At 55.0% G+C, this 113,530-nt stretch carries 116 protein-coding genes and 1 tRNA gene (1 of these 117 cut by a window edge); 79 read left to right on the top strand and 38 right to left on the bottom strand.

Features of this window, described 5'->3' with window-relative positions; all coding sequences use genetic code 11:
- The 8 genes from AC2FGB_RS11400 to AC2FGB_RS11365 form a co-directional block, all read left to right on the top strand.
- Positions 1–40, top strand: partial view of an FkbM family methyltransferase gene (locus AC2FGB_RS11400; protein WP_271951961.1) — the end only. Its footprint begins 713 nt before the window's first position; only the last 40 of its 753 coding nucleotides appear in the window; its start codon lies beyond the left edge, outside the window; it ends in the stop codon at positions 38–40.
- 280 nt (positions 41–320) lie between these two features.
- On the top strand, positions 321–515 hold the full coding sequence (locus AC2FGB_RS11395) for a hypothetical protein (RefSeq protein WP_496694388.1): 195 nt from the start codon (positions 321–323) through the stop codon (positions 513–515).
- Between the two features lie 276 nt (positions 516–791).
- Positions 792–1,106, top strand: coding sequence for a 30S ribosomal protein S10 (gene rpsJ / locus AC2FGB_RS11390; RefSeq protein ID WP_008756422.1), 315 nt, complete (start codon positions 792–794; stop codon positions 1,104–1,106).
- Between the two features lie 18 nt (positions 1,107–1,124).
- Positions 1,125–1,850, top strand: coding sequence for a 50S ribosomal protein L3 (gene rplC / locus AC2FGB_RS11385; protein WP_142639796.1), 726 nt, complete (start codon positions 1,125–1,127; stop codon positions 1,848–1,850).
- Complete coding sequence (rplD, locus tag AC2FGB_RS11380) at positions 1,847–2,464, top strand: 50S ribosomal protein L4 (RefSeq protein ID WP_050605826.1); 618 nt, start codon at positions 1,847–1,849, stop codon at positions 2,462–2,464. Before rplC ends, rplD begins: the two co-directional genes overlap by 4 nt.
- The gene (locus tag AC2FGB_RS11375) at positions 2,461–2,757 is read left to right on the top strand and encodes a 50S ribosomal protein L23 (RefSeq protein WP_142639794.1); all 297 of its coding nucleotides are present in this window, start codon (positions 2,461–2,463) and stop codon (positions 2,755–2,757) included. Before rplD ends, AC2FGB_RS11375 begins: the two co-directional genes overlap by 4 nt.
- A gap of 170 nt (positions 2,758–2,927) precedes the next feature.
- Positions 2,928–3,962, top strand: a complete 1,035-nt coding sequence (locus AC2FGB_RS11370) for a fatty acid desaturase (protein ID WP_496691897.1) — start codon at positions 2,928–2,930, stop codon at positions 3,960–3,962.
- Positions 3,963–4,042: 80 nt separating this feature from the next.
- On the top strand, positions 4,043–4,219 hold the full coding sequence (locus AC2FGB_RS11365; RefSeq protein ID WP_176797675.1) for a hypothetical protein: 177 nt from the start codon (positions 4,043–4,045) through the stop codon (positions 4,217–4,219).
- A 191-nt stretch (positions 4,220–4,410) separates the two neighbouring features.
- On the opposite strand, the gene AC2FGB_RS11360 is transcribed toward AC2FGB_RS11365, so the two are convergent.
- On the bottom strand, positions 4,411–5,550 hold the full coding sequence (locus tag AC2FGB_RS11360; RefSeq protein ID WP_299984700.1) for an MBL fold metallo-hydrolase: 1,140 nt from the start codon (positions 5,548–5,550) through the stop codon (positions 4,411–4,413).
- A gap of 146 nt (positions 5,551–5,696) precedes the next feature.
- Between AC2FGB_RS11360 and AC2FGB_RS11355 the strand changes: the two genes are divergently transcribed.
- The 20 genes from AC2FGB_RS11355 (at position 5,697) to rpmD (ending at position 15,556) form a co-directional block, all read left to right on the top strand.
- The gene (locus tag AC2FGB_RS11355) at positions 5,697–6,269 is read left to right on the top strand and encodes a TetR/AcrR family transcriptional regulator (protein ID WP_299943190.1); all 573 of its coding nucleotides are present in this window, start codon (positions 5,697–5,699) and stop codon (positions 6,267–6,269) included.
- 266 nt (positions 6,270–6,535) lie between these two features.
- Complete coding sequence (gene rplB, locus AC2FGB_RS11350) at positions 6,536–7,378, top strand: 50S ribosomal protein L2 (RefSeq protein WP_008757664.1); 843 nt, start codon at positions 6,536–6,538, stop codon at positions 7,376–7,378.
- A gap of 3 nt (positions 7,379–7,381) precedes the next feature.
- Complete coding sequence (gene rpsS, locus AC2FGB_RS11345; RefSeq protein WP_005980699.1) at positions 7,382–7,660, top strand: 30S ribosomal protein S19; 279 nt, start codon at positions 7,382–7,384, stop codon at positions 7,658–7,660.
- Positions 7,661–7,663: 3 nt separating this feature from the next.
- The gene (gene rplV / locus AC2FGB_RS11340; RefSeq protein WP_039538267.1) at positions 7,664–8,044 is read left to right on the top strand and encodes a 50S ribosomal protein L22; all 381 of its coding nucleotides are present in this window, start codon (positions 7,664–7,666) and stop codon (positions 8,042–8,044) included.
- Complete coding sequence (gene rpsC, locus AC2FGB_RS11335) at positions 8,044–8,754, top strand: 30S ribosomal protein S3 (RefSeq protein WP_037311761.1); 711 nt, start codon at positions 8,044–8,046, stop codon at positions 8,752–8,754. Before rplV ends, rpsC begins: the two co-directional genes overlap by 1 nt.
- A gap of 12 nt (positions 8,755–8,766) precedes the next feature.
- Positions 8,767–9,180 (top strand): 50S ribosomal protein L16, encoded by a 414-nt coding sequence (rplP, locus tag AC2FGB_RS11330; RefSeq protein ID WP_085823145.1) that lies wholly within the window; start codon positions 8,767–8,769, stop codon positions 9,178–9,180.
- A 234-nt stretch (positions 9,181–9,414) separates the two neighbouring features.
- Entirely contained in the window at positions 9,415–10,035 is a 621-nt protein-coding gene (locus AC2FGB_RS11325; protein ID WP_496691900.1) for a 2OG-Fe(II) oxygenase family protein, read from the top strand.
- 203 nt (positions 10,036–10,238) lie between these two features.
- A complete protein-coding gene (locus AC2FGB_RS11320) occupies positions 10,239–10,445 on the top strand; it encodes a cold-shock protein (RefSeq protein WP_010437077.1) in 207 nt (68 codons plus the stop codon).
- A gap of 199 nt (positions 10,446–10,644) precedes the next feature.
- Positions 10,645–11,070, top strand: coding sequence for an ester cyclase (locus AC2FGB_RS11315; protein WP_496694389.1), 426 nt, complete (start codon positions 10,645–10,647; stop codon positions 11,068–11,070).
- A gap of 197 nt (positions 11,071–11,267) precedes the next feature.
- Positions 11,268–11,474, top strand: coding sequence for a 50S ribosomal protein L29 (gene rpmC / locus AC2FGB_RS11310; protein WP_074736205.1), 207 nt, complete (start codon positions 11,268–11,270; stop codon positions 11,472–11,474).
- Between the two features lie 4 nt (positions 11,475–11,478).
- The gene (rpsQ, locus tag AC2FGB_RS11305) at positions 11,479–11,709 is read left to right on the top strand and encodes a 30S ribosomal protein S17 (RefSeq protein ID WP_037311742.1); all 231 of its coding nucleotides are present in this window, start codon (positions 11,479–11,481) and stop codon (positions 11,707–11,709) included.
- Between the two features lie 76 nt (positions 11,710–11,785).
- Positions 11,786–12,154, top strand: a complete 369-nt coding sequence (gene rplN / locus AC2FGB_RS11300; RefSeq protein WP_005621870.1) for a 50S ribosomal protein L14 — start codon at positions 11,786–11,788, stop codon at positions 12,152–12,154.
- A 2-nt stretch (positions 12,155–12,156) separates the two neighbouring features.
- On the top strand, positions 12,157–12,468 hold the full coding sequence (rplX, locus tag AC2FGB_RS11295) for a 50S ribosomal protein L24 (protein ID WP_142639787.1): 312 nt from the start codon (positions 12,157–12,159) through the stop codon (positions 12,466–12,468).
- Positions 12,461–13,021, top strand: coding sequence for a 50S ribosomal protein L5 (rplE, locus tag AC2FGB_RS11290; protein WP_142639786.1), 561 nt, complete (start codon positions 12,461–12,463; stop codon positions 13,019–13,021). Before rplX ends, rplE begins: the two co-directional genes overlap by 8 nt.
- A 19-nt stretch (positions 13,022–13,040) precedes the next feature.
- Positions 13,041–13,346: a 30S ribosomal protein S14 gene (rpsN, locus tag AC2FGB_RS11285; protein WP_142639784.1), complete on the top strand. Its 306-nt coding sequence runs from the start codon at positions 13,041–13,043 to the stop codon at positions 13,344–13,346.
- Positions 13,347–13,359: 13 nt separating this feature from the next.
- Positions 13,360–13,752: a 30S ribosomal protein S8 gene (rpsH, locus tag AC2FGB_RS11280; protein WP_496694390.1), complete on the top strand. Its 393-nt coding sequence runs from the start codon at positions 13,360–13,362 to the stop codon at positions 13,750–13,752.
- Positions 13,753–13,764: 12 nt separating this feature from the next.
- Positions 13,765–14,298 carry a 50S ribosomal protein L6 gene (gene rplF / locus AC2FGB_RS11275; protein ID WP_058272374.1) on the top strand — a complete coding sequence of 178 codons (534 nt, stop codon included), beginning with the start codon at positions 13,765–13,767 and terminating at the stop codon, positions 14,296–14,298.
- Positions 14,299–14,309: 11 nt separating this feature from the next.
- The gene (gene rplR / locus AC2FGB_RS11270) at positions 14,310–14,669 is read left to right on the top strand and encodes a 50S ribosomal protein L18 (protein WP_142639780.1); all 360 of its coding nucleotides are present in this window, start codon (positions 14,310–14,312) and stop codon (positions 14,667–14,669) included.
- Positions 14,670–14,785: 116 nt separating this feature from the next.
- On the top strand, positions 14,786–15,355 hold the full coding sequence (gene rpsE, locus AC2FGB_RS11265; protein WP_142639778.1) for a 30S ribosomal protein S5: 570 nt from the start codon (positions 14,786–14,788) through the stop codon (positions 15,353–15,355).
- A 12-nt stretch (positions 15,356–15,367) separates the two neighbouring features.
- Complete coding sequence (gene rpmD / locus AC2FGB_RS11260; protein ID WP_008757946.1) at positions 15,368–15,556, top strand: 50S ribosomal protein L30; 189 nt, start codon at positions 15,368–15,370, stop codon at positions 15,554–15,556.
- Between the two features lie 121 nt (positions 15,557–15,677).
- Here rpmD and AC2FGB_RS11255 read toward each other — a convergent pair whose 3' ends face one another.
- On the bottom strand, positions 15,678–16,691 hold the full coding sequence (locus AC2FGB_RS11255; protein WP_496694391.1) for a radical SAM/SPASM domain-containing protein: 1,014 nt from the start codon (positions 16,689–16,691) through the stop codon (positions 15,678–15,680).
- Between the two features lie 512 nt (positions 16,692–17,203).
- Here AC2FGB_RS11255 and AC2FGB_RS11250 point away from each other — a divergent pair.
- The 9 genes from AC2FGB_RS11250 (at position 17,204) to rplQ (ending at position 23,808) form a co-directional block, all read left to right on the top strand.
- Entirely contained in the window at positions 17,204–17,416 is a 213-nt protein-coding gene (locus tag AC2FGB_RS11250; RefSeq protein ID WP_142639774.1) for a DUF1127 domain-containing protein, read from the top strand.
- A 144-nt stretch (positions 17,417–17,560) separates the two neighbouring features.
- Positions 17,561–18,421, top strand: coding sequence for a hypothetical protein (locus tag AC2FGB_RS11245; protein ID WP_496690418.1), 861 nt, complete (start codon positions 17,561–17,563; stop codon positions 18,419–18,421).
- Positions 18,422–18,574: 153 nt separating this feature from the next.
- A complete protein-coding gene (gene rplO, locus AC2FGB_RS11240; RefSeq protein ID WP_142639772.1) occupies positions 18,575–19,048 on the top strand; it encodes a 50S ribosomal protein L15 in 474 nt (157 codons plus the stop codon).
- A gap of 109 nt (positions 19,049–19,157) precedes the next feature.
- A complete protein-coding gene (secY, locus tag AC2FGB_RS11235) occupies positions 19,158–20,522 on the top strand; it encodes a preprotein translocase subunit SecY (RefSeq protein ID WP_271951986.1) in 1,365 nt (454 codons plus the stop codon).
- Positions 20,519–21,163 (top strand): adenylate kinase, encoded by a 645-nt coding sequence (locus tag AC2FGB_RS11230; protein WP_142639768.1) that lies wholly within the window; start codon positions 20,519–20,521, stop codon positions 21,161–21,163. The genes secY and AC2FGB_RS11230 overlap by 4 nt, the downstream gene beginning before the upstream one ends.
- A 200-nt stretch (positions 21,164–21,363) precedes the next feature.
- Positions 21,364–21,732 carry a 30S ribosomal protein S13 gene (gene rpsM / locus AC2FGB_RS11225; RefSeq protein ID WP_142639766.1) on the top strand — a complete coding sequence of 123 codons (369 nt, stop codon included), beginning with the start codon at positions 21,364–21,366 and terminating at the stop codon, positions 21,730–21,732.
- A gap of 14 nt (positions 21,733–21,746) precedes the next feature.
- Positions 21,747–22,136 carry a 30S ribosomal protein S11 gene (rpsK, locus tag AC2FGB_RS11220; protein ID WP_037311698.1) on the top strand — a complete coding sequence of 130 codons (390 nt, stop codon included), beginning with the start codon at positions 21,747–21,749 and terminating at the stop codon, positions 22,134–22,136.
- 115 nt (positions 22,137–22,251) lie between these two features.
- On the top strand, positions 22,252–23,268 hold the full coding sequence (locus AC2FGB_RS11215; RefSeq protein WP_281995981.1) for a DNA-directed RNA polymerase subunit alpha: 1,017 nt from the start codon (positions 22,252–22,254) through the stop codon (positions 23,266–23,268).
- Between the two features lie 117 nt (positions 23,269–23,385).
- Positions 23,386–23,808, top strand: coding sequence for a 50S ribosomal protein L17 (gene rplQ / locus AC2FGB_RS11210; RefSeq protein WP_142639761.1), 423 nt, complete (start codon positions 23,386–23,388; stop codon positions 23,806–23,808).
- A gap of 104 nt (positions 23,809–23,912) precedes the next feature.
- Here the strand turns inward: rplQ and AC2FGB_RS11205 are convergent, their stop codons facing one another.
- Positions 23,913–24,515 (bottom strand): TetR/AcrR family transcriptional regulator, encoded by a 603-nt coding sequence (locus tag AC2FGB_RS11205; protein WP_496694392.1) that lies wholly within the window; start codon positions 24,513–24,515, stop codon positions 23,913–23,915.
- Between the two features lie 657 nt (positions 24,516–25,172).
- On the opposite strand from AC2FGB_RS11205, the gene AC2FGB_RS11200 reads away from it, so the two are divergent.
- The 9 genes from AC2FGB_RS11200 to AC2FGB_RS11160 all read left to right on the top strand — a co-directional run bounded on the left by AC2FGB_RS11200 (position 25,173) and on the right by AC2FGB_RS11160 (position 35,135).
- Positions 25,173–26,555: a trypsin-like peptidase domain-containing protein gene (locus AC2FGB_RS11200; RefSeq protein ID WP_281973751.1), complete on the top strand. Its 1,383-nt coding sequence runs from the start codon at positions 25,173–25,175 to the stop codon at positions 26,553–26,555.
- Positions 26,556–26,559: 4 nt separating this feature from the next.
- The gene (locus AC2FGB_RS11195) at positions 26,560–27,873 is read left to right on the top strand and encodes a replication-associated recombination protein A (protein WP_496694393.1); all 1,314 of its coding nucleotides are present in this window, start codon (positions 26,560–26,562) and stop codon (positions 27,871–27,873) included.
- 109 nt (positions 27,874–27,982) lie between these two features.
- Positions 27,983–29,026, top strand: a complete 1,044-nt coding sequence (locus AC2FGB_RS11190; RefSeq protein WP_281973760.1) for an RluA family pseudouridine synthase — start codon at positions 27,983–27,985, stop codon at positions 29,024–29,026.
- A complete protein-coding gene (locus AC2FGB_RS11185) occupies positions 29,023–29,694 on the top strand; it encodes an HAD-IA family hydrolase (protein ID WP_496694394.1) in 672 nt (223 codons plus the stop codon). The genes AC2FGB_RS11190 and AC2FGB_RS11185 overlap by 4 nt, the downstream gene beginning before the upstream one ends.
- A gap of 4 nt (positions 29,695–29,698) precedes the next feature.
- Positions 29,699–30,406 (top strand): ATP12 family chaperone protein, encoded by a 708-nt coding sequence (locus AC2FGB_RS11180; RefSeq protein ID WP_496679002.1) that lies wholly within the window; start codon positions 29,699–29,701, stop codon positions 30,404–30,406.
- Between the two features lie 206 nt (positions 30,407–30,612).
- On the top strand, positions 30,613–31,629 hold the full coding sequence (locus AC2FGB_RS11175; protein ID WP_142639749.1) for an amino acid ABC transporter substrate-binding protein: 1,017 nt from the start codon (positions 30,613–30,615) through the stop codon (positions 31,627–31,629).
- 127 nt (positions 31,630–31,756) lie between these two features.
- Positions 31,757–33,025, top strand: coding sequence for an amino acid ABC transporter permease (locus AC2FGB_RS11170; protein WP_142639747.1), 1,269 nt, complete (start codon positions 31,757–31,759; stop codon positions 33,023–33,025).
- A gap of 1 nt (position 33,026) precedes the next feature.
- Positions 33,027–34,331 carry an amino acid ABC transporter permease gene (locus AC2FGB_RS11165; RefSeq protein ID WP_142639745.1) on the top strand — a complete coding sequence of 435 codons (1,305 nt, stop codon included), beginning with the start codon at positions 33,027–33,029 and terminating at the stop codon, positions 34,329–34,331.
- 12 nt (positions 34,332–34,343) lie between these two features.
- Positions 34,344–35,135, top strand: a complete 792-nt coding sequence (locus tag AC2FGB_RS11160; protein WP_142639743.1) for an amino acid ABC transporter ATP-binding protein — start codon at positions 34,344–34,346, stop codon at positions 35,133–35,135.
- Between the two features lie 47 nt (positions 35,136–35,182).
- Here AC2FGB_RS11160 and AC2FGB_RS11155 read toward each other — a convergent pair whose 3' ends face one another.
- From AC2FGB_RS11155 to rpmH, 12 genes are all read right to left on the bottom strand, one after another.
- On the bottom strand, positions 35,183–35,680 hold the full coding sequence (locus tag AC2FGB_RS11155; RefSeq protein ID WP_271951999.1) for a SixA phosphatase family protein: 498 nt from the start codon (positions 35,678–35,680) through the stop codon (positions 35,183–35,185).
- On the bottom strand, positions 35,677–36,351 hold the full coding sequence (locus tag AC2FGB_RS11150) for a ferredoxin (RefSeq protein ID WP_496690414.1): 675 nt from the start codon (positions 36,349–36,351) through the stop codon (positions 35,677–35,679). Before AC2FGB_RS11150 ends, AC2FGB_RS11155 begins: the two co-directional genes overlap by 4 nt.
- A gap of 20 nt (positions 36,352–36,371) precedes the next feature.
- Positions 36,372–37,235, bottom strand: a complete 864-nt coding sequence (gene argB, locus AC2FGB_RS11145; protein WP_142639737.1) for an acetylglutamate kinase — start codon at positions 37,233–37,235, stop codon at positions 36,372–36,374.
- 61 nt (positions 37,236–37,296) lie between these two features.
- Positions 37,297–37,950: a ribosome biogenesis GTP-binding protein YihA/YsxC gene (gene yihA / locus AC2FGB_RS11140; RefSeq protein WP_142639735.1), complete on the bottom strand. Its 654-nt coding sequence runs from the start codon at positions 37,948–37,950 to the stop codon at positions 37,297–37,299.
- Positions 37,947–38,684, bottom strand: coding sequence for an MOSC domain-containing protein (locus AC2FGB_RS11135; RefSeq protein ID WP_496690413.1), 738 nt, complete (start codon positions 38,682–38,684; stop codon positions 37,947–37,949). Before AC2FGB_RS11135 ends, yihA begins: the two co-directional genes overlap by 4 nt.
- Positions 38,681–40,510 (bottom strand): membrane protein insertase YidC, encoded by a 1,830-nt coding sequence (yidC, locus tag AC2FGB_RS11130; RefSeq protein ID WP_496690412.1) that lies wholly within the window; start codon positions 40,508–40,510, stop codon positions 38,681–38,683. The genes AC2FGB_RS11135 and yidC overlap by 4 nt, the downstream gene beginning before the upstream one ends.
- A 123-nt stretch (positions 40,511–40,633) precedes the next feature.
- On the bottom strand, positions 40,634–42,178 hold the full coding sequence (locus AC2FGB_RS11125; protein WP_496694395.1) for a putative bifunctional diguanylate cyclase/phosphodiesterase: 1,545 nt from the start codon (positions 42,176–42,178) through the stop codon (positions 40,634–40,636).
- Positions 42,179–42,251: 73 nt separating this feature from the next.
- Entirely contained in the window at positions 42,252–43,145 is an 894-nt protein-coding gene (gene ttcA, locus AC2FGB_RS11120) for a tRNA 2-thiocytidine(32) synthetase TtcA (RefSeq protein WP_496694396.1), read from the bottom strand.
- Positions 43,146–43,189: 44 nt separating this feature from the next.
- Positions 43,190–44,797, bottom strand: coding sequence for an acyl-CoA dehydrogenase family protein (locus AC2FGB_RS11115; RefSeq protein WP_496694397.1), 1,608 nt, complete (start codon positions 44,795–44,797; stop codon positions 43,190–43,192).
- A 66-nt stretch (positions 44,798–44,863) separates the two neighbouring features.
- Entirely contained in the window at positions 44,864–45,100 is a 237-nt protein-coding gene (yidD, locus tag AC2FGB_RS11110) for a membrane protein insertion efficiency factor YidD (RefSeq protein WP_496694398.1), read from the bottom strand.
- The gene (rnpA, locus tag AC2FGB_RS11105; RefSeq protein WP_496694399.1) at positions 45,097–45,522 is read right to left on the bottom strand and encodes a ribonuclease P protein component; all 426 of its coding nucleotides are present in this window, start codon (positions 45,520–45,522) and stop codon (positions 45,097–45,099) included. Before rnpA ends, yidD begins: the two co-directional genes overlap by 4 nt.
- A 25-nt stretch (positions 45,523–45,547) precedes the next feature.
- Positions 45,548–45,682, bottom strand: coding sequence for a 50S ribosomal protein L34 (gene rpmH / locus AC2FGB_RS11100; RefSeq protein WP_005632162.1), 135 nt, complete (start codon positions 45,680–45,682; stop codon positions 45,548–45,550).
- A 296-nt stretch (positions 45,683–45,978) separates the two neighbouring features.
- Here rpmH and AC2FGB_RS11095 point away from each other — a divergent pair, with 296 nt between their 5' ends.
- From AC2FGB_RS11095 to AC2FGB_RS11080, 4 genes are all read left to right on the top strand, one after another.
- Positions 45,979–46,710 carry a TVP38/TMEM64 family protein gene (locus tag AC2FGB_RS11095; RefSeq protein WP_496694400.1) on the top strand — a complete coding sequence of 244 codons (732 nt, stop codon included), beginning with the start codon at positions 45,979–45,981 and terminating at the stop codon, positions 46,708–46,710.
- A 2-nt stretch (positions 46,711–46,712) separates the two neighbouring features.
- A complete protein-coding gene (locus tag AC2FGB_RS11090) occupies positions 46,713–48,131 on the top strand; it encodes a dihydrolipoyl dehydrogenase family protein (RefSeq protein WP_496694401.1) in 1,419 nt (472 codons plus the stop codon).
- An 18-nt stretch (positions 48,132–48,149) separates the two neighbouring features.
- Entirely contained in the window at positions 48,150–49,532 is a 1,383-nt protein-coding gene (locus AC2FGB_RS11085; RefSeq protein WP_496694402.1) for an ATP-binding protein, read from the top strand.
- Positions 49,533–49,596: 64 nt separating this feature from the next.
- A tRNA-Arg gene (locus tag AC2FGB_RS11080) sits at positions 49,597–49,673 on the top strand.
- 867 nt (positions 49,674–50,540) lie between these two features.
- On the opposite strand, the gene AC2FGB_RS11075 is transcribed toward AC2FGB_RS11080, so the two are convergent.
- From AC2FGB_RS11075 to AC2FGB_RS11035, 9 genes are all read right to left on the bottom strand, one after another.
- Positions 50,541–51,566 carry an adenylate/guanylate cyclase domain-containing protein gene (locus AC2FGB_RS11075; RefSeq protein WP_142640384.1) on the bottom strand — a complete coding sequence of 342 codons (1,026 nt, stop codon included), beginning with the start codon at positions 51,564–51,566 and terminating at the stop codon, positions 50,541–50,543.
- The gene (locus tag AC2FGB_RS11070) at positions 51,559–51,900 is read right to left on the bottom strand and encodes an Hpt domain-containing protein (protein WP_142640383.1); all 342 of its coding nucleotides are present in this window, start codon (positions 51,898–51,900) and stop codon (positions 51,559–51,561) included. The genes AC2FGB_RS11075 and AC2FGB_RS11070 overlap by 8 nt, the downstream gene beginning before the upstream one ends.
- A gap of 3 nt (positions 51,901–51,903) precedes the next feature.
- The gene (locus AC2FGB_RS11065; RefSeq protein ID WP_496694403.1) at positions 51,904–59,295 is read right to left on the bottom strand and encodes a GAF domain-containing protein; all 7,392 of its coding nucleotides are present in this window, start codon (positions 59,293–59,295) and stop codon (positions 51,904–51,906) included.
- A 257-nt stretch (positions 59,296–59,552) separates the two neighbouring features.
- Entirely contained in the window at positions 59,553–59,741 is a 189-nt protein-coding gene (locus AC2FGB_RS11060) for a hypothetical protein (RefSeq protein WP_496694404.1), read from the bottom strand.
- Positions 59,742–60,196: 455 nt separating this feature from the next.
- Complete coding sequence (locus AC2FGB_RS11055; protein WP_496694405.1) at positions 60,197–61,612, bottom strand: FAD-binding oxidoreductase; 1,416 nt, start codon at positions 61,610–61,612, stop codon at positions 60,197–60,199.
- A 119-nt stretch (positions 61,613–61,731) separates the two neighbouring features.
- A complete protein-coding gene (locus AC2FGB_RS11050; RefSeq protein WP_058274660.1) occupies positions 61,732–61,989 on the bottom strand; it encodes a DUF4242 domain-containing protein in 258 nt (85 codons plus the stop codon).
- Between the two features lie 27 nt (positions 61,990–62,016).
- On the bottom strand, positions 62,017–65,616 hold the full coding sequence (locus AC2FGB_RS11045; RefSeq protein ID WP_496694406.1) for an adenylate/guanylate cyclase domain-containing protein: 3,600 nt from the start codon (positions 65,614–65,616) through the stop codon (positions 62,017–62,019).
- Positions 65,617–65,947: 331 nt separating this feature from the next.
- A complete protein-coding gene (locus tag AC2FGB_RS11040; protein ID WP_496694407.1) occupies positions 65,948–66,580 on the bottom strand; it encodes a tyrosine-type recombinase/integrase in 633 nt (210 codons plus the stop codon).
- 274 nt (positions 66,581–66,854) lie between these two features.
- Positions 66,855–67,769, bottom strand: coding sequence for a LysR family transcriptional regulator (locus AC2FGB_RS11035; protein WP_496694408.1), 915 nt, complete (start codon positions 67,767–67,769; stop codon positions 66,855–66,857).
- 156 nt (positions 67,770–67,925) lie between these two features.
- Here AC2FGB_RS11035 and AC2FGB_RS11030 point away from each other — a divergent pair, with 156 nt between their 5' ends.
- The 5 genes from AC2FGB_RS11030 to AC2FGB_RS11010 are packed head-to-tail and all read left to right on the top strand — an operon-like array spanning position 67,926 to position 72,714.
- Positions 67,926–68,975 (top strand): ABC transporter substrate-binding protein, encoded by a 1,050-nt coding sequence (locus AC2FGB_RS11030; RefSeq protein WP_496694409.1) that lies wholly within the window; start codon positions 67,926–67,928, stop codon positions 68,973–68,975.
- A 53-nt stretch (positions 68,976–69,028) separates the two neighbouring features.
- Positions 69,029–69,994 (top strand): ABC transporter ATP-binding protein, encoded by a 966-nt coding sequence (locus tag AC2FGB_RS11025; protein ID WP_496694410.1) that lies wholly within the window; start codon positions 69,029–69,031, stop codon positions 69,992–69,994.
- On the top strand, positions 69,991–70,836 hold the full coding sequence (locus tag AC2FGB_RS11020) for an ABC transporter permease (protein WP_496694411.1): 846 nt from the start codon (positions 69,991–69,993) through the stop codon (positions 70,834–70,836). Before AC2FGB_RS11025 ends, AC2FGB_RS11020 begins: the two co-directional genes overlap by 4 nt.
- Positions 70,833–71,615, top strand: a complete 783-nt coding sequence (locus tag AC2FGB_RS11015) for an ABC transporter permease (RefSeq protein ID WP_496694412.1) — start codon at positions 70,833–70,835, stop codon at positions 71,613–71,615. Before AC2FGB_RS11020 ends, AC2FGB_RS11015 begins: the two co-directional genes overlap by 4 nt.
- A gap of 1 nt (position 71,616) precedes the next feature.
- Positions 71,617–72,714: an S-methyl thiohydantoin desulfurase family protein gene (locus AC2FGB_RS11010; RefSeq protein WP_496694413.1), complete on the top strand. Its 1,098-nt coding sequence runs from the start codon at positions 71,617–71,619 to the stop codon at positions 72,712–72,714.
- A 395-nt stretch (positions 72,715–73,109) separates the two neighbouring features.
- On the opposite strand, the gene AC2FGB_RS11005 is transcribed toward AC2FGB_RS11010, so the two are convergent.
- Both AC2FGB_RS11005 and AC2FGB_RS11000 read right to left on the bottom strand, forming a co-directional pair.
- Positions 73,110–73,730: a cysteine hydrolase family protein gene (locus AC2FGB_RS11005; protein ID WP_299664310.1), complete on the bottom strand. Its 621-nt coding sequence runs from the start codon at positions 73,728–73,730 to the stop codon at positions 73,110–73,112.
- Positions 73,731–74,080: 350 nt separating this feature from the next.
- Complete coding sequence (locus AC2FGB_RS11000) at positions 74,081–74,968, bottom strand: LysR family transcriptional regulator (protein WP_496694414.1); 888 nt, start codon at positions 74,966–74,968, stop codon at positions 74,081–74,083.
- A 122-nt stretch (positions 74,969–75,090) separates the two neighbouring features.
- Here AC2FGB_RS11000 and cuyA point away from each other — a divergent pair, with 122 nt between their 5' ends.
- On the top strand, positions 75,091–76,104 hold the full coding sequence (gene cuyA / locus AC2FGB_RS10995) for a D-cysteate sulfo-lyase (protein ID WP_496694415.1): 1,014 nt from the start codon (positions 75,091–75,093) through the stop codon (positions 76,102–76,104).
- A 3-nt stretch (positions 76,105–76,107) separates the two neighbouring features.
- Complete coding sequence (gene cuyB, locus AC2FGB_RS10990) at positions 76,108–76,809, top strand: cysteate racemase (RefSeq protein ID WP_496694416.1); 702 nt, start codon at positions 76,108–76,110, stop codon at positions 76,807–76,809.
- Between the two features lie 61 nt (positions 76,810–76,870).
- Here cuyB and AC2FGB_RS10985 read toward each other — a convergent pair whose 3' ends face one another.
- Positions 76,871–77,770 carry a LysR family transcriptional regulator gene (locus tag AC2FGB_RS10985; RefSeq protein WP_281973759.1) on the bottom strand — a complete coding sequence of 300 codons (900 nt, stop codon included), beginning with the start codon at positions 77,768–77,770 and terminating at the stop codon, positions 76,871–76,873.
- A gap of 253 nt (positions 77,771–78,023) precedes the next feature.
- Between AC2FGB_RS10985 and AC2FGB_RS10980 the strand changes: the two genes are divergently transcribed.
- The 5 genes from AC2FGB_RS10980 to AC2FGB_RS10960 all read left to right on the top strand — a co-directional run bounded on the left by AC2FGB_RS10980 (position 78,024) and on the right by AC2FGB_RS10960 (position 82,909).
- Positions 78,024–78,989 (top strand): ABC transporter substrate-binding protein, encoded by a 966-nt coding sequence (locus AC2FGB_RS10980; protein ID WP_142639707.1) that lies wholly within the window; start codon positions 78,024–78,026, stop codon positions 78,987–78,989.
- A 67-nt stretch (positions 78,990–79,056) separates the two neighbouring features.
- Positions 79,057–80,112, top strand: a complete 1,056-nt coding sequence (locus AC2FGB_RS10975; RefSeq protein WP_271952026.1) for a quaternary amine ABC transporter ATP-binding protein — start codon at positions 79,057–79,059, stop codon at positions 80,110–80,112.
- Positions 80,109–81,650, top strand: coding sequence for an ABC transporter permease (locus AC2FGB_RS10970; protein ID WP_271952028.1), 1,542 nt, complete (start codon positions 80,109–80,111; stop codon positions 81,648–81,650). Before AC2FGB_RS10975 ends, AC2FGB_RS10970 begins: the two co-directional genes overlap by 4 nt.
- Entirely contained in the window at positions 81,647–82,366 is a 720-nt protein-coding gene (locus tag AC2FGB_RS10965; RefSeq protein WP_271952030.1) for an alpha/beta fold hydrolase, read from the top strand. Before AC2FGB_RS10970 ends, AC2FGB_RS10965 begins: the two co-directional genes overlap by 4 nt.
- A gap of 276 nt (positions 82,367–82,642) precedes the next feature.
- Positions 82,643–82,909 carry a hypothetical protein gene (locus AC2FGB_RS10960; RefSeq protein WP_281995970.1) on the top strand — a complete coding sequence of 89 codons (267 nt, stop codon included), beginning with the start codon at positions 82,643–82,645 and terminating at the stop codon, positions 82,907–82,909.
- 218 nt (positions 82,910–83,127) lie between these two features.
- On the opposite strand, the gene AC2FGB_RS10955 is transcribed toward AC2FGB_RS10960, so the two are convergent.
- Positions 83,128–84,432 carry a tetratricopeptide repeat protein gene (locus AC2FGB_RS10955; RefSeq protein WP_496694417.1) on the bottom strand — a complete coding sequence of 435 codons (1,305 nt, stop codon included), beginning with the start codon at positions 84,430–84,432 and terminating at the stop codon, positions 83,128–83,130.
- A gap of 135 nt (positions 84,433–84,567) precedes the next feature.
- Between AC2FGB_RS10955 and AC2FGB_RS10950 the strand changes: the two genes are divergently transcribed.
- The 5 genes from AC2FGB_RS10950 (at position 84,568) to AC2FGB_RS10930 (ending at position 90,367) form a co-directional block, all read left to right on the top strand.
- Positions 84,568–84,846 carry a hypothetical protein gene (locus tag AC2FGB_RS10950; RefSeq protein WP_496679028.1) on the top strand — a complete coding sequence of 93 codons (279 nt, stop codon included), beginning with the start codon at positions 84,568–84,570 and terminating at the stop codon, positions 84,844–84,846.
- 1 nt (position 84,847) lies between these two features.
- On the top strand, positions 84,848–86,485 hold the full coding sequence (locus AC2FGB_RS10945; protein ID WP_142639693.1) for a sulfatase-like hydrolase/transferase: 1,638 nt from the start codon (positions 84,848–84,850) through the stop codon (positions 86,483–86,485).
- A gap of 102 nt (positions 86,486–86,587) precedes the next feature.
- The gene (locus AC2FGB_RS10940; RefSeq protein WP_496694418.1) at positions 86,588–88,255 is read left to right on the top strand and encodes a sulfatase-like hydrolase/transferase; all 1,668 of its coding nucleotides are present in this window, start codon (positions 86,588–86,590) and stop codon (positions 88,253–88,255) included.
- Between the two features lie 44 nt (positions 88,256–88,299).
- The gene (locus AC2FGB_RS10935) at positions 88,300–89,544 is read left to right on the top strand and encodes a DUF3179 domain-containing (seleno)protein (RefSeq protein WP_282022306.1); all 1,245 of its coding nucleotides are present in this window, start codon (positions 88,300–88,302) and stop codon (positions 89,542–89,544) included.
- A gap of 70 nt (positions 89,545–89,614) precedes the next feature.
- Positions 89,615–90,367, top strand: coding sequence for an outer membrane protein (locus AC2FGB_RS10930; RefSeq protein ID WP_496694419.1), 753 nt, complete (start codon positions 89,615–89,617; stop codon positions 90,365–90,367).
- A gap of 420 nt (positions 90,368–90,787) precedes the next feature.
- Here the strand turns inward: AC2FGB_RS10930 and AC2FGB_RS10925 are convergent, their stop codons facing one another.
- The 3 genes from AC2FGB_RS10925 to AC2FGB_RS10915 form a co-directional block, all read right to left on the bottom strand.
- A complete protein-coding gene (locus AC2FGB_RS10925) occupies positions 90,788–91,300 on the bottom strand; it encodes a class I SAM-dependent methyltransferase (RefSeq protein ID WP_496694420.1) in 513 nt (170 codons plus the stop codon).
- Positions 91,301–91,583: 283 nt separating this feature from the next.
- A complete protein-coding gene (locus AC2FGB_RS10920) occupies positions 91,584–91,874 on the bottom strand; it encodes a hypothetical protein (protein WP_496694421.1) in 291 nt (96 codons plus the stop codon).
- 380 nt (positions 91,875–92,254) lie between these two features.
- Positions 92,255–92,557 carry an SH3 domain-containing protein gene (locus tag AC2FGB_RS10915; RefSeq protein ID WP_142637291.1) on the bottom strand — a complete coding sequence of 101 codons (303 nt, stop codon included), beginning with the start codon at positions 92,555–92,557 and terminating at the stop codon, positions 92,255–92,257.
- A gap of 310 nt (positions 92,558–92,867) precedes the next feature.
- On the opposite strand from AC2FGB_RS10915, the gene AC2FGB_RS10910 reads away from it, so the two are divergent.
- Positions 92,868–93,197 (top strand): arsenate reductase family protein, encoded by a 330-nt coding sequence (locus AC2FGB_RS10910; RefSeq protein WP_281973422.1) that lies wholly within the window; start codon positions 92,868–92,870, stop codon positions 93,195–93,197.
- 137 nt (positions 93,198–93,334) lie between these two features.
- Here AC2FGB_RS10910 and AC2FGB_RS10905 read toward each other — a convergent pair whose 3' ends face one another.
- Positions 93,335–94,249: an NAD(P)-dependent oxidoreductase gene (locus tag AC2FGB_RS10905; protein ID WP_271950532.1), complete on the bottom strand. Its 915-nt coding sequence runs from the start codon at positions 94,247–94,249 to the stop codon at positions 93,335–93,337.
- Between the two features lie 75 nt (positions 94,250–94,324).
- Here AC2FGB_RS10905 and AC2FGB_RS10900 point away from each other — a divergent pair, with 75 nt between their 5' ends.
- On the top strand, positions 94,325–95,218 hold the full coding sequence (locus tag AC2FGB_RS10900; RefSeq protein ID WP_496791779.1) for a LysR family transcriptional regulator: 894 nt from the start codon (positions 94,325–94,327) through the stop codon (positions 95,216–95,218).
- Positions 95,219–95,360: 142 nt separating this feature from the next.
- Here the strand turns inward: AC2FGB_RS10900 and AC2FGB_RS10895 are convergent, their stop codons facing one another.
- Both AC2FGB_RS10895 and AC2FGB_RS10890 read right to left on the bottom strand, forming a co-directional pair.
- Positions 95,361–96,239, bottom strand: coding sequence for a sigma-70 family RNA polymerase sigma factor (locus AC2FGB_RS10895; protein ID WP_496694423.1), 879 nt, complete (start codon positions 96,237–96,239; stop codon positions 95,361–95,363).
- Positions 96,239–96,982 carry an SDR family NAD(P)-dependent oxidoreductase gene (locus AC2FGB_RS10890; RefSeq protein ID WP_496791778.1) on the bottom strand — a complete coding sequence of 248 codons (744 nt, stop codon included), beginning with the start codon at positions 96,980–96,982 and terminating at the stop codon, positions 96,239–96,241. Before AC2FGB_RS10890 ends, AC2FGB_RS10895 begins: the two co-directional genes overlap by 1 nt.
- A 135-nt stretch (positions 96,983–97,117) precedes the next feature.
- Between AC2FGB_RS10890 and AC2FGB_RS10885 the strand changes: the two genes are divergently transcribed.
- The gene (locus AC2FGB_RS10885; protein ID WP_496694425.1) at positions 97,118–97,462 is read left to right on the top strand and encodes a hypothetical protein; all 345 of its coding nucleotides are present in this window, start codon (positions 97,118–97,120) and stop codon (positions 97,460–97,462) included.
- Positions 97,463–97,788: 326 nt separating this feature from the next.
- On the opposite strand, the gene AC2FGB_RS10880 is transcribed toward AC2FGB_RS10885, so the two are convergent.
- A complete protein-coding gene (locus AC2FGB_RS10880) occupies positions 97,789–98,514 on the bottom strand; it encodes a TetR/AcrR family transcriptional regulator (protein WP_496694426.1) in 726 nt (241 codons plus the stop codon).
- 196 nt (positions 98,515–98,710) lie between these two features.
- Here AC2FGB_RS10880 and AC2FGB_RS10875 point away from each other — a divergent pair, with 196 nt between their 5' ends.
- The 6 genes from AC2FGB_RS10875 to AC2FGB_RS10850 all read left to right on the top strand — a co-directional run bounded on the left by AC2FGB_RS10875 (position 98,711) and on the right by AC2FGB_RS10850 (position 103,675).
- On the top strand, positions 98,711–99,364 hold the full coding sequence (locus tag AC2FGB_RS10875) for a hypothetical protein (protein ID WP_496694427.1): 654 nt from the start codon (positions 98,711–98,713) through the stop codon (positions 99,362–99,364).
- A gap of 145 nt (positions 99,365–99,509) precedes the next feature.
- Complete coding sequence (locus AC2FGB_RS10870; RefSeq protein ID WP_496694428.1) at positions 99,510–100,013, top strand: outer membrane protein; 504 nt, start codon at positions 99,510–99,512, stop codon at positions 100,011–100,013.
- A gap of 387 nt (positions 100,014–100,400) precedes the next feature.
- A complete protein-coding gene (locus tag AC2FGB_RS10865; RefSeq protein WP_496694429.1) occupies positions 100,401–101,504 on the top strand; it encodes an alpha/beta fold hydrolase in 1,104 nt (367 codons plus the stop codon).
- A gap of 80 nt (positions 101,505–101,584) precedes the next feature.
- Positions 101,585–102,097 (top strand): DUF6653 family protein, encoded by a 513-nt coding sequence (locus AC2FGB_RS10860; protein WP_496694430.1) that lies wholly within the window; start codon positions 101,585–101,587, stop codon positions 102,095–102,097.
- 38 nt (positions 102,098–102,135) lie between these two features.
- Positions 102,136–102,882: an alpha/beta fold hydrolase gene (locus AC2FGB_RS10855; RefSeq protein ID WP_496694431.1), complete on the top strand. Its 747-nt coding sequence runs from the start codon at positions 102,136–102,138 to the stop codon at positions 102,880–102,882.
- A gap of 460 nt (positions 102,883–103,342) precedes the next feature.
- Positions 103,343–103,675: an NIPSNAP family protein gene (locus tag AC2FGB_RS10850; protein ID WP_496694432.1), complete on the top strand. Its 333-nt coding sequence runs from the start codon at positions 103,343–103,345 to the stop codon at positions 103,673–103,675.
- A gap of 292 nt (positions 103,676–103,967) precedes the next feature.
- Here AC2FGB_RS10850 and AC2FGB_RS10845 read toward each other — a convergent pair whose 3' ends face one another.
- Together AC2FGB_RS10845 and AC2FGB_RS10840 are read right to left on the bottom strand one after the other, a co-directional pair.
- Positions 103,968–104,930, bottom strand: coding sequence for a GlxA family transcriptional regulator (locus AC2FGB_RS10845; RefSeq protein ID WP_496710139.1), 963 nt, complete (start codon positions 104,928–104,930; stop codon positions 103,968–103,970).
- A 597-nt stretch (positions 104,931–105,527) separates the two neighbouring features.
- Entirely contained in the window at positions 105,528–105,728 is a 201-nt protein-coding gene (locus AC2FGB_RS10840) for a hypothetical protein (RefSeq protein WP_496694434.1), read from the bottom strand.
- A gap of 137 nt (positions 105,729–105,865) precedes the next feature.
- Between AC2FGB_RS10840 and AC2FGB_RS10835 the strand changes: the two genes are divergently transcribed.
- Positions 105,866–107,035: an alpha/beta hydrolase gene (locus AC2FGB_RS10835; RefSeq protein ID WP_496710140.1), complete on the top strand. Its 1,170-nt coding sequence runs from the start codon at positions 105,866–105,868 to the stop codon at positions 107,033–107,035.
- 174 nt (positions 107,036–107,209) lie between these two features.
- Here AC2FGB_RS10835 and AC2FGB_RS10830 read toward each other — a convergent pair whose 3' ends face one another.
- A complete protein-coding gene (locus AC2FGB_RS10830; RefSeq protein ID WP_496694436.1) occupies positions 107,210–108,067 on the bottom strand; it encodes a LysR substrate-binding domain-containing protein in 858 nt (285 codons plus the stop codon).
- Between the two features lie 85 nt (positions 108,068–108,152).
- Between AC2FGB_RS10830 and AC2FGB_RS10825 the strand changes: the two genes are divergently transcribed.
- Together AC2FGB_RS10825 and AC2FGB_RS10820 are read left to right on the top strand one after the other, a co-directional pair.
- On the top strand, positions 108,153–109,175 hold the full coding sequence (locus AC2FGB_RS10825; RefSeq protein WP_496710141.1) for a permease: 1,023 nt from the start codon (positions 108,153–108,155) through the stop codon (positions 109,173–109,175).
- 484 nt (positions 109,176–109,659) lie between these two features.
- On the top strand, positions 109,660–113,457 hold the full coding sequence (locus tag AC2FGB_RS10820) for a hypothetical protein (protein WP_496694438.1): 3,798 nt from the start codon (positions 109,660–109,662) through the stop codon (positions 113,455–113,457).
- Positions 113,458–113,530 lie beyond the last annotated feature (73 nt).

Genomic DNA, 113,530 nt, shown 5'->3' with positions numbered 1-113,530 from the left:
CAGACTGTCTCGTATGGCGGCACGGGTAGCCAAGACATAGTCTAAGGGCATCTTTCCGCATGCAACGCGAGTTGTGTTGTCCGCGAAGGCGTTGAGTCTATCGCGCTGGGAGACGCCCCGCTTTTCGCTATCCGTGAAAGTGGCCGCTCCTCAAAGGACGGCCTTTCCAGAGGTTCGGATCGAGATGAGGTTACTCTGCGCCCACAAATCTGAAAGAGGTCGTGCAAGCCTCAACCAATTTGAAGTTAGAAACATGTATCGCCTCAGTTGCACTGATGACATATCGAACGTTACGAACAAGGGCAGAGTGAAGACACACGATGGAAGCAATATTCATCCTCTTGTTTCTGGCCTTTTTGCTCTGGGCGATCTGGCAACTGTTTGCGCTAGTGGGGGATATGGCAGAGCGGCGCGGACAAGATCAATTACTTTGGCAGGTGGCAGCACTGTTTATCAACCCGTTTGGGGCAATTATCTTGCTTTGGCTTTTTGTGTCTGTCCAAGAAAATCCCTAAGCATTCAGTACAGGAATCTGGTGGACCATTTTAGATTGAGTTGATCTTGTCACGACACCCAAATTCAGAAAATCTACGCATAGGGTATGAGCCAGGTGCGCGCATTCGACTTGTTTGAACTTCCCCCCTTGCCAAACCCCTCACACCCCTGTAGATCGCGCGAGTTCTCTATAAGAACATCAAGGCGGGGTGATTCCCGCCTTTTGGGTTCGATGAGGGTTGGCGATGCGCGCTTGTCCTCCTCTCAACCTCAACGCCTGATAAAAGGCTGTTATTATGCAAAGCCAAAATATCCGTATTCGGCTGAAGGCATTTGACTATCGCGTTCTGGATGCCAGCACGCAAGAGATCGTCAACACTGCCAAGCGGACCGGCGCGAACGTGCGCGGCCCGATCCCGCTGCCGAACAAGATCGAGAAGTTCACGGTTCTCCGTGGCCCTCACGTTGACAAGAAATCCCGCGACCAGTTCGAGATCCGCACGCACAAGCGTCTGCTCGACATCGTTGATCCGACCCCCCAGACCGTTGACGCGCTGATGAAGCTCGACCTCGCGGCTGGTGTGGACGTCGAGATCAAGCTGCAGTCGTAAGATCGGAGGGTATAGATTATGCGCTCTGGTATTATCGCAAAAAAAGTCGGCATGACCCGCCTGTTCATGGAAGACGGCAAGCAGATCCCTGTGACCGTACTTCACCTGGACAACCTGCAGGTTGTTGCACAGCGCACGGACGAGAAGGACGGCTATACTGCTGTTCAGCTGGGTGCCGGTGCTGCCAAGGCAAAACGCACCTCGAAAGCCATGCGCGGTCACTATGCCGCTGCCAAGGTTGAACCCAAGCGTAAGCTGGTCGAGTTCCGCGTCTCCGAAGATGGCCTGATCGAAGTAGGTGCCGAGATTTCGGCAGAGCATTTCCTGGAAGGTCAGAAAGTTGACGTTTCGGGTACTTCGATCGGTAAAGGCTTTGCTGGTGCAATGAAGCGCTGGAACTTCGGTGGTCTTCGCGCCTCACACGGTGTTTCGATCAGCCACCGTTCGCACGGTTCAACTGGCCAGTGTCAGGATCCGGGCAAGGTTTTCAAAGGCAAAAAGATGGCCGGTCACATGGGTGCTGCCCGTGTAACAACCCAGAACCTGGAAGTCGTCAAAACCGACGCCGACCGTGGTCTGGTCTTCATCAAAGGCGCCGTTCCCGGACCGAAATCCGGTTGGGTTACCGTCAAGGACGCCGTCAAGAAGAAAGCACCGGAAGGCCTGCCTTTCCCGGCTGCTGTGAAATCGGCTGCAACCGAAGCACCTGCGGAAGAAGCTCCCGCGGAAGGTGGTGAAGCATGAAACTTGATGTAATCAAACTGGACGGCGGCAAAGCCGGCAACATCGAGCTGGATGCAGACCTGTTCGGCCTGGAGCCGCGCGCGGACATCCTGCACCGTGTGGTCCGTTGGCAGCGTAACAACGCGCAGGCTGGCACCCACAAGGTCAAGACCCGCTCGGAAGTGTCCTACTCAACCAAGAAGATCTATCGCCAAAAAGGCACCGGTGGCGCACGCCACGGCGCCCGTTCGGCACCGATCTTCCGGGGTGGTGGCGTTTACAAAGGTCCGGTCGTGCGTTCGCATGGTCATGACCTGCCGAAAAAGTTCCGTAAACTTGGTCTGCGCCACGCGCTGTCTGCCAAAATGGCAGCTGGTGAACTGGTCGTGATCGAGAACGCTGAAGCCGAAGGCAAGACCGCCGCTCTGGCCAAGCAGGTTGCAAACCTGGGTTGGAAACGCGCTCTGGTCATCGACGGGGCGACCGTGAACGAAGGGTTCCTGAAGGCGTCGCGCAACATCGAAGGTCTGGATATCCTGCCGTCGATGGGTGCAAACGTTTATGACATCCTCAAGCGTGACACTCTGGTGCTCACCAAAGCGGCTGTCGAAGCACTGGAGGCTCGACTGAAATGAGCGCGAAGGCAGAACACTACGACGTGATCCGCAAGCCGATCATCACCGAAAAGTCGACCATGGCGTCCGAAAATGGCGCGGTTGTCTTTGAGGTTGCGATTGACAGCAACAAGCCACAGATCAAAGAGGCCGTTGAGGCACTGTTTGGTGTGAAGGTCAAAGCGGTGAACACCTCTGTGACCAAAGGTAAGGTCAAGCGGTTCCGCGGCCAGTTGGGCAAGCGGAAAGACGTCAAAAAAGCATATGTGACCCTTGAAGAGGGTAACACCATCGACATTTCCACCGGTCTTTGATCGGGCCTGTCTTTGGACAAACCATTAAGACCCCCGCGAAAGCGGGGGTTTTTCTTTAGGTAGTGACACCAAAAGTTGAGCGCCATTCCCAGCGTCTCGAACAGAAAATGATTGCTATGCCGGTGGGGTCGTCTATCCGGTATGGAACAAACAAACGATATGGCAGGCGCATGACCCAATCCACTCTCTCGACCCGGGACAACCCGGATGTGACTGTCGCGCGGGACTGGGTGTCGACGCTGGCCAAATATCGAGAGCCAAGCCAACCGCGTAGCTGGTTCGAGCTGGGGGTTACCTGTGTTCCCTTCATAGCGCTTTGGGCCTTGGCCTGGATGTCTTTGTCGGTGAGCTATTGGCTAGCGCTTGCGATCTCGGTTCTGAACGCGGCCTTTCTGTTGCGTCTGTTTGCCATTCAGCATGATTGCGGTCACGGGGCATTTTTTACGAACCGGACGGTCAGTGACTGGGTCGGTCGGGGGCTCGGGGTGCTGACGCTGACGCCTTACGATGTTTGGCGGCGCACACATTCCTCGCATCACAACTCATCTGGCAATCTGGATAAGCGCGGGATGGGAGACATCCATACGCTGACGGTGGCCGAATACCGGGCGCTGACGCCCTTGAACCGGTTATTTTACCGGCTCTATCGCCACCCGATCACCCTGTTTGGCTTTGGGCCCGGCTATCTGTTCCTGTTTCAAAACCGCCTCCCGCTTGGCTTGACCGGTATTCCGAAATTCTGGGTCAGCGCGATGGCGACGAACCTGGCCATTCTGGCCGCACTGGGGGCCATCTACTATTTTGGTGGCCTGATGCCGGTGCTGCTGATTTTCCTGCCCTCGACGCTTATCGCCGCGACCGCTGGCGTCTGGTTGTTCTATGTCCAACACCAATTCGAAGAGACGCAATGGGACCCTGATCAGGACTGGCAACTGCACGAGGCCGCCCTGCACGGCAGCTCGCATTACATCCTGCCATCCGTATTGCAGTGGTTCACGGCCAATATCGGCATCCACCACGTACACCATCTGTACAGCCGCATCCCGTTCTATCGCCTGACCGAAGTGCTGCGGGATCATGACGAATTGGCCAACAGCAACCGGATGACCATCCGCGAGAGCCTCGCCAACGCGCGGCTGCACCTGTGGGATGAAAAGAACCGCCGCCTGCTGTCCTTTGCCGAAGCGCGCGCGCTGTATGGGTGACGGGCTTGTTCAGAGGGTGTGAACGATAGCCGGAAATCCGGTCGTTGCCCCCGGCGTGTGATGCGGATACGGTCGCTGTTATGAAACATGTCCCCAAAGAAACAACAGATGAGGCCCTTATTCAGGAGTTCCTGGATAAAGGAGGCAAAGTCAGCATCGGCAAAACCAAACCTGCACCCGCCGAGCTTGGTCTGAGCAAGAATGTTTGGAACGCCAAACTGACCAAAGAAGAGAAAGCCGCGCGCGACAAAAAGTGATCGTGCTAGGCCAGTTGGGCAAGCGGAAAGACGGCAGGAAAGCAGATGTGATCCTGGAAGCGGGAATCACCATAGACGTGTCCAGCGCTCTCTGATTGAACCCGATTCCGGGGCGGCAAAGGCCCCAGCAAAAGCAGGAGCCTTACTTCGTGAGTATTGGCACAAAACTGTTTTTGGCACGCTGATCGTGTCTAGTAGAGGTCGCCGTCCGAAGCCTGCAGGATATTGACCACGCCTTCGTCGATCATCTCTTGCAGAACGCTGAGACGTTCAAAATCTTCGGGGCTGTTGTAGTTCTGAACATGAACCATGACGATGCCTTTGACGCCGCTGTCATCTTGTAACTTCTTCATGTCGCTGGGGAACATGTGGTAGGCGCCGATGACCTTCACTTTTTCTTCCTCGGACTGACCGCCCCACGGTGCAAACTTGATGTTCTTGCGGGTGATACCTTCGACAAATAGCAAATCGGCATCCTTGGATGCATTCACCAGCCCTTCTGAATAGTGTCCGTCGCCGCCAAAGACGAGAACACGGCCGTCGGGTTTGGTCGTAAACCTGTAGGCGTGGGTGTTCTCCAAAAACCCGTGCGCTGTGGGGAAGGCTTCGACCAGAACATTGTCATCTTCGAATATCTTACGTCCGTTGACGTCAACATGTGGCCAAACCGGCACCCCAACTGCGGTCGCACCGTCGAATTTCTGCACCGTCGACCCTTGTGCCATTTCGTTGCGGTCTATGCGCCACGCGTCGTTGATGCTGGCCATCATCTCGTCGACACCGGCGGGGCCGTAGACCTTCTTGTCGACGACAGCCAGGTTCGACCCGAATTTGAACGGATTTAGAATGAAAGACGGCAACCCAACGGTATGATCTTCGTGCAGGTGGGTCAGGAACATGTACTTGATGTTCGGCACGTTCATGATTGTTGCCAGATCCATCGCGTCCTGAGACTGAACCGATTTACCTAGTGCGCGCCACCAGCCTTCTCCAGCGTCAATGAAATAAGGATAGTCGTTTACGATGACCGCCAGAGCCGGGCCATAACGATAGGGGTTTGGGTTTGGGTCGCCGCTTCCCATGACCAGAACTTTGGACGGCTTGTCGGCAGGCGAACGATCCAGTGGTCCTCGGTTCTCAAATATCGGCCAGTTTCCGGGCGAACTGAAAGCGGTCTTCATGTTCTTCATCTGCGTGAAAGGCACGTTGAGATGGTTCTGTTCGGTTGTGGCAGCACCTGCGGCAAGATTTTCTTCCCAGGTTTGCGCAGTTGCAGTTGCGGCAATGACGCAAGCTGTCGCGAGTGTCGCTGATAAAAGTTTCTTAGGCATCGTACATCCCCCTTGAGGTCTGAAATCCCCATCCATTCGAATATGTATGGAGGGTACCTAATGGTATGCTCCATACCTAATAGTCTGTAAAGTACTTTTTGGTATGTATGTCTTGACGGCACGCAATTATGGCTTAAAAACAAGGCATGCGCGACACTCAAAAATCACCACCTCTTCCTCGATATGACCGCGAAAGATGGTTAGAAACAGCCCTTAATGTCCTTGCAACTGAGGGGGGTGCGCGGCTGCGAATCGACTCTCTCGTCAAAAACCTTGGCGTCACGAAGGGCAGTTTTTACCACCACTTCAAAAACCGTGATGAGTTTGTTCGGGCGCTGATCGATTACTGGTCCAAGGAGTTTACGGAATCGGTCATCAACGATGTCAATACGTCCGAGGCTTCACCTTCAGAGCGCCTGTTGTCGTTAACGCAATATGTCGAGGCTGAAGGGCTTGATCAATTTGATATCGCTTTCCGATCCTGGGCGGCTCAGGACCCCGTCGTGGCCGAAGCCCTGAGAGAAGTCGATCGCAGACGATATGAGTTTGTGAGGGGAGTCTTTGCGGCTATTGGCTTTGAGGGGGCCGAACTGGAAATGCGGGTCAGGCTGTTTCTTGTATTCATCAGCGCCCGCCGATCTGTTTACACGCCCCAAAGCGCGTACGATTCAGCAAGTGAAACACTCCTGAGGCATGAGTTCCTCACTCAAAAACATTAATTGATATGCAAACAAATAAGAGGCTCGAAAAGTTCTTCTTCGTTCAGTGGGTGAATGGGAGTGAGACGCATACACAATGTTTCTGATTCCTATAGACACCCACCCCCAACACGGCTATACGCACCCAATCTTGCGGCCTCGGATTCGTTCCGGGGCCTATGATATTTGAAACCGGGGACCTTCGGGGCCCTATACCCTTGGCACCTACGGGGGCCTATCACATAGCGGGGCAATGCCTCGCACTTGCTAAACGGAAGACAGAAAGCATGGCACTCAAGTCGTACAAGCCGACGACGCCGGGCCAGCGCGGGCTGGTGCTGATCGACCGTTCGGAGCTTTGGAAAGGACGTCCGGTCAAGTCTCTCACTGAGGGTTTGACCAAATCGGGCGGCCGGAACAACACCGGACGGATTACTTCACGCCGCCGCGGCGGTGGCGCAAAGCGTCTCTACCGGATCGTTGACTTCAAACGGAATAAATTTGATGTCGCGGCAACCGTTGAACGGATCGAATATGACCCGAACCGGACCGCATTCATCGCACTGGTAAAATACGAAGACGGCGAGCAGGCATATATCCTGGCTCCGCAGCGTCTGGCTGTTGGTGACAAGGTTGTGGCTTCGGCCAAGGCCGACATCAAGCCGGGCAACGCAATGCCGTTCTCGGGTATGCCTATTGGTACCATCGTCCACAACATCGAGATGAAGCCTGGTAAAGGCGGTCAGATCGCACGTGCGGCCGGTACTTACGCGCAATTCGTAGGCCGCGATGGCGGTTATGCTCAGATCCGTCTGAGCTCGGGCGAGCTGCGCATGGTCCGTCAGGAATGCATGGCCACCGTTGGTGCCGTGTCCAACCCCGACAACTCGAACCAGAACCTCGGTAAAGCCGGTCGTATGCGCCACAAAGGCGTGCGTCCGTCGGTTCGTGGTGTTGCAATGAACCCGATCGATCACCCGCACGGTGGTGGTGAAGGCCGTACCTCGGGTGGCCGTACACCGGTTACGCCTTGGGGTAAGGACACCAAGGGTAAGCGTACTCGCAACAAAAACAAAGCGTCCCAGAAGCTGATCATCCGCTCGCGGCACGCCAAGAAGAAGGGACGTTAATCCATGTCTCGCTCTGTTTGGAAGGGTCCTTTCGTCGATGCTTACGTGCTGAAAAAAGCCGAAGCAGCGCGCGAGTCGGGCCGCAACGAAGTTATCAAAATCTGGTCGCGTCGTTCCACCATTCTGCCCCAGTTCGTGGGTCTGACCTTTGGTGTGTACAACGGCCAGAAGCATATCCCCGTCAACGTCTCGGAAGACATGATCGGTCAGAAGTTCGGTGAGTATTCGCCGACTCGCACCTATTACGGTCACGCCGCTGACAAAAAAGCGAAGCGGAAGTAAGTCATGGGCAAGGAAAAGAACCCCCGCCGCGTGGCTGAAAACGAAGCAATGGCAAAAACGCGCATGCTCCGTACCAGCCCGCAGAAACTGAACCTGGTTGCGCAGATGATCCGCGGCAAGAAAGTTGAGAAGGCTCTGACCGACCTGACTTTCTCGAACAAGCGTGTCGCGCAGGACGTCAAAAAGTGCCTGCAGTCCGCAATCGCCAACGCTGAGAACAACCACAACCTGGACGTCGACGAGCTGATCGTTGCCGAAGCATGGGTTGGCAAGAACCTGGTCATGAAACGCGGTCGCCCTCGGGCCCGTGGCCGTTTCGGCAAGATCATGAAGCCGTTCTCGGAGATCACCATCAAGGTGCGTCAAGTTGAGGAGCAAGCCTAATGGGTCATAAAGTAAATCCGATCGGCATGCGCCTGCAGGTGAACCGCACCTGGGACAGCCGCTGGTACGCCGACACCAAGGACTACGGTGATCTTCTGCTGGAAGATCTGAAGATCCGTGAGTTCATCAACAAAGAGTGCAAGCAAGCCGGCATCGCCCGTGTGATCATCGAACGTCCGCACAAGAAGTGCCGCGTTACGATCCACACTGCACGTCCGGGTGTCATCATCGGCAAGAAAGGCGCGGACATTGAAGTTCTGCGCAAGAAAATCGCCCTGATGACAGACAGCGAATTGCACCTGAACATCGTCGAAGTGCGCAAGCCCGAGCTTGACGCACAGCTGGTTGCCGAGTCCATCGCTCAGCAGCTGGAGCGCCGGGTTTCGTTCCGTCGCGCGATGAAGCGGTCTGTTCAGAACGCCATGCGTATGGGCTCTCTGGGTATCCGGGTGAACGTCGCTGGCCGTCTGGGTGGCGCCGAAATCGCACGGACCGAGTGGTACCGCGAAGGCCGTGTGCCTCTGCACACGCTGCGCGCCGACATCGATTACGCACAAGCCGAAGCGATGACTCCTTATGGGATCATCGGGATCAAGGTCTGGATCTTCAAAGGTGAGATCATGGAGCACGATCCGCAGGCACGTGACCGTAAAGCACAGGAACTCCAGGACGGCCCTGCACCTCGTGGTGCTGGTGGCGGTCGTCGCTAAGGAGGGAAAGATATGCTTCAACCAAAGCGTACTAAATTCCGCAAGATGCACAAAGGCCGGATCAAGGGTGAAGCCAAGGGCGGCTCTGATCTGAACTTTGGCACCTATGGACTGAAAGCTCTTGAGCCTGAGCGTGTAACTGCACGCCAGATCGAAGCTGCACGTCGTGCCATGACGCGTCACATGAAGCGTCAGGGTCGCGTCTGGATCCGCATCTTCCCCGACACTCCGGTTACGGCTAAGCCGATCGAAGTTCGTATGGGTAAAGGTAAAGGTTCGGTCGACCGCTGGGCATGCAAAGTCAAGCCTGGCCGCGTGATGTTCGAAATCGACGGCGTCAATGACGACATCGCCCGCGAGGCCCTGCGCCTGGCTGCGATGAAGCTGCCGATCAAGACTCGCGTCGTGGTTCGCGAAGACTGGTAAGCGACCCGGGGGCGACCCCGCTCGCGACAAGATTGACCCCCGTCGGGAAACCGGCGGGGGTTTTTGGTTTGATGGCGCTGCCTCCGCGACAGCAAGCTGCGAATCCCCGAGGTATTTTCAGCCAGATGAAGCAAGGGATGCGTTCTTCGTCGGGCTGAAAATACCTCGGAGCGCGAGGCGGAGCCTCACAAAACACCCATCGCCTTCATCGAGAGGCTGGTTTAAGACGGGCCCATGGCACAGATTGAATCACTTTTTGTCACCCGTCTTTATCGCGCAGCTTTGTCCGAGTTTGATCCCAAGATCGACCCGGAGGAGCTGGAAAGCTCCTGTCTTGTCATCGCCGAGGATGATGAGGCCGGGCAGGAATGGTGCGAAGAAAACGGCTATCCCGGCTACACCAGCTATGCCTCGCTGACCGATCTGCCCTGGCGGTTTCCGATCTTTGCCGATCTGGTTAAGGTGCTGGACCAGCACGTTGCAGCTTTTGCTAAGGATCTGGAGTTTGATCTGGGTGAGGGTGAACTAAAGCTTGAAGACCTTTGGATCAACATTTTGCCCGAGGGCGGAATGCACTCCAGCCACCTGCACCCACATAGTGTGATCTCGGGCACGACTTATGTTTCGATGCCCGAAGGTGCTAGCGCGCTGAAGCTTGAAGACCCGCGCTCGGGCCGCATGATGGCAGCGCCCACGCGTATGAAAGGGGGCCGTCGGGACCTGCAGCCATTTATCTATGTGAAGCCTCAGGTTGGCGATGTTTTGCTATGGGAGAGCTGGTTGCGCCACGAGGTGCCGATGAACATGGCCGAGGATGAGCGGATTTCCGTCAGCTTTAACTATAAATGGGACTAGCACGGTCGTTTAAGGGACTCTGATTCAAAGGAATGTGTGAAAAGTTCTTGCATTGTGTCGTCAGATAAACGATGTGGGGGGCGCTTACGTTTTTCTTTTTCGACCACTGTCTCCCGAATATCGGCGTTCAGTCTTTCGATCCAGACCGACAACGCCGCGCTGTCGCAATTCCGCGGACAGCAATTTACTAGGAGACTACGGATATGGCCAATGGCACCGTAAAATGGTTCAACACAACTAAAGGTTTTGGCTTCATCGCACCGGAGACCGGTGGCAAAGACGTGTTTGTACACATCTCTGCTGTCGAGCGCTCGGGTCTGACCGGCCTGGCCGACGACCAGAAAGTAACGTTCGACATCGAACCCGGCCGTGACGGTCGTGAGTCGGCTGTGAACATCGCTCTGGCGTAAGTCACTTAGACTTAGACAGTTGAAGACGCGGTCTCGTGCAAACGAGGCCGCGTTTTTCGTTTCAATTTAGACCTAGCTAGATTTTTGACTGAGTTGCCACACACCTTCGATTGGAATGGTCAGTAACACAATCTGAGAAAATCTGGAGCCAGCTCATATAGAATCTTGTATGCTCCTTGGATCATGGGGGGTGTTTGCTGTGAAAGAAGCTGAACGAGTGGTTCGCCAATTCCACGAGAGTTGGGGTATGCGCGATCCTGATCGCGGAGCCGAGGTAATTGCCGAAGATTGCCAGTTTGAGGATGTTGCTCGTGAAGAAAAACAACTTGGTAAGTTAGCATACAAAGAGGACTACGAGCGCTGGCGACTGGCATTCCCAGATGGAGAATGCATCGTTGACAATGTGATCGTCAGCGATTGCGGTGAATGGGCTATCGTCGAGTTCCACAACACCGGCACTCATACAGGTGTGCTGCATTCAAGCCTTGGTGAATTCGAACCGACCGGAAAGCGATACGAAGTGCGTTATTGCTCGGTGATGCGGGTGAAAGGTGGCATGGTTGTTGAGGGAAGAGACTATTACGACAGCGCCACCATCGCACGACATTTGGGCTTAGTTACGTAAGCAAGGAATAGCGTGCTTAGAGTAGCTGCTTGTGTCTTCCCAAAGTTTCCCTTGCCACCTACCAGCGACTCCCCTATAGAGCGGCATCTTGCGTTCCCCTGGCCGAGTCGGGGGATTCGTATGTCTATCATTCATCCACCAGGTCAAAGGTGACCCTGTATAGGGGCCTTCTGGTGTTTTGAGCAAAGGAAAAGGCGATGAACGCCCAAGAACTGCGTGACAAGACCCCTGACCAGCTCCGCGAGGAACTGGCCAACCTGAAGAAAGAAAGCTTTAACCTGCGCTTTCAACAGGCAACCGGTCAGATGGAAAGCACCGCTGGCATCAAAGCGGCCCGCCGCAACGCCGCCCGCGTTAAAACCATCCTGAACGAAAAGGCCGCTGCTGCGGCATCGGAGGAGTAATCCTATGCCTAAGCGTATCCTTTCCGGCACCGTAACGAGCGATGCCAACGCACAGACTGTAACCGTATCCGTCGAGCGCCGCTTTACGCATCCGGTTCTGAAGAAAACCATCCGTAAGTCCAAGAAATACCGGGCTCACGATGAAAAGAACGCCTTTAAGGTCGGCGATACAGTTCGCATCATCGAATGCGCGCCGAAATCGAAGACGAAACGTTGGGAAGTTCTGGAAGCGTAAGCCTCCGGGATTTTCCCATTTGTCGAAACCCTGGGGGATCTAACAAGACCAGCCCCCACAGGTCGGGAGAAACCACATGATCCAGATGCAGACCAATCTGGATGTCGCTGACAACTCCGGCGCACGCCGAGTTCAGTGCATCAAGGTCCTGGGTGGTTCCAAGCGTAAATACGCCTCTGTAGGCGACATCATTGTCGTCTCGGTGAAGGAAGCCATCCCACGCGGCCGCGTAAAGAAAGGTGACGTCCGTAAGGCCGTCGTCGTACGCACCGCCAAAGAAGTCCGTCGCGAAGACGGCACCGCGATCCGTTTCGATCGCAACGCCGCCGTCATTCTGAACAACAACAACGAGCCCGTAGGTACCCGTATCTTTGGCCCTGTTGTTCGTGAACTGCGCGCGAAGAACTTCATGAAAATCATCTCGCTTGCTCCGGAGGTGCTGTAATCATGGCTGCTAAACTCCGCAAAGGCGACAAGGTCGTCGTGCTGGCTGGCAAGGACAAGGGCAAAGAGGGAACTATCACCTCGGTCGACCCGAAAGCCGGTAAAGCCGTTGTTGATGGCGTGAACATCGCTATTCGCCACACCCGCCAGTCGCAGACCTCGCAAGGTGGTCGCCTGCCTCAGGCAAACCCGATTGAGCTGTCGAACCTGGCTCTGCTGGACAAAAACGGTAAAGCAACCCGCGTTGGCTTCCGCATGGAAGGTGACAAGAAGGTTCGTTTTGCCAAGACCACGGGGGACGTGATCGATGCTTGATACCGCAACCTACACCCCGCGTCTGAAAGCTCAGTACGCTGAAACCATCCGTGCCGCTCTGAAAGAAGAGTTCGGTTACAAGAGCGATATGCAGCTGCCCAAGCTGGAAAAGATCGTTCTGAACATCGGTTGTGGTGCAGAGGCCGTCAGAGACTCGAAGAAGGCGAAAGCCGCTGTTGAAGATCTGACCGCGATTGCAGGCCAAAAGGCTGTTGCAACACTGGCGAAGAAGTCGATCGCGGGTTTCCGCGTCCGTGAAGACATGCCGCTGGGTGCGAAAGTTACCCTGCGCGGTGACCGGATGTATGAATTCCTGGATCGTCTGATCACCATCGCGCTGCCGCGCGTTCGTGACTTCCGCGGTGTTAAGCCTTCTTTCGATGGTCGTGGCAACTTTGCCATGGGCATGAAAGAGCACATCGTGTTCCCGGAAATCGACTTCGACAAGGTCGACGAGGTCTGGGGCCTGGATATCGTAATTGCCACCACAGCGAAAACCGACGCTGAAGCGAAAAGCCTGTTGAAAGCGTTCAACATGCCGTTCAACGCTTAAGCGCCGGGAGGATTGAGACATGGCTAAAAAAGCAATGATCGAACGCGAGAAGAAGCGCGAACGCCTGGTGGCCAAATATGCCGCAAAGCGTGCCGAGCTGAAAGAAATCGCGAATGACGAGAGCAAGCCGATGGAAGAGCGTTTCAAAGCGCGTCTGAAACTGGCGAAACTGCCGCGCAACAGCTCGGCAACTCGTCTTCACAACCGCTGTCAGCTGACAGGTCGTCCTCATGCTTACTATCGTAAGCTGAAGGTCAGCCGTATCATGCTGCGCGAGCTGGGTTCTGCAGGTCAGATCCCCGGCATGGTGAAATCGAGCTGGTAAGGGAGACATAGATATGAACGATCCTATCGGCGATATGCTCACCCGTATCCGCAACGCGCAAATGCGCGGCAAGTCCACTGTAAACACTCCGGCGTCGAAACTGCGCGCCTGGGTTCTGGACGTGCTGGCGGACGAAGGTTACATCCGTGGCTACCAAAAGATGACCGGAGAAAACGGTCATCCGGCCATCGAAATCAGCCTGAAATACTACGAAGGCACCCCTGTCATTCGCGAGTTGAAGCGGGTCTCCAAGCCCGGTCGTCGCGTATACATGGGCGTCAATGACATCCCGCAGGTCCGTCAGGGTCTGGGTGTGTCGATTGTCAGCACTCCGAAAGGTGTGATGTCGGACCAGAATGCACGCTCCAACAATGTTGGCGGCGAAGTGCTCTGCACCGTCTTCTAAGGAGGTCTGTCAATGTCTCGTATTGGTAAACGTCCGGTCGAACTGCCCAGCGGTGTAACCGCCTCGGTTTCCGGCCAGACCATCGAAGTCAAAGGCCCGAAAGGTGCCCGTAGCTTCACTGCGACTGATGACGTTACGCTGTCGGTCGAAGACAATGTGGTTCAAATCAACCCGCGTGGCATGTCCAAACGTGCCCGCCAGCAATGGGGCATGAGCCGCACCATGGTTGCCAATCTGGTAACCGGTGTGACCGAAGGCTTCAAAAAAGAGCTGGAGATCCAGGGTGTTGGTTACCGGGCTCAGATGCAGGGGAACACCCTTAAGCTGAACCTGGGCTACAGCCACGACGTTGATTTCGTTGCTCCGGAAGGTGTCACCATCACCGCACCGAAGCAGACCGTGATCATTGTGGAAGGTAACGACCAGCAGCAGGTGGGCGAAGTCGCGGCGAAAATCCGCGAATGGCGCCGTCCCGAGCCGTATAAAGGCAAGGGTATCCGCTATAAGGGCGAATTCATCTTCCGCAAAGAAGGCAAGAAGAAGTAAGGACGCAAACAATGGCAAACAGCAAAAGAACCCTGTTTCTGAAGCGCCGCCTGCGCGTTCGGAACAAACTTCGCAAGGTCAATGCAGGTCGTGTACGCCTGTCGGTTCACCGTTCGAACAAGAACATCAGCGCTCAGCTGATCGACGACGTTCGTGGTGTGACCCTGGCCTCGGCCTCGACCCTGGAAAAAGATCTGGGTGTAGTTGGCACAAACAACGTCGAAGCGGCTACGAAAGTGGGCGCAGCCATCGCCGAGCGTGCCAAGAAGGCAGGCGTCGAAGAGGCTTATTTCGATCGTGGCGGCTTCCTGTTCCACGGCAAAGTGAAGGCTGTCGCCGACGCTGCGCGTGAAGGTGGTCTGAAGATCTAAGACTTGCGGGCAGCGCCTCAGCTGCCCCGATGATCCGGGGGCCTCGGCAATAGTCGAGGCTCACTTGGATTGAAACAACGGCGCCGTAATGCGCCACATGAGAAAAGGGATGCCAAATGGCAGAACGTGAAAACCGTCGGGGCCGTGGCCGCGACCGCGACGAAACTCCGGAATTCGCAGACCGTCTGGTCGCGATCAACCGCGTGTCGAAAACCGTAAAAGGTGGTAAGCGCTTTGGCTTCGCCGCTCTGGTGGTTGTCGGCGATCAGAAGGGCCGCGTCGGCTTTGGCAAGGGTAAAGCAAAAGAAGTACCCGAGGCCATCCGTAAGGCGACTGAACAAGCCAAGCGTCAGATGATCCGCGTGCAGCTGCGCGAAGGTCGGACCCTGCACCACGATATCGAAGGCCGTCACGGCGCCGGTAAAGTGGTTATGCGCTCGGCACCTGAAGGTACTGGTATCATCGCCGGTGGTCCGATGCGTGCTGTGTTCGAAATGCTGGGCGTCAAGGACGTCGTGTCCAAGTCGTTGGGCTCGCAGAACCCGTACAACATGATCCGCGCCACCATCAACGGCCTGCAAAAAGAGCAGAGCCCGCGTTCGGTTGCACAGCGTCGCGGCAAGAAAGTTGCTGACATCCTGCCCAAGCGGGACGAAGCGCCTGTTGCTGCTGAAGCAGAAGCATAAGGAGAGCGACCCATGGCAAAAACCATCGTCGTCAAGCAGATCGGTTCCCCGATCCGCCGCCCCGCCGAACAGCGCGCGACCCTGATCGGTCTGGGCTTGAACAAGATGCACAAAACCCGTGAGCTGGAGGATACTCCTTCGGTCCGCGGCATGGTCAACAAGATCCCGCATCTGGTAGAGATCATCGAAGAACGCGGCTAATCGCGAGTTCTTTGAAGACTTAAGAACGCCTCCGATCTGATCGGGGGCGTTTTCTTGTTTGGCCGGTCTTTTTTTTCCGGCTCGTCTTATGGTGCTGTTCAGTGCCTCGGCGCAAACTCGGCTATGACCCGAGCGCCTTTTTTTCTGCAAACTCAATGTCGACTTCATGGCGCAACGAAGGTTCTCTGCCTGGTTTTTCGTACAGCCTGGGGCATCCATCGCAAAAACTGGCTGCTGCTTCGCGTTTGGAATGAGCACGCGGGTTCCAGACCTGCCGGCGCAGAGCTTTGTATTTTTCGTTGTTCCAGATGGTTTCAAGTGGTTCGTCGAAAACATTTCCCAACACATGCGGGTCACGGTTCTTGTCGGAAACATATTGGCGGCCGGATCGCCAGAGACAGCAGGGAATCACATCGCCATCAAAGCGAATGACCGTGCTGCTGTGGGGCCAATGGCACCTTGGGGTGAGGGATGATGACAGGGGCGGGCCATTTTCAATCCGATCGGGATCGTCGTCTACGACGTTGTACAGATCTCCATTTGCATCGAACCGTAGCCCTTCAAACGTGGTAAAGGCGTCGATACCAATCTCGTCTACGATGGCCTTCACCTGATCCAGTTCATCCTCGGCGTGATGGGGGAAAGAGATATGCTGTATTTCTATGAACGGAGATTTCAGACCCTTCCTCTTTTTATAGCCAGCCAGTAGTCGCAGGTTGTTCAGAACGATATCCAGGCGTCCGCGAACACGGGTAACCTGAAAGCTTTCCTGCGTCGCGCCATCAACTGAGATTGTGATATGGCTAAGCCCGGCATCGACCAGGTCATGAATCCTCTCGGCTTTTAGCCGATAGCTGAAATGGGTGGTGATATGGCTTTCCAAACCGGCTGCGGTCGTGGCCCGGATCATGTCGGTGAGGTCCGGGTGCACCAGGGGATCGCCATAGTAGAACAGGCTGACGCCAAGCGCGCGATCTTTGATCTGGTCGATGATATGCTGGTATTGCTGAAGGCTAAGCTTGTCCTGTTTCCCGAACTTCTGATCGCTGAGCAAGGGTCGGTCACGACCTGCCGGATTCCCATGGACGCAATGTGGACAGGCTAGTGAGCACAGCGGCGAAATATCAATTTTCACCAAAGACGGCAGCGGGGCGGCTTGTTGAGAGTGAAGAAGATAGCCCCGAATGTTGCGCAACAGGTTTGCCGATTGCTTCAAGGAAGGACGGCGCTGAATCCAGCGCAACCTTCTAATAACGCTTGAAACCAAAGGCATGGAGTATCCTCATTCATGAAGTCGAGGACGCCCTAAACGTGCGAGGCGAAAATGGTAAAACAGGCCGAAATAGCCCGATAGTTCACGGATACGTGATAGAATAGTGAAAATATGGGTCCGTAAAAGAAAAAAGATATTAAAATATATAAATTTGATAAATCTTATCTTTAGACGAGAAATCCAAAGGTCTATTTCAACGAAAGCCTGTAGTGGGATGTCTAAACAGTGTTTTCACTGCCATTCCCTCAATGCATACCGGCCAGACCGAATCTTCTGTTGTTAGCGTTATCTGGCGTTCTTATTTGAGCTTTGTCCCAAATAGGAACGCAAACGAAATCTGGAGAATACGCTCCGGTTTAGAAAGGAATATAGAAATGGCAAACACAGCAACTTTTTCCCGCGAAGGCTTTGGTCTGACCGCCCGCATCACAACTCTGATCGCACGCGTGAAAGAGGCCTATGCCCTGCGCGCCGAATTCGGCCGCACCTATTCAGAGCTTCAGAACCTGACTGATCGTGAACTGAACGACATTGGTATCCGCCGGTGCGATATAAGTGATATTGCGCATAAGCACGTCTACTGCTGAGAACCTGGCAGGATGAACAACACCGAGGCGCCATTTGGCGCCTCTTTTGATTCTGCGTGCTTGAAAGGCACAGGCACGGTGAAATTGCTCACTCTGCATTGTGGATCGTTTGGAAATTTTCCATGAGAATTATTAGAGGGGGCTATGTCCCAACAACGCGATGACGAGGCTGACACAGTGCGAGACTACCAGATCGGCATGTTGTGGGTGGATGGCCCGCTGAGCTTTCTCGAGCAGCTCTGCATCAAATCCTATCTGGATGCCGGTCAATCCGTTCGCCTCTACACCTATGGGAATGTCTCCGGGATACCTGAAGGTGTGGATACCCGCGATGCGCGCGATGTGATGCCTGGCACAGAATTCATTGCGCATAGCCGTACTGGTAGCCCGGCGCCGCATTCGGACAAGTTCCGATACCGCATGTTGGCGCAGGAGCCCGATTTGATATGGGCGGATACGGACGCCTATTGCATGCGTCCATTCACAACGGAGACCGGGCATTTTTACGGAATGCTCGAAGGAGAGATTGCGATCGGCGTATTGGGCATTCCGTCAGACAGCCCGGCGCTGGATCTGCTCATCGAATATACAACGGACCCATATCGGATTCCGCCATGGCTGCCCAAACGATATCAGGAACCCCTTCGTGCGGCACAGGATGCAGGTGATCCGATCAATGTGCCCGCGCAATATTGGGGCGCATGGGGTCCGTCAGCCTTTGCCTGGGCTTTACGGCAAACCGGCGAACACCAATTTGTTCTGCCTGAGCATGTGTTCTATCCGGTGAACTTTACCAGACGGCGCGCTTTGGCACGCCCAAACGCCGATTTATCCAGGTTCTTCCACGAGGACACAGTTTCAATTCACTTTTATGGTCGCCGGATGCGTTCGATCCTGAGGAACAGGTATAATGGCCTGCCAGATCCAGACAGCCTGGTGGGTAAGCTTCTGGCCAAACACCGGATTAATCCACTGGACGCGCCAATCCAAAATGCTGAAGGCTAGACAGTTTGGGTGTTGTTCACTTCAAAACTTGCATCCTCAGCCACAAAGCTGTATCGGGCTCCGGTGGCGTACTGCGCCGCAAGAATCAAAACCAAGAAATGCCGTGTTTGACCCATCACGCTTCGGGGTCATTTCCGGCGAAGGAGAAGCGAAATGAAACTGAATGAATTGCGCGACAACCCAGGCGCCACACCGAAACGGACCCGCGTCGGCCGTGGTCCCGGTTCCGGTAAAGGTAAAATGGGTGGCCGTGGTATCAAAGGTCAGAAATCCCGTTCGGGTGTGGCCATCAATGGCTACGAAGGTGGCCAGATGCCGCTGTACCAACGCCTGCCCAAGCGTGGCTTTAACAAGCCGAACCGCAAGGCGTTTGCCGTTATCAACCTGGGCCTGATCCAGAAATTCGTCGACGCCGGTAAGCTGGACGCCAAAGCCGCGATCACCGAGGACGCACTGGTTGCATCCGGTCTGGTTCGCCGTAAACTGGACGGTATCCGCGTTCTGGCCAAAGGCGAAATCAGCGCCAAGGTGACCCTGGAAGTAACTGGTGCTTCGAAAGCTGCCGTTGAGGCAGTCGAAAAAGCGGGCGGTTCACTGACGGTCACAAAAGCCGCTGCGGCAGAGTAAGCGCTTGTGAGCGGGCCAAGACCCGCTTACATAGACCTCAGAGTTTTCCAAGACGCCGCCCGAGCCGGAAAACGGTTCCGGGCGGTGTTTTCATAAGAGAGACCGATTTATGGTATCAGCAGCAGAACAAATGGCAGCCAACACTAGCTGGGCTGCTTTGGGCAAAGCCACCGATCTGCGCAACCGCATCCTGTTCACACTGGGTTTGTTGATCGTCTATCGCCTGGGCACTTTTATACCGGTGCCGGGGATCGACGGACAGGCCCTGCGTGAGTTCATGGAGCAAGCGGGGCAGGGCATCGGCGGTATGGTTTCGATGTTCACCGGCGGGGCGCTTGGGCGGATGGGTATCTTTGCCCTCGGCATCATGCCTTACATCTCGGCCTCGATCATCATTCAGCTGCTGACCTCGATGGTTCCCGCGCTCGAACAGCTCAAGAAAGAGGGCGAGCAGGGTCGTAAGAAGATCAACCAATATACCCGTTTCGGCACCGTGGCGCTGGCCACCGTTCAGGCCTATGGCTTGGCCGTTTCGCTGGAGTCGGGCGATCTGGCGACTGATCCGGGCCTCTATTTCCGTCTGTCGACTATGATTACACTGGTTGGCGGCACCATGTTCCTGATGTGGCTGGGTGAGCAGATCACCGCGCGCGGCATCGGCAACGGTATCTCTCTGATTATTTTCGTTGGCATCATCGCCGAGGTTCCGGCAGCGTTGGCTCAGTTCTTCGCAAGTGGCCGCAGCGGCGCAATCAGCCCCGCAGTGATCATCGGAGTGATTGTCATGGTCATCGCCGTGATCACCTTTGTGGTGTTCATGGAGCGCGCTTTGCGTAAGATCCACATTCAATACCCGCGCCGTCAGGCCGGTATGAAGATCTATGAAGGCGGCTCGAGCCACTTGCCAGTCAAAGTGAACCCGGCTGGCGTTATCCCGGCGATCTTCGCCAGCTCTTTGCTGTTGCTGCCGGTGACGATCTCAACCTTCTCATCGGGTGCGACCAACGGGCCGATCATGTCCTGGCTGCTGGCCAATTTTGGACCCGGTCAGCCTCTGTACCTGCTGTTCTTTGCGTCGATGATCGTATTCTTTGCCTATTTCTACACGTTCAACGTGTCGTTCAAACCGGATGACGTGGCGGATAACCTGAAAAAGCAGAACGGTTTTGTGCCGGGTATCCGTCCGGGCAAGAAAACCGCCGAGTATCTGGAATACGTGGTCAACCGCGTGCTGGTTCTGGGTTCGGCTTATCTGGCGGCGGTTTGTCTGCTGCCTGAAATCCTGCGGGGCCAGTTTGCCATTCCGTTCTATTTCGGTGGTACTTCGGTTCTGATTATCGTCTCTGTGACCATGGATACGATCCAACAGGTTCAGAGCCACCTGCTGGCGCATCAATACGAAGGGCTTATCGAAAAGTCCCAACTGCGCGGGAAGGGTAAGAAACGCGGCAGGAAGGGACCCGCTCGTCGATGAACATCATTCTTCTGGGCCCCCCGGGGGCGGGTAAAGGAACGCAAGCGCGTCATCTTGTTGAAACACGCGGCATGGTGCAGCTGAGCACCGGAGACATGCTGCGCGAAGCCAAAACCTCGGGCACCGAGATGGGCCTGAAGGTCGCAGCCATCATGGATGCCGGCAAGCTGGTCACCGATGAGATTGTCATCGGCCTGATCGAAGAGAAGCTGACCACCGAAACCGGTGCCGGTTTCATCTTTGACGGTTTTCCCCGCACATTGGCACAAGCCGACGCATTGGCTGCTCTGCTGACCAAGCTGGGCCAGTCACTGCACACTGTGATCGAGATGCGGGTGGATGACGATGCCCTGGTGGATCGGATCACCGCACGTTCGACCTGTTCGGGCTGTGGCGAAGTTTATAATGACAAGACCAAGCCGATCCCGGCAGATGGTCGCTGCACCAACTGTGGTGAGCAAAAAGAGTTCACGCGTCGCGCCGACGACAACGAAGACAGCCTGCGCACGCGGTTGATGGAGTACTACAAAAAGACGTCGCCGCTGATTGGTTATTACTACGCCAAAGGCGATCTTCGCCCGGTCAATGGGTTGGCCGATATCAAGGAAGTGACTGCGTCGATCGAGGCCGTACTCGGCTAGCTCCAATATGGCCTTGACGCCAAGCGCAAAAGCCCATATCGACCCCCATCCCTAAAGGGAATCAAGATCGCAGGCGGGATTCGTCCTAACTGCCCCGACCACCTCGAATAATACTGGGCCCTCTGGCGTCACTGCCACGGTCAAGTGTTGTGAAAAAAGGTTCCGGAGCTACGGAACCGCAACAAAAAGGAAAGTGACACGTGGCACGTATTGCCGGCGTAAACATCCCGACTGCAAAGCGGGTACCTATCGCCCTCACATATATCACCGGTATCGGCAACACCTCGGCGCAGGCCATCTGCGAAGCCGTAGGCATTGAAGCGCACCGTCGCGTCAATGAGCTGTCGGATTCCGAAGTTCTGGCCATCCGCGAACATATCGACGCAAACTTCACCGTCGAAGGTGACCTGCGTCGCGAAGTTCAGATGAACGTCAAGCGCCTGATGGATTTGGGTTGCTACCGCGGTCTGCGTCATCGTCGTAACCTGCCCGTTCGCGGTCAGCGTACCCATACCAACGCTCGTACCCGCAAAGGCCCCGCAAAGGCCATTGCTGGCAAGAAGAAATAAGGAGGGTCTGACCGATGGCACGCGAAAAGACTCGTACCAAGAAAAAAGAGCGCAAGAATATCGCATCGGGCGTGGCCCATGTGAATTCGACCTTCAACAATACCAAGATCCTGATCTCGGACGTGCAAGGCAACGCCATTGCATGGTCGTCGGCCGGGACCATGGGGTTCAAAGGGTCGCGTAAATCTACACCGTATGCTGCTCAGATGGCTGCGGAAGACGCAGGTAAAAAGGCGCAGGATCACGGCGTCAAGACGCTGGAAGTCGAAGTTCAGGGCCCCGGTTCGGGTCGTGAATCGGCTCTGCGCGCACTGGCTGCAGTGGGCTTCAACATCACGTCGATCCGCGACGTGACGCCGATCGCTCACAATGGCTGTCGCCCGCCGAAACGCCGCCGCGTCTAAGCGAATTAGAATTGAGCTGGGGCCCGCATTTTCGCACGGCCCCAGCACGTCATTTTGAACCTCGGGCGTCTGCACCTTGTTGGTCATGGGGCGCGGACAGGAATGGAGGGATTACATGATCCACAAGAATTGGGCAGAATTGATCAAGCCAACCCAGCTGGAAAGCAAGCCGGGCAACGACCCTGCGCGCCAGGCAACGCTGGTTGCAGAACCGCTGGAGCGTGGCTTTGGTCTGACTCTGGGCAACGCTCTGCGCCGCGTTCTGATGAGCTCGCTGCAAGGTGCGGCCATCACCAGCGTTCAGATCGACAACGTCCTGCACGAATTCAGTTCGGTTGCAGGCGTGCGTGAAGACGTCACCGACATCATCCTGAACCTCAAGCAGGTCGCTCTGCGCATGGAGGTCGAAGGCCCCAAGCGTCTGTCGATTAATGCAAAAGGTCCGGCAATCGTCACCGCAGGGGACATCAGCGAAAGCGCTGGCATCGAGGTTCTGAACCGCGATCACGTCATCTGTCACCTGGATGATGGTGCCGACCTGTTCATGGAACTGACCGTCAACACCGGTAAGGGCTATGTCTCGGCTGAAAAGAACAAGCCAGAAGATGCACCTATCGGCCTGATCCCGATCGACGCGATCTATTCGCCGGTTAAAAAGGTCGCCTATGATGTTCAGCCGACGCGTGAAGGTCAGGTTCTGGACTATGACAAGCTGACCCTGAAGATTGAGACTGACGGTTCGATCACCCCCGAGGACGCGTTGGCCTACGCTGCGCGCATCCTGCAGGATCAGCTGTCGATCTTCGTCAACTTCGATGAGCCGGAAGCGGCTGGTCGTCAGGACGAGGATGATGGTCTGGAGTTCAACCCGCTGCTGCTGAAGAAAGTAGATGAGTTGGAACTGTCGGTCCGTTCGGCAAACTGTCTGAAGAACGACAACATCGTCTACATTGGCGACCTGATCCAGAAGACCGAAGCCGAGATGCTGCGCACCCCGAACTTTGGCCGCAAGTCGCTGAACGAGATCAAAGAAGTGCTGTCCGGCATGGGTCTGCACCTTGGCATGGATGTCGAGGATTGGCCGCCCGACAACATCGAAGATCTGGCGAAGAAATTCGAAGACGCGTTTTAAGCGCGTCTTCCCCAATGCCCGGGCTGCCGGGGAATCAAGGGCGATCTTGCCCCAAGGAGAGTCGGTGACACGCATCGCCGGCCAGACAAAGCAAAACGCTAAAGAAGGAACTAGAAAATGCGTCACGCACGTGGTTACCGCCGCCTGAACCGTACTCATGAGCACCGCAAGGCTCTGTTTGCGAACATGGCTGGCTCGCTCATCGAACATGAGCAGATCAAAACAACTCTGCCCAAGGCAAAAGAACTGCGCCCGATCGTTGAAAAACTGATCACTCTGGGCAAGCGCGGCGACCTGCACGCCCGTCGTCAGGCCGCATCGCAGCTGAAAGAAGACAAAGACGTCGCAAAGCTGTTTGAAATCCTGGGCCCCCGTTACGCCGAGCGTCAGGGCGGTTATGTCCGGATCCTGAAAGCAGGCTTCCGCTATGGCGACATGGCCCCGATGGCGATAATCGAATTCGTTGACCGCGATCTGGACGCCAAAGGCGCTGCAGACAAAGCGCGTACCGCCGCCGAAGAGGCCGCAGACGAAGAATAAGAAAGCCTGGCTTTCATGTGAAAACCCCCGTGTCTCGGACGCGGGGGTTTTTCTTATGGAGCCAGTCGCAAGTCCGCTCTGCTCTTGGTATGTGTCAGCTTTAGTCAGGGCCCGAGAAGCGTTTGCAAATGTCTGGTTGCTGCTTCGGCGCGCCTTGCCAATGTTCCCGGATCGGGCTTTTCTGTGCGCCCGATCGCGCGCTGGATCTGAAGATCACCAATCAACAATCCCAAATACAAATCAACCACGTCCGAAATATCGTCGCTGCTGATTAGCTCTCCATTGGTTCTGGCAGCTTCAAACAGCTGTGCCAGGAGAGGGGAAATCGTTTCCCGACCCGCCTCTGACAAGGCTTTACCTAGTTGGCCGGTTGCGTCAGCTGCGGCCGCGCGATTCAGAGAAACTGCCTTCTCGCCCAATATGATATCCAGCAATACCGGCCCAAAGGCGTCGAGTGTTTCGATCGAGGCTTCACGCTGTGCAAGCGCGTTTTCAAGCAACGTTTTTGCTTCCGCAGCGTTTCGTGACACCATGGTGCGGAACAAGCCAAGCTTATCGCCATACCAGTTGTAGAGCGTTTCGTTTGAGCAGCGGGCACGTTTGGCGATGCTCAGCATCGAAGTTCCCGCGAAACCTTTTTCTGCGAGCAGTTCATAAGCCGCTGTTTCGATCTGTTCCTGCCGGGCAGTGCGTAGGTGATCTTTCAATCTGGCCTCCTGAATGGTGTTGACACTAAGCCGTACATTGGGTTACGGCTTAACGCAACCGTACACTTTGTTACGGAAAAAGGAGGCGAATTTGATTTATGAGAAAGATCGGGCGGCCAATGCTGCTTTGTTGACACTTATCGTTTTGCAGATCGTTATGCTGAGTGCTCTCTATGCCGGAGTACCGCCACATCCGCCCACAGTTACACCACTGTTTGGGATCGCGCCTTTTATTGGGGCCGCACTCAGCGCAGCCTGCGCTGCGATCCTCCTTGGCGCCACGGAAACAAAGGCCGGCATATGCCTGACACTTTTAGCGGCACTTCTTGCTTCGGTTTCCTTCGGACCGCAAAAGTACGCAGACGCGCAGTTTCCCCTGATCTGGCCCGCAGTACTCGTAGGGCAGGGGGCCATACTTACGCTTGTCGTTTTGGCATACAGATCGGTTCGCTTGAAACCGAGACAGCTCAACTAATACCTATCCGTCTGACTATGAACGTCGTAGTCAGGCGGTCGGACATGTCAAATGTGGCTGGACTGGCTTTACCTCGTCAGGGTGGTGATGGCTGAAGTCTGGCAGAAACTCCAATACCGCGCTTGCAAACCCAGACATCGCGCCGCATATCCAAAACAGTCCAAAAATTTTCAGGAACTATGATGCTTCGCGCCACGGCCTTCGCTTTATCGCTTTTGTCTGCCTCTGCCGCGGCGGAAACCAGGGTGCCACGTTCTCAGGCCGAAATCAGCTTAGGGTTTGCGCCGGTGGTGAAACAGGCCGCGCCGGCTGTGGTGAATATCTACGCCAAGATCGTGCGCGAAGGGCGCTCGAATTCACTGTTCTCTGACCCGTTCTTTCAGGATTTCTTTGGCGGCGGCTTTGGCGAACCGCGACCGCGCGTTCAGAATTCGCTGGGGTCGGGTGTGATCCTGACGGATGACGGTTATGTGGTCTCAAACTACCATGTCGTGGGTTCGGCGACCGAAATACGGGTCGTCACGACGGACCGGCGCGAGTTTTCGGCTGAGGTGGTTCTGGGCGATCAGGAAAGCGACATCGCCATTCTACGTCTGAAAGATGCCGAGGCGTTGCCTTCGATCGACATGCGGGATTCCGATTTGGTTGAGGTGGGTGAACTGGCTCTGGCCATCGGCAACCCGTTCGGCGTCGGGCAGACGGTATCATCGGGCATTATCTCGGGGTTGGCGCGGACCGGTACGGCCACGGGCAATGCGCGGGGCTATTTCATTCAGACGGATGCGGCGATCAATCCCGGCAATTCGGGCGGGGCGCTGATCGATGTGAACGGTGATCTGATTGGCATCAACACCTCGATCCTGACACGTTCTGGCGGATCGAACGGGATCGGTTTTGCCATCCCTGCCAATCTGGTTGCCGAATTCCTGCGACAAGCGCAGGCCGGCAATGACAGTTTTGTCAGCCCCTGGGCCGGAATGGCCGGGCAGCACATGAGTGCGGATATCGCTGAGTCTCTGGGCTTGGTCATCCCGCAGGGTGTGGTGATTTCGGATCTCCATGCGCTCAGCCCGTTGGCCGAGGCAGGGTTGCAGGTTGGGGACGTCGTGACCCATGTCGACGGGGATGAGGTGAACTCGCCGGCAGAGATGAAATTCCGCATGTCAGTGGCCGGTGTGGGCGGCACGTCGGTGGTGACGCGACTGCGCGGCGAGGACCGAGCTGAACTTGAGGTCGCTTTGGTCAAAGCGCCCGAGGTTCCGGCAGCGGAAGTGACGACGCTGAACGATGAAACCGTGATGCCAGGCCTGACCGTGTCGCGGATCAACCCTGCTGTTATCGCGCGGCTGGGGCTTTTGCTGTCGCAGACGGGGGTGGTTGTGGTCGACGCGGGCCGCTATGGCGGTCGGTCCGGGCTGCGTCCGGGCGATGTGGTCGATGGGATAAACGGCGCGCGGGTCGAGCGACCTGCTGATGTCGTGAAGGCGCTGACCGATCCGGGGCGTCGGATCAATCTGGATATCCTCAGGGGCGGGCGGCCGGTTTCCCTGCGGTTCAGGCTGTGACCGGATGAGTGACCTTTTCGATACCGGGTCATCTGACCCTGCGCCGCCTGTACATCGCCCGCTGGCCGACAGATTGCGCCCGCAAACGCTGGCCGAGGTGATCGGGCAGGAACAGGTGTTGGGCCCGGATGCGCCTTTGGGCGTGATGCTGGCCTCGGGCAGTCTGTCGAGCCTGATATTCTGGGGGCCGCCCGGCGTCGGCAAGACCACGATCGCGCGGCTTCTAGCGCAAGAGACGGACCTGCATTTTGTGCAGATCAGTGCCATCTTTACTGGTGTTCCCGACCTGAAGAAAGTGTTCGAAGCTGCGAAGATCCGGCGTCAGAACGGGCAGGGGACGTTGCTGTTTGTTGACGAAATCCATCGCTTCAACAAGGCGCAGCAGGACGGGTTTCTGCCGCATATGGAGGATGGTACGATCCTCCTGGTCGGGGCGACCACGGAAAATCCATCGTTCGAGTTGAACGCCGCTGTGCTCAGTCGGGCACAAGTGCTGGTGCTGGAACGGCTCAGCCTGGCTGATCTTGAGCGTCTGACGCAGCGCGCTGAACAGGAATTGGACCGCGGGTTGCCGTTGGACCCTGCGGCCCGTGATGCGCTGCAGGAAATGGCAGATGGTGACGGGCGCGCGCTGTTGAACCTGATCGAGCAGGTTGCCGCGTGGAAAGTTGAGGGCCCGCTGGACCTTGAAGCCCTGTCGACCCGGCTCATGCGCCGTGCCGCGAAATACGACAAATCTGGAGATGAGCATTACAACCTGATCTCGGCCCTGCACAAATCGGTGCGAGGATCCGACCCCGATGCCGCCCTGTACTGGTTCGCGCGAATGCTGACAGGAGGCGAGGACCCAAGGTATTTGGCGCGCCGGATCACGCGAATGGCGGTCGAGGACATTGGTCTGGCTGATCCGCAGGCTCAGGCGATCTGTATGCAGTCCTGGGAAACCTATGAGCGGCTGGGCAGTCCCGAAGGCGAGTTGGCTTTGGCGCAGGCGCTGGTCTATCTGGCTCTGGCTCCGAAATCGAACGGGGCCTATGTGGGCTACAAGGCAGCGATGCGCCTGGCCAAGCAATCAGGAAGTGAGCCGCCGCCCAAACATATTCTGAATGCACCAACCTCTTTGATGAAAGATCAGGGTTATGGTGCGGGCTATGCTTATGATCACGATGCCGAGGATGGGTTTTCTGGGCAGAACTACTTTCCCGAGTCCATATCGCGCCCTGTTCTCTATCAACCTGTCGAGCGTGGGTTTGAACGTGAGCTGAAGAAACGGTTGGACTACTTTGCCAAGCTGCGTTCGCAACGGAAACCAGACTAGCACCGGCTTGACTCTTTGGCCGATGCGCGCGACAGACGCGCATGTTTTCTGGGACAATGTTTACAGCGTGGTCCGGGCGGGTCTGCCGCGCGGTGCAAGGGGCAATGGCATGAGTGGCGTGCAGATGATTACGGTTGCGGATGGGGATGGCGATCAGCGGGTGGACCGCTGGCTGCGGCGTCTGTTTCCGCATGTCAGCCAGGGGCGCATCGAGAAAATGTGCCGCAAGGGCGAACTGCGTGTGGATGGCGGACGGGCCAAGGCCTCGACCCGGCTTGAGGTCGGCCAGGTTGTACGCGTGCCACCTCTGCCGGATGCGGACCACAAACCGGTCGAGGTGAAACCGCGGATCACAGATGCGGATGCCGAGATGATGCAGGCTTGCGTGATTTATCGCGATGATCACGTGATCGCGCTGAACAAACCGCAAGGCTTGCCGGTGCAAGGCGGCAGCGGCCAGACCCGGCATGTGGACGGCCTGTCCGAGGCGCTGCGCTTTGGATATGACGAAAACCCGCGACTGGTGCACCGTCTGGACAAGGATACCTCGGGCGTGCTGTTGCTGGCCCGCACACGCGAGGCCGCCAAAGCACTGACCGCCGCTTTCCGCCACCGGGACACGCGCAAGATATATTGGGCCCTGGTCGCTGGGGTGCCGACCCCTTATCTGGGCGAGATCAAGACCGGTTTGGTCAAGGCCCCGGGCCATGGCAGCCAGGGCGAGGGCGAAAAGATGATCCCCGTTCATCTTAACGAAATCAACGATACGCCAGGCGCGAAGCGGGCCCATACACTTTACGCTACGCTATACCGCGTGGCCGGACGCGCCGCCTGGGTCGCGATGGAGCCGATCACCGGCCGCACTCATCAGTTGCGTGCGCATATGGCAGCGATTGGGCATCCAATCATCGGGGATGGAAAATACGGCGGTTCGGGTCAAGAGAACCTTGGCGATGGCTGGGGTGCGCAGTTGGGCGGTGTGATCAGCAAAAAGCTGCACCTGCATGCGCGGCAGGCTTCGTTTCAGCACCCGGTGACGCGTAAGAAGATCACGGTCACCGCACCCTTGCCCGATCATATGAAACACAGCTGGGACACATTCGGATGGGCCGAAGACCTGGCTGCGGATGATCCGTTCGAGTCTCTGCAATGAGCAGACCCTTGCGTCTGGTACTATTTGATGTGGACGGTACCCTGGTCGATAGCCAGGGCAGCATTGTTGCGGCCATGACCGCCAGCTTTGATGCCTTGTCTCTTCCGGTACCGGATAGGGCGGGGATCTTGTCCATAGTCGGATTATCTCTACCACAAGCCATGGCACAGTTGGTGCCCGAGTGTTCTGCTGTGGATCAGGCGCGGTTGGTAGAGGGCTATAAACAGGCCTATCACGCACATCGGCTGGAACAGGGAATGGCCAGTTCGCCGCTCTACCCCGGAGCCCGTGAGGTTATCGAGGCACTGCATGCAATCCCCGAGATGTTGCTGGGCGTGGCGACAGGCAAATCGCAACGTGGTCTGGATGCTTTGATCGAAGGTCACGGTCTGCAAGGCTATTTCGTGACCCGGCAGGTCGCAGATCACCACCCGTCAAAACCGCATCCTTCGATGATCGACACGGCTAGGGCCGAAACCTGCGTCGATGCGGTTGATACTGTCATGATCGGGGATACCCGATTCGACATGGATATGGCCGCCGCCGCCGGTGTCACGGGAATTGGCGTCACCTGGGGGTATCACGAACGGCCTGCCCTGGCCGCTGCCTCTCGTATTATCGAAACGTTTGACCAGTTGCCGGGCGCACTGGACGATATCTGGACCTGAAGACATGAGTGACTGGAAACCGAAACGATTTTGGACTGCATGTCAGGTGGTCGAGGCCGATGGCGGATTTACGGTCGAACTGGACGGTCGTCGGGTCAAAACACCTGCGCGGGCCGGACTGATCCTGCCGACCTTGCCGATGGCTCAGGCCGTTGCGGCCGAATGGGACGCGCAGGAAGAACAGGTTGACCCAGGGACGATGCCCTACACGCGTTCGGCCAATGCAGCCATCGACAAGGTACTGATTCAGCACGCCGAAGTTGCAGACATGCTGGCCGATTATGGCGATTCGGATTTGCTGTGCTATCGCGCCGCTCACCCGCAAGAGTTGCAGCAGCGGCAAGCTGAGCAGTGGGACCCGGTGTTGGACTGGGCCGCGGAAGCCATGTCGGTTCGCCTGCAGCCCGTCACAGGTATCCTGCATCAGCCGCAAGACGTGGCGGCGCTGGATCAGTTGCGCCGGCGAGTGCATGATTTCAACAACTTCCAACTGGCTGCCTTCCACGACCTGGTCAGCCTTTCGGGCTCGTTGATCCTTGGGTTTGCGGCCACTTCCGATTGGTGTGATGCGCAAGAGATCTGGCGGATTTCGCGGTTGGACGAGCTGTGGCAAATCGAACAATGGGGCCATGACGACGAGGCGCATGAAGCAGCCGAAGTCAAACGTTCTGCCTTTTTACACGCTAAACGCTTCTACGACGTCTCTGATTGATCTTAGATTTCTGAATTTTTACCGCTCTGATGGACATCTGTGAGTTGATCCATCGTTTTCCCTGATCCGACCCTTGACGTTTGTTTATGAATGCGACCAAACTCGTGCGCACTAAAGGGGAAACACCTTTGGGGAAACCTTTCTGGTACCTGAGGTGCCGGATAGAACCGTCCCTGAACGGGATGGACAATCAGGAAGAGGTAAAAATGAAAAAATCCGTAATCTTGGGCGCGGCCACAGTTGCCGGTCTGGCCGCAGGCGCAGCCATGGCGGGAACCGTGGACGACGTCAAGGCGCGCGGTAAGCTGAACTGCGGTGTGACCACCGGTCTGGTCGGCTTTGCCGCGCCCGACGCAAATGGTGAATGGCAGGGCTTTGACGTTTCGTTGTGCCGCGCCGTTGCCGCTGCGGTTCTGGGTGACGCAAGCGCCGTTGAATTCGTTCCGACCACAGGTAAGACACGCTTTACCGCGCTGGCTTCGGGCGAAATCGACATGCTGGCCCGGAACACCACCTGGACCTTCAGCCGCGACGTAGACCTGAAGTTCGAATTCGTCGGTGTAAACTATTACGACGGTCAGGGCTTTATGGTTCCCAAAGCGCTGGGCGTAAGCTCGGCCAAGGAACTGGACGGCGCGACTGTCTGCATCCAGACCGGCACCACCACCGAGCTGAACCTGGCGGATTTCTTCCGCTCGAACAACATCAGCTACGAGCCGGTTCCGATCGAAACCAACGCAGAAGCGCAGCAGCAGTATCTGGCTGGCGCATGTGACGTCTACACCACCGACGCATCGGGCCTGGCCGCAACTCGCGCCACGTTCGAAAACCCCGGTGATCACATCCTGCTGCCCGAAATCATCTCGAAAGAGCCGCTGGGCCCGCTGGTCCGTCATGGCGACCACGAGTGGGGCGACGTTGTTCGCTGGACACTGAACGCACTGGTTTCGGCTGAAGAGCTGGGTGTGACCTCGGCGAACATCGACGAGATGTCTGCTGGCACCGACAACCCCGAAGTGAACCGTCTGCTGGGCAGCGAAGGCACTCTGGGTGAGATGCTGGGTCTGGACGCACAGTGGGCAATGCGCGCTATCAAGGCGGGTGGTAACTATGGTGAGGTCTTTGCCAAGAACATCGGTGAAGAAACGCCAATCGGTCTGGCACGCGGCCTGAACGGTCAGTGGACCGATGGCGGCCTGCTGTACTCGCCGCCGTTCCGCTAATATCCATTGAAGAGGGCGCAGTTCATCCTGCGCCCTTTTTCAATCCATAAGAAACAGTCCCGGTTAGATTGAACAGAGATCAACTCTGTCTGCGAATAACGGGATGACACGGGGATATACATAGGTCATGTCGACTCTCACTGACCCGCCAAAGGAGCAGTTCCGGCTGTCCATGCTCCTTTACGATACGCGGTACCGATCTGCGACCATCCAGGTCATTGCAATGATCGGTTTCATGCTTTTGGCAGCCTGGATCATTTCCAACACCATTCAGAACCTCGAAGCACTTGGTAAACCCGTAGAATTCGGGTTCTTCGGCGAACCTGCAAGTTACGATATCAACCAACGCCTGCTGGAATACGATTCTCGAGACAGCCACTTGCGTGCTGGGTTTATCGGATTGCTTAACACACTTGTTGTTGCAGTTCTCGGCTGTATCACGGCGACAATTATCGGTGTTTTCGTTGGTGTATTACGACTTTCCAACAACTGGTTGATCGCGCGGATCATGACTGTTTATGTCGAGATGTTCCGTAACGTGCCTGTGCTGCTTTGGATCGTTCTGGCTATGGCCATTCTGATCGAAGGTTTACCGGCACCCAATGCATTCCGAGGCGAAACCCCGACGGCCACGATGGATTTTTTCAACTCTGTCGCCGTCACCAATCGCGGTGTCTATATCCCAGAGCTCCTGTTTTCACGCAGTCTTGGCGATATCCACTTGTTTGGTGCGTCCAGCTTACGCTTCGACATTTCATTGGATCTGGTCGCCTTTCTGGTCGTTTTGGCGGGCAGCATTTTTGTGATGCGCAAAGTATCCGCTAATGCCGCTGCAAAACAGGAAGCAACTGGTGATCGCCCAACCATCTGGCATATTCAGTTGGGTATACTGTTTGTGCCGATGTTGATCCTGCTGACTGCGTTGGGATTCCATTTGGGATACCCGGAACTGAAAGGGTTCAACTTCAAAGGCGGCACCCATTTGCGGAACTCGCTTATCGCATTGTGGTTGGCCCTGTCCCTTTACACTGCAGCTTTCATCGCTGAGATCGTGCGGGCCGGAATTCTCGCCATTTCCAAGGGGCAGACCGAGGCCGCCGCCGCGCTGGGTATACGCCCGAGCCGGATTATGCGTCTGGTGATCCTGCCGCAAGCGTTGCGCGTGATCATCCCGCCAATGATCTCGAACTACCTGAACCTGACCAAGAACTCGTCTCTGGCGATTGCGGTGGGATATATGGATATCACAGGTACCCTGGGTGGCATCACCATGAACCAAACCGGCCGCGAGCTGGAATGCGTTCTACTGCTGATGCTGGTCTATCTGTGCATCTCGCTGAGCATCTCGGCAGTGATGAACTGGTACAACAATAGTGTCAAATTGGTGGAGCGGTAATATGAGTGATGTTTCATTTGTCCGCGCGGAAATGTTGCCGGAGAAAGCGCCACCAGCGTCCGAAGTGGGAATAGTAGGTTGGGTTAAGCACAATCTGTTTTCTGGTTGGTTCAATTCGATCCTGACTTTGGTTTCGCTCTATGCGATCTACTATGTGTTGTCGGGCGTTCTGCCATGGACGTTCCAATCCGTCTGGAATGCCAATTCACTGACTGAGTGCCGTGAGATCATGATGGCAACCTGGGGAGACACCCATGGTCATGCTTGCTGGGCTGTCATCAATGATCGCTGGCTGCAGCTGTTGTTCGGATTCTACCCGAGCCATCTGTACTGGCGGCCGATTCTGGCGCTTGTTCTGTTGCTGGTTGCGCTGGCACCAGTGCTGTATTCGGACCGTGTTCCGAGCAAGTTGCTGATCTTTAGCGCGATCTACCCCTTCCTGATGCCTTGGTTGATGTGGGGTGGTACCATCTGGGGGCCATTGTCGGCGGCACTTGGATTTGTTGCCGGCTGGGCCGTCTACACCGTCGTCAGCAAGCAACAAAGCGAATTGCTCGGGATGATCGGTGGTGCAGTGGCTGCATTGATCTGGTGGCTGTTTCTATCGAGCTACTTCGTTGGTGCCATGGATTCGATCCTGCCGATCGGTATCGAAGCCGTGCAAAGTCGTCAGTTCGGTGGTTTCATGCTGGCGATCCTGCTGGGTGTTGTGGCCATCGGTGTCTCGCTGCCGATTGGTATCGTGTTGGCGCTGGGCCGTCAGTCGGACCTTCTTATCGTCAAATACATGTGTGTGGGCTTTATCGAGTTCATTCGCGGCGTACCGCTGATCACGCTACTGTTCGTGGCCTCGCTGCTGTTGAACCTGTTCCTGCCACCAGGCACCAATTTTGACATCATCCTGCGGGTGATGATCATGATGACCCTGTTCTCAGCCGCCTATATGGCCGAAGTGATCCGGGGTGGCCTGGCTGCATTGCCACGCGGTCAGTACGAGGGCGCCGACAGTTTGGGCCTGAACTACTGGCAGGCACAGCGTTTGATCATCATGCCGCAAGCCCTGAAAATCTCAATTCCGGGCATCGTGAGCACATTCATCGGGATCTTCAAGGATACGGTTCTGGTGTCGATCATCGGACTGTTCGACGTGCTTGGCCTTGCCAACGCGATCCGCGCTGATACCGCTTGGAACGGCATCTACTGGGAACTGTTCGCTTTTATCGGCGCGCTGTTCTTCGTCGTCTGCTTCTCCATGTCCCGTTATTCCATGTATCTGGAGCGCAAGCTTCAGACTGGCCATCGTTAAGGAGTTCAACACATGTCTGAACTTGCAATAGACCGCGAAATCGACCGATCCAAGATGCAGGTGAGCGACGAGGTCGCCATCGAAATCAACAACATGAACAAGTGGTATGGGTCTTTCCATGTGCTGCGCGACATCAATTTGACCGTCAATCAGGGCGAGAGGATTGTTATCGCGGGGCCGTCAGGGTCGGGTAAGTCCACCCTGATCCGCTGTCTGAACGCGCTGGAGGAACACCAGCAAGGCACGATCATGGTGGATGGGACGGAACTGTCGAATGACCTGAAAAACATCGACAAGATCCGGTCCGAGGTCGGGATGGTGTTCCAGCACTTCAACCTCTTCCCGCATCTGACCATTCTGGAAAACTGTACGCTGGCCCCGATCTGGGTGCGCAAGACGCCCAGGAAAGAGGCTGAAGAGCGTGCGATGCACTTCCTAGAGAAGGTGAAAATCCCAGAACAGGCCGACAAGTATCCTGGTCAGCTTTCGGGTGGTCAGCAGCAGCGTGTGGCGATTGCCCGTTCGCTCTGCATGATGCCGCGGATCATGTTGTTCGATGAACCTACATCGGCGCTGGACCCTGAGATGATCAAAGAGGTGCTCGACACTATGATCGAGCTGGCCGAAGAAGGCATGACCATGCTTTGTGTGACCCACGAGATGGGTTTTGCCCGTCAGGTCGCCAACCGCGTGATCTTTATGGATGCCGGTCAGATTGTGGAACAGAACGAACCAGAAGAGTTCTTCAACAACCCACAAAGCGAGCGGACCAAGCTGTTCCTGAGCCAGATTTTGGGTCACTGATCCCGATCGGAAGAACCATGAAAGGCGGGGTTTTTGCCCCGCCTTTTTTACTCCGGCAACTCGCGTGGAATGACGAACCCCAAGACATCCCCACTGTGCCACCGAAGCGCGGCCCAGGAGTTGATCTCGAACTGTATGACTGTTGTTGCGCAGGTCGGGTAGTCATCGAAACGGCCGTGATCTGGCGCCTGCCGCACAAGCTGTCTGGCGAATTCAGCGATCCCGGGGTTGTGGCCCAGCATCAGCACGGTTTGGCCAGAAGCCTGCGACAGGGCCCGCATCATGAGATCGGGACCGGCCAGATACAGCGAGCGTTCGAACTGGATCAGATCGGCCTGCAGCCCCATTCGATCCCACGTCTCGCGGGTTCTGAGGGCGGTAGAGCTGAGCACCTCATTCGGTAGCCAGCCATTCCTGAGTAGCCAGCCGGACACAGCAGGTGCCGAGCAGCGTCCACGTTTGTTCAGTGGCCGATCATGATCGCTGAGCGTCGGCTCATCCCAACTGGATTTGGCATGGCGGGTCAGGATCAGAGTGCGAGTCATGACGGGTGAAAAGACCTCATGTGGTGGGCGGACTGTTCTGGGTCCCGCCTGGCCCCGGGGCTGAGAGGGCAGGCCAGGCGCGCAAGGCAGCCACCGGTCATGCAGGTTTGGCCCTGCTCTGTGTTCAGATGCCCGTGGCAGGCCTCAACGTCATAGAAGCTGTGGGTGTTCAGGGCCCCGACTGGGCAGGTCTGAGCGCAAGGGGCATCGCATGTAACACAGGGCGATGAATTATGGGCACCGGGAATCTCGAATTCCTGATCAAAATGCAGCGCGCCGCGATACGAGATCATCATACCGACCGTGTCATGCACCAAGGCGCCAACCGGGCTGCTGAATGTACGCCCCGATTTCAGCGCCCAGTCGATAAACGGCACATAGGGTGGGCCACCGAATGGGAAATAGGCTTGACCCCCCAAATCCTGCGCCATCTGATTGACGACGCGGTACGACCACCGGTCAACAGGGTCGGGACCTTGCCATTCAGGGGCTGATTTCAAAACAGGCCAGAACGTGGGCCCTGCACCTAGCAGGATCAGGGTGCCGCTGTCCAATTGCTTGGCATTAGCGCGCCCAGGATGTAACGCACCCATCACGATAAGCCCAACCTCAGCAGCCGCGCTGTCGACACGTTGATAAATGTTCGGGGAAGGTGCGGTTTGAACTGTCATGTCACCTCCGTCGCAGTCGATCAATCGGGTCGGATCAGCGACCCAGCTCCGTGTTCGGTGAACAGTTCCAGTAGCACCGCATTGGGTGCGCGCCCATCCAGAATGACTACGGCCCGCACCCCACTATGTAGTGCGTCCAGCGCGGTTTCGGTCTTGGGGATCATTCCGCCTGCGATGGTCCCGTCCAGGGTCATCTCGCGGATCTGACCGGCTTTTAGCTCGGTCACGACCTCTCCGGCAGCGTTCTTGACGCCTGATACGTCGGTCAGCAACAGCAGACGGTCTGCCTTCAAGGCCGAGGCGATGGCACCGGCGGCGGTGTCACCGTTGACGTTGAACGTCTCACCCTCGCGCCCGGCGCCCAGAGGCGCAATTACCGGGATCACGTCATGCGTAAACAGATCGTGCAGGATTTCGGGTTTCATCTCGGAAGGAGAGCCAACAAACCCCAGCGAGGCATCGGTTTGATCACAGATCATCAGGTTGGCGTCCTTGCCCGACAGGCCAACCGCAGTCCCTCCCTGTCCGTTGATGGCCTGAACAATGCGTTTGTTCACGAGGCCCGAGAGCACCATCTCGACCACTTCGACAGTTGCCTTGTCCGTCACACGCTTACCGTTCACGAAATCGGATTGGATATCGAGCTTGTCCAGCATCGCGTTGATCATGGGACCGCCGCCATGTACTACAACCGGGTTGATGCCCACCTGGCGCATCAGAACCACGTCACGGGCAAAGCTCTCCATCGCTTCATCGCTGCCCATGGCGTGTCCGCCCAGCTTGATGACGACAATGGCCCCGTCATAGCGCTGCAGATAGGGCAGTGCGCTGTTCAATGTGGCGGCGGTGGCGATCCAATCCCGGTTCATATCTCTTGTCTTCATGGCTAAAGGTCCCTCTGGCCCACCGTGTTAGGGCCTTTGAAAGGTGCTGCCAAGGGCCAAGCTATTCCAGATGCGTGATGATCGAGCGCAACGTTGGGATACCATCCCCTTTTTCGGACGACGTCAGCACGATTTCGGGGAAAGCGGCGGGGTGTTTTGACAGGGCCGAGCGGACCTGGTTCAGAACCTTTTCGCGTTCATTGGCCTTGACCTTGTCTGCCTTGGTCAGCACGCATTGAAAGGTTACGGCACTGGTGTCCAGCAGCTTCATGATCTCGGCATCAACAGGCTTTACCCCATGGCGCGCGTCAACCAGGACAAAGGCCCGGCGCAGGGTCTGTCGGCCACTGAGATATTGTTTCAGCAACCGCTGCCACTTTTCCACTACCTTAACCGGCGCATTGGCATAGCCATAGCCGGGAAGGTCGACCAGATAAAGCTCTGGGCCCTGAGTGAAAAAGTTGATTTCCTGCGTGCGGCCCGGCGTGTTCGATGCACGCGCCAGCCCCTTGGTTCCGGTCAGCGCATTGATCAAACTGGACTTGCCAACATTGGAGCGGCCCGCAAAGCAGACCTCAAGGCGGTCAGGGTCGGGCAGCCCACTCATGGCGACGACACCTTTGACAAACTCGGACGGGCCAGCAAACAGCTTGCGCCCGCGCTCCAACGAGAATTCATCGGGATCTTGGGCCAGAGGGAAGGGTAGGGTGCTCATAACGGTATCACCTTGTCACCGACCGAGATTACCCCGCCGCGAACCACTTCGGTATAGATGCCGAAATCCTGATGGCCCCAGCTGTTCAGCGCGCCCAAAGTGTCGGCATCGCGGTCGCCGGTATCCGGGTTCGCAGTGGTCGCCAAACAGCGCACAATCCGCTCGCGGACGCGGAACACGGCCTCACCGATTTGCAACTCGCGGTCGAGCCAGTCGAATTCTTCCCATAGGGGCAGGCCATCGAACCAGATGTTACCGCGCCAGCGTTTGATTGACAGGTCTTGCCCCAGTTTTTGTTCAACCGCCCGGTGAGAGGCCATGTTGCACAGGCTGATTGACGGGAAATCGCTGTCTGTCATCCCACGCCCTGGTATCCGAACGATCCGGGCAGATGCCGCCCTGTCCGCGGGCATCAGCGGGCGCACCCAATCCAGAAACACGTCCTGTTCCCGATCTGGGTCAAAAGTTAGATCGGGGCGATTGGGATGGGTCAGGGTCAGCATATCCCCGTCCAGCTTGGCGGAAATGGCCATCAGGTCTGGGGCTTTTGATCCGCGACTGAAATTGACGCAGGGCACCCATTTCGTGCCATCCGCCTTGGACGCTTCGTGCGCAACCGCCCAAACGCGATCCCCGGGCATGGTCTGCCCGGGGGTCACTGTCACGGTCTGCACGGCTTCGCGGCCATGGCTTTTCATAGGATGCCGCCAAATATGGGTGACTTCAGCCGTCATTTCTCATCCGTCTTAGTGGCGCGCTTGAAGCCGGATTTGATGTTGCCAAATACATCCGGTTTATAACCCTGGCTGCGCATGATCAGATATTGCTGAGTGAAGGTGATCGTGTTGTTCGCGATCCAGTAGACCACCAGGCCGCTGGCAAAACTGCCCAGCATGAACATGAAAACCCAAGGCATCCAGGCAAAGATCATTGCCTGTGTCGCGTCTGTTGGTGCCGGGTTCAGCTTTTGCTGCAGCCACATCGAAATCCCCAGCAACAGTGGCAGGATGCCGATGAAGATCAGCGCCATAAGGGTGTCAGGTTGCGGTCCGGCCCAAGGCAGCCAGCCGAAGAAGTTCATGATTGACGTTGGATCCGGTGCGCTGAGATCCTGAAACGGGCCAAACCACGGTGCTTGACGCAGTTCGATGGTGACGAAGATCACCTTATACAGTGAGAAGAAGATCGGGATCTGCATCAGGATCGGCAAACAGCCCGCGGCGGGGTTAACCTTTTCCTTCTTGTACAGTTCCATCATACCTTGCTGCATTTTCTGACGATCGTCACCAGCGGCCTCTTTCAGGGCCTCCATCTGCGGCTGCAGTTCTTTCATCTTCGCCATCGAGACATAGGACTTGAACGCCAGCGGGAACAAGATCGCCTTGATGATCAGGGTCAGGCCGATGATCGACCAGCCCATGTTGCCGATCTGGGCGTTAATGTTGTGCAGCAGCCAGAAGATCGGCTTGGTCAGGAAATAGAACCAGCCCCAGTCGATGCTGTCGATGAACTTTTGAACGCCTTCGGCCTGATATTCACGAATGGTTTCCCATTCCTTGGCACCGGCAAACAGCTGGGTTGTGACCTCTTCAGTAGCCCCAGGTGCGATAAGCAATGTCGGCAGTACAGTTTCCGTCTGATAGATTTTGCGACGGGCATCGTATTTGGCTGCTGCCTTGAAGGTCGTGCCCTCAGCCGGGATCAGGGTGGTCATCCAATAGTGATCAGTAAAGCCGACCCAGCCACCGTCTTTGACCTGAAAGACCTCGGCTTGCGCCCGTTCGTTCGGATCAATGTCAAAGTCGCGCACATCGCCGTAGTCGATTTCATCCAGAACACCGTCGGCCATGACCATCACGCCTTCATGCAGGATGAAGAAATTCTTAAGTCCGGGCAGGTCGCCATCTTCGCCGATGCCATGGCGGGCGAGGATGCCATATGGCGCCATGCCGACCTCGGCTTGTGTGTTGTTTTCCACCGCTTGTGTGACTTCGAACATATAGTTCTCGTCTACCGAGATGGTACGGCGGAAGGTCAGGCCATTGCCATTCTCCCACTTCAACGTAACTGGAGCGTTCACCCCAAGTGTTTCACCATTTTCGACGATCCAGACCGTGTTCGGCCCGGGTACGTCCGTGCCGGTGACACCAGCGCCAGGCGCCCATCCGTAGAGCGCATAATATGCAGATTCAGATCCGACCGGAGAGAACAGTTCGACAATCGGTGCGTCGTCCTGGATCGAGACTTTATAATCCTTCAGGTACAATTCATCGATGCGGCCACCGGACAACGACAGGCTGCCCTCAAGGCGGGGCGTGTCGATCTTGATCCGCGCGGCCTCGGACCCGGGCAGCGTTTCTTCTGCGCTCGCCGTGGCTTCGCCTACGGTGCCCGCGCTAGAGGCGCTGGGGGTCTGAACCTCATCGCTTTCGATGGCGCTGATTTCAGCCTGATCAGTAATGGTGGTTTGCTCGGGCGGTGGAAACAGCACGAACCAAACCAGGATCACGACAAAGCTGAGCGCGGTTGCGAGGATGAGATTCTTGTTCTGATCGTCCATCTGGGACAGCCACCTTAAGCAGTGAAACACACCCGGTGGGTTCAACAGAGTGCAGCCCCAAAGGTCAAGCGGATTCGCCCGCCTTATGGTTCCAGATTGGGCTTTTGTGGTGAAAACCTGCGATCAGGAACCCGCTTGCCGTCCAATTTTGGGAATGCCTTTGACTTTGTTCTGATGGGCCGAGATCCAATCCATGGTCTTTTCGAACGGCATGGGCTTGCCAATGCCAAAGCCTTGAACGTGGTCACAACCAAGCTGTGCCATCAACGCGTGCTCACCGGTGGTTTCAACACCCTCGGCGAGTGTTTCTACATTCAACCTTTCGGCCATAGTCAGAATTGCACTGACCAATTGTTGTTGCGATGCATCACTGTCCGCCTTGGCCACAAAAGTTCGGTCTATCTTGATCCGCGTCACATCAAACCGTTTGATCGAGGCGATCGAGGCATGTCCAGTGCCGAAATCATCCAGATCAATACAACAGCCAAGTGCTGCAAGGCTGGTCACGTTGCGGGTAATCACATTGTCCGGACGTCGCGAAAACACGGTTTCCAGAATTTCGACAGCCAGTCGGTCGGGCGTCAGGTCGTTTTGGTCCAGTTCCCATTTCAATCGGTCCAGCAGAGCGGGGTCTCGTAGCTCATCCGAAGAAAAATTGATTCCGATTCGTGGGACGTGAATCCCGTTCCGGTCCCAGCAGCACATCGCGGAAAATGCATGATGCCGCATCGTTTGGCCAAGCCTCTCCATCAGCTCGGCCTGTTCGGCAAAAGGCAGAAATATCTGTGGGTTCAAGATGCCTTTTTCCGGGTGCTCCCAGCGGGCCAGGGCTTCAAACCCCGTAACCCGCCCTGTATCTGTGGAAACCTGAGGCTGAAACCAGGGGCGGATTTGTCCGTTGTCCAGCGCAGCCTCGAACTCTTTGCGAAGGTTGGCCCTGATATTGGATCTACGGCGGGTTTCGTTTGAAAAGGCGCGGATCGTTGAGGGCCCATTACGCTGAGCTTCGCATAGCGCAGCAGATGCGGCATCAATCCAATTTTCAAACCCGGATCCGCGAACTGCGGATTGCAGGCAAAAACCGATTGAACACGAGACATAGGCAGTGGTGCCGTTTAGGGTGATCGGCTCTTCAACGGCGGATTGGATGCGGCCCGACATCTGAATACAGGCTTCGAGATTGAGATGCTGTGACGGGCGCAGGCCGATGGCTATTTTGCACTCGTCTAATCGTGTTGCAATATCGCCGGTTCGAATGACCGAGAAGATGCGGTCACAAAATTGGCTGGACAGATGGGTCGCGGCCGCATTTCCGTGCAGGTCAACAAATTCAGTGAACCCGTCTAAGGCTATAATCATACAAGCCGATCCCATGTTATTGTGATCGGTACGGTCAAAGAAGTTTTCAAGTTCGGCGGCAAACTTATCCGTTGGCGCGAGTCTTCCGTGATGGTGCAGTGGAGAGATGCGTGCAGTTTGTGTGCGTCTGACTGAGGCGACGGCGAAGATCAGCAACGGAAGGCTTAGTGCCACAACGACAAGCGCACGTTCTCCACCGATCCAGAAAGCCGCAAGCGAAATGGCGGGAGCAAAGGCCAGCACCGGCGGGCCACTCAGATACGTGGTGAGAGTATCGAGAAATTGATAAACGGAAACAGATTTCCTCATCGGTTCGTCTTCGCCTTTACCCTGAGCATCTTGTGCTCCGGTCAAACCGTAGAAAATTAGTCTGAGTCACTCGTTAACGCAGCTGTGGAATATCATCCGTTTTTTCAGTTTTTTCGCTCGAATTGATGGAAAGATTAACAAAATCAAACAATTTCGGGTCCAAAAGGTGCGAAGGGCGCGCATTGGTTAAGGCGCGGAACATCACTTGCCGCCGTCCGGGACTGTTTTTTTCCCACTGATCGAGAATCTGTTTGACCTGCTGGCGTTGTAACCCGTCCTGGCTGCCGCACAGGTCACAAGGGATGATCGGGTAGTTCATCGCATTGGCGAATTTCTCGCAATCCGCCTCGGCGACATGGGCAAGGGGGCGAAAGACGAACAGGTCGCCTTCTTCGTTCACCAGCTTTGGCGGCATCGTTGCTAGACGGCCGCCGTGGAACAGGTTCATGAAAAACGTCTCAAGGATGTCGTCACGGTGATGACCCAGCACCACGGCCGAGCAGCCCTCTTCCCGCGCGATGCGGTACAGGTTGCCCCGGCGCAGGCGCGAACATAGCGCGCAAAAGGTGCGGCCTTGGGGAACCTTGTCCATGACGACCGAGTAAGTGTCCTGATATTCGATGCGGTGGGGAACACCCATGCCTTCCAGAAACTCGGGTAGGACGGTAGCGGGAAAACCTGGCTGGCCCTGATCCAGATTGCAAGCCAGCAGATCGACCGGTAGTAGGCCGCGCCATTTCAGCTCGTACAGAACCGCTAGCAAGGTATAGCTGTCCTTACCGCCTGACAGGCAGACCAACCAACGGGGTGGCTTGCCGTTTTTCTCGTGCGCGGATGGGTCCACCATGCCATAGTGTTCGATGGCTTCGCGGGTGTGGCGCACGATGCGTTTGCGCAGCTTCTTGAACTCGGTGGTCGAAGGCGCGCCGGCAAACAGCGGATGGATATCGTCAGCTTCATCAAACATGCGCTGCCCCTACAGCAGATGGCGTATCCGGGCAAGTGTGCGGGTCAGCCCAACCGCGCAAGCAGGGCACCAGTGTCCAGCCCGGACACCGAACCGGGGATGCGGCCATTGTTACCTGTCAGCCGAGACGCCACAAATCCATCAGCGACCGGCCCGGGCGCTTGGCGTATTAGTTGAGAGGCCGTCAGCAGCAAAGCAGTGCGCTCCGCAAACCAGCGCGCCTCGGCTTCGGGTGGGATATTGGTCCAGCGGGCGCGGTGGTCCCTCAGCGCCGCATCATAGTGGCGGTTCACTCCGGTTGCCGCCTCAAGCTCGGCCTGCAGGACTTGGGCGGCCAAGGGGTCGCGGGTCAGGGTGCGCAGGATATCCAGACAGATCACATTGCCCGAACCTTCCCAGATGCCGTTCAAAGGGGCTTCACGGTAGAGCAGGGGCAGGGGGGTGTCCTCGACATAGCCCATGCCGCCCAACACCTCCATGGCTTCGACCACGACGACTAGACAGCGTTTGTTGTTGAGGAACTTGGCGAGTGCAACAGCGATGCGGGCAAAGGCTTTATCCTCGGGTGTATGACCGTCATAAGCCTGCGCCACACGCATTCCCAGTGTCAGCGCCCCCTCCCAGTCCAGCACGAGATCGGCCAGAACGATGCGCATCAGGGGTTGGTCAATCAACCGGCGCTGAAAGGCGCTGCGATGGCTGACCCAGTAATGCGCTTCGCTGAGGGCCGCCCGCATCAGACCTGCCGGAGCCATCGCAGTGTCGAGCCGTGTGTGATGCACCATCTCCAGGATTGTGCGCACACCCGCGCCCTCATCGCCAAGCTGATAGGCCAGCGCATCATGGTATTCAATCTCGGCCGAGGCGTTGGACCGATTGCCCAGCTTGTTCTTCAGCCGCATCAGGTGGATTGCGTTGCGTTCGTCGTCCAGCCAGCGGGGCACAAGGAAACAGGTCAGACCGCCGGGGGTCTGGGCAAGTGTCAGGAAACCGTCGGACATCGGGGCTGAGCAGAACCATTTATGCCCGCGCAACCGCCAGTGATCTCCGTCGCGTGTGGCCGTCGTGGTATTGGCGCGAATGTCCGAGCCGCCCTGTTTCTCAGTCATCGCCATGCCCAGCGTGGCGCTTTTTTTGGAGGCGATAGGAGCGATAGAGGAATCGTGGTTCCATTCCGTCAATCGGGGAACCCAGATCGAGGCAATCTCTTCATTCGCCGCAATTGCTGGAACGGCGGCGTAAGTCATGGTCAGCGGGCAGCAATGTCCGGGTTCGACCTGACTGGCAAGGTAGACCATGGCGGCGTGGGTTGCGTGACCATTCGGTAGGTCAGACCAGGCAACGGCTGCGTATCCGGATGATTGACTGAGTTGCATCAGGTGATGGTATGAATGAGTGAAACGCACTTCATCCAGGCGGCGTCCACCTTGGTCAAACAGAACAAGTTCTGGGGAGTGGAAATTGGCCTCGCGCGCCATGTCTCTCACTGCAGCACGCCCAAGGTCTGCACCATAGTTGCGAAGAATTGAGCTTCGCGCGCCTGTCACATTTTGCAGTACTGGGTCAGAGGCCCAAAGGTCTAAATCTGCTCGCACAGGCGGCTGGTTCAGAACGTCATGCGTGGATAGGGAATGGCGCGCGTCAGATGTCATCTGGCCCTCGAATTGAACAGCACAACTGTTCAGCGAAGGTGCGCTCCGGTCAAGTCCGACGACGGGTCAGGAGTGATCTTCACGGTCCGGAACCGGATCATACCCGTCGCCACCCAAAGGGTGGCAGCGTCCGATCCGTCGCGCGGCCAGCCATGTGCCTTTGATGGCACCGTGTTTTTCCAGTGCCTCCAAGGCATAGGCCGAGCATGTAGGCTGATAGCGGCAGTTGAACCCGACCCAAGGGCTGAACAGCAACCGGTACGCCCGAATGGGTAAGGCAAGGATATGCGAGAGCAATGTCATTTTCGCGCAGCATGCACTTTACGCAGAGCATAGCGCAAATCATCCAGCAGCGCCGCATAGGGGCGTCCGGCTGTGACATCGGCGCGACCGATCAGCACGTAATCCCAGCCGTCCTGCCCCTTCTCAGGCAGTACTGCGCGCGCAGCTTCGCGCAGGCGTCTCTTGGCCCGGTTGCGAGCCACGGCATTGCCGACCTTTTTGGAACAGGTGAAACCGACGCGAATCCCGTCCGCCTCGCCCTCGGCGCGTTTGCGCGCCTGCACCATCATTGATGATGTGCCCTGCCGACGCGCACGCGCGGCGTTCAGGAAATCGGATCGTTTCCTGAGGATGATCAATGTTTTGGATGCGCAAACGGACGCCGCCGGGGGCGTATCCCCGGGTTGGCAGTTACCATCCTCAGGGGCCTCCGGCGGCGTCATGTTCATAACCTGATCGGTGAGCGGTTTATGCGCTCAGCGACTTGCGGCCACGTGCGCGGCGCGAGTTCAGGATCTTGCGGCCGGCCTTGGTGGCCATGCGCGCGCGGAAACCGTGGCGGCGTTTGCGAACCAGGTTCGAAGGCTGATAGGTGCGTTTCATCGCTCCGTCTCCAATCTATTCGGTCGGGTGCAGCGCGGATTCGCCTGCCCGTGGTGTTCGAAGCCCGTCCTCTACTGCCAAGCGGGGGGTAAGTCAAACCCCTTGGTGGGGGTTTTGCAGCCTTTTGCAACAATTCTATAATCCCGCGCGGTAAAAGATTTCAAAAATACGGATTTTAGGCACAAAACCCTCACATTCACTGTCGAAAAGATCAAGGCAGCGTGAGGCCCCTGTTGCCCGGGCGCGTGACGTCGCATGTTGAGGCCAGAATGAGACGCACAAAACCGGACACCATTATGAGCGATACAACTCAGGCCCCGCGCAGCGGGCTTGCGCGACATATTCCTTTGCTGGTGATTCTTGCCGTAGCCGCAGTGGGTTACTTTACACTGGGTGAATACCTGACTTTTGAAACCCTGCGCGACAACCGAGAGGCCCTTTTGGGTTGGCGTGATGCCAATTACTGGGCAATGGCAGGTGCGTTCATAGCGATTTACATTGCCATCGTTGCGTTCTCGCTGCCCGGCGCTGCGGTGGCCTCGATGACCGGAGGGTTCCTGTTTGGCCTTTTCGCAGGCACGGTCTTCAACATTTTTGCAGCAACCATCGGCGCCTCGGCGATCTTTCTGGCGGCGCGCTGGGGGTTGGGGGCGTCCTTGACGGCGCGTCTTGAGGCCTCGGAAGGCACGATCAAAAAGCTGAAGGACGGCCTGCGCGAGAATGAGATCTCGGTCCTGTTCCTGCTGCGCCTTGTCCCGGTGGTTCCGTTCTTTGTGGCCAATCTGGTGCCGGCGCTGGTGGGGGTGAAGTTCCGCAATTTTCTGTTCACCACGGCGCTGGGCATCATTCCCGGTGGCATCGTTTATACTTGGATCGGCGTCGGACTGGGCGGTGTATTCGACCGAGGTGAAACGCCGGATGTCTCACTGCTGTGGGAGCCTTTTGTCATCGGCCCCATCATCGGCTTGTGTGTGCTGGCGGCTCTGCCCATTCTGATCAAAACGCTGCGCGGCCAAAAGGACAGCTGATCATGCAAGAACTGAAATCCGATATCCTGGTGATCGGGGCCGGGTCAGGTGGGCTGTCGGTCGCCGCGGGGGCGAGCCAGATGGGTGCGGATGTGATCCTGCTGGAAGGTCACAAGATGGGCGGCGATTGTCTGAATTTCGGCTGCGTCCCGTCCAAGGCCCTGATTGCCAGCGGCAAGGCCGCCTATGGGCAGGCGCATGCCTCGGCGCTGGGTGTGGCGGATGTGGTGCCACAGGTGGATTACGCCGCCGCCAAAGACCACGTGCATGGTGTGATTGCGCAGATTGAGCCGATGGACAGCCAAGAGCGGTTCGAAAGCTTTGGTGTCAAGGTGATCCGGGAATATGGCCGCTTTGTCTCTCCGACACAGGTTCAGGCGGGGGATCATCTGATCACCGCGAGGCGGGTTGTGATTGCAACAGGCTCTTCACCACTGATTCCGTCGATCCCCGGTTTGGACAAGGTGACGTATTATACCAACGAGACTATCTTTGATCTGCGCGACAAGCCCGATCATCTGCTGATCATCGGCGGTGGCCCCATCGGGATGGAGATGGCGCAGGCGCATATTCGGCTCGGTTGCAAGGTCACAGTCATCGAAGGGCAAAAGGCGCTGGGCAAGGATGACCCCGAGGCGGCAGAGGTCGTGCTGGACAGTTTGCGCGCCGAGGGCGTTGCGATCCATGAACAGGCGATGGTGGCACAGATTCGCGGCTCCGATGGCGCGGTTGAAGTGGTGACCGAGAACGGCGAGATCTTCTTGGGCACGCATCTGCTGCTCTCTGCGGGGCGAAAGGCCAATACCGACCGCCTCAACCTTGCCGCTGCCGGGATCGAGCCCACCCGAACCGGCATCAAGGTCGACGACACCCTGCGCACCACGAACCGCAGGGTCTATGCGATCGGAGATGTCGCGGGTGGGCTGCAATTCACTCATGTGGCGGGCTATCACGCGGGGATTATCATTCGTTCGGCGCTGTTTGGGCTGCCCTCCAAGGCGAAAACCGCACATATCCCCTGGGCGACCTACACCGACCCCGAGCTGGCGCAGGTTGGCCTGACCGAGGTGCAGGCGCGCGCCGAGCATGGCGATAAGATGGAAATTGCGCGGTTTGACTATCACCACAACGACCGCGCCATTTCCGAGCGTAAAACGAATGGTTTCATCAAGGTCATGGTCGTCAAAGGCCGACCTGTGGGTGCCACAATTGTTGGCCATCAGGCGGGTGAGCTGATCAGCTTGTGGTCGCTGGCGCTGGCCAATAATCTGAAGATGGGGCAGGTTGCCGCCATGGTTTCGCCCTATCCGACGATTGGAGAGCTTAACAAACGGGTGGCGGGCGCCTATTTCTCACCAAGGCTGTTTGAGAATCAAACGGTTAAACGTGTGGTCAGGTTCGTCCAGCGCTGGATGCCCTGACCTGGAAGGGAGAGCAATGTGAACTCGCTGTCAGGCCGATTTCTGATCCTGACGACGGTCTTCGTGATGTTGGCCGAGGTTCTGATTTTTGTCCCTTCGATTGCGCGATTCCGCGAAGATTTCCTGCTGAACCGGCTGGAGCGCGCTCAGATCGCCTCGCTCGCTTTGTTGGCCGATGATATGCTGGCCGAGGACCTTGAGGCTGAACTGCTGGCCAATGCGGGCGTCTATAACGTGGTTCTGCGGCGAGACGAGATGCGCCAGTTGATGCTGTCCTCTCCTATTCCAGGGCAGATCAGCAAGACCTATGACCTGCGTGACGCGCGACCATGGGTTTTGATCCGGGATGCTGTCGTGCGGTTGTTCACGCCGGAAAATGAAGTCATCCGTGTTATTGGCGAGCCTGTGAAAGGCGCAGGTCTGCTGATTGAGGTGACGACTGACAGCATGCCGTTGCGTATGGCGATGACGGATTATGGGTTACGCATTCTGGGCCTGTCATTTGTGATTTCGATCATCACGGCTTTTTTCCTGTTTCTTGCGGTTCGGGTGGTTCTGGTAAAGCCTATCAAAAGCGTTGTCGGATATATGCAGCGCTATGCCAGCGCCCCCGAAGATGCCCGTGGAATCATCTCACCGGATTCCAAAGTGACCGAGCTGCGCGAGGCCGAAGAGGCGCTGAAACAGTTGCAAACCGAACTGACCCAGGCCCTGAAACAGCGCGAGCGTCTGGCGCAGCTGGGCGGGGCTGTGGCCAAGGTGAGCCACGATCTGCGCAACATTCTGACCTCGGCCCAGCTGTTTACCGACCGAATCGAATCCAGCGAAGACCCGTTGGTGCGTCGCATGGCCCCTAAGCTGGTGAACTCGATCACCCGAGCGGTAACCCTGTGCGAAAGCACATTGGCATTTGGCCGCGCTGAAGAACCTGCACCGTCGCTTACACTGGTTCCGCTCCGCACTGTGGCCGAGGATGTGGTTGCTAGCGAGAAACTTGCCGTTGCCGATGCCTGTGTCGAGATCATCAATGATGTGTCGGAAGAGTTGGTCGTACGAGCTGATCCTGAACAGATTTTCCGTGTCATGATGAACCTCGTTCGAAATGCCCGTCAGGCGCTGGTTGCATCAGGAAAGCCCGGTCGGATCACCCTGTCCGGGCAAGAGCAGGACGCCAACTGGTGTATTCAGATCAGCGACACAGGGCCGGGCCTGCCGGCCAAAGCGCGTGAAAATCTGTTCACACCCTTTCAGGGTGGCGTCCGCAAAGGCGGGTCGGGTCTGGGCTTGGCGATCTCACAGGAACTGTTGCGGGGCCATGGGGGTGACCTTGTTCTGACCGAGACAGGGTCAACAGGTACCACCTTTGAAATTCGCCTCCCGCGGGGCGATGGGGCTTTTTGAATTATTTTTACAGAATCGACTTGCACGTCCCGAATGCCGGGTCTACATAGCGCCTCACCAACGCGGACCGATAGCTCAGCTGGATAGAGTACTTGACTACGAATCAAGGGGTCGGGGGTTCGAATCCTCCTCGGTCCGCCACTGGTTTCCTGTTGAACGTCACACGAACCTGACCCAACCGTCATAGTTGGACCAGAAACGGGTGAACATTCGACACCGGAAGGCACCCCCCGATGTTGGCCATAAGTTGAATTTGGCCTTTGCGTCTTAAACTGATCCAGAATCCCCATTTTAATACTCCCGCAATGACTTTGTTTGACCTGGCTTCCCTTTTTTGAAAATCAGGGCTGATTTGCAGATCAGACAGCGAAGCTGCCTGTTCCTGCTGATCTGCCACGTGGCGAACGCGGGAGGGGGCGAGGCAATGCTATTCGACAGGGGTGGTGCGGACCGGAGGCGCAGCCGAGGACACGGCCCTGTCTAATAGGGTTGCCCGAGGGGGAGGGCTGCGCCCTCACCCTGACGGCCAGGGGCGTTTGGCATGTCCAATTGCCGCTGGCCCACGAAGGGAAAGTAAGGGGAAAGAGGGCCCGTCGCCATTTGCGATTGTACCATTCTGTCAAACTACAAAAAGCAATAGGGGCCACCAAGCGGACTTTTGCTGCACACGCGAAAAACCTGCTGCCTGTGCACAGTAACCTGCTGGGAGGGCGGAAACCGGTCGTTCGCTGCGGTGCAAAGAAAATGCTACACTACTGCAAAGCGGTCATTGAAGCGGACAAACTGCTCAAAAGACCTGGATGATAGTGATCTAACAAAGTTCGCTTCATCTGTTCTCCCCGCCTCGAATGAAGCCCGATTTTGTCTGTGGCAATAGGCCCATGGCCGGGCGCAAAAAAATCGACCCGTTTTCGCGAATCCAAATTGAGTGGCTGCGACGGCGGGGAGTTTAGTAGTAAGCGGTCTTTCAGGAAATGATATCGGAGAAACGATACTCGTGTCGGAAGATCATAACGCGTAGATGTCGAACGGTTCAGAGAAGCCCTTGATACGGGTCCTGCCAAATGTCTCCTGTACATCAGCCCTGTCCAGCAGATCCAGGGTCTCTTGATCAACCAAAATCCGGCTTCCGGTGTTCTGGGTTTCCGCTTCCAATCGGGCTGCGAGATTTACCGCGGATCCGATACAGGTATAGGTCGCCCGGTTGTCAGTGCCGGCATAGCCCGCGACGACTTCGCCTGTAGCGATACCGATCCCGATCCGGAGGCTCTCTTCGCCATCCACGAGCCGGTCGTGATTCAGCATCTCGATCATGTTATGCATTTCATGCCCAGTAGCTACCGCACTTTGCGCGGTATTGTTCAGAGGTTGTGGAACACCGAAGAGAGCCATCAACCCGTCACCCAGCATCAGGCTGACTATGCCGCCATTGCTGGTTACCGCCTCAAACATCAACGTGTAGAAGGTGTTGAGCAGATCAATTGTTGCTTCGGGCGCCAGGTTTTCTGAAAGGGCTGTGAAACCGCGAATGTCGCAAAAAAGAACCGACGCGTTTGCACGTTTGCCACCGATGGCAAAGCCAGACTCTTGCAGGTCTTGCGCAACCTCGGTGGTTGCGAAGCGTTCGAGCAGGCGTCTTTGTTCGTCCCGCAGTCGCTTCTTTTCAAGGCCGCTGGCGACGCGGGCGCTGAGAAGCGTCTTATTCACCGGCTTGGGCAAATAGTCTTCTGCGCCTAACTCGATGCAGCGCACAATATTGTCGAGCCCTTCGACAGAGGAGGTCACAATCACCGGCAATTCGCGCAGGTCGGGGTCTACATTGATTGCTTCCAGAACCTGAAACCCGTCCATTTCCGGCATTTCGATATCGAGTAGAAGCAGGTCATAAGATTGACTCGACAACATCTCCATCGCTACGAGGCCGTTCTCCGCGACAGAGGCTTTGTGCCCCAACAGTTCAACATTGCGAGACAGGAGTAGCCGATTGACTTTGTTGTCATCAACGATAAGGAGATGGCCAGGTGCATCAGTCATTGTTCAGGATCCGCAGGGCCGCGGCAGCTTTGGCGAAAGAGGCCTCCAGAGCTTTCGCATCCATAAGGTCGCCAGTTGCGGGTATGTCCCCGAGCTCGATTTTCCTTGCCAACTCCGCTAGCGCGGTTGCACCAAAGGTGTTTGCATTCGATTTGATGGAATGAGCTGCGCGGCGATATCCATCTGCGTCTGATGCTTCGGCTGCCGATTTCAATTCGGCAATCATGCCGGGGGCTTCGTCGAGAAAGGTGTTCACAAGCTCGGCGGCAAATTCGTCACCAGTCGCGTCCTTGAGTTCAGCGAAGATATCAAGATCAATTGGGCCGTTTGTCATGGATTACTTGCTTTTCCTGGGAACATTTAAAAGGGCTTCGATAAGAATAGGCAGGCGGATCGGTTTGGCGATGTAGTCATCCATCCCGGCATCCAAACACATCTCGCGGTCGCCTTGCATGGCATTGGCAGTCATGGCTACTATATGCGGTCGGTCTTCTCCGGGGAAATCTTTGTTTATGCGGCGTGAGGCTTCGAGCCCGTCCATTTCTGGCATCTGCACGTCCATCAATACGACGTCGTATGTTTGCCGGTTAACGCTTTCGACCGCCTCAGCGCCGTTGCTGGCCAGATCAGCGCGATAGCCCATCTGTTCTAGCAGGCGAAGCGCAAGTTTTTGGTTCACCAAATTATCCTCAGCAAGCAGAATACGTAGCGGGTGGCGTTTGGCCATCTCTGGATCGGTCTGTGGCTTGCCCGCGGGTTTGGTTGGTTTCACTGGGGTATCTTCGGTCGAAAACAGTGTGACCAGAGTGTCGAAGAGATGCGACTGACGCAGCGGCTTGGTGAGGTTGGCAGCAAAGAGGCCGTCTTCGAGGTCAATTTCACGTGGACCAAGTGAACTAAAGAGGATCAGCGGCAAGTCCGGGTGCTTGGCCTGAATTTTCTGCGCGAGTTCCTCACCATCCATTTCTGGCATGTGCATGTCGAGAATGGCCAGATCGAACTTTTTAGCCTCCTCGAGCGTGGCCAGAGCATCGGACGGGGTTTCACAGGTAGTGGTTTTAGTGCCCCATTTCTCGGTCTGGAGCGACAGAATTTTACGGTTGGTGGCGTTGTCATCCACCATAAGAATGCGTTTGCCTTCAAGTTCGGACTGAACGCCCACTAAATCGCGCGACGTCGATTTGACCGGTTTGGAGGGTTTGGTCTGGATCGTAAATGAAAAGGTCGAACCAAGCCCCTCGCCGTCACTTTCTGCCCACATGCTGCCGCCCATAAGTTCCGCAAGACGCTTGGAAATCGCCAGGCCGAGACCGGTGCCGCCATATTTGCGGGTTGTTGAACTGTCTGCTTGGCTGAAGGACTGGAACAGACGGCTCATCCCCTTGTCGGACAGGCCAATGCCGGTGTCGCGGACTTTGAACGTCATCTCAAGCGATCCGCGTTTCTTGGCGGTTTGTTCGACAGAGAGAACCACCTCGCCGCTTTCAGTGAACTTCACGGCGTTGGAAAGCAGGTTCAGCAGGATCTGCCGCAACCGGGTCAGGTCAGCGCTGATCGCAAGGGGCAAAGCGTCGTCAAATTCATAGGCCAGATCGAGCTGTTTTTCGGCGGCCTTGCCGCTGATCAGATCAAGCGCGCCTTCGATACATTCACGCAAATCGAACGGATGGTTCTCGATGTCCATCTGCCCGGCTTCGATTTTTGAGAAATCGAGGATTTCGTTGATTATGCCCAGTAGTGCGTCGCCACTGTCGCGGATCGTGTTGGCATAATCGCTTTGCTCGGCATCTAACTTGGTATCCATCAGGAGCCCACTCATTCCGATAACGGCATTCATCGGTGTACGGATTTCGTGAGACATGGTGGCGAGGAACGCACTTTTTGCTTCGTTAGCAGACTCGGCCACCTCACGGGCCTTTTCGGCCTCGCGGAAAAGGCGCACGTTCTCGATGGCAATAACAGACTGATCTGCAAAAGACTCAGCCATTGCAATATCGTCGTCCGAGAACGGTGTCTTTGATTTCCTGATGAAATAGAGCCCGCCCAAACACTTGTCTCCGCGCATCAACGGTATGCCAAGAAAAGCTTCAAATCCGTTTTCTTCGTGAAGCTTCTTTGCCAAGCGCGGTAAGCCCTGCGACGTCAAATCGTGTACATGCATGGTTTTCCCGGACATTAACACGGACGACAGAAAATTATCCTTCGGGTCCAACGGGTGTCGGGTTCGTCCGAAATCACGAAATAGGCCTTTTGGCGTCGCCAAAGCCACTTGCCACCAGAAACTGTCATCTGACAAAGCGGCGCCTGCCATGTCGCATGAAACAAGCCGTGTCGCGGAATTTACAATCGCCTCAAAAACAGGTGTGGTATCTGAAGGCGATTGGCTGATCACCCGCAGTACATCAGCACTGGCAGTCTGACGTGCCAATGATGCCTGCGTTTCATTGAACAGGCGTACATTTTCCAGCGCGATGATGGCCTGATCCGCGAAAGATTCGGCAATGGCTACTTCGTCATCACTGAAAGCCTTCGACGTTCTCCGAATAAAGACGAGAGTGCCGAAACAGTCTTTCCCTCGCATCAAGGGTACCATCAAGAACGACTTGAATCCTTGTCGCTCAACGATTTCCGTGTCCCGCGGAGATAGTTCATCAAAGCGCGTTTCATCCAATTGCAGCGTCTTGCCGCTCTGGATGACGCGGGATGGCAGGTTGTCGTCGGGATCAATTGGCAGGCGCTCAGTCCAAGTGATTTCCTCTAAACCATCCGGAGTTGCGGCCGCCACTTGCCAGTATTCAGTTTTGTTAGCCTGCATGGCAATCGACAAGTCGCAATCGATGAGAGCTGTAGCCAGTCCGACAATCTTCTCAAAAACCGGTTTGGTATCTGTCGGGGATTCCGAGATCACTCTGAGAACATCCGCACTTGCCGTTTGGCGAGAGAGTGCGACTTGCGTATCGTTGAACAATTTAGAGTTTTGAATCGCTATGATCGCCTGCGAGGCAAAAGTCTCCATCTGCTTGATTTGCTTGTCCTCAAAGGCGGCTTTATTTCGGCTGCCCATACTGATGACACCAATCGTGTCACCGTCGCGTATCAAAGGTACAGAGAGAACCGACCTGTATCCTTGCAAGTTGGACCTAAGGACCGGATCATAGTTAGGGTCCGCTTGAGTATCCTCAACGTAGTCGGCGCGCCCATATAAAAGCGCCCGGGCGGTCGCCGACGTTTCCCCTGGCTCAAATGGATGCGACTCGAGGAATTTGGCAAAACTCTCTGTGAGATTGTGCCCGGCAAAGAAATGGAATTTTCCGTCCTCGGGTTTCTTTAGCGCCACAAAAGCATCCTGTAGGCGGCAGATGCGCGACGAAACCGCTACCAACGCTTCCAAAACCGGCTCTAAAGCGTCAGGGGAACGGGAAATAACCTCGAGCACTTCGGATGTCGCCTTCTGGTACCCCAGTGCCTCTTCAACTTCTGCAGTGCGGGCCTGCACTTCTTTGAACAGTCGCGTATTGTTGATGGCGATCACGGCCTGAGACGCGAAGGTTTCGAGTAGGCTGACTTGTTTGTCGCTAAACGCAGCTGCCTGCCGATGCGCCATAACAATAACGCCAACGGTTACGCCATTGCTGACCAAAGGGACACCAAGAGTAGTAAGATAGTCCCCGATCTCAGCCGCTTTTTTCCATGTGTAAGTCGGATCTCTACGGGTGTCTTTTATATAGACCGTCTTGCCTTGCAGAGCCGTGCGCCCGATGCAAGACCCCTCTTCTGGCGCGATAGGGTTGTCGGACAGGAATTTGAGAAAAGCATCACTCACATTGTGGGACATGGCCACGCGGTATAGGCCATCGTCAGCATCCTTCATTGCAAAGAACGCGTATTCCGGTGAACAGATACGCGACGAAACCTCCAGGATGGCATCCAAAACCGGTGGAAGATCGTTCGGTGAGCGTGAGATGACGTCGAGCACTTCGGACGTCGCCGTCTGATACTTCAGCGCCTCCTCGACTTCAGCAGTGCGTTCCTGAGTTTCCCGGAATAGCCGTGCGTTCTCGATGGCGATGCTGGCTTGATTGGCAAAACCCTGAACGAGTTCGACGCTGTTTTGTTGCGGCGGTCCGGTCTCGGCCCAACCGACAATTATGACGCCCCAAATCCGCGCTTCTGCCCTGATAGGAACGGCCATCAAACGCCGATACCCAGCCTTTCGGGCAAGCTCTGGGCTGAAATACTCGGGCCCCCGTGCATCTGCTAGATGCTGGACTTCGCCGCTTTCCACGACCAATGGAGCCAGATGACCCTTGGAAGCTTCCAAGGGATAATCCGAAGTCAGCGCCTTCAAAGTAGTCTGCGGAAACCCGTGTTGTGCGCAGAAATGATAGAGATTACCGTCAAAGCGCTCGAGGACGCAGAACTGCGCTCCACAAAGCTCGGCGGATTTTTGCACGACAAGGTCAAACACAGGCTGGATGTCGGACGATGCTTCGTTGATGAGGTGCAAGATTTCAGCACTGGCACGTTCGCGCACCAATGCCTCTTCGACCTCGGCCGTGCGCGCCCGAACTTGCTCAAAAAGCCGAGTGTTATTGATAGCAATCAACGCTTGGGAGGCGAACGTTTCCAAGAGCGCGATCTGTTTTGAATTGAATGGTGCAACTTTGTCGTGGCAGAGCACGACCACACCGACCACAACCTTATCCTTGACCAATGGGACACCCAGAAGCGAGCGATACTTGCCAATACGTGCGGCTTCCTTCCAGGCGTATTCGTTAGCTTCAGTGTCCTCGTAGTAGACTGTTTCTCCTCGTGCAGCTGTTTGGCCAATGCCGCTCCCATGACCTGCCGGCACTGGGTGTGCCTTCATGAACTTCATGAAATCACTGTCAAAGTCGAGCATGATGTCAGTATGGTAAAGGTTGTCTTGTGGATTCAGGATCGAGATCGCCGCATATTTTGGCTCGCAGATCCGGCTGGCGACTCTCAGTATCTCCGTCAGCACCGGCTCCAGCTCATTCGGAGATCGCGAAATCACCGACAATACGTCTGACGTGGCGGTCTGATACTCCAGCGCCTGCGTGACTTCTTCTGTCCGCTCCTCCAACTCGTGGAAAAGGTTTGCGTTGGTAATCGCGATAACCGCCTGATCCGCAAAAGTTTCCAGCAGTTTGATCTGTTTGGCGGAAAAACCCGAGACCATTGGCGCCCCAAGTGAGATAACGCCTACGACTTCGCCGTTTTTGACAAGCGGAAGTCCAAGCAATGATTTGTAATCACCCACGCCGCTTTCTTCCAACCAGGTGTAGGTGTCATCCGCTTCGACATCTTCGACATAGCTTGTGCGTTTCGACAAGATTGCACGCCCGCTTACACCGTTCTCCGCTGGTGAAATCGGGTGAGCTTTGACGTACTCTGCAAAGGCCGTGTCTTGTGTGAGCGTCGAGTGCACATGAAAAAGCCCATCGTCCGGGTCGAGCATTGCGACATAGGCATCCTGCAATTCGCAGATGCGCGACGCTTCTTTAAGAATGGCGTCCAGAACGGGCGACAGTTGATTGGGAGACGCTGAGATCACACGCAGCACTTCGGATGTTGATGTCTGATACTCTAAGGCTTGTGTGACTTCCGCCGTACGCTCCTGAACCTCGCGGAACTGGTGTACGTTATCCATTGCGATCACGGCTTGAGCTGCAAACGTTTGGACCAGCGCGACGTCGTCATCCGAAAAAGGCGCAACTTCACGGCGATAAAGAACAATCACCCCAAGACCAGTGCCGTCTTTCATCAGCGGTACGGCAAGAACCGAACGGGCGCCTTCAACCTCGACCATCTGAACACGTTTTGGATCACGATCCCGATGGTAAAGCGGATCATCAGCAATATCGTCCTGCCGGATCACCTGACCATCGATCATCGGCCTAATTGCAACCAATTCCGTGCGCGTCAATGGTTCTACGAACCCCTTCAAGGCTTCATCAAAATCCGTTCTCGCACCGATATTGGCCGGAATCGTCGCCAGGCCACGTTCGTGATCAGCGACGCAAAGGAAGGCCAGCGGCGCTTTGCACAAACGGCTGGCATTTTCGAGTATGCTATTGAAGACAGGGCTATCGTCATCGCGACTGCGGCTGATGACTTCGAGGATTTCGCGCGATGCTTCTTCCCGTTCAAGTCGTTCCTGAACTTCACGAAACTGGCGCGTGTTTTCGATGGCAATGACTGCATGTTTGGCGAATTCTTCAATCAACTGTACGTCAGGGTCAGCAAATGGCCGTACCTCACGGCGGCTGACCGCGATGGCTCCGATAGCCTGATCTCCTTGCATCAGGGGGACTGTAACGCGTGACCGAATGCCTTCGATCTCAACCATCATGGCAGCTGTAGGATGGCCCGAGCGATAAAAATCCGTGTCGGTCAAATCATCGATGCGACCAACCTTACCTGTTCGTATCGCAATGGCTATGGGAATCGATTCGTCCAACTGCCACTCGTCTCCAACATCAAATCCGGTTCTCTGATGTCCCCAATTCGCGGCCAACCGCCCGTGGGTCCCGGCAGCGTTGATAAGAATAAGTACAGCCTGATCTGCATCACATACCCTGGTGGCCTGCTGAAGCACTGAATCAAAGACGCGCGCATCGTCATCACGGCTTTGGCTAATGACCGTTAGAATTTCTTGCGTTGCCGTCTGACGCTCCAATTGCGTGTGCAGCTCATTCAATTGTCGTGTGTTGTCCAAGGCGATCACGGCCTGCGCGGCAAAGCCCTCAACCAGAGAAATCTCGTCGTCTGTAAAGGCCCGAACCTCACGTCGGTAAATCCCGATAACGCCCACGGGCGTACCATCTGCCGACATTAATGGGACCGTCAGAAATGACCGGACACCTTCGTCGTCTACAAGTTGACGGCGCCATGGGTCGCCCTTGATATACTGGTCAGTCAGGCGCAAATCGACATTGTGAACAACGCGCGCCTCGCGCACGGACTCCGCAATCTGGAGATGTGAGTCCAGTGACCAACGATCTACGCCAACCTCGTAGGTCGCCAACTGATCACCAAAATGGGCCGCATATTCAAGGTGGGTTCCAGCCTCATTCAAAAGGCTCAATGTGGCGACATCTGTTTCGCAAAGCCGAGCGGTGTTTTCCAGGATCGTCTGGAACACCGGCGTCTCATCTTTTCGTGATTGGCTAATTGTCTCAAGAACTTCACGCGAGGCGCCTTCGCGTGCCAGGCGGATTTGCAATTCGCGGAATTGGCGAACGTTCTCAATGGCGATTACAGCTTGAGCAGCAAAAGTTTCGACGAGCTTAACCTGATCGTCGGTATAGGGCCGCACCTCGTCTCGCGCCAACATCAAGCATCCGATTGCACCGCCGTCCACCTTTAGAGGAACAAACAGATTGCTGCGGCACCCATGCTTGTCGACAATCAACTTGAACCGTTCATCGCCGGATTTGTGGAAATCAGTGTCTCCCATATCCACAACGCGTTTGGTCTCGCCGCTGAGGATTGTTTCAGTCACCAGAGAATTGCCCGGCTCCATCGTGTATTTACCGTCGCGCCAGAGTTGCTGAATGTCAGGGTGCAGGTTAACACTGGCCACGAGCCGCTGAAGAGCGTCGCCTTCCTGTCCAAGAACCAAGCCAGCAAAAACAGCGTCGCAAAGGTCTTTGGCAAGCGCGACAATCAGATCGCAAACCGGCTGTACGTCGTCCTTGGTCACAGAGATCGCCTGCATCACGCGAGCGGTGGCTTCAAACCGCGCCTGTTGATCAGCTGCGCTTAACTCCGAACTTGGCGCAGATGATGGCGCAGGACTTATAGGGGTCCCTGATGCCTTTTTGTCGCCCAACTGCGCCCAAACTCCCACGTCAATTCTGACTAACAACTGCCCGGAGTTTAGAGAGCATGTAATAGAAGTCACTGGAATTCTTTACGGATGATGCCCTTTGCATTCATGCACACGCGAGCACGGCCCACTTAGCTCGGATCATCCGGCTGGTCAGCGCGATAAATCAACAGTGTAGTGCCAAGGCGCTGGATAGATTTATAGGCCTTACTGTTCTGGCACTCCATATGCGCCTCGAAATCGTCAGGACGTTCGATCTCTGAAGCGCTCCACCGAGCGTCAAAGCTTAAATCCAGACTTCTGTTGGCGAAAGGCAGCATGTGCTGGGTACGCGAGCCCCTGTGAACTCTCTGGGAAGATGCACTGCGAAGTGTACTGCTTGCTTAACAGGACGGCAGAGATGTTCCCATCTCGGCCACCGAAGCAATGGAAATGTTGCAAATGTCGGAATGGCCGCTTTCAGGAAGCTGATTAGTTAATCATGGTTCAAGCTCAATGCCCGGTTTGGGCCGCTCACACCTGAGCGAGGTCAGGCAGTCGAAAAGATGCCACGATAGCTCCGGCGTTAGCATCGAGCCCAAAGCGGCTAATTGGTCAACAAATCCCTGCCGTCGCAGCGGAACACGGAATTCGCCTGACAGTGGAAAAGACAGTGTCGACATTTTTGACGCGAAAAATATTTGGTGGTCTTAACGCGTAACAGAATACTCGTTGTCAAATATCAAGCATAAGCTCTAAGCGTCCGAATAGATCGGCCTTTCCAAATCGGATGGCCCTACTCAGGCACTATGTTGTGATTAATCCTGAACAGGTTCTTTGGATCATAGCTGCCCTTTATTTTCGAAAGCTTCCCGCTGTTTAGGCCGTATGCACCAGCCATATGATCCGCTTCGTCTTCGGGCATAAAGTTTACATACGCGCTACCGGTCGCATGAGGCCGCATCTGATTATAAAGTCCCCGCGCCCACGCAATGCACTCATCATCCTTGCTCGGGTCTTCCCAACGTGTGTGAACATTCATTATGAAGTGTGCTGATCGTTGCGGATAAGCTGTTGAGTGGGGTTCAATGCGTGCCATTGCGCCACCTACATGCGCAATAAATACTTCGCAAGCAGGGTCGGGAAGGCTGGAAACCGCCTCGAGAAGACCTGTGATTGCTTCCGAGGAAAGCGCTTCGAAATCATGGCTTTTCCAATAATTCCGAGCGCCCGGTGTAAGCAAAGGGTCGAATGCTGCTTGCCAGTCTACAAACTTGTGAGGTGAGATGACATCGGCAATCGGTTCTCCTAGCGCGCGCAAACCCGACAAGGCTTTTTCACCATCGTCTATAGGACCACTGTAGCAAGCTGCAAAAATCAGCACCTCTCTCCCATGCCACTCTTCTGGTAGGAACGGGAGAGGAGGAGCTTTTCGCATCACGCTCCAGACGGTCAGTTCATCGGGTGAGTCATCTGCAATGGCTGCGAATTCTGCAAGCAGCTTTGGCGCCTTTTCGATCGGGTGAACGATCAGACCCGACAAAACATCGGGCCCAAGATCATGCAACTGGAACTCGAATGAGGTCACGACGCCGAAATTGCCGCCTCCACCGCGGATGGCCCAGAAAAGCTCCGGATGGCTTGTGGGCGAGGCGCAGACAATCGTCCCATCTGCCGTCACAACTTCTGCCGACAGAAGATTGTCGATCGTCATTCCGAATTTCCGCGTCGTCCACCCAAAGCCGCCGCCAAGGGTCAGACCAGCGATACCAGTTGTCGAATTGATGCCGACAGGGACAGCAAGCCCATGAGCCTGAGTTTCGCGATCTACATCGCCAAGCAATGCACCCGGTGCAACCCGAGCAGTCTTGTTGACAGGGTCTACGTGTACCGATTGCATCTGGGACAGATCGAGTAATACCGTCTCGTCTGCAACAGCGTGACCTGCAATTTGATGCCCACCTGATCGGACCGACATTATGAGGCTGGCGTCTCTAACAAAGTTTACAGCTTTCTGTACGTCGCTCGCCCCCATCGCGCGGATCACGAACCCAGGGTGACGTTCGAACATGCTGTTCCATGTTGTTCTTGCGCCTTCATATTCCGGAGTGCCCTGAAAGTAGACGCCGCCGCGAAGCGAGGAATTAAGCACATCCAAAGCGTCTTGACTCACAGTTGCCGTGATTCCGTCGAGTGTTTTTATGTCGTACATGCATAGGCCTCCCTGTTTTCAGGTCAGGCTTCTTGCGCGGCTGCCTCATGTAGTTGTGACTTCCGATGCGTTGTCCCGCAGATAAATCGCCTCGGATTAGGTTTTTGAACTGCGAATATTCAGGCGAAAATTCCGGGATCTATCTGATCCACGGGTGTAATGACATCGGCTGGGATGTTAAGGCGCTCGGCCGCCTTTCTAAGACTTTCCTCGTCGGGGGCCTCATACAGGCAGTATGTTTTGCGCTTGTCTGCGCTGAGGAACGAGAAAATCCACTCGACCCCGACTTCGTCATTGATCTCTTTGATGTGAATTTTGTCGTCGTCGCTGACGTTCAGCTGCTCGGCAAAATTTCTCTCAATTATGTACCTTGGCATAATGCTCCCCCAAGCATGTAAATGACTTTAAACAGCTACTCCCTCGAGCTTTGACCTAAGGAAAACCATACTCAATTGCTGTGAAATTGCCAACGCTTCCCCTTCTAGTTGAAACGCTAGTTTCAAATCATTCGTGCGGCCCCGTTGCCTTAGCGCGGATGCATACGCTGCCTTGCTGTGCGCAATCCACGGTGGGCACTTCATGCGCGTGTCTATTTCGATGGCCTTATGGAACATCCTCTCAGCGGCGTCCCAGTTTTTTAGCACCGCTGCCAGATTGCCTAGACGTCTTGCTGCCGCCCCGGCGCAAACTGTTGTTGCCCCAGCGGTGATCGTCAGCTCTTCGTATGGGGTCAGCATGTCATAGAGGGTCTCAGCATGTCCCAGATGCTCGACTGCGACACAAATGTCAGCGAGATAAGACAAAGTAGTTGAAAACATAGCATCAAGCGGAAGATCGAAGCCATTCTCTGCCATTTCATTCAGTATGCGTTCAGCTGGTTCCTTGTATCCCAACTCGGCGGCAATAAGGCCAAATCCTGGTTTCCAAGAAATGTCTTCCGGGCTATCTGTCATCAGCTTCTTGATCACCGGTGCAACTTCGTGCAGCCGGTTTTGTTCGCGGCGGATGGTAAACATCTGAACACCGAAGACGCCCTCAACATGTTCTCCATGTGTCTGACGACCGATTTTCACCGCTTCGTTGGCATGCATCTCCGCTTGCTCAAAATCGCCATCCATAATTGCAACCATGGCGCGTGCGTGCTTTTGCACCCAGTAGAGTTGCAGATGATTGTCCTTTTCCGAAATCTCCGTCAGCAATTCGAGTGAATGATCCATCAAGTCGCGGTCGGCCATTTCGGCCCCGACAAAAAGACTGAGTGTCCGGTCCCGACCCTGATCAATACTCCCTAGGTTTTCGGCCACTCGATGCATCGCATCAAGATTTTCACGCCAATGACGTACCTCTCTTCCTTTGCGCGCGACGAATGGCGCCCCAAAATGCATCATCATCACCGAGAATTGGGATTTATAGTCCCCTAGTTTCGCGGCCAGTTCCATTGATTGCTGACCATAGCGAGCGCCTTCAGAAAACTGGCCGACAAACATATGTGCCCGTGCAAGTTGGCTCATCAATCTGCACTGCCGTACTTCGTCATCGTCGGGGAGGTCGTTCAGAGCTCTATCACAAAGTTCAATGGCCTCGCCGTGTCTCTTACTCGACATCATACACGAGTCCGCAAAATGGTTCGCAGCATCAGCGGCGAGCGCCACATCGTGTATTCCACGGGCGGCGTCCGAGGCATCTTTCAAGGCCGCTATCCCCTCCGGCAACTGACCCAGGCTGTCATGGCTGCGACCAATAAGGATTTTGGCTTTGATCGTTTCGACACCGTTATCAGATCCAAGATTTTCGGCCGCTTTGAGTGTTTCCCTGGCGTTGACCATCGCCTCTTGGCTGGCGGATCGCGCCAATGCCATTTCAGTTGCCGTCTGCCATTTGTCGAACGCAGCACGCCATTCTTCGGCCTCTGAAAGATGGCGGGCAACCAACTCGGGCCGACGTTCAATCTCAGCTGACCGCAACTGCATCAAAGCACGGGCCACGTTTGCATGTTGTTGTCTGCGGGTTGAGCCAAGCATGGATTGATAGGCGGTATCGCGAATAAGGGCATGACGGAAAACGAAATACCCTCGATTGTGCCCGCTTTCAAAGATCAAACCCGTTCGAGACAGCTCTTCTATACGAGATTGAATTTCCGCACTCGCAAGACCTATTGCGGAAGCCAGCAAGCTAGGCTCGAACTCCCGTCCAATGACGGCTCCTGTTAACGCGACTTGTTTAGCCTCTGGCGAGACCGCGTCAAGACGTGCCATCAGTGTGCCCTTCAAAGACGCGGGTATGTGGACTTGCCCGTGTTCACCCGCCTCAACAATCGCCCGGGCCAGTTCCTCGACGAACAAAGGCACGCCGTCCGTCTTCTCAATGATTGTGGCAATCAGAGCATCGTCGGGTGCTTTTCCGGTAACATGGCGAACTAGGTTCGAGACATGGGTCGTATCGAACCGACGCAGCTGGAGCGTATGTACGTGCGCTTCCCCGTCATCATGGGCAAGTTCCCAGCCGGGCCTGTGGGTAATCAAAATCATCAAAGGCAGATCTGCGCAAATTGCTTTGAAGCGATCCAAAAGAGCTTGGGTGGAAGGATCAATCCAATGCGCGTCCTCAACACAAAGAATAACAGGACGCGTGCTTGCGCGCACCTGAACCGTGTGGATTAACGTCTGAATCGTGAGGTCACGTTGCTCCTGCGGTGACATATCGAGAACGCTTCGGGCAAGAGCACTGTGAGGCGCAACCAGCGCGGCAAAGACGGGCAGAACCTTTTCCCATTCCAAGCCCTCTCGGCTTTCCAACATTTTTTTGACAAGGTCGAGAATTTGGTCGTCATCAAAATCTGTCCCCACACCAGCATCCTGAGAAATCCTCTGGGCGACAGGGTGGAACGGGCTACTGATAAGGTAAGGAGAGCAGTTCAGCCTGATAATATCAGCTTCGCTAGTCGCTACAGCATTAGCGAGAAACTCTTCCGCCAATCGCGATTTACCGATCCCTGCTTCACCGGCAAGCAGAACAACCTCTCCCTGACTGTTCTGCGCACGCAGCCATGATTGTAAAAGGATACCTTTTTCGTAGTCGCGACCAATCATGACGCTGCCACTTTCGTCCCTATAAGATGCTCGAAACCGGCTTTCCGCGCTGTGTTCTGATACGACAGTCAAAAGGGTCCGTGGTTCTTTGAAACCTTTCAGCTCGGTTTGTCCAAGAGACCTAAACTCAAATAGCCGATGCAAAGTTTCTTCGGTCTCCTCAGCAGATAAAACAACTGAGTTCGGTGCTGCGTGTTCCTGAAGCCGCGCTGCCAGATTGACAATTGGCCCCGTCATGGCTCCTTCTTCGTAGGTGTTTTCACCGATCGTATCGCCAACTACCACGTCGCCACTCGCGATACCTAACCTGGCCGACAAACGCTCACCGTCAGGTGCTTTAAGATCTCTGACCCGCCGAACGGCCTCAAGACCAGCCTTTAAAGCGCGAACTGCATGATCTTCATAGGCTGTAGGCCAGCCAAAAAACACCAGGAGACCGTCGCCCAAATACTTCGAGACGTAGCCGCCATACCTGCTAACTGCACCTGCAACCGCATCCCGGTAACTCTGCAGCAGTTCGCGCATGTCTTCGGGATCAAACCGGTTAGTCAACTCAGTCGAGGCGACGAGATCAGCAAACAAAACTGTTAAGTGACGCCTCTCTGCGATCGCTAATGAAGCAGGCTTCCTTGCGGATAAGGTCACGCCTTGCGATTCATCCGAAATGGGGACCGGGCCGACTTCGTCTGCATCCACGTCTACGGCCTGCGGCGATTGAGACGAGTGCTTTTGACCAGTCAATTCCTGAACCGCTGCCAGGATGATTTTTCGATGGCCCAGACTAACCCCAAGCTCTTTAAGGTCGTCGTTTGACAGTAGTGGCAGTACGCGCGCGTCGATATCATGCTGTGCAAAAGCGTCTGAGTATTGACCCAGTTCGAGATCGTTCAGCCATTTGTCGATTTCAACCGCCATAACGGGATCATGCTTAGATACGGGACGCTAATCAAGAAAACGCTGTAACCACAGGCTGATTTTTGGCGGTCAAACGTCCGCATTGCTTTTCACAGAAATGACACCTACTTATGCAACTTTTTTCAGAATGCAGAGGTTTTTTGCAGGCAGATCTCCCTCAGCGAGCACTTGCTGCGCTGCCGCGATAGGCAGCTTTGTCCGCGATGTGTGCGTTCGGCGAGCCGAGGGTTCGCGCTCGCGGTGAAGGTCGGCAATGCGGGCTGCGACCGCAGCATATTTACCCATTGGCCAACGGCCGGTATGGGCCGTCCGTGAAGACGGCCCAAGTGCGTTAGATTTCAATGGCTTCCGCGATGGCTAGGGCATCTTCGAGTTCAACACCCAGATACCGAACCGTGCTATCCATCTTGGTATGTCCAAGAAGGAGCTGAACTGCACGAAGGTTTCCGGTCTTCTTGTAAATCTGAGTGACTTTAGTCCGCCGCATCGAATGCGTGCCGTAGGCGCTCGCTTCCAAGCCAATCGATGTCACCCAATCCCTAACAATTCGCGCATATTGGCGGGTCGAGATATGCAAGCGCTCATGGAAGCGGCCAGGCCAAAGGTACTCCGAGCCCACCATCAGTTCGTCTTCCATCCATTTTTCGACAGATACACGCGTCCCTTCGGATATCTCAAAGCGAACGGGTTTCTGCGTCTTGCTTTGAAGCACGGACGCCCGTTCCTTGATTTGACCCGACGCCATCACATCGACGACTTTCATCTTCACGAGGTCACAGCCGCGCAACTTGCTGTCTATCGCCATGTTGAAGAGCGCGAGATCTCGGTGGTTCTCAGCTAGCTCAAGTCGGACTCTGATTGCCCACACGTGTTTTGGTTTCAGCGGCCGTTTCTGCCCGACGATGCGGCCCTTGTTCCAGGCAGGGCGAAGTGCGCGAATGGCAGGTAGGTTTGGTGTTTCCATGACTGATCCTCCAATCCGCCATTCCCTCCCACAACGACAACCTGACGTTGACGAGGCACCATATCACACGATTGCCGCGCGGCATCCGAGGTCGGCTGGGAGCCCATTATGCCGAATGCTGCAATTTTAACTAGCGTCGGCTAACTGCAAAAAGCCGACATTTGGTAGGGCAGCACCAGTGCTTAGTTACATATGTATTTGACGTCTTGGTGCCCAAACTGCGCAAGCAAAGCGCCATGATCAAATGCACAGCGATGTGAGTTTCTGATTTGGCTCAGCCGGATTCCCCCCCCATTGAGTCCCAGATGAAGTCCAATATCGCGTCTTTTGAAGGGGATTTCAGCCGCACTGCATGAAAGTCAGAAAAGATCGTATCACTTAACGGAGCAAGCGATATCAGCCTGCCAGCCTGTACCCATTGTGCCGCGTAATGATCCGGCAACAAGCCAACATGACTGCCTGACAGCGCGAGATAGGCCGTCAATTCGATTGTGTCTTGCGCAACACCTTCTGAGTGATCCAGCAACATAGGATCGAGGTCCTTGTCGATCGGATTGAAAACGAAACTATGGGCTGAGATTTCAGATGCAGCCAAAGTTGTCTTAAGATCCTGAGGATTGGAAACAGCCGCGCAAGGGTGATCGGGGCTGCAATACAGGTTACTCGCTTCGCGATACAGCGGCAGTGCTTCGACCTCAGAGGGGATACGTTCGTTCCCCGCAATCCCGAGAAGTGCAATATCGATGCGGTTTGCCCTGAGCTCTTCGAAACACGCCAGATAATCAAGGATACCGATGCTGACCTTAAGACCGGGCATCTCGTCCCGAAGTTTTCTCAGTGCAGAAATCAGAGGGTTGTTAGGATCGGTTACCATTGAGTCGACGACGCCAATCCGGACGCGTTTGGCAGCGGGCGCGCTGATGGCGTTCAAACGCATCGCCGTTTCGTCAATCTGCTCCAAAAGTGCGGTGACTTCACTCAGAACCTGCTCACCCTTGCGTGTCAAAGCAAACCCTTTGGGCCCACGATCACACAGCCGCAGCGCCAGACGATCTTCAAGCCGTGCAATCTGCGCACTGATCGCTGGTTGTGATATTCCCAAGGCGCTTTGTGCCTTGGCAAACCCACCCGCGATGGCGACCGCCTGAAACACGCGCAGCAAACGCAGGTCGATATCTGAAAGTTTCACGTGGTTTTCACCCCATTGTCATGCCACCACAAAAACAGCGACGCAGGGCCATGTCGACCAGGTTATGCAAACATAAGGCATTCAGTATGGTTTTGCCGCTCACCCGGTTCTAGCTTTTAGGCAATTCTAATACTGGACATCATCGGGAGGCGAAACATGGGTATGACCCCTAAACTATTCACTACAACTGGTATCATTATGGGCCTGGCAGGCGCGGCGTGGGCCGAAGAACTGACCGTCAGCGCTTGGGGTGGCTTTTTTGAAGAGACCTTGGCGGCAGAGATTTATCCTCTGTTCACTGCGGAGACGGGGATTGAGGTCAAATCACTTGCACAACCCGAAGACTCAACCTGGATGACGCAACTGATGGCTGCCGCGCGGGCCAAGCAGGCACCGGCTGATTTGTCCCTTGTGGTGGACGAAGTTCTGTTTCGCGGCAATGAAGTGGGGCTTTGGGCCGAGCTCGATCCCGCCAACATGGCAGGGACGCAAAACCTGTCAGATGGTTATGTGAAACTAACCGATGCTGGCAATGCATATGCGGTGGGCGCGTTGGCGTTTTACACAACTTTCGTGACCAATACCGAATATGCAGCAGATGCGCCGGGAAGTTGGGCAGAGCTGTGGGAGCCAAAATGGGATGGCAAGTTGGGTATCGTGACAACGCCGAACTCCGGTCTTTTGGAAGTCACTGCGACAACTTTCTTTGGGGGTGTCGACGTGCTTGAGACGCGCGAAGGGATCGAAAAGGTCATCGCGAAGATCGCAGAGCTGAAACCGCAAGTTAGCCTGTGGTACCGCGATGAAGGCCAGTTTCAGCAGTCCTTGGAAAGCGGTGAATTGAACGCGGGGCTGTACTACCACGATGTGACCATGCTCTCGATCTGGGACGGAAAACCTGTCGCCTCAACCTTTCCAAAGGAAGGCGGGATCGTATCGGATGCCTATTGGGTTGTACCGCGCGATTCCAAAAACATCGCAGCCGCCGAGAAATTTCTGGACTTCATGAGCCGCCCGGAAACACAGGCCTTGATGGCGCGCAAAATGGGTGTGTTCCCGGTTGTGCCTCGCGACAGCATGGATCTGACAGAGGAAGAATTTGCAGCCGTTGGCAGCGAGATCACACCGATCCGCGTTCAGACCCACATCCATTTGCGTGAAGGCGATTGGTTGGAAACCAAGTATCAGGAAATGATCGCACAGTAAGACAAATGCGGGCGGGCCCATGCGGCCCGCCGCACGACTTAGCGGAGGCACCTGTGGCTGCATTGACCATCACGAATCTGAGGAAATCCTTTGGCTCCTTTGAGGCGCTAAGTGATATTTCCATCGCTGTTGAGGACGGTGAATTCATCTGCCTTTTGGGCGGGTCCGGCTGCGGCAAGACAACCCTCCTGCGTCTGATAGCGGGGCTAGAGAGCCACGACGAAGGCGATATCTTGCTCGGGTCTGAAGACCTGACGAAAGTTCCTTGCCACAAACGAAATATCGGCATGGTGTTTCAATCGCTTGCGCTGTTTCCTCATATCAACGTCGGCGACAACGTCGGCTATGGTATGCGCCTGCGCGGGATCGCGGCCCGGCAATCGGCTGCCGAAGTGACCCGACTGCTCGACATGGTAGGCCTGAGCGGCTTGGCCAAACGCTCTGTTGCCGCCCTGTCTGGCGGTCAGCGGCAGCGTGTCGCAATTGCGCGCGCCTTGGCGTTGCAACCGCAAATCTTTTTGATGGATGAGCCGTTTTCGGCCCTAGACGCCGCCCTGCGCGATCAGATGCAAGAGGAAGTCAAACGCATTCAGCGTGATCTTGGAGTGACAACTGTTTTCGTGACCCATGATCAACGCGAAGCGATGGCGCTGGCCGACCGAATTGTCGTGATGAACGGTGGCAAGATTGAACAGGCCGCAAGCCCCGACGCGCTTTATTCTCGCCCAGCGACGCGCTTTGTCGCGGAATTCATCGGCATCAACAACATTATCGAACGGGCGGGTCGCCCACCAATCGCTGTGCGTCCCGAAGCTATCATGTTGAGCACGCACGAAGGCGGTCTGGAGGGGCAAATCATGCGTCAACGCCGTCTTGGTGCATTGCTTGAACGTGAGATCAAAGTTGGCGATCAAACCCTTCATCAAAGTGAGATCGCAGGAGCAGGGCCCAGCTTTGATATTGGTTCAACCGTCGGTGTTGCATGGGATGAAGGCAATGCTTGGGAACTGCCAGCATGATGGCAGCCCCGGCATATGGGCCACGGCTGATTGGCGGTTTGGCCTTTGGGGTGATGGCCGTTTTCTTTGTCGTCCCGCTGATCTTTATGATTGTGGTCAGCTTTTATCAGCCCGACCCCATGGGCTTTTACAAAGTCGATTTCGTTTGGGAAAATTACGCCAAGTTCTTTTCCAGTTTTTACTACACCGTCTCGTTCCGCTCGCTCTACTCCTCAGCCCTTGGAGCGGTGCTGGTTGTTGCCCTTGCGTTCCCGCTTGTTCTGTTTGTGTCCGATCTTGGCCGCAAGTGGCAGTTGTTCTGGATCATCTTGCTGCTGTCTCTGATGTGCCTGAGTGAGGTCATCATTGGCTTTGCCTGGCTGATCCTAATGTCCGAAAGTGCTGGCATCCCGCGCCTGCTGGGATGGCTTGGAGTGTGGAACGATCCGCGTTCCCTATCCCCCAGCTTTGGCGCGATGATGATTGGTCTGGTGTTCCTTGGCTTCTCAATCGTCTCTCTGATCCTTTATCCTTCCGTCTCGCGGCGCGACCGCAGTATTCAAGAGGCAGCGGTAACACTCGGCACTCCTCCTGTGATGGTATTCTTCAAGGTCCTGCTGCCGACCTTTCGGGTCAGCCTGTTGTCTGTCACGCTGACGATGTTTGTCTATCTGCTCGGCGTCTTTGTGATGCCCACGATGTTGGGCCGGCCCAAAGATTGGACCATGACGGTTATCATCAGCGACAAGGCGCTGGGGGATGCAAATCTGCCACTTGGGGCTGCGTTGGCCGTTGTGATGCTGATCGTGACGATGCTTGTGCTGGTCCTTGCCGCCGTCCTGACCCGAGGGCGCCGGACATGAGAAACCTTTACCTCTGGATGATCGCCCTTCTGTTGACCGCGCCCTTCCTTGTGGTGCTGGGCGTCTCTGTTGGGGCTTCCAAGAACATCTCCTTTCCGCCCGAGGCGTTCTCGGCGATGTGGTATCAACAGCTGCTGACCGAAACCGAATGGCTGGCCGCCATTGGGCGCTCGCTACTCATTGCCATGATTGCGGGCCTGATCTCGACTGTTCTGGCGCTTGCGATCAACTATGTCCTTTGGCGAACCAAGTCAGGTTTTGCCAAGCTGACATTTGCGCTTGGGCTTGGCCCCTTCATGCTGCCCCCCATTATCCTTGCCTTAGGGGCCAGCCTGTTCTGGGCCGAGGTCGGCTGGTATGGCCGAATGGAAGCGACGATCGTTTCGCACGGCGTGTTCTTTGTCACGCTGCCTTTGGTGATCATCGCGCGCGGATTTGCAGCGTTGACAGATGATGTGATTGAGGCGGCACAAATGATGGGTGCTACACCCGCTGCAGTATTCCGCACGGTCGTCTTTCCCTTGATCGCGCCCTATGTGTTCACCGGTTTTGCGCTGGTCGCGATCATTAGCGTGAATGAATACCTGATCGCCAACATGATCTCTGGCTTTGTTGTCGAAACGCTGCCCATCAAGATCTTCAACAACGTGCGCTACGGCTACTCTCCGGTCGTGGCGGCAGCTTCGATGCTCTTTGTGGGGCTCACGGTGACGATCCTTTTGATCCTGTCGCGGGTCACGGATCTGGTCGCACTTTTTGGAACATCAAAGGATACCTGACATGCAGACGCTTACGCGGCAGAATCTTGAAGACATCCTATTTGGAGCAGTCATTCTTGGCGCTGGCGGCGGCGGTGACATAAATGAAGGGCGTGCATTGATCGACACGGCGCTTGCTGCAGGCAAGACATTTGATCTGGTAGGTGTGGATGATGTGCCCGATGAGGCGCTGATCTGCACACCCTATTTGTTGGGTGCCATTACCCCGATGACCGCAGAGGAGGAACGCGTCTATGCAGGAATGCAGGACGCAGAGATGGATCCGCTTTTGCAGGCTTACGCCGAGTTTCAGGAACACCTGGGGCAGGAATTTTACGGCACCACCCCCTGCGAGCTTGGTGGGTCTAACACTGCGGCTGCCTTTTTCCCGGCCGTTATGAACGGACATAAAATCATCGACGCCGATCCAGCCGGGCGCGCAGTTCCCGAGATCACCCATTCAACCTATTACCTTGCAGGGCTTCCCGCCGCTCCAATCTATGCGGTCAATCAATTCGGGGAATCCTTCCTTATCGACAGAGTAAAGGATGACCAACGCGCAGAGACATTGGTCCGCGCCCTCAGTCAGGTCAGCCGCAACACAATTGCAGCAATAGACCATGCCCTGCCAATGCGGGATCTGCGCGATGTGTTGATCCCCGGAACAATTTCAAAGGCAATGCACTTGGGCGAAATCTGTCGGGATGCAATCGCGGCGGGCGAGGACTCTGCGGCTCTGGTCGCCAAGGCGGGTCACGGGGCAGTTGTATTCTCTGGCAGGGTAGAGTCCGTGACTTACAAGACCGACCAAGGATTTACGATCGGTCAGATTGTGCTGTCAGGTGCCGGCTCCAAACTGACAGTGAGCGTCAAGAATGAAAACATGGCCTGTTGGCTGGATGATGTGGTGCTGGCGACAGTGCCTGATCTGATTTGCTTGTTTGACACACAAACAGGCCTGCCCATTGCAAACCCTGATGTCGTGGAAGGGCAAGATATCGCTGTGGTGATTCTGCCAGCGCCAGACCCATTTAGATCCGAGAAGGGGCTGTCAATATTCGGGCCTGCCTACGCAGGCGTTAAGGCCAGCTTTATCTCGCCGCTGCCTCTTGTATCTTAGTGACACGGCTGGTCGCTTTGATCCGAAATGCGGACAGAGCGGGCTGAACCTTTGCGATGTGTGGCATCCTAAATCGAATGTCTGAAAAGCGAGGGAAAGCTGAAGTGCATTCAATCACGGCTAATTCACGTTTCGTCCGCGATGTGTGAATTCTTCTTCCATCTCATTTTGCAGGTGCGGCGAATGTCGGCAAAGCGGGCCGCGCTCGCGGCATGGCAGTGGATGAGTCAACGGCAGGTATGGGCCGTCCTCATCGCCGCGATCTGAGCCCTCCAATAAGATGTCGCGGTTGCTCCGAGGTCGGCTCTGAGCCCAACCTAACAGCCTTCGACACATTCCAATGGCTGGTTTGGGCTTTAGGCAATGTGAAATAGAAATAAAGAAGCCATTTCGGATCAGAGTAAAGAGATCGCGTTGATCACTGTTTCACGGTTCTGAACAGCGCCGGTTTGCAAATACTCCATTGCTCTAAGCGCAGCTTCATGGGCTTGGAGCGATGACCCGCCGACGCAATCCTCCACAACGCGGCAAAAGTAGTCTGATTGGTGGCCATCAACGAACGTGTAGTGCACACAGACATCGGTCAACCCTCCGCATAGTATCAGAGTATCTACCTTCAGGCCGCGTAGCAGAATTTCGAAATCGGTTCCAAAAAACGCAGAATAACGCCGCTTCGGAACTAAATAGTCACCAGTGCGATATCCCATCTCTTCTTTGGCAACCTCTGTCCGTGGATCACCTTCGAGACAGTGTATGTCCTCATCGCCATCCAGCTCCCGGCCGAAGTCGATCCGGTCGGAACGATGAACTTCCTGAATGAAGATGACGGGCACATTGTTTTGATGTGCAGCGTCAACCAAATCGCGCGCCGCGATCATTCGTTCCCTATAGCCCGGCATATTGTCGATTGAGCGGATTGCGCTGTTATCAATGAACGTGCTCTTCTGAATGTCGATCACGATTAGGGCGGGTCGACCCTCGATTAGTTTCTTTGCATTTTTGTGTTTGGTTGTCATCTTCGACCTCAGTTTTATCAGGTCGTCCTGACTAAGCGCCGTTCCTGGCCGGGCCGTCCCGGCGGGCAGATCAATTTTGCCTAAATGTGCTAGGGCGCTTGGTCAAGGGTGTGGGCTTATTTGTATTGGGATGAATAGCAGACGTTCGCATCCAAACCGGCATGGGCGGCTTTGTTCGAGAGACGACTGCTGCCAGGATCAGGTGCTTAGGATGTAGCAGTTTTCCGATAACGAAGCGTTTTGCGTGTGGGCTTCGTTTTTTTCGGTCTGGCGAAGGGTGTGTAAGGGAAAATCAAGCCCTTCTGTTTAGGGGCGGCTTGCCATTTGGGATAGAGAGTGCAGCGGGAAAACTAGAAACTTAAAATGTCTTCAAGTTGTTTCCATATTTGTTCTGCATGATCTGGCTGAGATTCTGCCAAGCGGACCATCCTGATTGCCAGAATTTGAGTGGGCAGCACATCTTCGATGCACATAAGCCTGCCGTCAGAAAGGTGGGTCGCGACCAGCGAGTGGGGCAGCCAGGCAATTCCGATTTCATTCAGGGCGTATTCTAGAATGGCCAATGTAAGCGCGGTTTCGGCCTTGGGTATTGCGGTTTTACCTTCAGGCAAACGCGGGGCGATCATCCGGGAATAGACCTGCCCGAGAAAAACCTCGGGCGGGTAGCTGATTGTTGGAATTGCGGCTTCCGTCACTTGCGGACGCACAGCAGGCGCGCAGACGGGAATTAACGTATCCATCCCCAGCGTTTTGGTTTCAAATACGTTGACGGGTTCTTGCATCTTGTCATCAGGCACCGCGTACATGATGGCAAAATCGACCTCCTTCGAAATCAGATGCAGTAGGCACTCGTCTTGATTTCCTGACCGCACGCGAACCGAGGTTTCGCCATCTTCAGTCAAAACACGCACAATTTCGGGGGAAACCGTCGTTGTGAGGGCGTGTTGGCAAACGAAAGACAGCGACTTGCCGGCCTGATCACTCGCGGTTTTTAGGCTGTGCCGAAGCCCATGCAGCCGGGTGCTGAGTTCACGTAATTCAAATTCCAGTTCCCGCACGCCTGGCATCAAAGAGACTGGCTTGCGGCGGCGATCAAACAGCGTTGCGCCGATGTTGTCTTCGATAAGCCGCACCCGCCGAGTAAACGCAGATTGCGTCAGCAATCGCTTTTCAGCGGCGCGGGCGAGAGAGCCGCTATCAAGCACGGCTAATATGTCATCGATCCACTCAAGACGCATGGCGGATCGATAGTGCAGTTCGTGACAACATGCAATTCCTGCAATTTATGTACCGAAGTTCGAATTAGGAATGCGCCTCAGCGCGTAGTAAGTTGACAAAAGCAAATATTAGGAACCACTACATGCACCTTGCCCGTTTTCCCCGCCTGCATCTTGCCCATCTTCCAACACCGCTTGAACCCATGACTCGATTGTCAAAGGAGCTGGGGGTCGAAATATGGATCAAACGCGATGATTGCACCGGTATGTCGACCGGTGGCAACAAGACGCGTAAGCTTGAATTCCTAATGGCTGAGGCCGAGGCGCAGGGCGCCGACATGGTGATGACCCAAGGGGCCACGCAAACCAACCACGGTCGGCAGACGGCTGCATTTGCCGCCAAGCTGGGGCTTGATTGTCACATCCTTTTGGAGGATCGCACCGGTTACCAAAATGGAAACTACAATACGAACGGCAACGTCCTGCTAGATCATTTGCATGGCGCAACCACCGAGAAGTTTCCCGGCGGCCACGACATGCCGGGTGAGATGGAAAAGGCAGCGGAAAAGAAGCGCGCTGAAGGGCACAATGTCTATGTCATTCCTGGCGGCGGATCGAACCCGACCGGCGCGCTTGGCTATGTTAACGCGGCCTTTGAACTGTTGGCACAAGCAAATAACAGCGGTTTGCAAATTGACAGATTGGTGCATGCAACCGGTTCTTCAGGAACGCAGGCCGGATTGGTGACGGGCATGTGTGCCATGAATGCGCAGGTGCCCGTGCTGGGCATCGGCACAAGGGCGCCTCAGCCCAAGCAAGAACAGATGGTTTTTGACCTCGCCTGCAAAACTGCTGAAAAACTGGGCTGCGCAGGTGTGGTCAAGCGCGAAGACGTGAAGGCCAATACTGACTATGTCGGCGAGGGTTATGGCCTGCCAACGACAAGCGGCATAGAGGCGATCCAGATGTTTGCAGAGCTCGAAGGCATCCTTCTCGATCCGTGCTATTCCGCCAAGGGTGCAGCCGGTCTGATTGATCTTGCACGGAAGGGTGAGTTCAACGGCGAACGGATTGTGTTCCTGCACACAGGGGGTGCCGCAGCCCTTGGGGGGTATGATTTTGCCTTTGATCATCAAAACCGCTGGGTGACTGTCTGAACCATGACACTGCGCCCGGTTGGAATTCTTGGCGGTATGGGCCCCGAAGCGACGATCCTCCTCCAGCGCAAGCTGGTGGCGGCCGTACCCGCAACTGATGACCAAGACCACATACCTTTGTTGATCGACATGAACCCGCAGGTGCCGTCGCGGGTTCGTCATCTGCTCGAGGGCGTCGGAGAGGATCCGGGGCCGACGCTTGCCGCTATGGCGCGTCGGCTTGAAGATGCTGGAGCCTTAGCGCTGGCGATGCCGTGCAACACCGCCCATCACTATGCCAAGGCGATTACGGATTCCGTGGACATCCCCTTGCTGAACTTGATCGAACTGGCAGCTGAATATGCAGCTCGGACGCTTGGGTCAGGGGGATGTATCGGAATGCTTGCCTCGCCAGCCGTACAACGTACTTATCTATTCGAGACAACGCTGCAAACGCTCGGGCTTTCGGTTGTTTGGCCGGCAGACGATGAAAAAATGCTTGCAGCGATCCGAAAAATTAAGACTGACGGCCCGTGCAATGAAGGGCGCGAAACACTAAGAGTTGCCTCGAAAGAACTTGTTGCCGCAGGGGCCGACCTGCAGCTTGTGGCTTGCTCAGAATTCTCGCTCATCGCTGATAGTGTTGCGGCCGAGGTCAATGCCATTGATACGATTGACCTGCTTGTCCAGGCGATTGTCGAATTTTCCCACGCAGGGCAAGTTTAGGCGATTGAATAAGTGCGCCACAGCGTTCGGAGGCAATCTGTAAGTCAACAGATACCTTTGTTCATAATTGGTCCCAAAGCTGTTGCGCTGTCTGATCAAAGGTCGCCGGATTGGCAAATGCGGAAATCGTCAAGGTGGCACACCACGCGTCATCGCCGATTGGCACCAGCAATCCTGCGTCCAGCTCTGGCGAAATCGCGGTTTCGGGCATCCAGGCAAAGCCGCTTCCGGTAATCAGGCGTCTCTTGATTGTCTCAACCAGACTATCAACATAAATCGTCTCGGCGTTCAGGGGTTTGCGGTCTATGGTATTTTCTACAACCATGCCTAAAAACGAAGAACGGTCATATGCCAGATAGGGGATGGGTGGGCCATCCTGCTCTGCGAGGCTCCAACCCATGGCACGCGCTGAATCAGCTGTAGCCACTGGCACCAGACGATCCTTTAAAAGGTCTTTTCGCTCAAATGCGGTTTCATCAATCATCGGTGAAACCGAGTGGTGGTTGTAGCACAAGAGAATGTCCACTGCGCCCTCGACCAACAGGTCACAGCAGGTGCTTAGGGAATCGGACAATACACGAGTGCGCAGATCGGGAATTTGCATCTGCAACTCTTCGATGCGACTTGCCAAAAAATTAACCGCGATCGTGTGGAGGACCGAAAACCGGATGAAACGGCTATCCCCACGATCGGCATCCCGCAGCGATTGACGGGATTCTGACAGTTGTGAGATCGCCGCCAGCGCGACCGGCAAGAATTGTTGACCTGCTTCTGTCAATTGAACAGGATAGGTGGCGCGATTGACCAGAGGCAGCCCGACCCAGCTCTCCAACGCTTTGATTCTACGACTGAATGCGGATTGTGTGATGTTACGTTCATCGGAGGCTCGGGTGAAGTTCAGTGTCCGGGCGAGGCATTCAAAGTCGCGCAGCCAGTTCAAATCCAATGTGTGTACCTGCATTTCCAAGGAAGCATTGGTCGAGCATACTCAAAACTATGCATTGCGGGAATAGTTTGATGAAATGTTCGAATTGGCCCTCAGAAAACCTCATGCTCTAGACTTTAAGCTAGGGCCTGGCGGTTTGTCCCCCTTTTCCCCTTCCGTCCGAAGTCGCAGCCCGAGACGACTTTGTACGACACCGCCGAGCGATGGGAATGAGATTGACTAAAAAAACGACGCCAAAATACGGCGCAATTCAACAGAGGAGACTATCATGAGAAACAAGCTAAAGGCATTTGGTATGGCAGCGGCGGTAGGTATCTATGCGATGCCCGCATTCGCGGCGGAAGAGGTTAAAATCGGTGTGCCGTCTTGGACCGGGGCGCAGGCAATCGCTCATCTTCTGGGTGCCGTTGTTGAAACGCGCATCGGCGGGACGGTTGAATATGTGCCCGGTAACAATGCAACCATCTTTCAAGCCATGGATCAGGGCAAAGGTGACATCGACGTGCATCCAGATGTGTGGCTGCCCAATCAGGAGAGCTTTACCAAGAAGTATGTCGACGAGGCCGGTACGGTAACATTGTCCTCGAACCCCTACGAAGGCAATCAGGGTTTTTGCGTCAGCAAGGACTTTGGTGAGGCCAACAATATAACCGACATAGCTGATCTGGGCCGCCCTGATGTCGCCGCCCTGATGGACAGCGATGGCAACGGCAAGGGTGAGATGTGGATTGGCGCCCCCGGCTGGGCTTCGGCCAATGTGAACGAGGTGAAAACGCGCGACTACGGTCTGCTTGATTTCATCGAGCCCGTGCGTGCAGAAGAAAGCGTGAAGACCGCGCGTATCAAAGACAGCATCGCCAAAGGCGAGGGCTATGCCTTCTATTGCTACAAGCCACACGCGGTCTGGTACATGTTCGACGTTCAAATGCTGAGCGAGCCGACGTTCGACCCGGCAAAATACGTGATGGTGCAGCCATCGGACGATCCGGATTGGTATAGCAAATCCAGTGTAGCCACCAAAGACGCCCTGAAGAACGTCCAGATCGCATGGTCTAATACGTTGCCAGACCGCTCACCTGCGATTGCTGATTTCTTCGCGAATTTCGCATTGACTGCGGATGATGTCAGCGGTTTCGCCTATGAGATCAGCGGCAAAGGTCGCGATCCGGCAGAGGTTGCCCGCGAATGGGTCGAAGCGAACCCGGATCGCGTCGACGCTTGGCTGGGTCTCTGATCCCACTTCCAGAAACAGGGTGGCGGCATCTGTTGGCGCCACCCAAAAGCAGATCTCTGGAGGACCTATGAGCGACGACACCGTTATCGAAATTTCGAATGTCTGGAAAATTTTCGGAGGCAGACCCGAGGTGGCGCTGCAGGCGATCCGCGACCGCGGGTTGGACAAGTCCCAAGTGCTGGCCGAATACAACTGTGTTGTCGGTGTCGCTGATGTCAGCCTGTCGGTAAACCGGGGTGAGATTTTTTGCATCATGGGTCTGTCAGGCAGCGGTAAATCCACCCTGGTTCGCCATTTCAACCGATTGCTGGAGCCGACAGCTGGTAAGATCGAAATCGAAGGCACTGATGTCATGGCCTTGGGGCCAAAAGAGCTTCAGCAGTTTCGCAACAACAAAATCGGTATGGTGTTTCAGAACTTTGCGCTGATGCCGCATCGGTCGGTGTTGGATAACGTGGCAATGCCACTGGAAATCCGACAGGTCAGCAAGAATGAACGCATGCGTCAGGCTGCTGCTATTCTCGATATTGTCGAACTGGGTGCCTGGGGGTCAAAGTTCGCACACGAGCTGTCCGGTGGCATGCAACAACGTGTGGGCCTGGCCCGCGCCTTGGCCGCCAACCCCGACGTGCTTTTGATGGATGAACCGTTTTCGGCCCTTGATCCGCTGATCCGGCGACAATTACAGGATGAATTCATCCGGCTGAGCAAGATTCTCAAGAAGACTACGATCTTCATTACCCATGACCTTGATGAAGCCGTCCGCATCGGCAATCGGATCGCCATCATGCGGGACGGCAAGGTGGTGCAGATCGGGACAGCCGAAGACATTGTCATGAACCCCGCTGATGACTATGTGGCTGATTTCGTTGCAGGTATTTCACGCCTCAAAGTGGTGCGCGCCCATGCGGTCATGCGGCCAATTCCAGAACATATTGCGGCCCATGGGCCGCTATCGGCGGATGCCCCGCGCGTGAATGAAGACGAAAATCTGAGCACGCTGATCAATCTGGCGATCGACAACAGTAGCGCAATCCTTGTGGAGGACGGCGGCGTGGATGTTGGCGTCATAACCCGTGCCGATCTGTTGCGCACCGTGATCGAAGGGACCGAAGTGTCATGAGCATTTCTGATGTGAACCCGCTGGAAGATACCGAAAGCGAAGCGGCCCTTGCCTATGCCGAAGAGCGGCGTGAAAGCATTCGCACATTTGTGCGCACCAGCCCTGACTACTATATCCGTAATTTCGACAAGATTGGTGCATCGTCCCGCTTTACACCAACTTTCAATCTGATGGCCGGATTGTTTGGTCCGGTCTGGTTCGGTGCGCGAGGTCTGTGGTCATGGGCGTTACCATTTCTGATCCTCGAAACTATAGCCTTTGTGCAGATTGCGCGAGGGTTGTTCGGCGATCTGGCAGCCGAGGCAATGGAGCGTATTGCATCGATTGAAGGGACGCTTGAACTGCGCCGTCAGCAATTGGCGGCGGCTATCGAAAACAATTCGGACAAGATCGATGTCTATCAGCGAACGGTGGACTCGCTTGAAGAAAACATAGGGGGTATCCGTGCCGAGGCCGAGGCGATGGCAGCTGAAGGTCCTTACATCATTCTAACCGGCCTGATCATACTGATCATCATCAAATTCATACAGTCGCAGGTGGCGAACTGGGCGCTTGAGGCGCGTTTCTCGGAGTGGCTATCGGATCGTTCGATCCGTTCGGCCATGCCGGTGTCGCAGATCGTGTTCAGCGCAATCTTCATGGCGTTAATCGTCGCCGCGGCAATGTTGCATTACAGCTTCCCAGGGCGCTTTTCACTGCTTAGCCATTTTCCGACAGACCCAAACATCCGCCTGACCAGTATCACTTGGGTAGAAGATTTCATCGCCTGGTGCGTACGCAACAGCGAGACCTTCTTTGATGGGCTGACATTCGGCATCCGCACTCTGTTGGATGCGCTAGAGGTCATACTGGTTCAGACGCCATGGATCGTGATTGCGAGCTTGATTATTCTGCTGACCTGGCTGACAGCGGGCATCAGCACGGCGATCTATTCGGGCGCATTTCTGGCCTATATGGGCCTGCTGGGTTTCTGGGAAGGTGCCATGACGACGCTGGCCTTGTTGGGGACAGCGGCGTGTCTGTCGATTGTTATAGGAATTCCGCTCGGCATGTTTGCTGCCCGTCGCCCACGGTTCTATGCGTTTATCCAGCCGATCATGGATTTCATGCAAACCATGCCAGCCTTCGTGTTCATGGTGCCTGTGATTGCGTTCTTCGGCGTTGGAAAGCCAGCGGCGGTTGTGGTCACGATGATTTTTGGCGGCACACCGGTGGTACGATTGACCGTTCTTGGTCTGCGTGGTGTACCAGAAAGCGTGCGCGAAGCAGCTATTAGTTTCGGTGCCAATAAGTGGTACTTGCTCACTAAGGTAGATCTTCCATTAGCAAGCCCATCGATCCGCGCGGGGATCAACCAGACGATTATGTTGTCGCTGGCGATGGTCGTCGTGGCCTCGCTGATTGGCGCCAAGGGGCTGGGTGAGGACGTGCTGGAAGCATTGCAATATGCCAATGTGGGCCAAGGCATCCTCGCCGGGTTTGCGATCCTTTTCTGCGCCATGATCCTTGATCGCATTGTACAGGGTGGGCGCAAATGACACCTGTCGTATTCGTCCATGGATTTTTGGGCGGCAGTCGACAATGGTTAGGGCAAGTCGAAGCCCTGGCCGGTTTCAACGTCGTAGCCTTGGACTTACCGGGATTTGGTGAGAATGCGCATCTCGAGGCCCCTACCAGTATTGCTGGATTTGCCGAGTGGGCGCTGTGCGAATTAACCGGGCGGGGAATTGAGCGATTTATCCTGATCGGCCATTCAATGGGCGGGATGATCGTCCAAGAAATGGTTACCCGCGCACCCGAACGTATCGACCGGTTGGTGCTTTACGGCACCGGAACGATTGGCATTTTACCCGGCCGGTTTGAGACGATCGACACTTCAAAGCGCCGGGCCAATACAGAAGGACCAAGAGCCACGGCCAGACGTATTGCGGCAACCTGGTTTCTTGATCGGGGAAAAGCTGCGGCCTATGAGGACTGTGCTATGATTGCAGAACAATGCAGCCTGCAAACCATGCTAATTGGGCTCGACGCAATGGAAAGTTGGAGCGGCGCCAAACATTTGGCGGATATCATGACCCGTACGTTGGTGATTTGGGGTGACCGGGATCGGACCTATCCATGGAGCCAAACCGAACAATTGTGGCAATCAATTCCCGACGCCAACCTCGCCGTGATACCTGGATGTGCTCACGCGACGCATTTAGAGAAGCCGGGGCTCTTTAATTCGATACTGCGAGATTTTTGTACCGCCTGACAGCTTGTCTGCAGCCAAAATGTTAGAACGACCGCTGTCGTGACCAATTCCGGTCTTTCCCGGACAGTGTAGATATTGCTGCGAATGGGTATGCACTGGCAGCAAACGCCGGTTTGCAACGCTGTATTTCAGTAATCCGCTCGGTTGTAGAATGTCTCTTATGGGCCGTTCTGCCACGATGCTAGTTCTGCGAAACTGGCAGATGCCGCGCCGCATCTGAGGTCGGCTCTGAGCCCAAAGTCACGAATGCTGAGCTTTGCGCATCGGACAGCTCCCATGTCTACGACCCCGGAACTCACCGCCTATATTGCGGCAGGCGGGCAGTTGAGCGGCATCTGCGGAAATATAGATGGCGACAGCGCACCAGTGACCGTTGATTGCGAAGCTTGCCGCATCAGCAACACGTCCGTTCTGATTCAAGACAGTTGTCCACGCTTCGTACAGACCACAGCAACGCGAACTTTCGAATTTATCGCCAAGCGCGTTGCCGAGCGCAATGATCTCGATCCCGCGCGTTTGACCCGCGACCTGCCTCACGCCTGATTTCATTACCTTCTATTGAAATCAAAGATGCCCGTATCCCGCTGGATGCGGCGCGATTGTGCTTGGAGGCCACTAAATGACTATTACCGTTACACCTGCGCTGTCCGAGGGCGGCGCAAACAAACTCTACTTCGCGGCATGGCGCTGGTATTTTTATGCTGGTCTTTATGTCATTCCAATCTAAGCAAATTTATTGTGACACATCCTACTGCGTAGAATCAGGGCCTGACGGTTCCTGACCAACCCGCAGCCTTCATTGCACTGATCAGCTCTTGAACTGGCTGCGGGTCTACAAACACTCGAGCCTTCAGTGCTTCGAGAGGGAAGCTTGGCCAAGTGTCCGAAAATACTTTTGCAAGCCGCTGTGCCTCTGCTTGTTCTCCGTTCCTCCAGTGGGCTGCCATAAGGTAAGCTGCGGAAATTGGTCCGAACGGCCCACCACGCGATATTGTTTCATCAAACGTCCTGATTGCGGCAGCATAGTCTCCCGTATGGAACTGAGCTGCACCCAATGCATTGTCAAATACAAGTCCCCCTCCTTGTGAGGCCAGGACTCTATATCGCGCTGATTGAGACAAAACTCGTTCTAAATCAGATGTATAAAGGGAAATCAAGGCATCGAATTCAGCAACATGTGAATCATCGGGTGCCAAACCTACGGCCCGTTGGGATAATCGAACTGCGCTATCGTAATTGCCCACCCCAAATTCAAACCAGGCTCGCGCTGAAAGCGGCCATGCTGCATCCGGAGCCAATTCCAAAGCATAAGCACTATTCTTGTCGGCCGCGTGCAAAAACTCATCAGAACCGGGATCGCCAGATTTCATGATGGCGAACATGGTTTCGACCTGAGAAGCGCCAGCATACCCCCCGTAATAAAACGGATCTCGTTCAGTTGCTGTTTGAAATATCAACAACGCTGGTTGAAGGCCTGCCAAATCTGTAACCGGAAAAATCAGATCCCGGCCAGCGTTGCTTAGGTTCATTGCTTCGACGCGGGCTGGCGACACGTCGTAGATCGCAGCTTTGCCAGTTATTGGAGCAACAGATTGCGAACCGCGGCCGATCAGAACACCAACTAGAATACCGGCTACTAGAAGTGAAAGCGAGATAACGACTGCGTAAGCCTGCCGCCTTCCGCGTAATGGTTGGCTGCGTCGATTGGAGCCTGGCAAAAACTCGGGTGCGTAACTTCCGACAGGCAATGAGATTACCAATTCGTCAGCAATCCCCTTACTTTCATAATAAGCTTGGAGTTTTCGCCGAACACGTCCCGCATCCACACGTACGACGCCTTCGCGTTTCAATAGCTCATCCGCGTCGTATCCATAAACATCCATCGCAATGGTTTTGGCGCGTATCTGTTCGGAACGACCCTCGAGCGATTCCATCACAACATAAGACAGAAAAGACCGCATGCGGGCGGACCCTTTGAATTCATCTGACTTCTGAACCCTATCCAACGCATCGCGCACCTGCTCGGCCGAGAACTGTTGAATGTCATTCTGTTCCTGATCGTCCATGCTGGCGGTCAAAGAACTATCCTTTCGCAATAAGGGTTTGGCGCCATGGTGCTACGGTAGCATGCGGCTTTGTACGTTCAATACATTTTCTGTTGGGTGCATGCTTGGCAAACGAATGCCTGAAGGGCGCTGCCAATGACGGATGATGAGTTCTTTGAATCCCAATTTCCCGAAGCGGGTCGCCTGCTGCGGGACCTGCGGGCAAAAGACCAAGAGTTTGATCGAATTTGCCGCGACTACAAAGAGGTCTTCGCCGAACTGGCGGTGCCGCCAAGGTCGCAGTCTGTTCTTCAGATGCGCTATCTCGCCGATCTGGCAGAAAGCCTTTCGGACCTGCGCAGCAGTATTGACGGACGGCTGGAGGCGCATGGCCTTGATTCGGAATCGGTACGGAACAAAGATTTGGAGGTTTGACATGAGACTTAGATACATTTTGCCTGCGTTGTTGATTGGTGCCGGCTCCGCGCTTGCTCAGGAAACCCCGATTGTTCATGACGGCGAGTTCGAATTCCTTCGCGCGCAGTTTGGTGAGGCATGGGATGCGCAAGACGTTGAAGTCGACGCAAAGCTGACCGAAATTCGTGCGGCCAATGGCGGCAAGCCTCCTAATTTCCTCTACATCTTGATCGATGATGTAAGCTTTGGTCAGATGGGTGACCGCAAGATGAATTACGTCATGGGGATCGAGACACCCAGCATCAATCAGTTGGCTACCGAAGGCATGTCGCTGATGCGCATGTATACCGAACCCTCTTGTACTCCCACACGTACCGCCATGCTGACAGGGCGCCACCCGATACGCGCCGGTGTCGAAGAGGTCAAAGTGGCTTTGGTCGGAGAAGGTCTTCCGACCAGCGAAGTGACATTGCCGGAGATACTGAAACAAGTCGGCTACAATACGGCGCATATCGGCAAATGGCACCAAGGTGACATTGAGCAATCGTACCCACACAATCAGGGATTCGACTGGGCCGCATTTCCACTACACCAGCAAGTGCAGCTGAGCCTCATGATCCCCGAGGCAATGAGGTCCAACGCCATGCTCGGCTACGTGCCCGAGGGGCAGAACAATCAGTTCCTGCTGGATGAGCGCTTCAAGCCATATGGTCTTGTCACCGGTGTCGAGGCCGAAGCCGGTGGGCCCGCCCTGGAAGTAGACATGTCAGCCGGTGAGGTTTGGACGCAGGCCAAATATGAAGAGATGAACGAACGATATCAACGGCAGGCGCTGGAGCAACTCGAACGTGTAGCCTCCGAGGATGCGCCGTTCTTCTTGCAATACTGGCCGCTGTACCCGTTGAACTTCGTCTATCCGGATCAGGCAATTTCACGAAATGGCGGGTTTCATGCGGACAAGCTGCAACTGCTTGATGGATGGATCGGAGATCTCTTGGCCAAGCTTGAAGAAACCGGCACGGCGGACAACACAATTGTTGTTCTGATGGCAGATAATGGTCTGATGTATCACTATGAAGGCTCATCCGGCCTGAACCAACTAATCTATCGCGGAGGCAAAACTCAGCATCTTGAAGGCGGAGTAAGAACCGATGCGTTCATTCGCTGGCCCGGTGTGATCGAACCCAACACTGCAGCTGGCGACATCGTTCATGTTTCAGATATCTTCACCACAATGGCGCGAATTGCCGGAGCCACCGCCTTTATCCCAAGGGACCGTGTGATAGACGGCATTGACCAGACGGCGTTACTGTTGAACGGCGAGGGGAACGGTCGGCGCGACTATGTCTATGTCTACGAAGGTCCTGTCTTGCGCTCGGTCGTTAAACAAGAATTCAAGATGCACCTTCCTGCCCCTGGTCAACCCGGCGCGGCTGCTCCAACCTATAACATCTATCGGGACCCTCGTGAGGAACACCCGTTGGTTGGCTACTCGCTTTGGGCCGGTGCATCTTTTCAGGATATGATAAAGCGCCACCAGAAAATGATCGCCAAGTATCCACATTCAGAGATCGGCAAAGGTACCCCTTATGAGGGCATCGAAAACCTGCGTCCGGAAACTGAACTGACCCGTGATGTATTCATGAGTTGGCAGTGACGTCGCAAATTTAAGTAAATATTTGAATATAACGATGTTACAAATGGTTAACGCATCTAAGATCAAACACCGAAGCTCGGCTTCAAACCTGGGGGAGACGGAATGAAACTACAATGGCTTCTGGTTTTTTGTGCAGGCGTTACGGCACCACCCTTGCAAGCGCAGGAAGGCCCAATCCAACACGATGCTGAGTTTTATGTTTTGCAGGCACAACACGCGGATAAATGGGTGCAAGATGACATCGCTGTTGATGAGGCTCTGGCGGCTTTTCGAGATAGGAACAAGGGGCAACCCCCAAACATAGTCAGTGTCTTGATCGATGATCTTGGCTTCGGAGATATGGGAATACCCGAGTTGAATGCCGTCCGGGGCTATGAGACGCCCAACATCAATGATTTCTCTGATGAAGCGATGCGTATGGTTCGGATGTATACCGAACCGTCCTGCACCCCGACCCGCGTTGCCCAAATGACCGGGCGGCTACCCGTCCGTATGGGAATGGGCAACACGCAGGTTGATATCGCCGGGGAAGGCCTTTCAGGGGAAGAGGTTACGCTGGCGGAAGTACTAAAACAGGCTGGATACTCTACCAGCCACGTTGGCAAATGGCACATGGGGGATATTTCAGAAAGCTGGGCGATGAATCAGGGGTTCGATTATGCCCAGCATGCAATCCACCAACAGGGGCAACTAACGATCTTCCATGATGACGCGATCAAGGAACAGGTTTCGGTGGCTATTCGGGACTACGATGATAAGTACACCATCGACCAGTGGTTCCGTCCTGATGCCTCGGCCATGATGACCGTTATTGAAGGCGAAGCTGGCGGCCCGATCCGCGAAATCCGAATGGAACCTGGTGAGCGCTGGAACGCCGCAAAGTATGACGAGATGAACCAAGCCTTCCAGGACAAGACCATGGACGAATTGGAGCGTTTGGCTGGCGATGAAGAACCATTCTTCCTGCAATACTGGCCCATGATCCCGCTGGACAACACACGAACCGGCAGAACGGGTCCTAAAAGCGCTAACGGCGGACTTTATGTCGACAAGATGCAGTTGCTGGATCAATGGCTTGGTGATCTGTTCACCAGAATTGACGAGCTCGGCTTAGCTGAGAATACAATCGTTATAGTAATGGGCGACAACGGTCATTTCACCAAGTACTCACCGCAATCAGGGTTCACTCCGATGATCTTTCGTGGCGGTAAAGCCGATACCACCGAGGGCGGTGTACGGGTTGATGCATTTATCCGGTGGCCCGGCATGATCACAGCAGATGGCCTTCTCAACAGCATCATCCACATCTCCGATCTCTATACAACGATGGCTCGCTTCGCCGGTGCCGATCAGTTTGTCCCACGCGATCGCTTGATTGACGGCGTGGATCAATCTGCTGCATTGCTTTTCGACGACGAAGCAAAATCGCGCCGCGACCACGTGATCATCTATTCAGACAAAAAACCCGAAGCCGTCGTCAAAGATCAACTCAAACTCATCTTGCCGCCACCTGGCAAAAACCCCATCGCCGCCGAATTCTTTGACCTATATCGCGACACTCGTGAGGAATTTTCAGTCTCAACCGAGGTTGGCGCCTGGGGTGGACAGGAGTTTGTGCGAATTCTGGGCCGACACATGGCCCGTAAAGAGAAATATCCAGATAGTCCGCCGGCCTATGGCGTGCCCTATGAAGGGATTGAAAACACGCGCCCAGAATCGCGACAAGCGGTTGAGGCGTTCCTGATCAAACGCCAAGCCCCGCAGCAATAACACCGATAACGGCAGCGACGCACCAAAGCCTTTAGGATCATCACATGATTGGACTACTTTTCTTTGCACTGGGTTTGATCACATCCCTTGGGATCGGCTTTGTCTATTTCAGAGACCTTGGCGACGTCTCTCAAATGCTGCTGAAGGTAAAGCGCGAGAATATGGTGCGCTTTATCCGCAATGAATATCGCCTGATCGGTATCGGACTTGGCGGATTTGCAGCGGCAACACTTGCGCATTTCCTTTTGGGCGCTGGCCCTTTCTGGCTTTGGCTCATAGCGGCTGTGCTTACTCTTCTTCTTTATGGGTTTCCCTACGTTTGGGTGCATTTGGGTCTAAGGAACCAGCTCAATGACGCCCAGTACTTTCCAATTGAAGAAGCCCGCAAATATGTCGGACCAACTGCGCCCGTCGTAGTCATCGAAAACAACGGCCAAGCCCGCGCGCACCCGGATGCGCAGATTATGCGCCCTCATCTGGCCGGGAATGTAGATGGCTTGGGTGGCGAAGACGTGGTCATGACCTATTGCGCTATGGCCAATCTGGGTCAGGGTTACATTCCGCGAATAGAAGGACGACGGTTGAATCTCGAGGTTTTGGCCCAGCATGGCAATAACCTAATCCTGCGCGATAACGACATGGGCGAGCCGATCCAGCACATCTATGGTTTCCGCGAGGCGGACCGCGACCCTAACTCCGACGGTCCTGCCTGCCCCCTTCGACCCGAAGCGCAAATGGAGCCCTGGCCAACCTTTCGAATGACGTTCCGCGGGTTTCAGAAGGCCTATCCTGACGGTGAGGTATTTCTGAACAAGCCATCCCCGAACCCATTTTTGCGCCTGCTGGATATGATGACCGAGATCACGTTTGGCTGGGGCATCGGACGCCAGCATCAGGAAGACGCGCCCGTGATGGACAACATGGATCGTTCGGACGATCGGTTACCAAATAAAACCTACGTTTGGGGAATTACGATCGGTAAGGATGCGGTTTGCTGGACTGATGATTTCATCGTCGAGAACGAGTGGATCGTGAATTCCAATGTCGGCGGACGAGATGTCGTGGTCAGCTTGGATCCAAAGTATGAAAGCCTAGGCGTTTGGTACAACGACTTTGGTCAACCTGTGAGCCATTGCGATTTTTGGGGCCATTCAGATCAGGGTCAGCTAAAACGTGTCGAAACCCTGCGCGCAGGCGCATTCTGGCATGTCTGGTCCGAGTTCTTCCCGAACACTGATATTAATCGTGTCGGCAGCGGTTCCATGGCAACCGAAGGAGCTGTAGAATGAGGCCCATGGCTAAACAACCACAAACCAAAGACCATTTATTCAAACTTGATTGTTTGACGGGAGGGACAGAATGACTTCGTCAATTTGGGTGAAAAGCTGCGCTTGCGGAGTAGCTTTTTTTGCATCTTTGGCCACAGTGGCTTCGGCTCAACAATCCGATTGGTCATATGAGGCCACAATCTACCTGTTCATGCCGGAAACAGAGACTACATTGGACACACCTTTGGGCACTCTGGACGGTACGCTCAGCTTTTCGGATGCGTTGGAAAACCTCGATTTTGCCTTTATGAGTGCGTTCTCGGCCACCAACGGACGTTGGCTGATACTTGCAGATTACAACTACACAGACTTATCTTTCAGTAACAGCGCTCCTGGACCTGTCGGCTCGGGTCTGGAGACATCATTTACCACACAATACCTAAGTGGCTATGTTGGCTACAGAGTGTATGAAGCGCCAACTATCACCGTTGACGTCGCCGGGGGTTTCCGGTGGTTCAGCACTGAAACGGAATTTACCCTTCTACCCGGCGCGGCACCGGGGCGCACAACAACGGCAGATGATAGCTGGACCGACCCTGTCATCGGCGCCAGAGCACGGGTACAGTTCTCGGATAAGTGGTCGGGCTCCGGTTTTGTCGACTACGGAGGCTTCCGCAGCGACAGTGAAACCTGGCAGATTCTGCTGACGGCAGATTACGCAATCAACGACAGGTGGCTGATCCGCGGTGGCTATCGCTATATCTCATTCGATCATGAAATCAACGGCAACGATTTTACATTTGATCAGTCGGGGCCTGTGGTAGGCGCGACTTATCGGTTCTAAAATTCTTTGTTGGCGAACCCGAGACAAGGTTGTGATGTTACGAACGTCGTTTGATTGGCGCGATTCAATTGTAAAAAGGTTTAGAGAATCAAATTCGCATGTGCCCTCAGATTTGTTTTCGTGCCTGGCCCCAGATCTTGACCCCCGGCATCGATAGCTGGCTGGAGTTTGTTGTAGCCATAGAAATCTAGCAATGAATGAGACAAGTCTGAGGTAGCGATTCCACTGTCGACCGCGGAGTGAGAATTCACCTAGACTAGCTTTCGCAATCGCAGCGAATGTCTGAAATGCGGGCTGCTAACGCAGTATTTCAAAGGGCTGATGGATGTCGGCTATGGGCCGTCCTCGTGATCAGCTACTATCGAGGCAGGGGACTTTGCCGCAACGGCCCCGAGGTCGGCTTCGAGCCCAATGTGTTCGTTACGATCGGCGCATAAACAGATAACCGCGTTCTGCGAAATGTGTTTTCCAATCCAAACCATGGGCCAAAGCGGTGGCTATAAAGTCTGCAATATTGGGCGACTCATCCGCGATTAGAAGCCATCCGCCATCGCTTACATGGTCCATCAACGAATTCAGAACCGTGCCCCGAGATGGGCGATCTAACATGTGCAATGTTCGGTCGATCAGCACTATGTCAAATAGACCCTCTGGGTTGTAGGTAGTGATGTCGGCCACAACACCTTCAACTTTTAAATTTTCTTTTGTCGCTGCAGCTCTTAGATCGCGAATGCCATTGGGGGATATGTCCACTCCCACAACGCGATGCCCCAAACTCGCAATGAAAATAGCGTCACGGCCTTGTCCGCACCCCACGTCCAGGACACGAACGTTATGTTGGTCGAGTTGGTCGAAAAATTTGACAAAAACCGAAGTTGGTTGCCCCAATGCATTTCGTGTCTCGCCGTACAGTTTGTCGTAATTGTAAGCCATGGAATCAGCGTTAGTAGATATCCACGTGATTAGCTAAGTGAAATATTTCGTGAGCGGCAGGAATGTCCGCGATCCAGACCTCCACTAATCTTGTAACTGTGCACTTGCAGCGAATGTCGGCTCTGACGGGCCGCAACGCGGCGGCGATGCCCGTCAGTGAATGGCAGCAATGGGCCGTTCAAATTGATGGCGAGTGGTTCTTGAACCGAAATGCTGCGCTGCACCCAAGGTCTTGAAAGAGCCCAAAATACCGGATGCTGCAAGTCGCGCAAATGGCCGCTAATCAACCTGTGCGGCAAGCCATTTGACTAGTCATTTCGGGACGAATATCGGCCAGGACCTGAAAACTGCGGGCGAGAAAGAAGATGCCCAGGCCCGAGATCATCCACGCAACCAAGATTGCCCCAGGTGCCGCAGATTGAGCCATATTCTGCGGGATATTGAATACCCCTCCGCCAAACATGGCGCTGACCACCAGCAGCGTTATAGCAAAATGCCCAAGCTTCTTGGGGCTTGCGCTCTTTGCACTGTCGGCAGTCGAGGATGAAGGGCTGGATGCGGTCTCGGTTGACATCAAGTCTGTCCTAAAGCTTAGGAGGTGGGGGCAGTTGGCCTGCCTCATGCACATTCAGGCAGCAACAGATTTTTCATCCTTACTTTAATACCTTGGGGCTGTTGCGGGAAGCATTCTTCGTGTGGCCGCAATTGGCTCCATCAGAAGTAATGCCGCGCTATCCGTAAATTGCTGTAGGTCGCTTGATGCAAGGCGTCGTCGAATTGCCGCACCAACGTCAGCAATTATCGCTAATTTCCAAGGAGTGTAACGGGCCAACCCCTCTGCGGCCCATAGGTCAGTTCTAAGCCCATGTTGAACGATGCCAATTGAACAGAAAGGGCAATTTCCATCGACATTTCATGGTCGCTGTTAACATGGCAATGCTGATCACCATTGTATCAAATTTTTCGCAAATATGCCCAGGAGACATACCCTTTGAGCCCACGCGCACGCACCAAAGAAACGCGGCACCAACGAGTGCCACCGGTTTGCTCGCAACTGTGAACACGTAAGGCGGTTCCATTTGGCAGACCAACAATCACATTGTAGCCTGTTCCGGGTCCACCACGCATTTTCAGCATGTCACCGTCTTCGACGCCAAAAACCTCGTATCGTCCGAGTGAGGCGGCCGTTGCTGGTGCAGCGTATATTGTGGCCCCCAGGAACATTGCCGCTACGGGTAAGAAGATTGCACTGCGCATCGCGTTATCCTGCTTGTTGCCTCATCTACAATCGTAGCGATTCAGCTCACCAAGAGGAATAACCCTAAGACAGGAATGCGCAAATTGGCCAAAGTCTGGTGGCTATGACTGCCACGCCCGGTTCGAAGGGCCGCAACGCAGTATCTCGATTGTCAGGCGATTTACTGGAATGGGTTGATCCAGAAACCTCAAGGAACGACGAACAATGTTCGTAGCGTGGGATACATGTGGGCAGCTATGCCAGATCAAATGGTTGCGTTGGAGGGGTTGATGCGTGAGGTTGCGAGATGGCTGCAAAAGAGACCGCGACATGATGATCTATGGATTGAACACCTGCGCGATTTGCCAGAAGGCCCGAAAGGCGTTGGAGGCAGAAGGCAAGGAAGTCACTTTCCGCGATGTCAGGGCGGAACCTCTGACCGAAGCGGAGCTGGCTGAGCTGATTGCAGAATTCGGGGACTTGCTGGTGGACCGAAAATCGAACGATTACCGAGCGCTTAATGACTGGCTAAAAAATTCGGAAGTAGAGGCACAGATTTCGGCCCAACCCAAGGTGATGGCGCGCCCGGTAATACGCGATCGGGATGTGTTGTATCTTGGCTGGGATGAGACGATTCAAGTCGCTTTGCTACAGAGCTGAGTTTTTAAAAAAATGCATAATTAGCTTAACGAAACCCGCTGAAATGCTGCACAGGGCCGAATGCCCGCTCTCGGAGTGCCGTTCGGTAGATCGTGGTAGCTGCAGAACGTCTGCAATGGGCGGAGAGCCTTTTTGCATCAGGCATCGGTCATATGCTGGACCAGTGAGGTCAGCTGTCTGTCGCCATGGCCATCGTCCCAAGCCGTCTTGGTTCGGTCATGCATCAACCGGATGAAATCAGCGGGAGCCTTAAGTGAGAGATAGGTCTTCAACGCATCCTCTTGCGCCATCGCGTAAACCTTCAGAGAGGCTTCTGCATTGTCGTAGTCCTCGGTCGGAACGGTTCTGGCAAAGAGATCATGGTAGTCCTTGACCAATTTGATCGTGGCAGGAAGTTGGTCGGCATAAACTTGCATCGGGATGCCCGCTTTCTGACAAACAAGTGCACCGTATATCATTCCGAACATAAACCCCTGCCGAACCGTGAAGAGGCCGGCGAAGAGCGCGGCAAGCGCCGCTGGCTTCTCTCCAACATGGGCGGACTTTCCACCCAAGTTTCCGATGACGCTGCCATAACGGTCCCAGGTACCGGCACTGCCGACCGTCAGGATTGTGGTTTCGTCACCGCCAATGCCAGAAGGGTAGGCATTGATCATGCCAAGCATGTAGCCAGCCCCCTGTTTCTCCAGGATGGCGACCAGTCTATCGGCATCCGAGGTATCGCCTGTGCTCATGTCGCAGATAGTCTTACCCTCTAGCGAAAGACTCAGCCCGTTGACTAGTTCAACTGTTTCCGTGTGGCTCTTGATACAAATGATGACAAAATCAGACGCCGCGATGGCATCATTCGGTGAGGAGCAGATGGTGGCGCCAACCTCAGCGAAAACCTCTGCCTTTTCCGGCGTGCGGTTCCAAACGCTGACATCGTGACCTGACTTGAGCAGGCAATGCGCCAGCGCTGACCCCATGTTGCCCAGTCCCAATACAGCAAGTTTCATGATCTTAGCCTCCTGTGTCCGCCAATGAGTTCCAGCACCAGCATGCGCCGGCATGGGGAGATGACATAGTTGTAAATTTTTCTATATTGTTAGATGGTCTAACTTATGGATTGGCGCACGCTTCCCTCGTTGACATCTCTCAGAGCTTTCGCCGCCGCCGCCGAGTTTCAAAATCTGACCCGGGCGGCAGAGGCACTGAACGTGACCCATTCCGCAGTCAGCCAGCAAATCCGTGGGCTAGAACAACAACTCGGCACCCGGCTTATCACTCGTACCCGGCACGGTATTTCTCTGACATCGCAAGGCGAATTCCTGTCGGCTGGTTTGCTTGAAGCCTTCGCTGAAATGGCCTCTGTGACCGAGAGGGTGACGAGTGCAGAGTCGGTTCGACCGTTGGTGGTCAGCGCGACTCCGATGTTTTCAAGCGCGTTCCTCATGCCGCGACTGTCGACGTTCATTGACGAATTCCCCCATATCGAATTGAGGATCGATTCAACGATCCAGGCTGTCGATCTCAAGCCGGGCGGAATTGATATGGCCGTCCGATACGGAACAGGTCGCTGGCCAGGGCTTGTCTCGCAAATGCTGTTACCTGGTTGTCTGACGGTCGTCGCGTCCCGCGAACTGATCGGAAACAGGGTGCTCAAAAACCCTGTAGAATTGCTTGATTTCACACTTCTTCAGGAACAGGCGTCGGTCGAGTTTGATCTGTGGCTGGAAAAGGCCGGCATCCCGCCCGAAGCGGAACGGAAAGTGATCCGCATGCCGGGCAACATGCTGTTGGATGGCATCCGCCGAGGTGACGGTATCGGGGCGACAGTACCGGCCTTTGTCTCTGACGAGTTGAAGTCAGGACAACTCGTGGCGCTGTTTGATGATCCAATACCACGGATCGGCTATTACCTTGTCACGCTGTCTGGTCCGGTTCGGCCAGTGGCAAAACTGTTCATACAGTGGCTTTCAAAATCAATTACCGAATATGAGAAAAGCCTGTTCCGATGGCCGCCCGCTCACCTGTTGTAGACGATAAAGAGCACCGGTTAGAGTCAAATAGGGTCTGACTTACAAGGTAACGACCCGACAATGCTGCGCTACGACTGAAGGTCCGCTCTGTGGATGCCGCACCGCTGCGTTAATGGCAGGGGCGAAGGTCCGGTGTGGGCCGTCAAATCACTGACCAGTTTGCTTCTCGAATAACGTAGCGCGCATAGCGAAAATCGCGAATGAGATTGATGCCATCTTCGCCGATATCCAATAAAATAGCGTAACTAGGGCCCGTATCAGGCTTGACCGGATCAAAAGACAGAATTGCGCCGCGCTCTTCCAGTGAACCGGCAACCATATGCCAATCGGATTGTCTGGCGTAGTTACTGAAGTAGCCAGAAACCAGCGCTTTTCCATCGCGTGTTTCGACCGAGACGAGTTCCAGCCGGACCTCAGCACTTAGCATTTCGCGGACACGATCAAAATCGTGGGCATTGAATTGTCTGGCATACTCATGAAGGAGGGCGGCTTGCCGATTGCTCAACGGTTTCGATACTTCCTCGTTGGATTCGCGAGCACGTATCAACTTTTTCCTTCCACGGTGCAAAGCCGATTTGACGGCGGTCTCACTGCTGCTCGTTAGTTCGGCTACTTCAGCCGTCGAGTATCCCAGCACATCGCGAAGGATCACGATGCTACGTTGGATCGTTGAAAGCTCAAGATAAGGTTTCAACGCCTCGGGAAGGCGATCAGATGGGTCAGCTTGCGGTGTGGGAGGTAGGTTGATCAGATCATGCTTCATGGCCGCCTCACGTTTGCGGGCCCGAAAGAAATTCAGGGCCGTGTTATGTGCGATGCGAAACAGCCAAGGGCGCAAGGACTGGACTTCTGTGCCGCTCTTAAGTGCGATGGCTGCTGATAGAAGAGCGTCCTGCAAAAGGTCTTCGCCATCAATGACTGATCCGGTCATTCGAGCGAGATAACGGTGCAACTCTCCCCGCATTTCGGGGAGAGTTGCCTTGAACCTCTCAAGGCTCGCGTTCTGGCCGGGCAGTGGCATCAATCAATGGGTTCCATAGTGGTACCTGTCACTCCCCATGCCCCGGTCGCATTGGCCGTTTCTAGCTCGATCAGGTCAATGATCCGGTCTGCCAAGAGTTCAGGCGACAGCTGTTGATCCCACTGTGACATGAATTCTTCTTGCGAGACACCTTGCGCATCAGCATATGCATTTGATGCGATGTTCGCGGTCTGCGTTCCTGCAATGAACTGCTTTGGATAGACCGTGAAGCAACGAAGACCTAATCCAAGCTTCTCCGCTTCACGAGAGGTGTAGTTGGTCAAGTAATGTTGCATTCGTTTTGCGCCTGCATATCCACCAGATAGCAACGAGCCACTGATAGCAGCGCCGCTTGATAGGGTGACAATTGTAACGTTTCTTTTCATCGGCATCTGAAGTGCAGCTTTCAAAAACTCGAACGTCGTTCTTGTGTCGGAGTTCCATGTTGCGCTGAAGTCTTCCCAGTCCTGCAGGTGAAAACTTCCCATTTTTGGGGTAATGCCACCTGCAAGCACAAGAAGGTCGGGCTTAACCTGGTCCAGCAGATCGCACGCAATCCCACTAGCTCCGTCACCAACAAGTCCCGAGATGTTAGGGCTCTGTGTTTCCAGTGTATCAAGATCACTTTGTGTTCGCGAAACCGCGGTTACTTTGGAACCAGAGATTGCAAGCTTTTCTGCCAAGGCCCGACCTGTTCCGCGTCCTGCGCCGACGATCAGCGCACTTTGAAAATCCGGAGTCATCTGAAATCCTTTCTTGAAGTGTCTGAACTTAAGACACCGCGACGCACCAAAAAGGTTCTCAAAGACCCAGGATTATTCCGATAGGAGGGGATTGCATGCTATTGGAATGGGCAGATCCACTCGCTACTGAGTGGAATGCACCATAAACCAATTGGGTTCGGTGCTCACAACCAAAGTCCGCTTAGGGGAGGCCGCATTGCAGTATCTATCGACACACTCAAGGTCGGTTCTGGGCCGTCCTTACGTCAGTTTTTTGCGGGGCAGGGGGCTTTGCTGCAACGGCATCGAGGTCAGCATCGAGCCCATCCCGTGAATTGGATTTTCTTGCTGCGTGCGTACACAGCACGGATTTATCTGCACGTGCGCAAGTTCTGGCGTCGCTGCGTGGCGGGAAAACCGGCCATTCGTTTATCGCGCAGCAATTTTGGAGAGGTGAAATTACAGGTCGCGGAGATTGTGTTGAAAAACTCGATAACCTGACAGCTGCATTTTTCCGCCAGAATCTGTTGTGCCGGAAAAATTGAAACCCAGTGCCTGGTAGGGCCGCTGAGAGCTCCGGACATCGCCAACGCGTGTCTTAGGCCGACCTCCTCGACAATTTCCGGAAAAGCCATCTACGGGCAAGTTTTTCACCCTTCTTCGCGATAATCGGGGTTTTTCAACACAATCAGCCCAATGTTCTTGACGCTGCGACTTACGCCAATATCCGACGGCTTAGGGAAACGGCGCTGACGCGTGTTGCGGAGAATGTCAGTGGCGAGCCCTTTTACCGAATGCTGCACCAGGTAATCGCTGACTAGGCCAGATTAGTTTGCCGATGGAGGAGTTGCTGGCACAGTTGCCATTGTAACGTCTACCGCTTCCGGCCAACCGAAATTCGTTGTCCGGTCAGGTAGGCCCAAAACTCTGTCGAGTGTGAGAAACTGCATGTCGATTGCCGCCTGCAACTTCTCCGCGGCATGATCGGCGGTGTCAGATCCCCGTGCATCAATCGCGCGCAACAGCGCGAGATCAATAAAGGTGCTTAGGAACAATATGAGTTCTGCGGCAGTATCAACATCTGCGACAGTAAATGTGCCCTCATCACAGCCTTTCTGAATGATCCCGGTCAGAACGGGTATAGCACCAGTTCTGACCCTGCGCTTGAACTGTTCAAGCAGCACCATGTTTTTGTCCTGATTCATGACCCGGAAAAATTCAACCTGACCAGGGTAGTCATGTTCACGCAAGTAGTTGGCTCGCAGGTGGATAAAGCTGTGCAACAGGTCGAGCGCAGAGGAGGCCTCATCAGAGGCAACAACAGCCATCTGCGAAAATACACCCTCAGCCATTCCGTCCAAGACACCGAACAACAGCTCGTCCTTTGATTTGAAGTGATGATAAAATCCGCCCTTTGAGACGCTCGCCATATCCAGCACATCTTGTATGGTCGTATCCTCGAAACCTTTGGAAAAGAACAACATCTGTGCGCATCCCAGCAGCTGAGCCCGCCGTTCTTCGGGCGGCATGTTCTTTCGCTTCGTAGATTTCATACACTTTCCTCTTGCAAACCGACCGGCGGTCTGCAAATACAGACCCATGGTCGGTTTGTACCCCGACTCACCTGGCAGAGCAATGTAATTCACCTGCCAACCCGAATTTAACGATGCGTTTACGCAGCCCAATTCCGCAGGCAGTAGTGCTTTGCGGACCCGGTTGAGTTGTTCTCACGATGCAGGATCGAATGTCATGAATGCTCTTGTCTTTGGAATTACTTCACCATCCGAGTTGCGTCGAATGTCTCGCCTGGCGGGTATTCGCGAATTGCTCGGGATTCTGATCACAAATTGCCTGAAGCGGAAGCCCCCAAAGCAACTCGAAATTCAATCAGGATATGGAATGGCTATGAAAAAATCCGATAAATCAATAGGGAAGAAGAAACCGGCATCTATTGAAGCAAGTCGAAATCGAGGATTTTCAATACAACGCATTGCGACCTCCGGTCGGTTTGTGCGTTCGGTGTTCGTCGCGCTCCTCTTTGGTGCCGCTCTGAGCGGATGTGCCGCCAACATGGCGGCGACAGGCAGAGATGGCCCTGATCTGAGCGTCGTTAGCCAGGAGGCCACCCGGTTCAATGTAGAACGCCAGTTGGGCTCACCCGATGAATTGCAGCAACAAGCCAATGGAGACTGGGTGGCCGTCTATGATGTTGAGCCCAGGACAAAACCAAACCTGGCGCGAGCAGCAGGTCATGGAACACTGGATCTTTTTACCTTCGGGCTTTGGGAAGTTGTTGGTGGCCCGCTGGAGGTGGCACATGCGCGCCGGGTGCTGGTCACTGCCCGATATGACCAATCAGGGAAACTGCTTCAAATGACCAGCAAACCCAAACCCATCCTCTAATCCAAGTTTTGGATCACCGCTGGACGGAAAACGGAAAGCGGGAATTCCAACACCCCCACTAACGGGAAATCACTCCCGCTGGCGCATCACGCATGCCCAGCGTCCAGATGGTCTTTCCGTACAATCAAGAGAACAGACCTTTTAAATGAAGACTATCACGATGATCACACTGGCAGCCATGATGCCAACTTTGTCCTTGGCAAATGAAAGCTGGACCGGTTTCAATGCGGGCTTGCAGCTATCCACAATCGATGTCTCCAAGGGCAACAACGACAATGGAAATGCAGCCCTGGGTCTCCATGCCGGTTACCTTCACGATTTTGACGGTTACGTAATTGGTGGTGAACTTACTTATGACGCGGGCGCTGAGGTTGAGTCCGGAGGGAAAGCCGAAAAAGTCGATACTGTACGCCTGAAGTTCAAAGGTGGTCATGTATTTGGCCGGACATACCTTTATGGCGTGATTGGTTACGCAAACATTGATGGCGGATCCAAGAGCGAAGACGGCTATTCCGCTGGTATTGGCGTGACCTATCGCGCGACGGACAGGGTTCTGGTTGGTCTTGAATACCTACGAGACACGTACGACACGTCTGGTGATGATATCACGGCTGACTCTGTCGCGCTTCGGGTGTCCTACAAGTTCTAGCTGTAGCCATTCGAGATTTCGAAAATGGCGGGGGACTTCAAACGGTTCCCCATTTTTCTACCACATTCAAATTCCGGAGAGGCGCCAGGTGACTAACGTGCCAACTCTAAAGACCGAACGGCTAAACTTAACACCACTTAAAGTAAAAGCCTGGCTCGGTTATCTTACTTTTATGGCCTCGAAGCGCCCAGCGTTTATGGGCGGTCCTGTTTTCCCGCGTTTACCCAAACATGGCGAGCTGGCATTCCTATCTAATCACATGCGTCGCGATATTGGTCTCCCAGAATATGGCAAGCGCGAGCCCAATCTCTATCTGAGATAATGAGTTCAGGTCGCAACCGAATTCGAGACGCCACCACAATGCTTTAATCCAATGGACAGCGAACAATGTACTCATTCAAACTTCAACGCCGTCTCTTACTGTTGACATTCTGTGCCGCCAATTTTGCTGGGTCGTCATTTGCCCAGGATCGTAAAGAAATTGCCGTGACGCGCAGCGGCGAAGATGTTGCAGCCAAAGAGTGTTTCGGAAGCTTCGTTTCACAGGAAATAATTGTTCTTGGCGGGATTGAGCAAACGATACTTATTCGCACTTGTGATTTGTCCCAACCGGTCCTGCTGTTTTTGCACGGGGGTCCCGGTGGTGCCGTGATGCCCTGGGTCGATCTGTTCCACACGCCCTTGCTGGAAGAAAGCTTTGTCGTTGTCCACTGGGATCAACGCGGAGCCGGAAGTTCATTCAACGAAGATCTCACGGTAGAAGACATCACGCCATCCAAGTTGGTGGTGGATACGCTTCAACTCACCAACCTCCTACGCGACCGCTTTGGGCAAGAAAAAATATTCCTGACCGGCCAGTCCTGGGGCAGCGCGCTAGGGTTCATGACTATCGCAGAGGATAGTTCCCCCTATCACGCGTTCATCCCAACGTCAGAGCGTGTCGCGTGGGTACGCAGTATGAACATGGGTTTTGAATGGGCCCTGGATCAGGCGAAAGTTCGTGGCGATGTTGAAACTCAGCGGAAACTCAAGTCGATTGAGCCGTTCGATGCATTAGACGAGGCAGATCTCACCGTTCAGCGCGAAGTTTTGGCAGAATATGGAGCTGGAGACTTTCACACTGAAGGGCTATGGGATCGCTATCTCTCTTATGTGCTAGAAGGGCAGAGCCCCTACTACGCGGACGCACAGGTTAAGAACTATCTCCGCGGTCTTGAGCTATCGAGCACAGCAATTGAACAGCCCGAGATTGTTGGTGCATACGACCTCTTCACCTCGCACCCGGTCCTAGATCTACCGGTCCACTTTATAACCGGAGCAGAAGACCAGAACACACCAGCCGATCTTGCACAGGAATATTACGAACACCTGAAGGCTCCAGCGAAGAGTTTTACCCGTATCGATGGCGCTGCCCATAGGGTGATGTACGACCAACCCAATGCCTGGGCTGAAGCCCTGGTTCAAATAAGAAACCAGACGCCTACCAACTGACGAGCGGCCCAGCGTCGTCATACACTTCAATCAATTCGACCCTTTCCATTTTCGGAGAGGTGGATCCTGGAGTTGAAAAAATGGACATAGCTCGATTTTCCGAACGCCTCATGGGCATGAAGGACGAGGTTTGGCTGCAGCATGCAAACCCTTGGTCCGTTTGGACCCGTGTGTTGACACCCCTGCCGCTTCTGGCGTTGGCAATCTGGAGCAGAGCATGGATTGGTTATTGGGCATGGCTTGCGGTCGGTGTCGTTCTTGTCTGGATATGGATCAATCCACGCGCTTTTTCGCGGCCGGAGACTTTCGACAGTTGGTCTGCACAGGGTGTTCTCGGCGAGCGTGTCTGGCTGTGGCATCGCGACAAAGTTGCGGAACATCATAAGCGCGTCGCAAATACGGTCGCCATTGTCAGCGGCGCTGGTCTTTTGCCGTTTGCCTATGGTCTGTGGGCATTCGACTTAGGGTTCACTTGCCTCGGCATGGTTGTGATCTCGGGCGGCAAGATGTGGTTTGTAGACCGCATGGCCTGGGTTTGGAGCGACTTCCTGCGCGACGGTGGAACTTTAGATGATCTGACGGTTGGCAGTTGATCTGTGGCGCCACATTTAAACCACTCGGGAATACGATCATGAAGAAAGTAGTGTTTTGCCACGGTATGCCTGGCAGCCCATCAGATGCGGAGCTACTAAGTAAGGCCAATCCTGGTATTGAAGCCATTGCTCTGAATTTGCTGAACTTTGATCCGAAGGCCATCGACGCAGATCTTTGTGATGCCATAGATACAGCGTTGGGGGAAAACGACGGCGAGTGTGTGCATGTGGTTGGCTTTTCCATCGGCGCCATGGCGGCAATAAAAGTTGCGGCGTCCAGGCCAAACCTGGTTGGCCGACTAACATTGATATCGCCCGCTGCCCCACTTTTCATAGGTGATTTTCTACCCAAGATGGCGGGAAAACCGGTTTTTGAATTGGCCATGAAGCGTCCACGGATACTCCGGTTGCTGACGCGTCTTCAAAGTTTGCTGACCCGGTTTTTTCCAGAAACTATGGTCAAAGTATTGTTCGCAAAGTGCGGCCCTACGGAAAGAGTTCTTTTAGAAGACGAGACCTTCGTCAGCGTTATGAAAAAGGCGCTATCGGAGAGCTTCGTACAGAGGCCAGCGGCCTATCTTGCATTTATCAGCGCCTATGTCGCGGATTGGAGCGAAACTATGTCAGCGGTGCAGTGCGACGTCATCCTTTGGCACGGGACTAATGACACTTGGTCGCCGGTTGAAATGTCTCACTCGCTAAAGGGTGTGTTTGGTGAAAAAGCCACAATAAACTTGGTTCAAGGCGCTGAACACTATTCAACCCTAGTACAAGCTGAACTGTAGTTCACACTCAAGATTGACGCTTTTGGAGGTGTACAGATTCTGGATAATATACTGATTTCGTTTAAAATAGGCACTCGAAGGAAGAGGCGTCTTTGGCTCGGTCACCTCGGCTGGAGGCAGTCGGATGTTCGACCGGATTCATCAAGAAAATGCATGCGGCATCGCCCCGAAATTCGACGTATGAAATTCATATGCGGCAAGATCCGTTATTTCGGTCAATCGATGGCTAGTGGGTCTAGACAGACTTTGTTCGAACTTGGCGGACTTCTACAGAGATTTGGTATCAACCACATCCATAATGCGGAGGGAGATATCATGGGTTATCAAGATTGACGTGGGTGCGGAAACCCAGGAAGTTTTGAGTTCCTAGTGTCACAAATGAGTACGTTAAGTGGTACGGTAAGGATCAATCTCAACAGACTTCCCCCAAGAGTACATTCAAAGCAAACAGGCTACGCGCATGATTATCGAAGTTCGTCGCTACATATTAAAACCCGGACGTCGTGAGGAGTTTATCGAGTTCTTTGAACAAGAGAATCGTATTGCATTGCGCGACGCTGGGATGCTGGTCTTTGGCCCTCTGCGGGATCTGGACAATCCTGACAAAGTCCACTGGATGCGGGCATTCTCGTCGCTCGAGGAGCGAGACAGGATCAAAGATAGTTTCTACAAAGGACCGGTATGGAATGAGCACATCGAGCCCTTGGTAATGCCCTTAATCCTCCATTTCGAGGCGGATGTGACCGAAACAACAAACGGGTTTGAGAGTTTCGGGGGTGGCGTATCTCTCTGAATTCCGGGGCCCACAATCCGAAGGGCTCACAGAAGAGAACAAGACACGCTCCGCAACACCGATTGTTGCCACTGGTGTGTACGCGGTGAGTGGCGATAACCCGAGACAGACCGTGATCGCATGGCAAAATTACGTCGCCAAACCGGCAGCTTGATCGCGCATGTTAGTAAATGCAAGGCACGGATTTGAATGTCCGCTCCGGCCTGCCCGCCAGTCACTGACGTGTAGGGCAGAGAAAGGCGGCACCGGGCCCTAAGCGATCAATAGGATTGCCAATCTTAAACACCGTCCATCAGGAGTAGCTAGAAAGTCGAGACTGGCCGAACATTTTGCGATGTTCGACAGGGGTCAGTCCAGTCTTTCGCTTGAACAACCTCCTGAACGACGGCGTATCGGAATAGCCGACTGCTTCTCCAACCTCCGCGACGGAGTCGTCGGTAGTTTCAAGCAACTGCCGCGCCTCTTCAATTCGCAGCGCCAAAACGTAATCTTGCGGTGACTTACTCGTTGCTTTGCGAAAGCGTCGTGCAAACGTAGTTGGCGGCAACCCGGAACGTTTAGCCATTTCTGCGACTGGGTTATCGATGGCGTAATTGTCGGAAATCCATAACTGAGCCCGTGAGATAATGGCGTCAGCATGAGGTGCCGTAGTGATCATTGAACTGAATGGTGACTGAAGTTCTCCGCGGTTGGCCATAAGCCAGACTTTTGCTGCCCGTACCGCCCTTTGCGTGCCGCCGTAATGCGCGATCAGGAACGTAGCGAGTTCCTGCCACCCGGTTGTCCCACCTGACGTAACGGGTCCGCGGGACGCATCAGAAAAGCAAAGGCCGCGGTCGATGCGAAGCCGCACATTTGGGTAAAACCTTCGAAAAAGGCCTTCCCAAGCCCAATGTGTGGTCGCTTCAATCCCATCCAAGATACCTATTTCCGCCAGATAGACCGCCCCGGTACAGGCTGACACGATACGCGTCTTGGCCAAGTCGCGCTTAGCAAGCCACGCTAAACAAGGATGTTGTTCGGGGTCGAGCCGGTCGTGCGGTGAAAGTGTCAGTCCAGGTACGACAATAATATCAGCGTGGTCTGCGTTCTTAAATGTCTGGTCTGGCGCGATCCAGACGCCACTTCCGCAACGAAACCCCTCAATGTCCGGGCCAACGAGGCTGACGTCAAACACCGGCACAGGCTCCTCGCCGCTCACCAGATGTTCCCAATCCCGCCCTGCGGCCACCAAAGTGTCATATAGGCCAAACACGCTGGAGGCGCTGGTTTCTGGGCTGGCAACGACCTGAACCGAAAATGGCATCTCTAAAATTCCCAAAGTGGTGAATTTGCCCCCTTTTTAGCTGTTTTGCCACTCACACCCAACGAAAAATGTCGTGCAGTCTTCAAGGGCGCGTAGTTCGCTGGAGGTGTTAGCGATGATGAACGCAGTTTGGAGATTATTTTTTGACCGTGAAAAGCCGATTTTTTTGAAGAGACCTGCGCTCGGAAAACTTAACCGAACAGATGACCAAGGAAGAGGAACCGACAACTGCAAAGTTACGGAAGAGATGTGGAAATCGGTGATCTATATTGGACCAGGCTGTTCACTGATGAGAGACCGTTAGTTTGAGCAATTTCGATGTCAACTTCGTCCGCATCTCGGAAACTGCAAAGCTTGGTTTTGGATATCCGCTTCGGGCTGAAAATAGATCGTAAGAAGAGCAAACAGACTGAAAGTTCAACGGAAGAGAAACTGCGAAAACCAAATTTCTTCAACGTTGCTTAGCATTTGTGGCACTTCATCTCGCCAAAAGCTGATACTTTGATGCCAACCACTAAAGTTCTTGATGGGTCGGGCAAAAAGATATCAACTTTGCAAGTCCGCTGGCTTATTGGCAACGCGATCTTTTAGGACTGTCCAGGCTGATTGCAGGCGTTCCCATCTGTTCAGCATTGCCTCGGCCCTGCATTCTGAGATCTTTCGGTTGGTCTCGGCTTTGGTGAGCAATTCTTGCGGATCGTGGTGCCCAACGGTCTTCATAAGGTTAAGATCAAACGGCGATTGCATCTTCGGGTCTCCTTATTGTGTCAACTCGAGGATGAAATGAAATTGAACATCGTTCTTGCAGAAACTCCTTAGAAACCCCTGTGATTTCCCTTCGATTTAGTTAGAATCCGGCGAAGTTATCAAAAAGAGTAGCTTCCTTGATCTATCGCTTTGCCGAATGCGAATTGGATACCGCAAACCAGCGACTGACGCGTGGTGAAAGCGAAGTGGCTATCGAGCCTCAGGTATTCGACTTGCTTCGACTACTTGTCGAAAATCCGGGGCGGCTAGTGACCCGCGACGAGATTTTGGCGGAGGTTTGGGACGGACGCATCGTTTCGGAAAGTGCCATCAGTGCGCGGATTGCATCCGCTCGCAAGGCTGTCGGCGACGATGGAAAACGTCAGGGCGTCATTCGCACGCACCACGGCAGAGGGCTGGAGTTCGTCGCCCAGGTGGATACCTCTACTGCCGTCATGCCCACTGAAAAAGATCAACCAGAGCCTCCGAAAGTCAAATATGCCTTTTCGGTCAGGGGACACTCGCTTGCCTATCTCGTGTCTGGCTCGGGACCTCCATTGTTTCAACTCGATGGTCCTCCCCTTAGCAAAGAAAAAGCTTGGCACATCCCTATTCTGCGCGACGGTTACACTGCCTATCGAGAAGGTAGAACGCTCGTGCAAATGGATTGGGCCGGAACCGGTCTGTCCGATTCATTCGATGATGCCCTCAGTATCGAGGAGAATGTAGAAGATATTATTTCGGTGGCAGATGCGGTCGGACTCGAGCAATTTGCATTGATGAGCGAATCCGGCGCCTGTTTGGAGGCCGTGACCTTGGCCGCTTTGCACCCTGAAAGGGTTAGTCGACTGGTGATCGTCGGTGGCTATACCGAAGGCCGAACGCTGCGAGAGCCTGAGGGACGTCCAGAAGTTCTCAAGACCATGATGGAGGCTGGTTGGGATCACTTGGAAGGCGGCATAGCTACCGCCTTCACGACGGCGTATTTTCCAGAAGGCCCATCGGAGGCCATACCGCATATGGTAGGATTAATGCAGCAAAGTGCATCTCGGGATTTTGCACTGAGCATGCGAGACAGGACCAACAATGCATCGACAACGCATCTCTTAAGCGAGATTCAATGCCCGACGCTAATTGTTCAGGGTCGCAACGATGCCGTGCATCCTTTGGTTCAGGCCAAAAAACTTGCAGCTGGCATCCCCAATGCCGAACTTTTGGTACTGGAAAGCGCCAACCATTTGCCTTTACCAGGCCATCCAACCTGGGACCGTTACATCCCTGCACTGCGCGCCTTTCTGGACGGCTAAGGAGACCGACATCGAGTCGCAACGAACGGCAGATCTGTTTAGCGACACGAGAATTGCAAAGTCGGTTTTTGAAGGTCTGCTTCGGGCTGCGACCAGCAATTGATGCTTGCTGCGGAGAACGGCAACACCGAGTCCGACCTGCCCATTCGACAGAGCGCAGCGAAAGTCAGCTTTTTATGGCTTGGTCATAAATGCGGCTCGGATCGCCTCTTTCATAGCGTCCTGAGGCCCTCGTTCTTTCGACTTGCTGGATGCCATCACCAGCTTGGAGGCAGGTGTGTTCCCGAAGCCCAATGCGTCGTTCACCACAGATAGACCTGCGTGAAACGACGAGCGACCAAGTAGACCTACTGCAATCCCAGCTTCAACCGCTGCAATCACGCCAGAGACGCTCTGGCTGGAATATACAACGCGATATGGCTCTCCGCGGGCCTGCAATGAATTGACTGCCGCGTCGCGCCACCAGCATGCATGATCGAACAAGGCAACCGGAAGGCTTTCATCGATCTGAAAATTGCGGCGCGCCGACGACACCCAACAAGTTGGGTCTTCATAAAGAACTTCCTCATGGCTGGACGGGTTTTCGACCTCATAGACCGCAAGGTCCAGCGAACCTTTGTCGAGGGCCTCGGGAAAACTGGTGCTCAGAGCGCATGTGACATCCAGTTCGACTTTCGGATGATGGCGGGTGAAGGTCGCAATGATCGCCGCGAGTTTCGTTCGTCCGTGATCGTCGGGTATGCCCAAACGTAGTTTCCCGCTTACAGTGTTCTGGGAAATCTCCCGTAGTGCCGCGTCGAGACGTGCCGTCACCTCCTGCGCGACTGGAAAGAGCTTTCGTCCCGTGTCGCTCAGGACCACCCCGCGACCATGCCTGTCAAAGACCGGCTGACCCAGGATCGCTTCGAGGCGCTTGATTTGAAGACTCGTTGCAGACTGCGACCGGTGGATGCGGGCGGCACCGTCTGTGACGCTGCCGGCATCGGCCACGGCGACGAAGGTTCGCAGAAGATCGCTATCCAGGTTTTCCATTTGTTTTTCCAATACCGGAAATTGAAACTATGCGTTTCACAGATGCCTCGCGCCGCACTATTTTTCAAGGTCAGAGGAGTATCCCATGTCCGATCAGACAGATGCCAACCGACCATCCAACCGGAAACCTTTAGTGTGGGGCCTGTTTCTGCTTCTGTTGGCAGGCGTAGGTCTTGCTTGGCCGGAACACGCCGCAAACGCATCAATGTTCGTCGTATGGGGTCTAATTGTCGTTGCCCCCATTGTTATTCCGGGCATCGTTCTAGCAGCCTGGATCATCGCAAGCGGCGCGGATACCCACATCGCTAGTGCCTTCGAGGGCAGGACACTGAGAGCGGTTTTGGCTGCATCGCTCATCGGAGCCATCACGCCGGTCTGCGGTGTGACAGTGCTGCCCTTAATGGCCGGATTGATGGCAGCGGGCGTGCCACTCGCTCCGATCATGGCATTCTGGCTATCCTCCCCAATAACTGATCCGGCGATGCTCGCGACAACAGCCGCGACACTGGGTTTGAGCTTTGCGATCGGCAAAACACTCGCAGCTTTCGGATTAGGCATATTCGGGGGCGTGGTCACAGGGCTATTCGCCAAGACACCTTGGGCAATGAGCGCGCTTCGAGACAATGGTTTTGCGCGCCAACTGAGTGCTGCACGATGCGGAAGGGATCAACCCTTTGATCCATGGGTATGGCGGTCTGAGGCACGAAGGCATTCTTTCAGCAGACAGTTCTGGGCGACCACGCGGCTGATCCTGATCTGCCTGATCCCGGCATTTGCCGCCGAGTATGCCCTGAACACCGCACTGACGCCAGGCGCACTAGCAACATATGTTGGCGAAGACAAATGGTGGGCAATACCCGCCGCAGTCTTCGTCGGTGCCCCGGCCTATATCGACGGTTACGCTGCGCTCCCGCTGACACGCGGGTTGATCGACAACGGCATGTCCGAAGGCGCGGCGATGGCTTTCCTTGTCTCGGGCGGTGTTGTCAGCATCTGGGGTGCTATGGCCATCGCACCGGTGCTCAAATTGCAACCGTTCATGCTCTATCTGCTGCTTGCAGTTCTGGGGTCGCTTGGGGCGGGGTATGTCTTTGGGTGGATCGTCTGAGATTCAGCGTTAACGGGAAGCAGACGTTCAGCAACCGGCAGCTTCGTCCGCAATGTGTGAGTACGAGCAGCGCCAAAATTTGCAATTGCAGCGAATGACCGAAATGCGGGCTGCGACCGCAGAATGCCAGCAGGGTGCCGAATGTCTCTTATGGGCCGCTCAGTGCTTTTGGCTGCGTGCGCGGTAAAATTGCACAATAACCTGTTCTTCACGTCAGAGCTGTGCGGCATTTTGCACTTGGCACCGTGCGGAAGAAGTGCGGTGTCCATTGCTGATAATGCCTCCGAGCGGTGACGCCCTAGGTGGCATCTGATTGACATTTTGGGTATTTTGGCGCAAAATAAAAGCATATTTAAACAGCATTAACACTATTCAAAATTTGCAAATCACACTTGGTCGAGATTGGTGTAAAGCGTCCTATTTGGCGCAATTCCCAAGAGAAATTGACAGAAGTTCATTTTTAAAACGGAGGCTTACTTTAGCTATGTCCAGTCTTATTCAATCTGTTTTCGGTCGTGTCACCCAACAGGAAAACGGTCAGTCCGTACACGGAATATTGGTCAAGATTCAGGCGGTATTTGGGGATGGCTGGCGCAAGCGAGACGGCTGTAAGATCGATCTTGGATGCGTCCTGACGGCCGCCGATGGCCGATTTGTGCTCATAGTGGATTCGTCGAAAATACCCGAAGACTGTCGATGTGCAGGTCCGATGGAATTGCGGATAAAGCTGCGCGACCGCGATGGCGTGCGCATCCATAAAGCTCGGCTCAAGATTGAGGATTGTTCCTGCACCGACGATATTAAAATCGACGTCGCCATCCCGGCAAAGAAGCTGGCGTGTCACCTGAGGCGCCCGTTAAGCTGGGCTGCACCGGATAAGCCGTTTTTGCCAGAAAGCGTTCTTGATGACATTGAGGAAGCGCTTGAGCTTGCGGATGCTGATCGGTTGCTGCGCAAGCGCACTCACTTCTTTGAGTGCATCCGCCCGACGCTTGCGATTTTTGACAACTCGCTTAGTGATGCCTGGAGTGTTCTGAACGGAGACGTCGCTGCCAAGGGGCGCTATGTGGATGTACTCAATGCTCTTTGTGCCACGTCGCCAACAGGCTGCGGCTGTGGCGGCGCATCCGGGGATGATGCAGGCGGTATCTTGCAGGACATTTTTTCCGACGACTGCAATGATGACAGCTGTAGGCCCATCAAATCCAAACCCAACCCGGTGTGCTGTTCCGACCATGTCTGCCCGACCGGTAAGTCCCTGATCGCTGACAAAGACATGAGCTTGATGGTCTTTGCGGCCATGCATGTATCCTGTGGTCACAGACCAACAATGATCAAATACGTCGGCGCGCTGCTTGAACAACGTTGCCGGTTCCAGGTGTTGACCGCGCTTCATGAAGCAGCTGTCAACCTGATTTGCAAGAAGCCGCACGCAGGGCGTCATTTTAAGGATCTGCTCGAATATGTGATGTGCATCTGCACCGGTCAAACCCCTTGCGGACAAGTGCCTTGCTGTCAAACTTGTGTCCGCCAGCCCATCCTGGATTGCATCACGGATGCCTATAGAAACTGGTGCAGTATCGAATGCTACACCGTGACCAAGATCAACCCAGAGCGTGCCTGCCCCGGTGACACGGTTGCGATCTGCGGGTGCGGGTTTGGCGATATTGCGGGGCAAGTGCAGTTCACCCAGCATGGCACGATGAACCCCGGTCCGATCGCTGTGCCGACCTCGTGGTCAGACGAACGCATCTGCGTGATCGTCCCGTCCAGTGCAGGATGTGGTTTGGCGATCATTCCTCCGACCCAAACGATCAGCGTCTGCGATCGTTTCCTGGACTATCGAAAAAGCGGCACGATGTTGGCTGAATTCGAAGGTACAAGCGCTGACATTCTCAAGTTTATCGTCAAAGGGCATCAGAACGACGACTGCCTGTTACCCGGCGAGGTTCTGAAAATCCGCTGGAAGGTCTGCGCCGCTGACTCAGTGACTGTGCGCATCGTCAATACAGACACCGGCGCTGCCATTGCGCAGATTTCACCGGCCCCCGATCTGGGACGCTGGGATTTCGATCAGACTGACTTCGACCAAACGACCCGAGTGCGGGTCGAAATCGTCGTGACCGGTAAATGTAAACCTCCTACAGTAAGTCAGGGCTTAGACCTCGTTTTCCAGAACCCGCCGGATCTATCCATCGACGGGGTCGAGGTAACGCAGGCGATTCAGTATTTCCGAGCCAACCAGCATCTGACTGATCCAGCTGACCGCGGCCCGGACAACTCCCTTCAACTTGTTGCCAATAAATCGGCCTGGGTGCGGACATATCTGCGCAGTGGGCAGGATCCGAATTTCGATAATGGGCAGCTCGGCAATGTCAGTGGCACACTTCAAGTGGAACGCCGGGTTGGTGGGATCTGGTCCACGGTGGCCAATATCGTTCCGACCAATGCCCCGGTGACAGCGCAGGACAGTTTCTCAAGCTACGACGCAGAGAGACGCGACATTGATGCGACGCTGAACTTCATTATCCCTGCCAACGTAATGACCGGGCTCTTGCGCCTTTCTATCACTGTCTCGTCGCCAGACGATTGCTATGGAGGCAGCGGCACGGCCCAACAGCTTGTTGATGTCGATCTTGAGCAAGAGTTGCGCGTTGCAGCCGTCACAATTGGCTATAACGGTCCACCGATGGGCGGCGGCGCCAATATTACCTTGCCTGCCCCCAACGCAGCACAAGTTGCCGCTGATACCAGCTTTGCCCTTCGGGTTTTCCCGGTAGGCAGTACGCCCAATGTGCGTATCATCGACAGTCAGACAACAACACAAGGTCTGACAAACAACAATTTCCCAGCGGGGGGATGCGATCCCAACTGGACGCCGATCCTGAATTTCGTGGCTAACGCGCGCACGAATGACGGTAATCAGGGCGATTGGCTTTACTATGGACTGGTCAATGCGGCGATCCCGCGCTCGCATGGCAACACAGGATGCGCCAGCGGCGGCAACGGCGCTGGCTTGTCCGGTAGCCCGATCACGTTGGCGCATGAGTTGGGCCATCAGGCGGGTTTACCACATGCCCCATGTGGCACGGTCGGCACGCCAAACGCGAGCTACCCGCTTTACGAGCCTTACGATACCGGCATGACAACGACCGATAGCAATGGCAACACTGTCTATTCGGATGCGAGCATCGGCGAATACGGCCTCGACACAAATGACGGGACAATACACCGGCCAGCCAACAGTGAGGATCTGATGGGTTATTGCGGCCCCCGGTGGGTCTCGATCTTTACGCATAACTATATGCTGAACCGCGCCGAATTTGACCCGGTGGCGCTGGCAACAGGCGTGTCTGGCGGCAATTCGGTGGGGGCAGGCGCCATGGAAGTCGACAGGCAAGACCAGATGCGTCCTTTCGTGACGATCGTGGGAGAGGTCGGCAAAGACATGCAGGTCTCGGTCGCAAGCCTCGTACGGGTTCCAACCCGGCCCTTGCGGATGTCTGGCGCGCGTACCGATCTAGTTTTGCAGTTGATCGGGGACAAGGACGAGGTGATCTCATCTGCGCCGGTGTTCACAATGGATAATCACGACGCCAATGGCGATGGCTGCGGTTGCGGCGGAGGCGATAAAAAGGATCCGCCTAAACCGCCGTATAGTTTCATTGCGGCAATGGGCGATGTCGGCTCCGGAATTGCAATCCGCATCTGCCAGGGGGACGCAGTCATATGGGAGCGCAAGCGACCGGCACGGCCGGTTAAATTGGCTTCGGCTGAAGCCAGCATTGGCAAGTCTGGTCTAAAGGTTTCCTGGAAAACGACCGGTGCCAAGCGTGGTTACGATCCCGATATTTGGCTGCAATGGTCTTCTGATGGTGAACGCTGGAACGGGCTCAGGGTTGGTGCGAGAGGTAACAGCGTTGAGATCGACCCCAACACCATTCCGGTCGACAAGGTTTGGATTAGGGTCCTTGCTCATGACGGTTACTTCACCGCAACGGCAGACACCAAGCAAGTTAAACTGCCACTAGCGCCACCCGAACTCGCCATTATTCACCCCTCTGAGGGGCAAGTGGTGCGCCCGGACCGACCGCTGCATCTCTGGGGTACATTCACTGGCCGCACCGAAGCAAAATCCGTTGAATGGTATCTGGACGGCAAGAATGTCGCCAAAGATCTGGATGCTTGGATCGATGTACCCAAGCCAGGTGACCATGTGGCGGAGCTGCGCGTTAAAGACGCAAACCCGGTAACTGTCAAGTTTTCTACAGGTGAGCGCTAGGGTCAGGACCCATTGATTTCCGTTTTGCGGCGTGATTCACGGTTCAAAAACGAGCGGTGAACATGTCTGATCT

The sequence above is a fragment of the Ruegeria sp. CDSC021 genome (genome assembly GCF_059610845.1).
The sequence above is the reverse complement of the archived record's forward strand: the minus strand, read 5'-3'. Positions and strand labels throughout refer to the sequence as shown.

Bases quoted from the DNA above. Each gene is read 5' to 3' on its own strand.
- AC2FGB_RS11395 (WP_496694388.1), top strand. From the start codon at position 321: ATGGAAGCAATATTCATCCTCTTGTTTCTGGCCTTTTTGCTCTGGGCG.
- rpsJ (WP_008756422.1), top strand. From the start codon at position 792: ATGCAAAGCCAAAATATCCGTATTCGGCTGAAGGCATTTGACTATCGC.
- rplC (WP_142639796.1), top strand. From the start codon at position 1,125: ATGCGCTCTGGTATTATCGCAAAAAAAGTCGGCATGACCCGCCTGTTC.
- rplD (WP_050605826.1), top strand. From the start codon at position 1,847: ATGAAACTTGATGTAATCAAACTGGACGGCGGCAAAGCCGGCAACATC.
- AC2FGB_RS11375 (WP_142639794.1), top strand. From the start codon at position 2,461: ATGAGCGCGAAGGCAGAACACTACGACGTGATCCGCAAGCCGATCATC.
- AC2FGB_RS11370 (WP_496691897.1), top strand. From the start codon at position 2,928: ATGACCCAATCCACTCTCTCGACCCGGGACAACCCGGATGTGACTGTC.
- AC2FGB_RS11365 (WP_176797675.1), top strand. From the start codon at position 4,043: ATGAAACATGTCCCCAAAGAAACAACAGATGAGGCCCTTATTCAGGAG.
- AC2FGB_RS11360 (WP_299984700.1), bottom strand. From the start codon at position 5,550: ATGCCTAAGAAACTTTTATCAGCGACACTCGCGACAGCTTGCGTCATT.
- AC2FGB_RS11355 (WP_299943190.1), top strand. From the start codon at position 5,697: ATGCGCGACACTCAAAAATCACCACCTCTTCCTCGATATGACCGCGAA.
- rplB (WP_008757664.1), top strand. From the start codon at position 6,536: ATGGCACTCAAGTCGTACAAGCCGACGACGCCGGGCCAGCGCGGGCTG.
- rpsS (WP_005980699.1), top strand. From the start codon at position 7,382: ATGTCTCGCTCTGTTTGGAAGGGTCCTTTCGTCGATGCTTACGTGCTG.
- rplV (WP_039538267.1), top strand. From the start codon at position 7,664: ATGGGCAAGGAAAAGAACCCCCGCCGCGTGGCTGAAAACGAAGCAATG.
- rpsC (WP_037311761.1), top strand. From the start codon at position 8,044: ATGGGTCATAAAGTAAATCCGATCGGCATGCGCCTGCAGGTGAACCGC.
- rplP (WP_085823145.1), top strand. From the start codon at position 8,767: ATGCTTCAACCAAAGCGTACTAAATTCCGCAAGATGCACAAAGGCCGG.
- AC2FGB_RS11325 (WP_496691900.1), top strand. From the start codon at position 9,415: ATGGCACAGATTGAATCACTTTTTGTCACCCGTCTTTATCGCGCAGCT.
- AC2FGB_RS11320 (WP_010437077.1), top strand. From the start codon at position 10,239: ATGGCCAATGGCACCGTAAAATGGTTCAACACAACTAAAGGTTTTGGC.
- rpmC (WP_074736205.1), top strand. From the start codon at position 11,268: ATGAACGCCCAAGAACTGCGTGACAAGACCCCTGACCAGCTCCGCGAG.
- rpsQ (WP_037311742.1), top strand. From the start codon at position 11,479: ATGCCTAAGCGTATCCTTTCCGGCACCGTAACGAGCGATGCCAACGCA.
- rplN (WP_005621870.1), top strand. From the start codon at position 11,786: ATGATCCAGATGCAGACCAATCTGGATGTCGCTGACAACTCCGGCGCA.
- rplX (WP_142639787.1), top strand. From the start codon at position 12,157: ATGGCTGCTAAACTCCGCAAAGGCGACAAGGTCGTCGTGCTGGCTGGC.
- rplE (WP_142639786.1), top strand. From the start codon at position 12,461: ATGCTTGATACCGCAACCTACACCCCGCGTCTGAAAGCTCAGTACGCT.
- rpsN (WP_142639784.1), top strand. From the start codon at position 13,041: ATGGCTAAAAAAGCAATGATCGAACGCGAGAAGAAGCGCGAACGCCTG.
- rpsH (WP_496694390.1), top strand. From the start codon at position 13,360: ATGAACGATCCTATCGGCGATATGCTCACCCGTATCCGCAACGCGCAA.
- rplF (WP_058272374.1), top strand. From the start codon at position 13,765: ATGTCTCGTATTGGTAAACGTCCGGTCGAACTGCCCAGCGGTGTAACC.
- rplR (WP_142639780.1), top strand. From the start codon at position 14,310: ATGGCAAACAGCAAAAGAACCCTGTTTCTGAAGCGCCGCCTGCGCGTT.
- rpsE (WP_142639778.1), top strand. From the start codon at position 14,786: ATGGCAGAACGTGAAAACCGTCGGGGCCGTGGCCGCGACCGCGACGAA.
- rpmD (WP_008757946.1), top strand. From the start codon at position 15,368: ATGGCAAAAACCATCGTCGTCAAGCAGATCGGTTCCCCGATCCGCCGC.
- AC2FGB_RS11250 (WP_142639774.1), top strand. From the start codon at position 17,204: ATGGCAAACACAGCAACTTTTTCCCGCGAAGGCTTTGGTCTGACCGCC.
- AC2FGB_RS11245 (WP_496690418.1), top strand. From the start codon at position 17,561: ATGTCCCAACAACGCGATGACGAGGCTGACACAGTGCGAGACTACCAG.
- rplO (WP_142639772.1), top strand. From the start codon at position 18,575: ATGAAACTGAATGAATTGCGCGACAACCCAGGCGCCACACCGAAACGG.
- secY (WP_271951986.1), top strand. From the start codon at position 19,158: ATGGTATCAGCAGCAGAACAAATGGCAGCCAACACTAGCTGGGCTGCT.
- AC2FGB_RS11230 (WP_142639768.1), top strand. From the start codon at position 20,519: ATGAACATCATTCTTCTGGGCCCCCCGGGGGCGGGTAAAGGAACGCAA.
- rpsK (WP_037311698.1), top strand. From the start codon at position 21,747: ATGGCACGCGAAAAGACTCGTACCAAGAAAAAAGAGCGCAAGAATATC.
- AC2FGB_RS11215 (WP_281995981.1), top strand. From the start codon at position 22,252: ATGATCCACAAGAATTGGGCAGAATTGATCAAGCCAACCCAGCTGGAA.
- rplQ (WP_142639761.1), top strand. From the start codon at position 23,386: ATGCGTCACGCACGTGGTTACCGCCGCCTGAACCGTACTCATGAGCAC.
- AC2FGB_RS11200 (WP_281973751.1), top strand. From the start codon at position 25,173: ATGCTTCGCGCCACGGCCTTCGCTTTATCGCTTTTGTCTGCCTCTGCC.
- AC2FGB_RS11195 (WP_496694393.1), top strand. From the start codon at position 26,560: ATGAGTGACCTTTTCGATACCGGGTCATCTGACCCTGCGCCGCCTGTA.
- AC2FGB_RS11190 (WP_281973760.1), top strand. From the start codon at position 27,983: ATGAGTGGCGTGCAGATGATTACGGTTGCGGATGGGGATGGCGATCAG.
- AC2FGB_RS11185 (WP_496694394.1), top strand. From the start codon at position 29,023: ATGAGCAGACCCTTGCGTCTGGTACTATTTGATGTGGACGGTACCCTG.
- AC2FGB_RS11180 (WP_496679002.1), top strand. From the start codon at position 29,699: ATGAGTGACTGGAAACCGAAACGATTTTGGACTGCATGTCAGGTGGTC.
- AC2FGB_RS11175 (WP_142639749.1), top strand. From the start codon at position 30,613: ATGAAAAAATCCGTAATCTTGGGCGCGGCCACAGTTGCCGGTCTGGCC.
- AC2FGB_RS11170 (WP_142639747.1), top strand. From the start codon at position 31,757: ATGTCGACTCTCACTGACCCGCCAAAGGAGCAGTTCCGGCTGTCCATG.
- AC2FGB_RS11165 (WP_142639745.1), top strand. From the start codon at position 33,027: ATGAGTGATGTTTCATTTGTCCGCGCGGAAATGTTGCCGGAGAAAGCG.
- AC2FGB_RS11160 (WP_142639743.1), top strand. From the start codon at position 34,344: ATGTCTGAACTTGCAATAGACCGCGAAATCGACCGATCCAAGATGCAG.
- AC2FGB_RS11155 (WP_271951999.1), bottom strand. From the start codon at position 35,680: ATGACTCGCACTCTGATCCTGACCCGCCATGCCAAATCCAGTTGGGAT.
- AC2FGB_RS11150 (WP_496690414.1), bottom strand. From the start codon at position 36,351: ATGACAGTTCAAACCGCACCTTCCCCGAACATTTATCAACGTGTCGAC.
- argB (WP_142639737.1), bottom strand. From the start codon at position 37,235: ATGAAGACAAGAGATATGAACCGGGATTGGATCGCCACCGCCGCCACA.
- yihA (WP_142639735.1), bottom strand. From the start codon at position 37,950: ATGAGCACCCTACCCTTCCCTCTGGCCCAAGATCCCGATGAATTCTCG.
- AC2FGB_RS11135 (WP_496690413.1), bottom strand. From the start codon at position 38,684: ATGACGGCTGAAGTCACCCATATTTGGCGGCATCCTATGAAAAGCCAT.
- yidC (WP_496690412.1), bottom strand. From the start codon at position 40,510: ATGGACGATCAGAACAAGAATCTCATCCTCGCAACCGCGCTCAGCTTT.
- AC2FGB_RS11125 (WP_496694395.1), bottom strand. From the start codon at position 42,178: ATGAGGAAATCTGTTTCCGTTTATCAATTTCTCGATACTCTCACCACG.
- ttcA (WP_496694396.1), bottom strand. From the start codon at position 43,145: ATGTTTGATGAAGCTGACGATATCCATCCGCTGTTTGCCGGCGCGCCT.
- AC2FGB_RS11115 (WP_496694397.1), bottom strand. From the start codon at position 44,797: ATGACATCTGACGCGCGCCATTCCCTATCCACGCATGACGTTCTGAAC.
- yidD (WP_496694398.1), bottom strand. From the start codon at position 45,100: ATGACATTGCTCTCGCATATCCTTGCCTTACCCATTCGGGCGTACCGG.
- rnpA (WP_496694399.1), bottom strand. From the start codon at position 45,522: ATGACGCCGCCGGAGGCCCCTGAGGATGGTAACTGCCAACCCGGGGAT.
- rpmH (WP_005632162.1), bottom strand. From the start codon at position 45,682: ATGAAACGCACCTATCAGCCTTCGAACCTGGTTCGCAAACGCCGCCAC.
- AC2FGB_RS11095 (WP_496694400.1), top strand. From the start codon at position 45,979: ATGAGCGATACAACTCAGGCCCCGCGCAGCGGGCTTGCGCGACATATT.
- AC2FGB_RS11090 (WP_496694401.1), top strand. From the start codon at position 46,713: ATGCAAGAACTGAAATCCGATATCCTGGTGATCGGGGCCGGGTCAGGT.
- AC2FGB_RS11075 (WP_142640384.1), bottom strand. From the start codon at position 51,566: ATGACTGATGCACCTGGCCATCTCCTTATCGTTGATGACAACAAAGTC.
- AC2FGB_RS11070 (WP_142640383.1), bottom strand. From the start codon at position 51,900: ATGACAAACGGCCCAATTGATCTTGATATCTTCGCTGAACTCAAGGAC.
- AC2FGB_RS11060 (WP_496694404.1), bottom strand. From the start codon at position 59,741: ATGCTGCCTTTCGCCAACAGAAGTCTGGATTTAAGCTTTGACGCTCGG.
- AC2FGB_RS11055 (WP_496694405.1), bottom strand. From the start codon at position 61,612: ATGTACGACATAAAAACACTCGACGGAATCACGGCAACTGTGAGTCAA.
- AC2FGB_RS11050 (WP_058274660.1), bottom strand. From the start codon at position 61,989: ATGCCAAGGTACATAATTGAGAGAAATTTTGCCGAGCAGCTGAACGTC.
- AC2FGB_RS11045 (WP_496694406.1), bottom strand. From the start codon at position 65,616: ATGGCGGTTGAAATCGACAAATGGCTGAACGATCTCGAACTGGGTCAA.
- AC2FGB_RS11040 (WP_496694407.1), bottom strand. From the start codon at position 66,580: ATGGAAACACCAAACCTACCTGCCATTCGCGCACTTCGCCCTGCCTGG.
- AC2FGB_RS11030 (WP_496694409.1), top strand. From the start codon at position 67,926: ATGGGTATGACCCCTAAACTATTCACTACAACTGGTATCATTATGGGC.
- AC2FGB_RS11020 (WP_496694411.1), top strand. From the start codon at position 69,991: ATGATGGCAGCCCCGGCATATGGGCCACGGCTGATTGGCGGTTTGGCC.
- AC2FGB_RS11015 (WP_496694412.1), top strand. From the start codon at position 70,833: ATGAGAAACCTTTACCTCTGGATGATCGCCCTTCTGTTGACCGCGCCC.
- AC2FGB_RS11010 (WP_496694413.1), top strand. From the start codon at position 71,617: ATGCAGACGCTTACGCGGCAGAATCTTGAAGACATCCTATTTGGAGCA.
- AC2FGB_RS11005 (WP_299664310.1), bottom strand. From the start codon at position 73,730: ATGACAACCAAACACAAAAATGCAAAGAAACTAATCGAGGGTCGACCC.
- AC2FGB_RS11000 (WP_496694414.1), bottom strand. From the start codon at position 74,968: ATGCGTCTTGAGTGGATCGATGACATATTAGCCGTGCTTGATAGCGGC.
- cuyA (WP_496694415.1), top strand. From the start codon at position 75,091: ATGCACCTTGCCCGTTTTCCCCGCCTGCATCTTGCCCATCTTCCAACA.
- cuyB (WP_496694416.1), top strand. From the start codon at position 76,108: ATGACACTGCGCCCGGTTGGAATTCTTGGCGGTATGGGCCCCGAAGCG.
- AC2FGB_RS10985 (WP_281973759.1), bottom strand. From the start codon at position 77,770: ATGCAGGTACACACATTGGATTTGAACTGGCTGCGCGACTTTGAATGC.
- AC2FGB_RS10980 (WP_142639707.1), top strand. From the start codon at position 78,024: ATGAGAAACAAGCTAAAGGCATTTGGTATGGCAGCGGCGGTAGGTATC.
- AC2FGB_RS10975 (WP_271952026.1), top strand. From the start codon at position 79,057: ATGAGCGACGACACCGTTATCGAAATTTCGAATGTCTGGAAAATTTTC.
- AC2FGB_RS10970 (WP_271952028.1), top strand. From the start codon at position 80,109: ATGAGCATTTCTGATGTGAACCCGCTGGAAGATACCGAAAGCGAAGCG.
- AC2FGB_RS10965 (WP_271952030.1), top strand. From the start codon at position 81,647: ATGACACCTGTCGTATTCGTCCATGGATTTTTGGGCGGCAGTCGACAA.
- AC2FGB_RS10960 (WP_281995970.1), top strand. From the start codon at position 82,643: ATGTCTACGACCCCGGAACTCACCGCCTATATTGCGGCAGGCGGGCAG.
- AC2FGB_RS10955 (WP_496694417.1), bottom strand. From the start codon at position 84,432: ATGGACGATCAGGAACAGAATGACATTCAACAGTTCTCGGCCGAGCAG.
- AC2FGB_RS10950 (WP_496679028.1), top strand. From the start codon at position 84,568: ATGACGGATGATGAGTTCTTTGAATCCCAATTTCCCGAAGCGGGTCGC.
- AC2FGB_RS10945 (WP_142639693.1), top strand. From the start codon at position 84,848: ATGAGACTTAGATACATTTTGCCTGCGTTGTTGATTGGTGCCGGCTCC.
- AC2FGB_RS10940 (WP_496694418.1), top strand. From the start codon at position 86,588: ATGAAACTACAATGGCTTCTGGTTTTTTGTGCAGGCGTTACGGCACCA.
- AC2FGB_RS10935 (WP_282022306.1), top strand. From the start codon at position 88,300: ATGATTGGACTACTTTTCTTTGCACTGGGTTTGATCACATCCCTTGGG.
- AC2FGB_RS10930 (WP_496694419.1), top strand. From the start codon at position 89,615: ATGACTTCGTCAATTTGGGTGAAAAGCTGCGCTTGCGGAGTAGCTTTT.
- AC2FGB_RS10925 (WP_496694420.1), bottom strand. From the start codon at position 91,300: ATGGCTTACAATTACGACAAACTGTACGGCGAGACACGAAATGCATTG.
- AC2FGB_RS10920 (WP_496694421.1), bottom strand. From the start codon at position 91,874: ATGTCAACCGAGACCGCATCCAGCCCTTCATCCTCGACTGCCGACAGT.
- AC2FGB_RS10915 (WP_142637291.1), bottom strand. From the start codon at position 92,557: ATGCGCAGTGCAATCTTCTTACCCGTAGCGGCAATGTTCCTGGGGGCC.
- AC2FGB_RS10910 (WP_281973422.1), top strand. From the start codon at position 92,868: ATGATGATCTATGGATTGAACACCTGCGCGATTTGCCAGAAGGCCCGA.
- AC2FGB_RS10905 (WP_271950532.1), bottom strand. From the start codon at position 94,249: ATGCCGGCGCATGCTGGTGCTGGAACTCATTGGCGGACACAGGAGGCT.
- AC2FGB_RS10895 (WP_496694423.1), bottom strand. From the start codon at position 96,239: ATGCCACTGCCCGGCCAGAACGCGAGCCTTGAGAGGTTCAAGGCAACT.
- AC2FGB_RS10890 (WP_496791778.1), bottom strand. From the start codon at position 96,982: ATGACTCCGGATTTTCAAAGTGCGCTGATCGTCGGCGCAGGACGCGGA.
- AC2FGB_RS10885 (WP_496694425.1), top strand. From the start codon at position 97,118: ATGCACCATAAACCAATTGGGTTCGGTGCTCACAACCAAAGTCCGCTT.
- AC2FGB_RS10880 (WP_496694426.1), bottom strand. From the start codon at position 98,514: ATGAAATCTACGAAGCGAAAGAACATGCCGCCCGAAGAACGGCGGGCT.
- AC2FGB_RS10875 (WP_496694427.1), top strand. From the start codon at position 98,711: ATGAATGCTCTTGTCTTTGGAATTACTTCACCATCCGAGTTGCGTCGA.
- AC2FGB_RS10870 (WP_496694428.1), top strand. From the start codon at position 99,510: ATGAAGACTATCACGATGATCACACTGGCAGCCATGATGCCAACTTTG.
- AC2FGB_RS10865 (WP_496694429.1), top strand. From the start codon at position 100,401: ATGTACTCATTCAAACTTCAACGCCGTCTCTTACTGTTGACATTCTGT.
- AC2FGB_RS10860 (WP_496694430.1), top strand. From the start codon at position 101,585: ATGGACATAGCTCGATTTTCCGAACGCCTCATGGGCATGAAGGACGAG.
- AC2FGB_RS10855 (WP_496694431.1), top strand. From the start codon at position 102,136: ATGAAGAAAGTAGTGTTTTGCCACGGTATGCCTGGCAGCCCATCAGAT.
- AC2FGB_RS10850 (WP_496694432.1), top strand. From the start codon at position 103,343: ATGATTATCGAAGTTCGTCGCTACATATTAAAACCCGGACGTCGTGAG.
- AC2FGB_RS10840 (WP_496694434.1), bottom strand. From the start codon at position 105,728: ATGCAATCGCCGTTTGATCTTAACCTTATGAAGACCGTTGGGCACCAC.
- AC2FGB_RS10830 (WP_496694436.1), bottom strand. From the start codon at position 108,067: ATGGAAAACCTGGATAGCGATCTTCTGCGAACCTTCGTCGCCGTGGCC.
- AC2FGB_RS10825 (WP_496710141.1), top strand. From the start codon at position 108,153: ATGTCCGATCAGACAGATGCCAACCGACCATCCAACCGGAAACCTTTA.
- AC2FGB_RS10820 (WP_496694438.1), top strand. From the start codon at position 109,660: ATGTCCAGTCTTATTCAATCTGTTTTCGGTCGTGTCACCCAACAGGAA.